The sequence below is a fragment of the Enterobacter cloacae complex sp. CDL013 genome, from assembly GCF_049238805.1.
GTDB lineage: Bacteria > Pseudomonadota > Gammaproteobacteria > Enterobacterales > Enterobacteriaceae > Enterobacter > Enterobacter hormaechei_C.
In genome coordinates this window covers 400,997-516,339 of sequence record NZ_JBMKGT010000002.1, presented here as the reverse complement: position 1 = coordinate 516,339, position 115,343 = coordinate 400,997, and the positions used below count along the sequence as shown (strand labels likewise).

The 115,343-nt window shown below is 55.3% G+C and carries 92 protein-coding genes, 4 tRNA genes, 1 pseudogene and 1 other annotated feature (2 of these 98 running past the window's edge); of the genes and pseudogenes, 40 read left to right on the top strand and 57 right to left on the bottom strand.

Features of this window, described 5'->3' with window-relative positions:
- A protein-coding gene (gene fumA / locus ACOTXD_RS05380) for a class I fumarate hydratase FumA (protein ID WP_063132158.1) crosses the window boundary here: on the top strand, positions 1 to 1,351 show its 3' portion. Its footprint begins 299 nt before the window's first position; the window shows 1,351 of its 1,650 coding nt (coding positions 300-1,650); its start codon lies beyond the left edge, outside the window; the stop codon is at positions 1,349 to 1,351.
- On the opposite strand, the gene ACOTXD_RS05375 is transcribed toward fumA, so the two are convergent.
- On the bottom strand, positions 1,340 to 2,245 hold the full coding sequence (locus tag ACOTXD_RS05375; RefSeq protein ID WP_045896110.1) for a LysR family transcriptional regulator: 906 nt from the start codon (positions 2,243 to 2,245) through the stop codon (positions 1,340 to 1,342). The genes fumA and ACOTXD_RS05375 overlap by 12 nt on opposite strands.
- Positions 2,246 to 2,340: 95 nt before the next feature.
- Between ACOTXD_RS05375 and ACOTXD_RS05370 the strand changes: the two genes are divergently transcribed.
- From ACOTXD_RS05370 to ACOTXD_RS05360, 3 genes are all read left to right on the top strand, one after another.
- Positions 2,341 to 3,636, top strand: coding sequence for a serine hydrolase domain-containing protein (locus ACOTXD_RS05370; protein WP_061856573.1), 1,296 nt, complete (start codon positions 2,341 to 2,343; stop codon positions 3,634 to 3,636).
- A 260-nt stretch (positions 3,637 to 3,896) separates the two neighbouring features.
- Positions 3,897 to 5,198 carry an MFS transporter gene (locus tag ACOTXD_RS05365; RefSeq protein ID WP_003859542.1) on the top strand — a complete coding sequence of 434 codons (1,302 nt, stop codon included), beginning with the start codon at positions 3,897 to 3,899 and terminating at the stop codon, positions 5,196 to 5,198.
- 6 nt (positions 5,199 to 5,204) lie between these two features.
- Entirely contained in the window at positions 5,205 to 5,993 is a 789-nt protein-coding gene (locus tag ACOTXD_RS05360; protein ID WP_023324918.1) for a substrate-binding domain-containing protein, read from the top strand.
- Here ACOTXD_RS05360 and ACOTXD_RS05355 read toward each other — a convergent pair.
- On the bottom strand, positions 5,965 to 6,867 hold the full coding sequence (locus ACOTXD_RS05355; protein ID WP_003859540.1) for a LysR family transcriptional regulator: 903 nt from the start codon (positions 6,865 to 6,867) through the stop codon (positions 5,965 to 5,967). The genes ACOTXD_RS05360 and ACOTXD_RS05355 overlap by 29 nt on opposite strands.
- Positions 6,868 to 7,133: 266 nt before the next feature.
- On the opposite strand from ACOTXD_RS05355, the gene mtfA reads away from it, so the two are divergent.
- Entirely contained in the window at positions 7,134 to 7,931 is a 798-nt protein-coding gene (gene mtfA / locus ACOTXD_RS05350; RefSeq protein WP_003859539.1) for a DgsA anti-repressor MtfA, read from the top strand.
- A gap of 3 nt (positions 7,932 to 7,934) precedes the next feature.
- Here the strand turns inward: mtfA and ACOTXD_RS05345 are convergent, their stop codons facing one another.
- Positions 7,935 to 9,134, bottom strand: coding sequence for an MFS transporter (locus ACOTXD_RS05345; RefSeq protein ID WP_045350299.1), 1,200 nt, complete (start codon positions 9,132 to 9,134; stop codon positions 7,935 to 7,937).
- 138 nt (positions 9,135 to 9,272) lie between these two features.
- Here ACOTXD_RS05345 and ACOTXD_RS05340 point away from each other — a divergent pair, with 138 nt between their 5' ends.
- The 6 genes and pseudogenes from ACOTXD_RS05340 (at position 9,273) to ACOTXD_RS05315 (ending at position 17,481) form a co-directional block, all read left to right on the top strand.
- On the top strand, positions 9,273 to 11,015 hold the full coding sequence (locus tag ACOTXD_RS05340; protein ID WP_126501450.1) for an IucA/IucC family protein: 1,743 nt from the start codon (positions 9,273 to 9,275) through the stop codon (positions 11,013 to 11,015).
- Positions 11,015 to 11,961, top strand: a pseudogene (locus tag ACOTXD_RS05335) (GNAT family N-acetyltransferase). The gene ACOTXD_RS05340 and the pseudogene ACOTXD_RS05335 overlap by 1 nt, the downstream one beginning before the upstream one ends.
- Complete coding sequence (iucC, locus tag ACOTXD_RS05330; protein ID WP_126501452.1) at positions 11,958 to 13,700, top strand: IucA/IucC family protein; 1,743 nt, start codon at positions 11,958 to 11,960, stop codon at positions 13,698 to 13,700. The pseudogene ACOTXD_RS05335 and the gene iucC overlap by 4 nt, the downstream one beginning before the upstream one ends.
- Entirely contained in the window at positions 13,697 to 15,022 is a 1,326-nt protein-coding gene (locus ACOTXD_RS05325) for a lysine N(6)-hydroxylase/L-ornithine N(5)-oxygenase family protein (protein ID WP_061856576.1), read from the top strand. The genes iucC and ACOTXD_RS05325 overlap by 4 nt, the downstream gene beginning before the upstream one ends.
- A 26-nt stretch (positions 15,023 to 15,048) precedes the next feature.
- Positions 15,049 to 17,238 carry a TonB-dependent siderophore receptor gene (locus ACOTXD_RS05320; protein WP_061856577.1) on the top strand — a complete coding sequence of 730 codons (2,190 nt, stop codon included), beginning with the start codon at positions 15,049 to 15,051 and terminating at the stop codon, positions 17,236 to 17,238.
- A gap of 167 nt (positions 17,239 to 17,405) precedes the next feature.
- Positions 17,406 to 17,481 (top strand) — tRNA-Asn (locus ACOTXD_RS05315).
- Between the two features lie 99 nt (positions 17,482 to 17,580).
- Here ACOTXD_RS05315 and cbl read toward each other — a convergent pair.
- On the bottom strand, positions 17,581 to 18,531 hold the full coding sequence (cbl, locus tag ACOTXD_RS05310; RefSeq protein ID WP_003859532.1) for an HTH-type transcriptional regulator Cbl: 951 nt from the start codon (positions 18,529 to 18,531) through the stop codon (positions 17,581 to 17,583).
- Between the two features lie 96 nt (positions 18,532 to 18,627).
- Positions 18,628 to 19,545 carry a nitrogen assimilation transcriptional regulator NAC gene (gene nac, locus ACOTXD_RS05305; protein ID WP_003859531.1) on the bottom strand — a complete coding sequence of 306 codons (918 nt, stop codon included), beginning with the start codon at positions 19,543 to 19,545 and terminating at the stop codon, positions 18,628 to 18,630.
- Positions 19,546 to 19,865: 320 nt separating this feature from the next.
- On the opposite strand from nac, the gene ACOTXD_RS05300 reads away from it, so the two are divergent.
- Positions 19,866 to 19,941 (top strand) — tRNA-Asn (locus ACOTXD_RS05300).
- A 92-nt stretch (positions 19,942 to 20,033) separates the two neighbouring features.
- On the opposite strand, the gene ldtA is transcribed toward ACOTXD_RS05300, so the two are convergent.
- From ldtA to ACOTXD_RS05285, 3 genes are all read right to left on the bottom strand, one after another.
- Complete coding sequence (gene ldtA, locus ACOTXD_RS05295) at positions 20,034 to 20,957, bottom strand: L,D-transpeptidase (protein ID WP_032659287.1); 924 nt, start codon at positions 20,955 to 20,957, stop codon at positions 20,034 to 20,036.
- A gap of 62 nt (positions 20,958 to 21,019) precedes the next feature.
- On the bottom strand, positions 21,020 to 23,713 hold the full coding sequence (locus ACOTXD_RS05290; protein ID WP_061856579.1) for a cation-transporting P-type ATPase: 2,694 nt from the start codon (positions 23,711 to 23,713) through the stop codon (positions 21,020 to 21,022).
- Between the two features lie 77 nt (positions 23,714 to 23,790).
- Entirely contained in the window at positions 23,791 to 24,192 is a 402-nt protein-coding gene (locus tag ACOTXD_RS05285) for a universal stress protein (protein WP_421766380.1), read from the bottom strand.
- A gap of 472 nt (positions 24,193 to 24,664) precedes the next feature.
- Between ACOTXD_RS05285 and ACOTXD_RS05280 the strand changes: the two genes are divergently transcribed.
- Genes ACOTXD_RS05280 through ACOTXD_RS05270 form a run of 3 tightly spaced genes read left to right on the top strand, consistent with a single transcriptional unit; the run spans position 24,665 to position 29,774 of the window.
- Entirely contained in the window at positions 24,665 to 25,750 is a 1,086-nt protein-coding gene (locus tag ACOTXD_RS05280) for an efflux RND transporter periplasmic adaptor subunit (protein ID WP_058663006.1), read from the top strand.
- Positions 25,750 to 28,812, top strand: a complete 3,063-nt coding sequence (locus tag ACOTXD_RS05275) for an efflux RND transporter permease subunit (protein ID WP_061856580.1) — start codon at positions 25,750 to 25,752, stop codon at positions 28,810 to 28,812. The genes ACOTXD_RS05280 and ACOTXD_RS05275 overlap by 1 nt, the downstream gene beginning before the upstream one ends.
- Positions 28,809 to 29,774: an acyltransferase gene (locus ACOTXD_RS05270; RefSeq protein WP_023314439.1), complete on the top strand. Its 966-nt coding sequence runs from the start codon at positions 28,809 to 28,811 to the stop codon at positions 29,772 to 29,774. The genes ACOTXD_RS05275 and ACOTXD_RS05270 overlap by 4 nt, the downstream gene beginning before the upstream one ends.
- On the opposite strand, the gene pagP is transcribed toward ACOTXD_RS05270, so the two are convergent.
- Positions 29,771 to 30,346 (bottom strand): lipid IV(A) palmitoyltransferase PagP, encoded by a 576-nt coding sequence (gene pagP, locus ACOTXD_RS05265; RefSeq protein ID WP_003859516.1) that lies wholly within the window; start codon positions 30,344 to 30,346, stop codon positions 29,771 to 29,773. The two genes, ACOTXD_RS05270 and pagP, sit on opposite strands and share 4 nt — an antisense overlap.
- A 256-nt stretch (positions 30,347 to 30,602) precedes the next feature.
- Between pagP and shiA the strand changes: the two genes are divergently transcribed.
- Positions 30,603 to 31,919 carry a shikimate transporter gene (gene shiA, locus ACOTXD_RS05260; protein ID WP_023314440.1) on the top strand — a complete coding sequence of 439 codons (1,317 nt, stop codon included), beginning with the start codon at positions 30,603 to 30,605 and terminating at the stop codon, positions 31,917 to 31,919.
- 76 nt (positions 31,920 to 31,995) lie between these two features.
- Positions 31,996 to 33,450, top strand: coding sequence for an AMP nucleosidase (locus ACOTXD_RS05255; RefSeq protein ID WP_023324933.1), 1,455 nt, complete (start codon positions 31,996 to 31,998; stop codon positions 33,448 to 33,450).
- Between the two features lie 135 nt (positions 33,451 to 33,585).
- Here ACOTXD_RS05255 and ACOTXD_RS05250 read toward each other — a convergent pair.
- A tRNA-Asn gene (locus tag ACOTXD_RS05250) sits at positions 33,586 to 33,661 on the bottom strand.
- A 103-nt stretch (positions 33,662 to 33,764) separates the two neighbouring features.
- Positions 33,765 to 35,183, bottom strand: a complete 1,419-nt coding sequence (emmdR, locus tag ACOTXD_RS05245) for a multidrug efflux MATE transporter EmmdR (RefSeq protein WP_023314442.1) — start codon at positions 35,181 to 35,183, stop codon at positions 33,765 to 33,767.
- 226 nt (positions 35,184 to 35,409) lie between these two features.
- Between emmdR and ACOTXD_RS05240 the strand changes: the two genes are divergently transcribed.
- Positions 35,410 to 35,485, top strand: a tRNA-Asn gene (locus ACOTXD_RS05240).
- Between the two features lie 147 nt (positions 35,486 to 35,632).
- Here ACOTXD_RS05240 and ACOTXD_RS05235 read toward each other — a convergent pair.
- The 4 genes from ACOTXD_RS05235 to dacD all read right to left on the bottom strand — a co-directional run bounded on the left by ACOTXD_RS05235 (position 35,633) and on the right by dacD (position 39,030).
- A complete protein-coding gene (locus tag ACOTXD_RS05235; RefSeq protein ID WP_000450410.1) occupies positions 35,633 to 35,968 on the bottom strand; it encodes a DUF496 family protein in 336 nt (111 codons plus the stop codon).
- Between the two features lie 147 nt (positions 35,969 to 36,115).
- A complete protein-coding gene (locus tag ACOTXD_RS05230; RefSeq protein WP_421766379.1) occupies positions 36,116 to 37,174 on the bottom strand; it encodes an FUSC family protein in 1,059 nt (352 codons plus the stop codon).
- Between the two features lie 91 nt (positions 37,175 to 37,265).
- Positions 37,266 to 37,739, bottom strand: coding sequence for a DNA gyrase inhibitor SbmC (gene sbmC, locus ACOTXD_RS05225; RefSeq protein WP_023314443.1), 474 nt, complete (start codon positions 37,737 to 37,739; stop codon positions 37,266 to 37,268).
- Between the two features lie 118 nt (positions 37,740 to 37,857).
- On the bottom strand, positions 37,858 to 39,030 hold the full coding sequence (gene dacD / locus ACOTXD_RS05220) for a serine-type D-Ala-D-Ala carboxypeptidase DacD (RefSeq protein ID WP_047740833.1): 1,173 nt from the start codon (positions 39,028 to 39,030) through the stop codon (positions 37,858 to 37,860).
- A gap of 191 nt (positions 39,031 to 39,221) precedes the next feature.
- Here dacD and sbcB point away from each other — a divergent pair, with 191 nt between their 5' ends.
- Positions 39,222 to 40,658: an exodeoxyribonuclease I gene (gene sbcB, locus ACOTXD_RS05215; protein ID WP_371740624.1), complete on the top strand. Its 1,437-nt coding sequence runs from the start codon at positions 39,222 to 39,224 to the stop codon at positions 40,656 to 40,658.
- A gap of 123 nt (positions 40,659 to 40,781) precedes the next feature.
- Here the strand turns inward: sbcB and plaP are convergent, their stop codons facing one another.
- The 4 genes from plaP to ACOTXD_RS05195 form a co-directional block, all read right to left on the bottom strand.
- Positions 40,782 to 42,140 (bottom strand): putrescine/proton symporter PlaP, encoded by a 1,359-nt coding sequence (gene plaP / locus ACOTXD_RS05210; protein ID WP_003859499.1) that lies wholly within the window; start codon positions 42,138 to 42,140, stop codon positions 40,782 to 40,784.
- Entirely contained in the window at positions 42,130 to 42,192 is a 63-nt protein-coding gene (gene yoeI, locus ACOTXD_RS05205; protein ID WP_099458931.1) for a membrane protein YoeI, read from the bottom strand. Before yoeI ends, plaP begins: the two co-directional genes overlap by 11 nt.
- Before the next feature lie 219 nt (positions 42,193 to 42,411).
- A complete protein-coding gene (locus tag ACOTXD_RS05200; RefSeq protein WP_023314446.1) occupies positions 42,412 to 43,341 on the bottom strand; it encodes a LysR substrate-binding domain-containing protein in 930 nt (309 codons plus the stop codon).
- A 41-nt stretch (positions 43,342 to 43,382) separates the two neighbouring features.
- Positions 43,383 to 44,207 carry an SDR family oxidoreductase gene (locus ACOTXD_RS05195; protein ID WP_023314447.1) on the bottom strand — a complete coding sequence of 275 codons (825 nt, stop codon included), beginning with the start codon at positions 44,205 to 44,207 and terminating at the stop codon, positions 43,383 to 43,385.
- Between the two features lie 172 nt (positions 44,208 to 44,379).
- Here ACOTXD_RS05195 and hisL point away from each other — a divergent pair, with 172 nt between their 5' ends.
- From hisL to hisIE, 9 genes are all read left to right on the top strand, one after another.
- Positions 44,380 to 44,430, top strand: a complete 51-nt coding sequence (hisL, locus tag ACOTXD_RS05190) for a his operon leader peptide (RefSeq protein ID WP_099516347.1) — start codon at positions 44,380 to 44,382, stop codon at positions 44,428 to 44,430.
- Positions 44,406 to 44,529: a sequence feature (His leader region), on the top strand. (Overlaps the previous gene by 25 nt.)
- A 45-nt stretch (positions 44,530 to 44,574) precedes the next feature.
- On the top strand, positions 44,575 to 45,474 hold the full coding sequence (hisG, locus tag ACOTXD_RS05185; protein WP_003859492.1) for an ATP phosphoribosyltransferase: 900 nt from the start codon (positions 44,575 to 44,577) through the stop codon (positions 45,472 to 45,474).
- 5 nt (positions 45,475 to 45,479) lie between these two features.
- On the top strand, positions 45,480 to 46,784 hold the full coding sequence (hisD, locus tag ACOTXD_RS05180; RefSeq protein WP_126501379.1) for a histidinol dehydrogenase: 1,305 nt from the start codon (positions 45,480 to 45,482) through the stop codon (positions 46,782 to 46,784).
- On the top strand, positions 46,781 to 47,842 hold the full coding sequence (gene hisC / locus ACOTXD_RS05175; RefSeq protein WP_045337604.1) for a histidinol-phosphate transaminase: 1,062 nt from the start codon (positions 46,781 to 46,783) through the stop codon (positions 47,840 to 47,842). Before hisD ends, hisC begins: the two co-directional genes overlap by 4 nt.
- A complete protein-coding gene (gene hisB / locus ACOTXD_RS05170) occupies positions 47,839 to 48,906 on the top strand; it encodes a bifunctional histidinol-phosphatase/imidazoleglycerol-phosphate dehydratase HisB (protein WP_003859487.1) in 1,068 nt (355 codons plus the stop codon). Before hisC ends, hisB begins: the two co-directional genes overlap by 4 nt.
- Positions 48,906 to 49,496 carry an imidazole glycerol phosphate synthase subunit HisH gene (hisH, locus tag ACOTXD_RS05165; RefSeq protein WP_061856582.1) on the top strand — a complete coding sequence of 197 codons (591 nt, stop codon included), beginning with the start codon at positions 48,906 to 48,908 and terminating at the stop codon, positions 49,494 to 49,496. The genes hisB and hisH overlap by 1 nt, the downstream gene beginning before the upstream one ends.
- Positions 49,496 to 50,233, top strand: a complete 738-nt coding sequence (gene hisA, locus ACOTXD_RS05160; RefSeq protein WP_045330397.1) for a 1-(5-phosphoribosyl)-5-[(5-phosphoribosylamino)methylideneamino]imidazole-4-carboxamide isomerase — start codon at positions 49,496 to 49,498, stop codon at positions 50,231 to 50,233. The genes hisH and hisA overlap by 1 nt, the downstream gene beginning before the upstream one ends.
- Positions 50,215 to 50,991: an imidazole glycerol phosphate synthase subunit HisF gene (gene hisF, locus ACOTXD_RS05155; protein ID WP_061856583.1), complete on the top strand. Its 777-nt coding sequence runs from the start codon at positions 50,215 to 50,217 to the stop codon at positions 50,989 to 50,991. The genes hisA and hisF overlap by 19 nt, the downstream gene beginning before the upstream one ends.
- On the top strand, positions 50,985 to 51,596 hold the full coding sequence (gene hisIE / locus ACOTXD_RS05150; protein ID WP_061856584.1) for a bifunctional phosphoribosyl-AMP cyclohydrolase/phosphoribosyl-ATP diphosphatase HisIE: 612 nt from the start codon (positions 50,985 to 50,987) through the stop codon (positions 51,594 to 51,596). Before hisF ends, hisIE begins: the two co-directional genes overlap by 7 nt.
- Before the next feature lie 38 nt (positions 51,597 to 51,634).
- Here the strand turns inward: hisIE and wzzB are convergent, their stop codons facing one another.
- Entirely contained in the window at positions 51,635 to 52,615 is a 981-nt protein-coding gene (wzzB, locus tag ACOTXD_RS05145; RefSeq protein WP_045896129.1) for an LPS O-antigen chain length determinant protein WzzB, read from the bottom strand.
- A gap of 192 nt (positions 52,616 to 52,807) precedes the next feature.
- On the opposite strand from wzzB, the gene ACOTXD_RS05140 reads away from it, so the two are divergent.
- Positions 52,808 to 53,812, top strand: coding sequence for an NAD-dependent epimerase (locus ACOTXD_RS05140; protein WP_045896131.1), 1,005 nt, complete (start codon positions 52,808 to 52,810; stop codon positions 53,810 to 53,812).
- A 49-nt stretch (positions 53,813 to 53,861) separates the two neighbouring features.
- Here ACOTXD_RS05140 and ugd read toward each other — a convergent pair whose 3' ends face one another.
- The 32 genes from ugd to ACOTXD_RS04980 form a co-directional block, all read right to left on the bottom strand.
- Complete coding sequence (gene ugd, locus ACOTXD_RS05135) at positions 53,862 to 55,028, bottom strand: UDP-glucose 6-dehydrogenase (RefSeq protein ID WP_045343191.1); 1,167 nt, start codon at positions 55,026 to 55,028, stop codon at positions 53,862 to 53,864.
- Positions 55,029 to 55,252: 224 nt separating this feature from the next.
- On the bottom strand, positions 55,253 to 56,659 hold the full coding sequence (gndA, locus tag ACOTXD_RS05130) for an NADP-dependent phosphogluconate dehydrogenase (protein ID WP_045896134.1): 1,407 nt from the start codon (positions 56,657 to 56,659) through the stop codon (positions 55,253 to 55,255).
- 135 nt (positions 56,660 to 56,794) lie between these two features.
- Positions 56,795 to 57,877: a DUF1972 domain-containing protein gene (locus ACOTXD_RS05125; RefSeq protein ID WP_059356479.1), complete on the bottom strand. Its 1,083-nt coding sequence runs from the start codon at positions 57,875 to 57,877 to the stop codon at positions 56,795 to 56,797.
- A 33-nt stretch (positions 57,878 to 57,910) separates the two neighbouring features.
- Positions 57,911 to 58,729, bottom strand: coding sequence for a glycosyltransferase family 2 protein (locus ACOTXD_RS05120; RefSeq protein WP_072050905.1), 819 nt, complete (start codon positions 58,727 to 58,729; stop codon positions 57,911 to 57,913).
- Entirely contained in the window at positions 58,726 to 59,781 is a 1,056-nt protein-coding gene (locus ACOTXD_RS05115) for an EpsG family protein (RefSeq protein ID WP_061856585.1), read from the bottom strand. Before ACOTXD_RS05115 ends, ACOTXD_RS05120 begins: the two co-directional genes overlap by 4 nt.
- Before the next feature lie 28 nt (positions 59,782 to 59,809).
- Positions 59,810 to 60,646, bottom strand: coding sequence for a polysaccharide pyruvyl transferase family protein (locus tag ACOTXD_RS05110; protein WP_049126683.1), 837 nt, complete (start codon positions 60,644 to 60,646; stop codon positions 59,810 to 59,812).
- A complete protein-coding gene (locus tag ACOTXD_RS05105; RefSeq protein WP_126501384.1) occupies positions 60,639 to 61,766 on the bottom strand; it encodes a hypothetical protein in 1,128 nt (375 codons plus the stop codon). The genes ACOTXD_RS05110 and ACOTXD_RS05105 overlap by 8 nt, the downstream gene beginning before the upstream one ends.
- Before the next feature lie 47 nt (positions 61,767 to 61,813).
- Positions 61,814 to 62,350, bottom strand: coding sequence for a dTDP-4-dehydrorhamnose 3,5-epimerase (rfbC, locus tag ACOTXD_RS05100; protein WP_072139449.1), 537 nt, complete (start codon positions 62,348 to 62,350; stop codon positions 61,814 to 61,816).
- A 3-nt stretch (positions 62,351 to 62,353) separates the two neighbouring features.
- The gene (gene rfbA, locus ACOTXD_RS05095) at positions 62,354 to 63,232 is read right to left on the bottom strand and encodes a glucose-1-phosphate thymidylyltransferase RfbA (protein ID WP_045896140.1); all 879 of its coding nucleotides are present in this window, start codon (positions 63,230 to 63,232) and stop codon (positions 62,354 to 62,356) included.
- A gap of 52 nt (positions 63,233 to 63,284) precedes the next feature.
- On the bottom strand, positions 63,285 to 64,184 hold the full coding sequence (gene rfbD / locus ACOTXD_RS05090) for a dTDP-4-dehydrorhamnose reductase (protein ID WP_045896141.1): 900 nt from the start codon (positions 64,182 to 64,184) through the stop codon (positions 63,285 to 63,287).
- Complete coding sequence (gene rfbB, locus ACOTXD_RS05085) at positions 64,184 to 65,269, bottom strand: dTDP-glucose 4,6-dehydratase (RefSeq protein ID WP_045896142.1); 1,086 nt, start codon at positions 65,267 to 65,269, stop codon at positions 64,184 to 64,186. Before rfbB ends, rfbD begins: the two co-directional genes overlap by 1 nt.
- A 358-nt stretch (positions 65,270 to 65,627) precedes the next feature.
- Complete coding sequence (gene galF, locus ACOTXD_RS05080; protein WP_017383282.1) at positions 65,628 to 66,524, bottom strand: GalU regulator GalF; 897 nt, start codon at positions 66,522 to 66,524, stop codon at positions 65,628 to 65,630.
- Between the two features lie 174 nt (positions 66,525 to 66,698).
- Positions 66,699 to 68,090, bottom strand: coding sequence for a colanic acid biosynthesis protein WcaM (gene wcaM / locus ACOTXD_RS05075; RefSeq protein ID WP_061856589.1), 1,392 nt, complete (start codon positions 68,088 to 68,090; stop codon positions 66,699 to 66,701).
- 12 nt (positions 68,091 to 68,102) lie between these two features.
- On the bottom strand, positions 68,103 to 69,323 hold the full coding sequence (gene wcaL, locus ACOTXD_RS05070; RefSeq protein ID WP_023324940.1) for a colanic acid biosynthesis glycosyltransferase WcaL: 1,221 nt from the start codon (positions 69,321 to 69,323) through the stop codon (positions 68,103 to 68,105).
- Positions 69,320 to 70,600 carry a colanic acid biosynthesis pyruvyl transferase WcaK gene (gene wcaK, locus ACOTXD_RS05065; RefSeq protein WP_059294563.1) on the bottom strand — a complete coding sequence of 427 codons (1,281 nt, stop codon included), beginning with the start codon at positions 70,598 to 70,600 and terminating at the stop codon, positions 69,320 to 69,322. The genes wcaL and wcaK overlap by 4 nt, the downstream gene beginning before the upstream one ends.
- Before the next feature lie 15 nt (positions 70,601 to 70,615).
- A complete protein-coding gene (gene wzxC / locus ACOTXD_RS05060; RefSeq protein WP_003863527.1) occupies positions 70,616 to 72,094 on the bottom strand; it encodes a colanic acid undecaprenyl disphosphate flippase WzxC in 1,479 nt (492 codons plus the stop codon).
- A gap of 1 nt (position 72,095) precedes the next feature.
- Positions 72,096 to 73,490, bottom strand: coding sequence for an undecaprenyl-phosphate glucose phosphotransferase (wcaJ, locus tag ACOTXD_RS05055; protein WP_003863525.1), 1,395 nt, complete (start codon positions 73,488 to 73,490; stop codon positions 72,096 to 72,098).
- A 128-nt stretch (positions 73,491 to 73,618) separates the two neighbouring features.
- Positions 73,619 to 74,989: a colanic acid biosynthesis phosphomannomutase CpsG gene (gene cpsG, locus ACOTXD_RS05050; RefSeq protein ID WP_061856590.1), complete on the bottom strand. Its 1,371-nt coding sequence runs from the start codon at positions 74,987 to 74,989 to the stop codon at positions 73,619 to 73,621.
- Between the two features lie 109 nt (positions 74,990 to 75,098).
- On the bottom strand, positions 75,099 to 76,535 hold the full coding sequence (gene cpsB / locus ACOTXD_RS05045; RefSeq protein WP_003863522.1) for a mannose-1-phosphate guanyltransferase: 1,437 nt from the start codon (positions 76,533 to 76,535) through the stop codon (positions 75,099 to 75,101).
- A 3-nt stretch (positions 76,536 to 76,538) separates the two neighbouring features.
- On the bottom strand, positions 76,539 to 77,762 hold the full coding sequence (gene wcaI / locus ACOTXD_RS05040; RefSeq protein WP_022651482.1) for a colanic acid biosynthesis fucosyltransferase WcaI: 1,224 nt from the start codon (positions 77,760 to 77,762) through the stop codon (positions 76,539 to 76,541).
- On the bottom strand, positions 77,759 to 78,238 hold the full coding sequence (locus ACOTXD_RS05035; protein WP_003863519.1) for a GDP-mannose mannosyl hydrolase: 480 nt from the start codon (positions 78,236 to 78,238) through the stop codon (positions 77,759 to 77,761). Before ACOTXD_RS05035 ends, wcaI begins: the two co-directional genes overlap by 4 nt.
- A 2-nt stretch (positions 78,239 to 78,240) precedes the next feature.
- Positions 78,241 to 79,206 (bottom strand): GDP-L-fucose synthase, encoded by a 966-nt coding sequence (gene fcl, locus ACOTXD_RS05030; RefSeq protein WP_045324873.1) that lies wholly within the window; start codon positions 79,204 to 79,206, stop codon positions 78,241 to 78,243.
- Between the two features lie 2 nt (positions 79,207 to 79,208).
- The gene (gene gmd / locus ACOTXD_RS05025; RefSeq protein WP_003863514.1) at positions 79,209 to 80,330 is read right to left on the bottom strand and encodes a GDP-mannose 4,6-dehydratase; all 1,122 of its coding nucleotides are present in this window, start codon (positions 80,328 to 80,330) and stop codon (positions 79,209 to 79,211) included.
- Positions 80,331 to 80,354: 24 nt separating this feature from the next.
- Positions 80,355 to 80,903, bottom strand: coding sequence for a colanic acid biosynthesis acetyltransferase WcaF (gene wcaF / locus ACOTXD_RS05020; protein ID WP_003863512.1), 549 nt, complete (start codon positions 80,901 to 80,903; stop codon positions 80,355 to 80,357).
- Between the two features lie 16 nt (positions 80,904 to 80,919).
- The gene (wcaE, locus tag ACOTXD_RS05015) at positions 80,920 to 81,666 is read right to left on the bottom strand and encodes a colanic acid biosynthesis glycosyltransferase WcaE (protein ID WP_003863510.1); all 747 of its coding nucleotides are present in this window, start codon (positions 81,664 to 81,666) and stop codon (positions 80,920 to 80,922) included.
- Between the two features lie 16 nt (positions 81,667 to 81,682).
- A complete protein-coding gene (wcaD, locus tag ACOTXD_RS05010) occupies positions 81,683 to 82,903 on the bottom strand; it encodes a colanic acid polymerase WcaD (RefSeq protein WP_045350260.1) in 1,221 nt (406 codons plus the stop codon).
- On the bottom strand, positions 82,878 to 84,095 hold the full coding sequence (gene wcaC / locus ACOTXD_RS05005) for a colanic acid biosynthesis glycosyltransferase WcaC (RefSeq protein ID WP_061856591.1): 1,218 nt from the start codon (positions 84,093 to 84,095) through the stop codon (positions 82,878 to 82,880). Before wcaC ends, wcaD begins: the two co-directional genes overlap by 26 nt.
- Entirely contained in the window at positions 84,092 to 84,583 is a 492-nt protein-coding gene (gene wcaB / locus ACOTXD_RS05000) for a colanic acid biosynthesis acetyltransferase WcaB (RefSeq protein ID WP_003863505.1), read from the bottom strand. The genes wcaC and wcaB overlap by 4 nt, the downstream gene beginning before the upstream one ends.
- The gene (wcaA, locus tag ACOTXD_RS04995; protein ID WP_017383272.1) at positions 84,583 to 85,425 is read right to left on the bottom strand and encodes a colanic acid biosynthesis glycosyltransferase WcaA; all 843 of its coding nucleotides are present in this window, start codon (positions 85,423 to 85,425) and stop codon (positions 84,583 to 84,585) included. Before wcaA ends, wcaB begins: the two co-directional genes overlap by 1 nt.
- 151 nt (positions 85,426 to 85,576) lie before the next feature.
- The gene (gene wzc, locus ACOTXD_RS04990; RefSeq protein WP_015572374.1) at positions 85,577 to 87,739 is read right to left on the bottom strand and encodes a tyrosine-protein kinase Wzc; all 2,163 of its coding nucleotides are present in this window, start codon (positions 87,737 to 87,739) and stop codon (positions 85,577 to 85,579) included.
- Positions 87,740 to 87,741: 2 nt separating this feature from the next.
- Entirely contained in the window at positions 87,742 to 88,185 is a 444-nt protein-coding gene (gene wzb, locus ACOTXD_RS04985) for a low molecular weight protein-tyrosine-phosphatase Wzb (RefSeq protein ID WP_003862078.1), read from the bottom strand.
- 6 nt (positions 88,186 to 88,191) lie between these two features.
- Positions 88,192 to 89,328, bottom strand: a complete 1,137-nt coding sequence (locus ACOTXD_RS04980; protein WP_003862079.1) for a polysaccharide export protein — start codon at positions 89,326 to 89,328, stop codon at positions 88,192 to 88,194.
- A 693-nt stretch (positions 89,329 to 90,021) separates the two neighbouring features.
- Here ACOTXD_RS04980 and ACOTXD_RS04975 point away from each other — a divergent pair.
- Positions 90,022 to 91,605 (top strand): TerC family protein, encoded by a 1,584-nt coding sequence (locus tag ACOTXD_RS04975; protein ID WP_061856592.1) that lies wholly within the window; start codon positions 90,022 to 90,024, stop codon positions 91,603 to 91,605.
- A 113-nt stretch (positions 91,606 to 91,718) separates the two neighbouring features.
- On the opposite strand, the gene asmA is transcribed toward ACOTXD_RS04975, so the two are convergent.
- The 3 genes from asmA to udk all read right to left on the bottom strand — a co-directional run bounded on the left by asmA (position 91,719) and on the right by udk (position 94,907).
- Positions 91,719 to 93,569, bottom strand: coding sequence for an outer membrane assembly protein AsmA (asmA, locus tag ACOTXD_RS04970; RefSeq protein ID WP_061856593.1), 1,851 nt, complete (start codon positions 93,567 to 93,569; stop codon positions 91,719 to 91,721).
- Positions 93,570 to 93,592: 23 nt separating this feature from the next.
- Entirely contained in the window at positions 93,593 to 94,174 is a 582-nt protein-coding gene (dcd, locus tag ACOTXD_RS04965; RefSeq protein WP_013097886.1) for a dCTP deaminase, read from the bottom strand.
- A gap of 91 nt (positions 94,175 to 94,265) precedes the next feature.
- Positions 94,266 to 94,907 (bottom strand): uridine kinase, encoded by a 642-nt coding sequence (gene udk / locus ACOTXD_RS04960; protein WP_000130320.1) that lies wholly within the window; start codon positions 94,905 to 94,907, stop codon positions 94,266 to 94,268.
- Positions 94,908 to 95,249: 342 nt separating this feature from the next.
- Here udk and ACOTXD_RS04955 point away from each other — a divergent pair, with 342 nt between their 5' ends.
- Positions 95,250 to 98,579 carry a diguanylate cyclase gene (locus ACOTXD_RS04955; protein ID WP_045330428.1) on the top strand — a complete coding sequence of 1,110 codons (3,330 nt, stop codon included), beginning with the start codon at positions 95,250 to 95,252 and terminating at the stop codon, positions 98,577 to 98,579.
- Here the strand turns inward: ACOTXD_RS04955 and alkA are convergent.
- A complete protein-coding gene (alkA, locus tag ACOTXD_RS04950) occupies positions 98,544 to 99,416 on the bottom strand; it encodes a DNA-3-methyladenine glycosylase 2 (RefSeq protein WP_047055230.1) in 873 nt (290 codons plus the stop codon). The two genes, ACOTXD_RS04955 and alkA, sit on opposite strands and share 36 nt — an antisense overlap.
- Positions 99,417 to 99,546: 130 nt before the next feature.
- Here alkA and yegD point away from each other — a divergent pair, with 130 nt between their 5' ends.
- From yegD to yegS, 9 genes are all read left to right on the top strand, one after another.
- Positions 99,547 to 100,899 (top strand): molecular chaperone, encoded by a 1,353-nt coding sequence (gene yegD, locus ACOTXD_RS04945; protein ID WP_058658058.1) that lies wholly within the window; start codon positions 99,547 to 99,549, stop codon positions 100,897 to 100,899.
- Between the two features lie 216 nt (positions 100,900 to 101,115).
- Positions 101,116 to 102,318: an MdtA/MuxA family multidrug efflux RND transporter periplasmic adaptor subunit gene (locus ACOTXD_RS04940; protein WP_022651490.1), complete on the top strand. Its 1,203-nt coding sequence runs from the start codon at positions 101,116 to 101,118 to the stop codon at positions 102,316 to 102,318.
- A complete protein-coding gene (locus tag ACOTXD_RS04935; protein WP_421766378.1) occupies positions 102,318 to 105,440 on the top strand; it encodes an MdtB/MuxB family multidrug efflux RND transporter permease subunit in 3,123 nt (1,040 codons plus the stop codon). Before ACOTXD_RS04940 ends, ACOTXD_RS04935 begins: the two co-directional genes overlap by 1 nt.
- Positions 105,441 to 108,518, top strand: coding sequence for a multidrug efflux RND transporter permease subunit MdtC (mdtC, locus tag ACOTXD_RS04930; protein WP_061856595.1), 3,078 nt, complete (start codon positions 105,441 to 105,443; stop codon positions 108,516 to 108,518). It abuts the gene before it with no gap.
- Positions 108,519 to 109,934, top strand: coding sequence for an MFS transporter (locus ACOTXD_RS04925; RefSeq protein ID WP_061856596.1), 1,416 nt, complete (start codon positions 108,519 to 108,521; stop codon positions 109,932 to 109,934).
- Positions 109,931 to 111,334 (top strand): two-component system sensor histidine kinase BaeS, encoded by a 1,404-nt coding sequence (gene baeS / locus ACOTXD_RS04920; RefSeq protein ID WP_061856597.1) that lies wholly within the window; start codon positions 109,931 to 109,933, stop codon positions 111,332 to 111,334. Before ACOTXD_RS04925 ends, baeS begins: the two co-directional genes overlap by 4 nt.
- Positions 111,331 to 112,053 (top strand): two-component system response regulator BaeR, encoded by a 723-nt coding sequence (gene baeR / locus ACOTXD_RS04915; protein ID WP_015572364.1) that lies wholly within the window; start codon positions 111,331 to 111,333, stop codon positions 112,051 to 112,053. The genes baeS and baeR overlap by 4 nt, the downstream gene beginning before the upstream one ends.
- 606 nt (positions 112,054 to 112,659) lie before the next feature.
- Positions 112,660 to 114,021 (top strand): tRNA 5-hydroxyuridine modification protein YegQ, encoded by a 1,362-nt coding sequence (yegQ, locus tag ACOTXD_RS04910; RefSeq protein WP_022651495.1) that lies wholly within the window; start codon positions 112,660 to 112,662, stop codon positions 114,019 to 114,021.
- Between the two features lie 248 nt (positions 114,022 to 114,269).
- Positions 114,270 to 115,169 carry a lipid kinase YegS gene (gene yegS / locus ACOTXD_RS04905; protein WP_126501131.1) on the top strand — a complete coding sequence of 300 codons (900 nt, stop codon included), beginning with the start codon at positions 114,270 to 114,272 and terminating at the stop codon, positions 115,167 to 115,169.
- Between the two features lie 57 nt (positions 115,170 to 115,226).
- On the opposite strand, the gene fbaB is transcribed toward yegS, so the two are convergent.
- Positions 115,227 to 115,343, bottom strand: the end of a protein-coding gene (gene fbaB / locus ACOTXD_RS04900; RefSeq protein WP_000129585.1) for a class I fructose-bisphosphate aldolase. The gene runs 936 nt beyond the window's last position; only the last 117 of its 1,053 coding nucleotides appear in the window; its start codon lies off the right edge, out of view — the gene reads right to left on this strand; its stop codon occupies positions 115,227 to 115,229.

The window sequence follows — 115,343 nt, the reverse complement described above, 5'->3', positions numbered from 1 at the left end:
CGTGCTGCCCACCTGTCAGGATACCGGTACGGCAATCATTATGGGTAAGAAAGGCCAGCGCGTCTGGACCGGCGGCGGCGACGAAGCGGCGCTGAGTCAGGGCGTGTATAACACCTATATTGAAGACAACCTGCGCTACTCGCAGAATGCGGCGCTGGATATGTATAAAGAGGTGAATACCGGCACCAACCTGCCCGCGCAGATCGACCTCTACAGCGTTGATGGTGACGAGTATAAATTCCTGTGCATGGCGAAAGGCGGCGGTTCCGCCAACAAAACTTATCTGTATCAGGAAACCAAAGCGCTGATCACCCCGGCGAAGCTGAAAAATTATCTGGTTGAGAAGATGCGGACCCTGGGCACCGCGGCCTGCCCGCCTTACCATATCGCCTTCGTTATCGGCGGCACCTCTGCGGAAGCCACGCTGAAAACCGTCAAGCTCGCCTCTGCGCGCTACTACGATGGCCTGCCAACCGAAGGCAACGCGCACGGCCAGGCGTTCCGCGACGTCCAGCTCGAGCAGGAACTGCTTCAGGAAGCGCAAAACCTCGGCCTGGGCGCGCAGTTTGGCGGGAAATACTTCGCGCACGATATTCGCGTGATCCGTCTGCCGCGCCACGGCGCCTCCTGCCCGATCGGCATGGGCGTCTCCTGCTCCGCTGACCGCAACATCAAGGCGAAGATTAACCGCGAGGGGATCTGGATTGAGAAGCTGGAGCACAATCCGGGCCAGTATATTCCTGAATCCCTGCGCCAGCAGGGAGAAGGCGACGTGGTAAGCATTGATCTGAACAAGCCGATGCCCGACATTCTGGCGCAGCTTTCCGCGCACCCGGTATCCACCCGCCTGTCGCTGAGCGGCACCATCATCGTGGCGCGTGACATCGCCCATGCGAAGCTGAAAGAGCTGCTCGACAACGGGGAAGAACTGCCGCAGTACGTTAAAGATCACCCGATTTACTATGCAGGCCCGGCGAAAACGCCAGAAGGTTACGCGTCTGGCTCCTTAGGCCCAACCACCGCCGGGCGTATGGACTCCTACGTAGACTTACTGCAATCCAACGGTGCGAGCATGATCATGCTGGCCAAAGGTAACCGCGGCCAGCAGGTCACCGACGCCTGCCATAAGCACGGCGGCTTCTACCTCGGCAGCATCGGTGGCCCTGCGGCGGTACTGGCGCAAAACAGCATCAAGAGTCTGGAGTGCGTGGCGTATCCTGAACTGGGAATGGAAGCCATCTGGAAAATTGAAGTGGAGAACTTCCCGGCGTTTATCCTGGTGGATGACAAAGGCAACGACTTCTTCCAGCAGATCCAGAATAAACAGTGCAAAGGGTGCTCACAGCGCTGAGCGTTTCCATAACGCCGGAAGCTGCGACAGCGTATCGTTGATCAACCCGCGCTTGTCACTGCCCGGCTTCCAGATGGTGACCATCGTCTGGCTTATCCCCTGGCTGCCCACTTCGGTGGGCAGCCTTTTTACGTTTTTCCACTGCGTTGCGTGAAGATGGGTCGGCAAAAATCCCCAGCCGCAGCCCTGCTCCAGCAGGCCGCGCAGCATCTCCAGTTCGTTAGTGAAAAGCGTGTGCCCTGAAATTTGCAGGCGACGGGCAACCGGCTCGTCTGACGCGGCATGCATAACCACCTGTGGAACCAGAGAGAGAGCGAGCAGCGACACCGGCGACGCAACCTCCGCAAAAAGCGCCGTTGCGGCGTAAAAATCCATTTCGATCGCCCCCAGCGCCCGCCACTCCATCTCATTGCCCACGCTGCGGTTGCGCGCCTGGCAGATGCCCAGATCGGCCTGACCGCTCGCCAGCATGGCTTCCGCCTCATCGCGCGATGCGCTGGTCAGGCTCAGGCGGATCTTTTTCGTCGCCAGTGTGGCAATCAGCGCCTGTAAAAAAGCTCTTGGGGTGAACGGATCGTAAACGAGGGCAATGTCCTGCGTCGCGTTGTCCGACACCGTACGGGCAAACGCCTCAAACGCTTTGACCTGCCGCATCAGCAGGTGCGCCTGCCGCTGAAGCTGCTCCCCCTCCGGCGTCAGGCGCAGGCTACGCCCCTCCCGCAGGAACAGCGCGTAGCCCAGCCCATCCTCAAGGAAATCGATCAGATCCCGCAGGGTTGTACGATCTTTGCCGAGTTTACTGGCCGCCTTCATCAGGCTGCCGTGCTCAGCGACGGCGGTGAACGCCTCAAGCTGGGCAAAGGAATAGATCAGTGATGCCACGTCATTCTCCACGCGATTTTTCCGGGGGATTTTCCCCCATAACGCGTTTTTTATTATAGGCCTCAGGTTCTTAAACTGAAGTCCTTCCTGAGCCAAACGAGATAAATATGAAAATCAAAACAAACCGCACACTGCTCGCGGCGCTGGTTATCAGCAGCCTGCTCTCGCCCGCCGTCATGGCGGCCTGCAACGGTACCGAACTCACGACCTGTCCGGCGCCTTTCGATGCCAGACTCCCGGACGCACATACCATGCTCACCTGGAGCCAGGCCGATCGCGTGGTGGGCTTTCGCAATGACTACCGCAACTACGCGGGCGATGTGTTCCGCCACGGCAACGCTACGCCACTGCTGCCCGCAGAAAAACCGCTCACCGATGCCCGCTATCAGGTGAAGGGTAAGATTTACAATCTTCAGGATTACCTGAAACGCCAGAACGTCAGCGGCATGCTGGTGCTGAAAAATGGCAAAGTGGCCTATAAATATCTGGGAGAAGGCAATACCGACTCTACGCTCTGGACGTCGCGTTCCGTGGGCAAATCCGTGGTCTCCGCGCTGGTGGGTGTTGCGATTAAAGAAGGGAAAATCCACTCCCTGGACGACCTTGTCACCCAATACGAACCGGATTTAAAAGGCACCGCCTGGGAAGGCGTAACGCTGAAACAGCTCATCACCCACACCTCGGGCGTGGCGTGGACTGAAGATTACACCAACGCGCAATCTGACTTCGCCCGGCTTACCGAATGCGAAGCGAAACCGGGCACCTACGACTGTGTGCGCACCCTGGTGAAGGGGTTACACCGTGAACACCCGGGGGGCGAAAACTGGTCCTATTCCTCGGGTGGCGCCTGGCTGTTAGGCGATGTGCTTGAGCGCGCCACCGGCATGACGCTCGCGGCGTATCTGGAGAAAAGCATCTGGCAGCCGTACGGTATGGCGAGCGACGGCGTGTGGCATGCCTACAGCAAAGGCCAGCACGACGTGGGTGCGCATGGGTTCAACGCCACGCTGGAAGACTGGGGGCGTTTCGGGGAGTTTATCCTGCATAACGGTACCCTGCCGGACGGAAAGCAGATCCTCCCCGAGGGCTGGGTGAAACAGTCCTCAGCCTGGACACAGGCCAAAGGATCGGTGTCCGAGGCGCATCCGAAGGGGTTGTACGGCTACCAGTGGTGGAACAATGAAGTGCCAGCCACCGCCACAAATGTGGAGCCGAAAGTCGAAAATTCGCTGAAGGATTCCCTGTGGGCGCTGGGTATTTTTGGGCAGATGATCATGGTTAATCATAAAGAAAATCTGGTTATCGTCCAGTGGTCCACCTGGCCGCAGGCAGAGCCGTCATTCAGCGCCCAGCCGCTGGAAGCGTCGCTGATGTTTAGCGCGATTGCGAACGCGCTGCGCTGATAATCCCAAGCCAGGCCCCGCCTGGCTTCTCATCTGCGCGGTGTCACAAAACTGATATATCAGCGACTTAGCGAAACGTGGTAAATAAAAGATCATCGAAATGTTAAGTTATTGTTGAATATGTAAATACTGGTCAACGCATTGTCATTAATGCACCACACGCATCGGTTTATGCGCTATTTGCGCTTATTAATTTCCACTTCCTGATCCAGTTTTCAGAAACAGACGAGCATAACGTCGCTATAAAACTGGAGATAATCATGGTTTCCTCAACCTCACCTGCAACGGTTCGTGCGAAAGCGGGCGCGATTTTCCGCGTCACGTCGGGCAACTTTCTTGAGCAATTCGACTTCTTTCTGTTCGGCTTTTATGCCACCTACATCGCCCATACTTTTTTCCCGGCAAGCAGTGAATTTGCGTCACTGATGATGACCTTCGCCGTCTTTGGCGCGGGCTTCCTGATGCGTCCGATCGGGGCCATTGTGCTGGGGGCTTACATTGATAAAGTGGGCCGCCGTAAAGGGCTGATCGTCACCCTGTCGATTATGGCCGCCGGAACCTTTCTGATTGTGCTGATCCCTTCTTATCAGAGCATTGGCCTGTGGGCACCGCTGCTGGTGCTGACCGGCCGCCTGTTGCAGGGTTTTTCGGCAGGTGCCGAGCTGGGCGGGGTTTCGGTTTATCTGGCGGAGATCGCCACGCCGGGCCGCAAGGGTTTCTATACCAGCTGGCAGTCAGGTAGCCAGCAGGTCGCCATTATGATCGCGGCGGCGATGGGCTTCGCGCTGAATGTGGTGCTGGAAGAGAGTGCCATTCGCGAATGGGGGTGGCGTATTCCGTTCCTGTTTGGCTGTCTGATTGTGCCGTTCATCTTTTTCCTGCGCCGCAAGCTCGAAGAGACCGAGGAATTCAGCGCCCGTCGCCACCATCTGGCGATGCGTCAGGTCTTCACAACGCTGCTCGCCAACTGGCCGGTCGTCGTCGCGGGCATGCTGATGGTGGCGATGACCACCACCGCGTTTTACCTGATCACCGTTTACGCGCCGACCTTCGGTAAAAAAGTCCTGATGCTCAGCGCGTCGGACAGTCTTCTGGTCACGCTGCTGGTGGCGGTGTCCAACTTCATCTGGCTGCCGGTGGGCGGCGCGCTGTCGGATCGCTTCGGGCGTAAACCGGTGCTGATCGCCATGACGCTGCTGGCGCTGGCAACCAGCTATCCGGCGCTGACGATGCTGGCGGCAGCCCCGAGCTTCTCAATGATGCTGACCGTGCTGCTGTGGCTCTCTTTCCTCTACGGTCTGTATAACGGCGCGATGATCCCGGCCCTGACTGAGATCATGCCAGCAGAGGTGCGCGTGGCGGGCTTCTCGCTGGCTTACAGCCTGGCAACGGCGGTCTTTGGCGGTTTCACGCCGGTGATTTCGACTGCCTTAATTGAGTACACCGGCGACAAAGCCTCTCCGGGCTACTGGATGAGCTTTGCCGCCGTTTGCGCCCTGCTGGCAACGCTCTATCTCTATCGTCGTCGCACGTTAATCCTGCAAACTGCCGTTAAGGAGTGATCCCTCATGCTTACATTCAGAACGGTGATTGCCGCCCTGACCTTCGCCACCCTCAGCGCGGGCGCGCTTGCGCAGGATGTGACGGTGATGATTTCTGGCGGCTTCAAAGCGGCGCTGGAGAAGCTGACGCCGCAGTACGAAGCGCAAAGCGGCGACAGGCTCATTGTGATCTCCGGCCCGTCGATGGGCAAAACGCCGCAGGCCATTCCGGCCCGGCTCGCCCGGGGCGAAAAAGCGGACGTGGTGATTATGGTGGGCGATGCGCTGGCGAAACTGGAACAGGATCGCAGGACGGCGGCGGGCTCCCGCGTGGAGCTGGCGGATTCGCCCGTCGGGATGGTCGTCAAAGCGGGCGCGCCGGTGCCGGATATCAGTACGGTGCCTGCCCTGCGGCAAACGCTGCTGAAGGCGCATTCCATGGCTTATTCCGACAGCGCCAGCGGCCGGTATGTTGAGAGCCAGCTGTTCCGTAAGCTGGGCATAGACGGCCAGGTCCACGATAAAGCGCACCGGGTTGAGCGTATCCCGGTGGCGTCTGAAGTGGCAAAAGGGAAATACGACCTCGGCTTTCAGCAGGTGAGCGAGCTTCTGCCGGTCCCGGGGGTGACGTTTGTCGGTAAGTTGCCTGACGACATGCAGTACATTACCCGTTTCGCCGGAGCCGTAACGCAGAAGGCCGACCATCCTGAACAGGGAAAAGCGCTGCTGACTTTTCTCGCCTCGCCACAGGCCGCCAGCGTCATTACGGCAACGGGCTTAACGCCCGTCAGTGCACCTCGCGATACTGCTCGGTAATCAGCGTTTCGAGTTCGGCAGCAATATAGGACTGGATCCGACCGCGGCGGCGGATCAGCCCCACGGTTCGCCTGACTTCAGGCTCGGTTAAAGGTACCGACGTCAGCAGCGAATGCTCTGCGCGGGGCATTGACATGGCGGGAACGGCCGCAATGCCGATCCCGGCTTCAACCATCCCCAGCATGGTCGTCACGTGCCGCGTTTCGCAGATGCTGGGGCGCTCAGGCCGAATATGCCCGACCCGCTGGTCGAGAAGATTGCGGTTGCCGGAGGTCTTATCCAGACCGATATAATCCTGCTGATAAAAAGCCTGCCACGTCAGGCTTTTTCTTTTTGCAAGCGGGCTGTCGCGTCGGCAGGCGGCCACGTAGACATCCTCCACCAGCGGGACAAACTCGATGTCGGGCTGCAAACTCCGGGCAAAGCAGATACCAAAATCCGCCTGTCCGCGGGTGACGGCCTCGATAACATTTCCGGCGCTGCTGTCGATCAGTTTTATGCGCACGCGGGGGTAACGGGACTGAAAGCGGCGGATCACATCCGGCATAAAGTAACAGGCGGCTGACGGCACCGTCGCCACGGTGATCAGCCCCGTGCGCTCTTCGCTGGCCTTATCGATATCCGAAAGCATGGACTCCACGTCAGCAAGCAGTTGCCCGCACCGGTCGGCAAAGGTCTGTCCATACAGGGTCAGCGTGACGCGCCGGGTGGTTCTGTCGAACAGTTTTGTCCCCAGTGCCGCCTCCAGCTTTTCAATTCTGCGACTCAACGCCGACTGGGAAAGGCAGATAGATTCTGCCGCAAGACGGAAATTGCCGTATTCCAGTAAAGCGCGGAAGGCATAGAGATCGTTGAGGTCAAAATTGACGGGCATACTGACGGGATCCTTAAGCACGGTAGGGTAAGAAGAGATTTATCATAGCCGCGCACGACATACTTCACAAAATGAAGGGGATACCCCTAAAGCGCTATCAACCTGACGGCACATAGTGATAGTTTATGCGGGCTGGATTCCTCTTAAACAGGCCGCCACTCTGCATGCAGCCGATGAGGAGTGTCATACTGCTTAACAGAGTATGTTGGCATGCTAACAGCCCCTGACCTTTCCATTTTGTTCACGTGCGAGTAACGAGCAAAGCGATGATTAAGTGGCCCTGGAAAACGAACGACGCTGGTCGAAATATGGCGCTCCCCTGGGATGAGGCTCTGGCGATCCCCGTGCTGGCGAATCTCTTGCCTGAAGAGCAATCAAAGCTGATTCAGCTGGCCGAGCGTTTTTTACAGCAAAAACGGCTGGTACCGCTACAGGGCTTCGAACTGGATCCGCTTAAAAATTCGCGCATCGCCCTGCTCTTCTGCTTGCCGGTGCTGGAGCTGGGTATCGAATGGCTGGATGGCTTCCACGAAGTGCTGATCTACCCGGCGCCGTTCATCGTCGATGATGAGTGGGAGGATGACATCGGGCTGGTGCACAACCAGCGTATGGTGCAGTCCGGGCAGAGCTGGCAGCAAGGGCCAATCATCCTCAACTGGCTGGATATTCAAGACTCGTTCGATGCCTCGGGCTTCAACCTGATCATTCACGAAGTGGCGCATAAGCTGGATACCCGTAACGGCGATCGCGCCAGCGGCGTGCCGCTGATCCCGCTGCGTGAAGTCGCGGGATGGGAGCACGACCTGCACGCGGCGATGGAAAACATTCAGGATGAGATCGACCTGGTGGGTGAAAGCGCGGCCAGCATTGATGCCTACGCCGCGACCGATCCCGCCGAGTGCTTTGCGGTGCTGTCCGAGTATTTCTTTAGCGCACCTGAGCTTTTTGCCCCGCGCTTCCCGGCGCTATGGCAGCGTTTTTGCCAGTTTTATCAGCAGGATCCACTCCAGCGTCTGCGGCAAAGTGAGGACGCAGCCAGCACATCCTCTCATCCGTTCCACTAATGTTTAAGGGGTACGATCGGTCGATCGTACCCACACGCTCACCGCGAGAAACAGCAGCGCCATTCCCCATGCGGCAGTAATCAAAAACTGCTCACCGTAAAAGCGCGTCACCACGGGTACCAGCAGCGCGCTGGCCCCGTAGCCCAGCGTATGGCTGGTGGCGATCACCCCTGCGCCTTTGCCCGTCGTCAGCCGATCGTTGAGCAAAAGCTGGTATCCCGGCGTTGCCATGGCGGCCCCCAGCGAAGTGATGACAATGCCCACGTAGAACAGGGCTAAACTGGCGAGAGACATCAGCCCAAGACCCGCCACCATCAGCACTGCGGCAATTAAGAGTAAAACTCTCGGGGTAAAATGCTGCGGGCGTACCACCAGAAACTGCGCCGCCAGGGTCGCCAGGGCGGCCAGACTCAGCAATAGCGCGACATGATGGCTGATTTGCACGACATCGCCATTGAATAACGGATGAAGATGCGGCGATAAGCCAAGCTGCATCAGGCTGACCAGCGCTGCCAGCAGCAGCGCCAGCACCAGGAAAGGCAGCATGGAGGCCTGTAACCGCGTCGACTGGTGCGCCACCGGCGGCAGCGGGGGATCGGCGGCTTCGCGCAGCACCAGCAGCAGCGCGATCAACGGCGCCAGCGCCATCAGCCAGAGCGGTGCGACCGGGCTGACGCCGAGCATCAGCGCGGCAAGAGGCGGTCCCAGCAGACGCCCGCAGCTCAGGCCAGAGCTTATCGTCGCCAGCGCCGCCATCCTTTTATCCAACCCCGCGCGTTGAATGGCCCACGTCTGGGCCGCAGGCACCAGCCCTGATACCGTCAGGCCGTACAGCATGCGCGACAGAACCAGGCCCGCCATTCCCCAGAGGGCATTCAGCGCGCCGTTCGCCATCGCCCAGACTACCAGCGCCATCACGACGAAGCTCGCCAGGTAGCCGCCCAGCGAGGCCAGCATAACGATCTTACAGCCGTGCCGCTCGCTCTGGCGTCCCCACCAGGGCGATGCGGGTAAAAAGAGCATCGAGCCGAACATCAACAGCCCGGCCCAGACGGAGAGCGACAATCCGGTCAGGGAGACCAGCTGCGGCAGCATGACCAGCAAACCGTTTTGTCCAATACCTAATAAACCGGCGCCCAGTGCCAGGGACCAGTTAGCTTTGGGGGCCACAACGTCAGTGAGATTCTCGGTACGGGTGCGCATAAAATTGTGAAGATAATGTCAATAAATGTGTGGAAATTATGAAGTTTATGAAAACAAATATTGCAAAAATAGTTGCCACTGTAAACAGAATGAATATCATAACGAGAATTATTATCAGTCATGGAATGAGGTACAACTATGCGTACTCTGCTCCGCTCCGCCGGTACAGATGTTGCGGCCCAGTGTTTTTTGAACGCGCTGCTGCGCGAAACGAAGGACTGGCACTATCTTCCCGCAACCCGTGCGGATGAGTTATCACTGATTCATATCCCGCTCTCCCCAACCCAGGCCATTCGGGTTCCGGTACGCTATTTCTCCCCCACACAGCATCACCAGTATCTTTTCCCGGCAACGCTGATTCAGGCCGACAGCGACGGCGGTGACACGGTCACATTCCATCAACTGATTGATTTAATTATTGAAAAAGAGACGGTTAAAGGCGCTCTGGATGCCGATACGCTGGCTCGCTTTAAGCAGCGCGTCCTGGAAAGCCATACACACACCTGGCAGGCCATTGATTTACGCCACAACTGGGCAAACCTGCGCGATAAGCCGCTGACCTTTGCCGAAGCGGAACAGGCGCTGCTGGTCGGCCATGCTTTTCATCCTGCCCCAAAGTCGCACGAGCCGTTTAACGAGGCCGAGGCGCGTCGCTATCTGCCGGATTTCGCCTCCCGCTTCCCGCTGCGCTGGTTTGCGGTTGAGCATGAGCTGATTACCGGCGACAGCCTGAATGTCTCCCTGCGGGAACGTCTGCTGCGCTTTGCAGCGCAGAGCGCGCCGGCTCTTCTCGGTCACTTCACCGACACCTGCTGGCTGCTGCCGATGCACCCGTGGCAGGCCGACTATCTGCTGGAGCAGGAATGGTGCCAGCGTCTGGTAGAAAAAGGCGCCCTGCGCGATCTGGGCGAAGCCGGTGCGCCATGGCTACCCACCAGCTCTTCCCGCTCGCTGTACAGTGAAACCAACAGCGACATGATTAAGTTTTCCCTGAGCGTGCGCCTAACCAACTCCGTGCGCACGCTGTCGGTGAAAGAGGTTAAGCGCGGCATGCGCCTGGCGCGGCTGGCGAAAACGGCACGCTGGCAAGGGCTCCAGGCGCGCTACCCGACCATGCGCGTGATGCAGGAGGACGGCTGGGCGGGGCTGCGCGATGAGCACGGCGTCATTCAGGAAGAGAGCCTGATGGCCCTGCGCGTCAATCTGCTGTTCGATACCCCTGAAACGCAAACCAACGTGCTGGTGAGCCTGACCCAGGCCGCGCCGGACGGCGGCGACAGTCTGCTCGCCGCGGCGGTGCGTCGTCTGAGCCAGCGTCTGGACTTACCCCTCGCCCAGGCCGCGCGCTGCTGGCTGGATGCCTACTGCGACCGCGTATTGCTTCCGCTGTTCAGCGCCGAGGCGGACTACGGTCTGGTCCTGCTGGCGCACCAGCAAAATATCCTCGTTGAGATGCAGCAGGATTTCCCCGTTGGACTGATCTACCGTGACTGCCAGGGCAGCGCCTGGACCGAAGGGGCCGACGCGTGGCTGAATGAGGCAGGTGAAACCGAAGTTGAAAACCGCTTCGGTGAGAGCCAGCTGCTGCGCTACTTCCCTTATTACCTGCTGCTGAACTCTACCCTTGCCGTCACCGCCGCGCTCGCCGCTGCCGGTTTCGACAGCGAAGAGAACCTGATGTCCCGCGTGCGTGACGCGCTGGCCGAACTGCGCACGACGGCGAAGCAGACCCGCTGCCTTGATTATGTGCTCGACAGCCCGACCTGGAACTGTAAAGGCAACTTCTTCTGCTATCTGCACGATCGCAACGAAAACACCATCGTCGATCCGGCGGTGATCTATTTCGACTTCAGCAACCCGTTTTATAAGGAGAAGGCGTGATGGCAAACGCGAATATCGTCCATTCCGGCTACGGCTTTCGCTGCACGGTCACGGAACAAAACCTGCCGCTGACGCTGGGTCTCGACGGCAGCGCGGTGATGGAGCGGCTGATCGGGCTCCCGGACGGCTGGCTGGTGGACGCCCTCGACCAGCTGTTTGTTGCCGCGCCCGCCCTGACCGGCATTACCCTGCCGTGGGCAGCCTGGCAGGATGAACCTCAGGCGCAGGCGCTGTTTAGCCTCGTTCACGGAGATTATCTGGCGCGTGAAATTTTCTGGCAGCTGCCGCTGTGGCTGAAAGGCGAACGCCCGCAGGCGAGCGGCGGAATGCAGTTTGACGAAAGCCGTCAGCTGTACTTCCCGCTGCGCCCTCACCGCCCACAGGGCGAGGTGTATCGCCGTTACGATCCGCAGATTAAGCGCACCCTGAGCTTCCGCGTGGCGGACGTGGCGCTGGACGGCGAGCGTTTTACCCGCTGGATGAACACCCCACGCGTGAACGCTTTCTGGGAGATGGCCGGCCCGCAGGCCGAGCAGGAGAACTACCTGCGTCGCCAGCTCGACTCGACCTATTGCTATCCGGTGATCGGCTGCTTTGACGATCAGCCATTCGGCTATTTTGAACTCTACTGGGCGGCGGAAGACCGCATTGGCCGCCACTATCGCTGGCAGCCCTTTGACCGCGGGCTGCATATGCTGGTGGGCGAAGAGAACTGGCGCGGAGCGCAGTATATCCGCAGCTGGCTGCGCGGCCTGAGCCACTATCTGTATCTCGATGAACCGCGCACGGCGCGCATTGTGGCGGAACCGCGCTTCGACAACCAGCGTCTGTTCCGCCATCTGGCGTCCGCCGGTTTCGACACGGTGAAAGAGTTCGACTTCCGCACAAACGCTCCCGTCTCATCATGAGCGAGCGTCATCGCTTCTTCCACGAGGTGGAACTGTGAACGCGCTCTGGCAGAAAGTGAACCGCGAGATGGTGGCGAAGATCCTCGCCGAACTGGAATATGAACGCACCCTGCGCGCCGAGCCGGATTCGGCGGACTACTGGCGCATCAGTATGGGCAACGCGTGCTGGCAGTTTCGCGCCACGCGTGGGATCTGGGGCTGGCTGCATATTGACCCTGATACCCTGACCACCACCAGCGGCGCGGCGGTCGAAGCGGAAAACGCGCTGCTGCAACTGGCCACCGTACTGGAGATGAGCGACGCGCAAACAGCGGAGCACATGGAAGATCTCTACGCCACGCTGCGGGGCGACATGCAGCTGTTGCAGGCGCGTGAAACGCTGGATGCCGATGCGCTGATCCACCTTGACCCGGACGAGCTACAGTGCCTGATGCGCGGTCACCCGAAGTTTATTTTCAACAAGGGACGCCGCGGCTGGGGGCTGGATGCCCTGCGCCTGTACGCGCCGGAATATCGCGGGCGTTTTCGTCTGCACTGGGTCGCCGTGCAGCGCGATCGTCTGGTCTGGAGCAGCGACGCCGATTGCGATATTAACGCCCTGCTCTCCAGCGCCATGGACGATGCCGAGCGCGAGCGGTTCGACGCCCGCTGGCAGGAGCTGGATCTGGATGATAGCTGGCTGCCGGTGCCGCTGCACCCGTGGCAGTGGCAACAAAAAATTGCCATTCATTTCCTGGCGCAGCTCGCACGCGGTGAAATGGTGGAGCTGGGTGAGTTCGGCGATGAGTATCTGGCGCAGCAGTCCCTGCGCACGCTGACCAACGCCAGCCGTCGCGCGCCGTATGACATCAAGCTGCCGCTGACCATCTACAACACCTCCTGCTATCGCGGTATTCCGGGCAAGTATATTGCCGCCGGTCCGCTGGCCTCGCGCTGGCTACAGCAGCAGTTTGCCAGCGATGCCACGCTGATTCGCTCCGGGGCGCAGGTGCTTGGCGAACCCGCTGCCGGATATCTGTCGCATCCGGGTTATGCCGCATTGCCTGAGGCGCCGTACCGCTATCAGGAGATGCTGGGGGTGATCTGGCGCGAGAACCCATCCTGCTATTTACAGGATGGTGAACAGGCGGTGCTGATGGCGGCGCTGATGGAAACCGATAATCAGGGGCGCCCGCTGATTGACGCATGGATCAAACGCTCGGGGTTAACCGCTGACGCATGGCTGGAAAAGCTGTTTGAGGCGACGGTGATCCCCTTCTATCACCTGCTCTGTCGCTACGGGGTGGCGCTCATCGCCCACGGCCAGAACGTCACGCTGGTGATGAAAGATTACGTTCCGCAGCGCATTTTGCTGAAGGATTTCCAGGGCGATTTGCGCCTGGTGGATGAAGATTTCCCGCAGGCGCAGAGCCTGCCGGAGCAGGTAAAAGCGGTGACGGCGCGCCTCAGCGCGGATTACATCATCCACGACCTGCAAACCGGCAACTTTGTCACGGTGCTGCGCTTTATATCCCGCCTCACCCTGCAATGCGGCGTGAATGAAACCCGCTTCTATCAGATCCTGGCGCTGGTGTTACATCGCTATATGGCCGCCCATCCGGATCTTGCGGCACGCTTCGCGAAGTTCGACCTGTTTAAGCCGCAGATTATTCGCGTGATCCTCAACCCGGTCAAACTGACCTTCTCTGAACACGACGGCGGCAGCCGCATGCTGCCGAACTACGTCTGCGATCTTGATAACCCTCTTTTTCTGGTCTCCCGGGAGTCAGCGCAATGAAAACCTATGATTTCATCGGCATTGGTATCGGTCCGTTCAACCTCAGTATTGCCGCGCTGGCGGAGGGGCTGGACGGTTTTAGCTCGCTGTTTCTTGAACGCAAGCCGCACTTCTCCTGGCACCCGGGGATGATGGTGCCGGACTGCCATATGCAGACCAGCTTCCTGAAGGATCTGGTCAGCGCCGTAGAGCCAACCAACCGCCACAGCTTCCTGAACTACCTGGTACAGCGCAAAAAGTTCTACCGTTTCCTCACCACCGAGCAGCGCACCGTGTCGCGCGAGGAGTTTGCCGACTACCTGTGCTGGGCGGCGGATAACCTCACCAACCTGGCCTTCAGCCAGCAGGTACAGCAGGTCAGCTTTGATGAGCACAACGGCCTGTTTGAGATCGTGACCCAGCGGGATCGCTTCCTGGCGCGGCACGTCTGCGTGGGGATTGGGAAGCAGATCAATCTGCCAGACTGCGTCACCGCGCAGGACGATACCTGCTTCCACGCCAGCGAAATGATGCTGCGCACGCCGGATTTAGCGGGCAAGCGCGTCACCGTCGTCGGCGGCGGCCAGAGCGGTGCGGATCTGTTCCTGAATATCTTCCGTGGGGAATGGGGCCAGCCGCTGAGCCTCAACTGGGTGTCGCGCCGCAACAACTACAACGCGCTGGATGAAGCCGCGTTTGCTAACGAGTATTTCACGCCAGAGTATGTGGACAGCTTCTCGACCCTCGGTGACGACGCCCGACGTCAGATGTTGCAGGAGCAGAAAATGACCTCCGACGGGATCACCACCGAGTCACTGCTGGCGATTTACCGCGCCATGTACCACCGTTTCGAAGTGCTGCGTGAAAAACCCTGGGCGCACCTGATGCCGTCCCGCTCGGTGACGGCGCTGACGCGCCAGGAAACCGGACCTCGCCTCAGCATCCAGCATCACCTGGACGGCGGGCGCGAACAGCTTGAAAGCGACGTGGTGATTTTCGCCACCGGCTACCGCGCCGTGCAGCCTGCTTTTCTCGTCCCGCTCTCTTCCCGACTGCGTCTGGATGAGGATGAAGCCTTCTGCATCAACAACGATTTTACCCTTGAATGGGACGGCCCGCAGAGCAACCGCCTGTTTGCCGTGAATGCCGGGATGCACCGTCTCGGTATTGCCGAACCCCAGCTCAGCCTGATGGCCTGGCGCGCGGCGCGAATTTTGAATCGCGCTCACGATGACGAGCCGTTTGAGCTGGCAACCACCCCCGGCGTGATCCACTGGCGGAGCACCACCAGCCCGGAGAGCAGCCAGGTTTTTAAATCATTAATAAAGACCACCGAGTACTGACACACACATTCAGGATCAACATAACAATGAAACGTTCTCATCTTTGGGTTTTAAATCCGTGCTTGCTTGCCATGCTTTCTACCTCTGCGTGGGCGGAAGAACAAAAGGAAGAAGATATTGTGGTCTCCGCCAGCCGGGCACATCGCAGCGTGGCAGAGATGGCGCAAACCACCTGGGTTATTGAGCGGGCGGAAATTGAGCAGCAGGTTCAGGGCGGGAAAGAGATTAAAGACGTTCTGGCCCAGCTGATCCCCGGCATGGACGTCAGCAGCCAGGGACGTACCAACTACGGCATGAACCTGCGCGGTCGCTCCATGATGGTGATGGTGGACGGCGTACGTCTGAACTCGTCCCGCAGCGACAGCCGCCAGCTCGACTCTATCGATCCGTTCAACATTGACCGCATCGAAGTGATCTCCGGCGCCACCTCGCTGTACGGCGGCGGCAGTACCGGCGGGCTGGTGAACATCGTCACCAAAAAAGGCCAGCCGGAGACCGAAGTGGAGTTCCAGACCGGGGCAAAAAGCGGGTTTAACAGCCATAACGACCATGATGAGAACGTCTCCGCAGCCGTGAGCGGCGGCAATGACAACGCCTCTGGTCGTCTGTCGGTCTCCTATCAGCGCTACGGCGGCTGGTATGACGGCAACGGCGACGAGGTGATTATCGATAACACCCAGACCGGCTTGCAGTATTCCGACCGTATCGACGTGATGGGGACAGGCACCATCAACATCGACGATCATCAGCAGCTCCAGTTAACCACGCAGTACTACAAGAGCGAATCTGACGGCAAGCACGGCCTGTTCCTTGGGGAGAATTTCGCTGCGGTCACGGGCGATGCCAAAGCCTATAACAAAGACAACCTGAACTCTGACCGTATCCCGGGCACAGAGCGTCACCTGATCAACCTGCAATACTCGAACACCGATTTCTGGGGTCAGGATCTGGTTGCGCAGATTTACTACCGTGATGAGAGTCTGACCTACTACCCGTTCCCGACGCTGAGCAAAGGCGCGGTGACCAGCATTGGCGCGTCCCAGCAGAAAACCGATTTTTACGGCGGCAAGCTGACGCTGAACAGCAAGCCGATGGACGCCCTGACCCTCACCTGGGGCGTGGATGCCGACCATGAAACGTTCGATGCCAACCAGCAGTTCTTCGACTTAAGCAAAGCGGCGGCGAGCGGCGGCATGGAGCTGGACAATGCCTACAACGTGGGCCGTTATCCGGGTTACAGCATTACCAACCTCGCGCCGTTCCTGCAAGCCAGCTATGACATTGACGCCATCACCCTGAGCGGCGGCGTGCGTTATCAGTACACCGAAAACAAGGTGGACGATTTTGTCGGTTACGCCCAGCAGCAGGCAATCGCCACGGGCAAAGCCACCTCCGCTGACGCGGTGCCGGGCGGGAAAACCGACTACAACAACTTCCTGTTTAACGCCGGGATCCTTGGACGTCTGACCGAACAGCAACAGCTGTGGTTTAACTTCTCCCAGGGCTTCGAGATCCCGGACCTGGCGAAGTACTACGGCTCCGGCACCTATCAGCTGGTCGATGGTCACTATCGTCTGCAAAACAGCGTCAATGTGAACGACTCAACGCTGGACGGGATTAAGGTCAATGCTTACGAGCTCGGCTGGCGCTTCACCGGCGATAACCTGCGTACCCAGGTGGCGGCATACTACTCGCTCTCGGATAAAACCATCACCATCAACAAGAGCGACATGACCATCAACCTGGAGGACGACAAACGTCGTATCTATGGGGTTGAAGGCCAGGTGGACTATTTCTTCACCGACAGCGACTGGAGCACCGGGGCGAACTTTAACGCCATCAAGTCCGAAACGCGTGAAAACGGGAAATGGGAGAAGCTGACGGTCGACAGCGCCAGCCCGTCTAAAGCCAGCGCATGGGTCAACTGGGCGCCGGGCGACTGGACGCTACGCGTGCAGAGCACACAAACCTTTGACGTGTCTGACGCCGACGGTAAGAAGATTGATGGCTATAACACCGTTGATTTCCTGGGTAGCTACGCCCTGCCGGTGGGCAAAGTCAGCTTCAGCGTGGAGAACCTGCTGGACAAAGACTACACCACCGCCTGGGGCCAGCGCGCACCGGGGCTGTATAGCCCAACCTACGGCGCACCGGGTCTTTATACTTATAAAGGCCGTGGACGTACGTTTGGTCTGAATTACTCCGTTCTGTTCTGATCCTGCGCGCCGCCTGTCTGCGGGCGGCGCGATTTGCTGTGCAATTTGAAAGCAAATTTGCTATTAAATCATCGGTTTGCTGAAATTGTCGACAAACGAACAAAAACGGTGTTTTCCCCTTTGACAAGGCGCACGCAGGTCGATAATATGCGCCTCGTTCACACGATTCCTCTGTAGTTCAGTCGGTAGAACGGCGGACTGTTAATCCGTATGTCACTGGTTCGAGTCCAGTCAGAGGAGCCAAATTTGAAAAGCCTGCTTTTAAAGCAGGCTTTTTGCTTTTGTGGGTTCGGTAAATTTGCCGGGTGGCCGCTGCGCCTTACCCGGCCTACTGATTAGCGACTAAATCTGATAATCAATCGCCACCTCTTCCGGCTCCATCACCTGGCGTTTGATCTCATCCACCGACAGGCCCGCGTTGCATAGCTCAATAAAACGCCACACGTAGTTACGCTGAAGCTGCCCGCGCTTTAGCCCCAGCCAGACGGTATTCGCATCGAACAGGTGACGCGTATCCAGACGCACCAGATTTCCGGCCTCATATTCTCCGCCAGACTGCTCGGCCACCAGGCCAATCCCCAGCCCTAACTCGACGTAGGTTTTGATCACGTCGGAATCCTGCGCGCTCAGCACCACGTCCGGCGTGAGCCCTTTACGCTTGAACGCTTCATCAATGCGCGAGCGCCCGGTAATGCCCTGCCGGTAGGTAATCAGCGGCCATTTGACGATCTCTTCCAGCGTCAACGGCGAAACCTGATTCAGCGGGTGATCGGCGGGTAACAGCAGGCTGTGGTGCCAGCGGAACCACGGGAACGCCACCAGCAGCGGGTCGTTGCTCAGCCGTTCACTGGCGATACCGATATCGGCTCCGCCGTTATGCAGCAGCACTTCGATTTCCTGCGGCGTGCCCTGGATCAGTTCGAGACGTACGTCCGGGAAGATCTCACGAAATGCTTTGATAACCGTCGGAAGACTGTAGCGCGCCTGTGTATGGGTGGTGGCGATAGTCAGCACACCGGAAGCGTCGTTGGTAAAGAGATCCGCCAGCCGGCGAACGTTGCTGGCCTCGTTGAGAATGCGCTCAGCGATGGTCAGTAATGCCTTGCCTGGCTCGGTCATACCCAGCAGGCGCTTGCCGCGACGGATAAAAATCTCAATGCCTAACTCCTCCTCCAGCTCGCGGATATGCCGGCTGACGCCCGACTGAGAGGTGTAAAGCATATTGGCGACTTCGGTCAGGTTGTAATCCCGCCTGGCCGCCTCACGAATAATTTTAAGTTGCTGGAAATTCACAATTCACTCCGGCGCATCTGACATAAGGCTATTGTTAGAGTCAGCCGGGCTGGAGAACAAATAATAAAAACCAGCATCTTATGCTTATTTGGAATATCAGCTGACCAGTTGCAGCTCGCGATTTTCCAGCGACGGCTTACTGACCAGAGACATCAGGATCTCTTTCACCGCCTGCGCCTGCGGTGACAGGGAGCCGCGCGCGGACATATTTAACGACAGCGGTAAGCTCATGGATGGCGTGGTGATACGGGCCATCCAGCCGTTTGCCGCGCTGCACAGTGAACGTGCGGCAGACTCGGGCAGAACCGTTACACCCATGCCGCTGGCAATGGCGGCAGTCAGCGTGGAGATGGAGTCGATCTCGCCGATGATCTTCGCCGTCAGACGGCGCAGCGAAAACGCTTCGTCAACGCGCACGCGCACGGCACTGTAGTCGCGCGGCAGAAACAGGTTCATCTCTGCCACAGCGGTTAAATCAATGCTCTGGCCAGGGCAATCACGGGTACCGACCAGATAAAGATCTTCCTTCAGCAGCGGCTGGCTGGTGATCCCGGCAACCGGGGAGCGATCGTACAGCACCGCCATATCCAGCTGACCGTTGAGCAGTTTGTCATTGAGCACGGAACCACTGTTCTCATGCAGATAAACCAGCACTTCCGGTAGCTCTGCTCGCACCGCCTGAAGCAGCGGCATGGTTACCGACGATGCGGCCGTTCCCGGCGCCAGCCCGATAGAGACATGGCCACTCAGGGTCTGACCCACATTGTGCACGGCCAGCTGCGCTTGTTCACACTGACGCAGGATCGTGCGGGCATGGGTATATAAAATTTTTCCCGCTTCGGTAGGCGTTACGCCGCGCTTGGTGCGGATCAACAGTTGCTGGTCCATTTCGCCTTCCAGAGTCGCGACCTGCTGGCTCAGCGCAGGCTGCGCGATATGCAGCACTTCAGCCGCCTGGGTCAGGCTGCCGATATCGACGATTTTTACGAAGTATTTCAGTCGTCTTAAGTTCATGTTGCCCCCTGTTCGAAAATAGCGTGCCGGTAACGGCTGTGTTGTTAAACAGGTTTTGCAATATGGATGCCAGTTTTTTGCAGCGGGTGTATGTCTCTGCTAAGCGGCTGAAAATAAGGAAAGCCAATCACTGATGCCTGTTTTGAGTTGGGGACAACGGTTTCCGATCTGCCCCATTCGGGGTATATCTGCACAATAATGGTGCATTCCGTTGGCAAAAACGTCACTTTGCTGGTTTTGTCAGCAAACAGTCTGAAGTGGGCGATACATCCTTTGACAAGGCGTACGGAGGTCGATAATATGCGCCCCGTTCACACGATTCCTCTGTAGTTCAGTCGGTAGAACGGCGGACTGTTAATCCGTATGTCACTGGTTCGAGTCCAGTCAGAGGAGCCAAATTTGAAAAGCCTGCTTTTAAAGCAGGCTTTTTGCTTTTCTGCGTTCGGTAAGTTTGTCGGGTGGCGCTCCGCTTACCCGACCTACGGTACTCAAGGCCCGGCAAGCGAAGCGCTACCAGTCATAGCAAGCTTCACCGGCATCCCCGACCGCCGTTCCAGTTCAGCGCCCGCCCCTTCACTTATCAGCTGCGTCCTTTGTGCGGCTGAAATGGGCAGCGGCACCTTATTTGTCGATTCAAATTCCGCGCGATTGCGTGAAAGCGGCTCGTGAACCTCTACCCAACGGCTACCGTCCGGCTCCGTGGTCACTTTTACGGGTTGATCGATAAGCTGTACCCGCGTCCCCACCGAAACGTTATCGAACAGGTATTTGATATCGTTATTACGCAGGCGAATGCAGCCCTGGCTGACGCGCAGACCAATGCCGAAATTTGAGTTGGTACCGTGGATCGCGTACAGCCTGCCGATATAGAGGGCATACAGCCCCATCGGGTTATCCGGCCCGGCGGGAACGAACGCGGGCAACGTTTTCCCTTCCTTCGCGTAAGCGCGTCGCGTATTTGGCGTGGGTGACCAGGTTGGGCCTTCCTGTTTGCGCTCAACGGCGGTTACCCAGTTACGCGGCGTTTCGCGCCCGGCCTGACCGATGCCAATAGGCAGCACCTCAACCGTGTTGCTGCCGGGTGGATAATAGTAAAGTCGCATTTCCGCGACGTTCACCACAATTCCCTCGCGCACCGTTGGCGGCAGAATAAGCTGCTGCGGCACCGCAAGCTGTGTTCCGGCTCGCGGTAAAAACGGATCCACCCCCGGGTTGGCTTCCAGCATATTGCTCAACCCCTGTCCGTGCTGCGCTGCAAACGCTTCGAGCGGCAGAGTATTGCCCTCAGGCACGGTGATGGTGATCGGCGCCCCCACCAGGCGGCTGCCCTCGGGAGGGAGGGGGTAGGTTACAGCAGATGCAGCGGGAACCAGAATACCAAGCGTAAAAACGAACGAGGCAAATCGAATCATAGTGTTCTGTACTCAGTCAAAGAGAAAGCCTGCCGGTGGGCAGGCTTAGCCTGCTCATTCAGTCATCTTTTCGTCGTGCGCCATCTCCGGGTAAGGACTTTTTCTGCTTCAACAATCATGAACATCGCAAACCCAATCAGGAAGGTAATGATCCAGTAGCGGAACGGTAGCGCTTCGGTACCGAACAGCATTTGCATGAACGGCGCATAGATGATCAGAAGCTGAAGGGCCAGAAGTACGCCGCTCACGATCCATATCCCCTTATTAGCCAGCAGACCTTTACTCAGGGAGAAACCGTCGGTGACGCGGCAGTTGAGCATGTAAAACCACTGGGCGGTGACCAGCGTTTGCAGCAACACGGTGCGGATGAACTCCGGCGAGTAACCGCGTGGTTGCAGCCAGGCCTCCAGCACAAAGGCGCTGATGGCAATCATCAGTCCGACAAACACCACTCGCCAGATGGCATATCCGTCCATCACATGCAGGTTAGACTTACGCGGCGGCCGGTTCATGATGTCCTTCTCACCCGCTTCAAACGCCAGGCCAAACGACAGCGTTGCCGAGGTTGCCATGTTCATCCACAGGATCAGTACCGGTGTTAACGGGATCAGGTTCCCCGCCAGCAGGGCAATAATGATCAGCAGGGCCTGGGCGATGTTGCTCGGGATAACGAACAAAATGGTCTTTTTCAGGTTGTCGTAGACCCGACGCCCTTCATGGACCGCCCGGGCAATGGTGGCAAAGTTATCATCCGTTAACACCATATCGGCGGCTTCTTTGGTGACTTCAGTACCTTTGATCCCCATCGCGATGCCGACATCCGCCCGCTTCAGCGCAGGCGCATCGTTCACCCCGTCCCCGGTCATTCCGACCACTTCCTGCTTACTTTGCAGCGCCTGCACCAGGCGGAATTTATCTTCCGGGCTGGTTCGGGCAAAGATATCGTATTTTTGCGCCGCCTCGCTCAGCTGGTGGTCGTCCATCGCCTCCAGCTCGCGCCCGGTAATGGCGCTCGCCGCGTTGCCAATACCCAGCATCTGTCCAATGCTCATCGCCGTTTGTGGATGATCCCCGGTAATCATTTTCACGCGAATGCCCGCCTGCAAGCAGTCGGCAATGGCCGAAATGGCTTCCGGGCGCGGGGGATCCATCATGCCCGCAATGCCGAGCAGTATGACCCCTTCTTGCAGATCCGCATGCGTCAGCTCGCGCTGCCCGCTGGCGGCCGGTTTCCAGGCCGCAGCCACCATGCGCAATCCCTCGCGCGCATACTCTTCAATCTTCTCTTCCCAATAGTGCAGGTTGAACGGCTCCAGCCCGTTTTGGGTCTGCTGGTGCTGGCAAAGACGGAAAAGGACGTCCGGCGCACCGGTGATTAACATCACCTCTTCGTCGCCCAGGTGATAAAGGGTGGACATGTATTTATATTGCGAATCGAATGGGATTTTACTGCGCAATTCGGCGTCAATTGTCGGAAGCGGGATTTTGGCCGCCAGCACCTTCAGCGCGCCTTCGGTTGGCCCGCCGGTGATTTTCCACAGCCCCTGCTCATCTTTGATCAGCTGGCTGTCATTACATAGATCGACGGTGCGCAGATAGCGCTCAAGCACAGATCCCTGGGTCACGGTGACCGGTGTTGGATCGTCAACAGGGTGAATAGCGCCCACCGGTTCGTAACTGTCTCCCTCGACGCGGTAGGTGGTGTCCGCGGTAATCACCGCTTTTACCGTCATCTCATTCATGGTCAGGGTGCCGGTTTTATCCGAGCAGATAACCGTCATCGCCCCCAGCGTTTCCACGGTAGGCAGCTTGCGAATAATCGCCTTGCGACGCGCCATCGCCTGCACGCCCAGCGAGAGGATGATCGAGATAATGGCCGGTAATCCTTCCGGCACCGCCGCCACCGCAAGGCTAATCAGCGACAGCACCAGCTCTGAAACGGGCATATCGCGGAAGATGAGGCTGAAAACGAACAGCGCCAGCATCATCACCAGAATGGTGATAAAAATGGTCTTGCCGAGCTTGTCCATTTGCACCATCAACGGGGTACGGTGTTTTTCAATGTCTGACATCATCTGGTTGATATGGCCGAGTTCGGTCTCCCCACCGGTTGCCACCACCAGCCCTTTTCCCCCGCCGGAGCTGACGGTGGTGCCCGAATACAGCAGATTGTAACGGTCACCTAACGGGAGTTCGCCGCTGAGCACATCGCTGCTTTTCTCCACTACCGTGGATTCGCCGGTGAGAATAGCTTCTTCCACCCGCAGGTTGTGCGCCTCTATCACGCGAAGATCGGCAGGAATGCGATCCCCGGCGCGTATCACCACGATATCTCCCGGCACCAGCGCTGTCGTCGGGATAGTTTCATGGTTGCCCTGCCGGATGACCACAGCCTCGCTGGAGAGCATATTACGAATGCTTTGTAGCGACTTCTCCGCATTGCTCTCCTGAATATGGCCAATCAGGGCGTTAATGATAGCCACCCCAAGAATGACAAACATATCCACCCAGTGTCCCATTATCAACTTCAGCAGCGCCGCCGCCAGAAGGACGTAAATAAGGACATCGTTGAAATGGGCCAGAAAGCGCAGCCAGCCGGGTTTACCCGGTTTTTGCGGTAAGGCGTTTTCGCCGTATTTTTCCAGCCTGGCGGTCGCTTCTGTACTGCTGAGTCCGTCGAGGCTGGATTGGATATTTGTCAGGGTTTCATCAACGGTCTGTTGATAATACGGGCGGTGAGGCTTTTCTGTTATCATCGTTCCTTCCTCGGGTTCTTTTCAGAAATCACCTTGCTTTCATGTCATTAACGAATAACGAAAACAGGAACATGCGCTTAACGAACGATACTCGCCGCCTCTGACCCTAATAAATGGGTTTGAATATTGGGATTACGCGATCCCACAATAATCGCACCGACGTTAAGTTCATCCGCCAGTTTGATTACCTCATCACGTATATTCCCGCTGCGAACATGCAGATGGACATTTGCTTCCGGCAGGTTGATTTTTTTTACCAGCGCAGCCAGTTTTTCTTTAGCATTATTAATCATATATTCATCCATCTTTCTCGCGTCTGCAATAAAACCGCGGGTCAGTTCCGCCGAGAACTTTGGCATAACGTACAGCAGATGGACATTACCCGATGCGCTTTGCGCCAGGAATTGGGCATGCTGTAGCGCTTTATCAGACAACGCTGTTTCGTATACATCCACCGGCACCAGAATCGTTTTATACATATCAAGCATCCTTTTTATAACCAACACAACAGTGAGTGAATCAGGAGAGATCGCATCAACCCCATGGGTACAGGCGTGAATGCCTTTTACGGAAAAAAGGAATGGATGCTATTAAACGTAGCACAGGAATATCAGGATGTTATTCAAAGGGGATACGCTATCGTAACGCTTGTTTAGCCTGAGTATGTCACGCCACTAATAATGGTTATTTAACATTTATTTATTCACCGACTATGCTCATAGTCAGGCATGCAACACGATCATTCTCTTTATCCCGCGCCACCTTCAACCTCATGGAGGAATGCATGTACGGTTTAAGCCTGATTCGCCTTGGTTTGTTCATTGCGCTCGCCATTATCGCCAGCACAGCAATCGGTTTATTTACCTATGTGGTCGTCTCGGCCCTGGCAGAATAGCGCCACCCCAGCATTGATGACGAAATAAATAAAACAATTATTATCAGGGGAATACTGTGAAGCGCTACCTCTCTCTTCTGCCTGTTGTTTTATTGCTGCTGACGGCGTGCGATCCGAAATCCGACCGCGCCGCGCCCCTGCCGAAAATGGTAAAAGTCGCAGAGGTGGTGAAGGCTGGCAACGCGCAGCAGCGCGTCTTTCCCGCCCGTATCGAATCCGGCGACGCCACGGATCTTGCGTTCAAACGTGCCGGGCAGATTGAGACCCTGGACATTCGCCAGGGTGCCGTTGTCAAACAGGGGCAACGGCTCGCCAGTCTTAACGATCGCGAAGCCCGGCAACGTCTGAACGACAGGCAAACGGCGGCGACCCTGGCTCAGCGGCAATTCGACCGCTTCCAGACCCTGGCAGGACGCCAGGCCGTGTCGAAGGCCGAGATGGATGTCCAGCGCGCAAACCGCGATTCTGCAAACGCCGCGCTTCAGATTGCACGCGAAGAATTGAGTCAGATGACGCTCGTCGCCCCCTTTAGCGGGACAGCGGCCAGCGTACATGTGCGAAACCATCAGGTCGTCTCAGCCGGCCAGCCCGTCGTCACATTGACCCGTACCGATCTGCTGGACGTGGTGTTCAGCCTTCCAGAGAACCTGTTTAACACCTTCGATATTCGCAATGCGCAATACAAACCGGTAGTGAGGATCAACGCCCTGCCCGGTCGCGAGTTTACCGCTGTGTACAAAGAGCACTCAGGCAGTAGCGACAGCAACACTTTGACCTGGCAGGTAATTTTAACCATGCCCCGCCCGGATGATTTTCCCGTCGTGGGCGGCGTCAGCGGAACGGTCACCATCAATTTAACCAACCTACCGGCGGGCGTGGGCAGTGAGGCGCTGGTGGTGCCGGTTGAAGCGGTCTTTAACCCGGATAACCGCCCGCGCAATGAGCCACACGTCTGGGTGGTGACGGGCGAAGGCGATACGTTGCACCTTGAAGATCGTAAGGTCAGCGTGGGGCAAGTCAGCGCTGAGGGGGTCATCATCGTCGGTGGGCTTAAGGCGGGTGAACGCGTGGTGGCCGCAGGCGTTGGGGAGTTACATCCCAACCAGCCGGTACGTATCTGGACGCGTGAACGGGGACTATAATGGATATCTCTCGTCAGTTTATCAGCAACCCGGTTCGCGTCTGGCTGACGATTTTGCTGCTGGGCGTAGGTGGCATTATTGCCCTGTTGGACATCGGCAGACTGGAAGATCCGGCGTTTACCATCAAAACGGCGGTGGTGATCACCCATTATCCGGGCGCGTCGGCGCAGCAGGTTGAGGAAGAGGTCACCCTGCCGCTGGAAAACGCGCTTCAGCAATTACCTTACCTGGATAACGTCAGCTCCATCTCCTCCAGCGGCCTGTCGCAGATTACGGTCAATATAGCCTCGCGCTACCACTCAAATGCGCTGCCGCAAATCTGGGATGAACTGCGTCGCCGGGTGGGTGATGCCGCCCGACAGTTTCCACCCGGCGTAGTGACCCCGTTTGTGAATGACGATTTTGGCGATGTGTTCGGCTTTTTCTTTGCCATTTCCGGCGATGAATTCAGCAATCCGGAACTGGTCCGGTATGCCGAGCAGCTGCGCCGGGAGTTGGTCCTCGTGCCAGGCGTGGGCAAAGTGGCCATCGGCGGAGCCCTCACCCAGCAGATTAACGTGGATATTTCTCTGAGCAAAATGGCCGCGCGCGGGATAACGCTGAACCAGCTTTCTGCCCAGCTCAGCAGGCTGAACGTGGTCTCCAGCGCGGGAGAGATCCCCTCCGGTACCGAGTCAATTCGTCTGCATCCTACCGGTGAATTCGAGAGTATTGACGAGCTGGCCGATCTCATCGTGACCCCGCCGGGCGTTGGGGCGGCTACCCGCTTACGGGATATTGCCACCCTGTCACGCGGGCTGGATGCCTCCCCTGCCAGCATCTACCATGCCAACGGCAGAGAAGCCGTCACCATGGGCGTCTCCTTTATCCCCGGCGTTAACGTGATCGACGTGGGACATGCCCTGGAGGCGAAGCTTGAGCAGATGTCAGCCGAGAAACCGGCAGGTATCCATATCGACCTGTTTTACGATCAGGCGGCGGAGGTCGGGCATTCCGTTAACGGATTTATCATTAACTTCCTGATGGCGCTGGCGATTGTTATCGGTGTGTTGCTGATCTTTATGGGCTTACGCAGCGGGATCATTATCGCCTTTTCCCTCGCGCTTAATGTGCTGGGTACGCTGCTGATCATGTATCTCTGGGGTATTGAACTACAGCGCATTTCACTGGGCGCGCTGATCATCGCCCTCAGCATGCTGGTCGACAATGCCATTGTTATTGTCGAAGGGGTACTGATAGCCCGGCAGCAGGGCTCGTCCCTGATGAACGCCATTAGCGACATTATTCGCCGTTCTGCGCTGCCGCTGCTGGGTGCGACGGTGATCGCCATCCTGGCCTTTGCGCCCGTCGGGCTGTCGCAGGACTCTACCGGCGAATACTGTAAGTCGCTGTTTCAGGTTCTGCTGATTTCGCTCATGCTGAGCTGGTTCTCTGCCCTCACCATTACACCGGTGCTGATCAAATGGTGGCTGTTTAAACGGGACGCTGCGCCGCCAGAGGCCGACGAAACGGATCCCTATGACAAACGCATCTATCGGATCTATCAGGCGGTGCTCAACGCGCTGTTACGGCGTAAAGCGCCAACGCTGGTGGTGATGGCCGCACTGCTGGCAGCCGCCATCTGGGGCTTTGGCTCGGTGCGGCAGAACTTCTTCCCCTCCTCCAGCACGCCGATTTTCTTTGTCGACCTCTGGCTCCCTTACGGTACCGACATTAAATGGACCGAGAAGATGACCAGTGATATCGAGAAAACCATTAACGGCCAGCCTGGCGTGGAAACCACGGTCTCGACGATTGGTCAGGGAAGTATGCGATTTATTTTGACCTACAGCGGACAGCGGCAGTACAGCAACTATGCGCAAATCATGGTGAGAATGGACGACCAGCGTAACATCCCCGCCCTGACCCGCCACGTTGATGAGTACATCGCTCGGAACTATCCGCAGGTTAACGCCAGCACGAAGCGGGTGATGTTTGGCCCCTCCGGCGACAGCGCTATTGAAGTGCGTATTAAAGGCCCCGATCCCGACAGGCTGCGTCTGATCGCCAGCCAGGTAGACAACATTCTTACGCGCGATCCGGCGACGGACAGCGTCAGGAACGACTGGCAAAACCGCAGCAAAGTGATCCGCCCGCAGTACGTCACCGCGCTCGGACGTGAGCTTGGCGTGGATAAGCAGGACGTCGATAACGCACTGGAGATGAATTTCTCCGGCAGCCGGGCAGGCCTGTACAGAGAAGGAAGCGATCTGTTACCCGTGGTGGTGCGCCCGCCGGAAAGCGAGCGGCTGGACGCCAACCACCTGAACAACGTCCTGGTCTGGAGCCAGACCCGGCAGCAGTATATTCCGCTGAGCAACGTCGTCAGCGGCTTCGCGCTGGAGTGGGAAGATCCGCTGATCCTGCGTCGCGACCGCTCGCGCGTGCTGACCGTGCAGACCGACCCTGACCCGTTGAGCCAGCAAACGTCCGGCGATATTCTCGCCCGCGTGAAGCCGCAAATAGATGCCCTGCCCCTGCCTCACGGCTACAGCATTGAGTGGGGCGGGGACGCGGAGAATTCCAGCGAAGCGCAGCAGGGGCTATTTACCACGCTGCCGATCGGGTATCTGGTGATGTTTGTGATCACGGTGCTGATGTTCAGTTCGGTGAAAAACGCCGTCGCTATCTGGCTGACCGTGCCGCTGGCGCTGATCGGCGTGACGCCGGGGTTTTTAATTACCGGCATCCCCTTTGGCTTTATGGCGTTGATTGGCCTGCTGAGCCTGAGCGGGATGCTGATCCGCAACGGCATTGTGCTGGTGGAAGAGATAGAACAGCAGAAAGCGCAGCAGGATCAGCACAGTGCGATCGTTTACGCCGCCACGTCGCGCCTGCGTCCCATCCTCCTCACCGCCTTTACGACCGTACTCGGCCTCGCCCCTCTGCTGCTGGATGTGTTCTTCCAGAGCATGGCCGTTGTGATTATGTTTGGGCTTGGGTTTGCTACAATCCTGACGCTGCTGGTACTCCCCGTAATTTACGCGTGTTTCCATCGTAAGGACAAAGCTGAACAACAATGAATGCGACAGGGCTGAATATCATCAAGACGCTGGGCTGTATGACGGCGGTTACCTTTTTCACCATCTACAACACCTGGGATCATTACGATTATGACTATCACTGGATCCTCGGTTTTTTAACCTTCATTTCGACCATCGCCACACCGTTATTTTTTGTGGTTGCAGGGTATCTGGACGGGCAATCCCGACACGGCACGCGCTGGCAGCTGGATAAGATCAAACGCCTGGTGATCGTCTTTCTGTTCTGGGTAACCATTTACTACCTGTGGGAGCCCTACCAGCGCGGATATCTGATCCAGCCCTGGTTCGTGTTCGCGTTTATCGTGATTTACACGTTTCACCCGGTGGTGGAGCGGCTCAGCCAGCGACGAACGCTCTTTTGCGGGGTGATTGCCGCCCTGCTGCTTTTCTCATACGGGTACGATTTGCTGTCGGCCCTCTATCCTGATGCCCACGTCCTTTCATTGTCGCCGCAGTATCGCCTGTGGACGTGGCTGCTGTTTTATCTGACAGGCCAGCTCTTTTGCGATCCGCAGATCGCGGCGTGGATCGGCCGCAAAAACGTGGTCAGGGCCGCGGTGATTGCGATACCGTTTATCTATCTCTTCACATGGTTTTACGAACGGCACTTCTTTTTTGCGCTATTTAAAGCAGACAGAAACGCCTTTATCCTCACCGGATCGCAAATTTACATTCTGATTATTGCCCTGGTGATTGCGGCAAATGGCGTACGGTTTCGCCGCAATGCGGAGTTTAAAGAGTCCGTGCTGGCCGCCATTAGCAAAACGATGACCGGGGTCTATATCATGCACTACTCGGTGTTTCACCTGCTGACCGCGCTCATTCCGGTGACGTCCCTGAGCACCAAACTTGCTCTGATTGTGCTTACGTTTGTTACGTCGGTCCTGTTTTCGCTGCTGATCCTGTCCAACACAGTGGCCAAAAAAGTGATCACCCTCTAAAAGCCCAGGCGCAGCCAGGCAAACAGCACGTTGCCGTTGTTGTAGGTCCCGGGAATATAGGTGAACTGGACGGTGACGCGCTTATATCCGGCAGAGAAAAGCGGGAAGATAAACGGCAGCGGGACATAGTTGGCAAAGTCGTCGCGCGCGGTGATCCCCGCGGCGGCCCCGAGCCCCAGACGGAAATCTTTTGCGTTATCCAGATACCACCCCTTCTCCCAGCCGTAACCCATCGCGGGCTGCCACTCGTTGTGGGAATCTTTAAACATCATGGCAAACAGCGCGCTCCAGTTGCCCTCGTCGTTGTAGCGAGACACGCCCAGCCCCCCGCCCCACGGCATTTCGTTGTAATTATCCGTTTTCTCTTTGTCATACATGAAGCGTGCATGCCAGCTCAAAAACGGAAGGTAGAGATCGTAACGATCCGGCTGTTCCCAGGTTTGCGCAATATCGTCCGTTACTGCATCCCACCAGCGATGAATACGCTGTTCGCCATAGACTTTCGGCTCCGCATGCAGCGGAGATACGACTAAAAACAGGACTACCCACAGTGCAGGAAAGAGGCGTTGCATCGTTATTCCCTCAGCTTACGTCACACAGCGATCATTATTACTGTAAACCATTCAGCCCTAACCGGAGCCAAACAGGCTGATTTATGTTGTCGCCCGATAAGATGAAATTTATTTATTCTGCGCTTTCAGGAAAGATAAAAACGTTTTCTCAGGCCGCGTGTCGCGGTAGTCTCATACGTTCCGCCAATATGACGGCCGTGATGTGAGTGACCTTTCCTTATACCAATAATTAAAAATCAGTACAGACAGGACAACTATGGACTCCACCCTTATCTCCGCTCGCCGCAACGAGGAGACACCCTCGCTTAACCGCGCCCGCCGCGCCGCTTTAGGTAGCTTCGCAGGCGCCGTCGTCGACTGGTATGATTTTCTGCTCTACGGTATTACCGCTGCGCTGGTCTTTAACCGTGAATTCTTTCCCCAGATCAGCCCCGCCATGGGTACGCTTGCTGCGTTTGCCACCTTCGGCGTCGGTTTTCTGTTTCGTCCGCTGGGCGGGATAATTTTCGGCCACTTCGGCGATCGCCTTGGCCGGAAACGTATGCTGATGCTCACCGTGTGGATGATGGGTATTGCCACCGCGCTAATCGGTATTTTGCCCTCCTTTGCATCGATTGGCTGGTGGGCCCCGGTGTTGCTGGTGACGCTGCGCGCCATTCAGGGCTTTGCCGTTGGCGGCGAATGGGGCGGTGCGGCATTGCTGTCCGTGGAAAGCGCGCCGAAGAACAAGAAAGCGTTCTACAGCAGCGGCGTGCAGGTAGGTTATGGCGTGAGTCTGCTGCTCTCCACGGGCCTGGTGTCGCTAATAAGCCAGCTCACGACAGACGAGCAGTTCCTGAGCTGGGGCTGGCGTATTCCGTTTATCTTCAGCATTGTGCTGGTCGTGGTGGCCCTGTGGATCCGTAACGGCATGGAAGAGTCGGCTGAGTTTGAGCGGCAGCAGCGCGAAAAACCGGTCGCCAAAAAACGGCTGCCAGTGATGGAAGCGCTGGTGCAGCACCCTGGCGCTTTTCTGAAAATTATCGCCCTGCGCCTGTGCGAACTGCTGACGATGTATATCGTCACCGCCTTTGCCCTCAACTATTCCACGCAAAACCTCGGCCTTCCGCGGGAATTGTTCCTGAATATTGGCCTGGTGGTGGGCGGGATCAGCTGCCTGACCATCCCCTGCTTCGCCTGGCTGGCGGATCGCTTTGGCCGTCGACGGGTGTATATCACCGGGGCGCTCATAGGCACACTTAGCGCCTGGCCGTTCTTTATGGCCCTGGAGGCACAGTCGGTCTTCTGGATTGTCTTCTTCGCGATCATGCTTGCGAACATCGCTCACGATATGGTGGTCTGCGTGCAGCAGCCGATGTTTACCGAGCTGTTTGGCGCAAGCTACCGCTACAGCGGCGCGGGCGTGGGATATCAGGTGGCGAGCGTGGTCGGCGGCGGGTTTACGCCGTTTATCGCCGCCGCGCTGGTGACGTTCTCCGGCGGTAACTGGCATAGCGTGGCGATTTATCTGCTGGCAGGTTGCCTGCTTTCTGCTGCCACCGCCCTGTTGATGAAGGAAACCGCGCACAGCTGATCTCCTCACTTTTGTTTCACAGGCGTGTGACATACTATCGGGTATAGCCGCACACCTGTGGAACAAGGAGACAGACATGAATAATAAGGGCTCCAGCCTGACCCCGGCTCAGGCACTGGAAAAACTCGACGCGCTGTATGAACAGTCCGTCAATGCACTGCGCAGCGCCATCAGTGACTATATCGAAACAGGGAAACTTCCCGATGAAAAGGCCAGAACCCAGGGCCTTTTTGTTTATCCATCGCTCTCTGTCACCTGGGACGGTAGCGCCAGCAGCAATCCGAAAACCCGCGCCTATGCGCGTTTCACCCACTCCGGCTGTTACAGCACAACCATCACGCGACCTGCGCTGTTCCGCCCCTACCTGGAAGAGCAGCTTACCCTGTTGTATCAGGATTACGGCGCGCATATCAGCGTTGAGCCGTCCCTGCACGAGATCCCTTACCCGTACGTGATAGACGGCTCAGCGCTGACGCTGGATCGCTCCATGAGCGCAGGGCTGACCCGTCATTTCCCGACCACTGAGCTGTCGCAGATTGGCGATGAGACGGCGGACGGGATCTATCACCCGGCAGAGTTTTCACCGCTGTCGCACTTTGATGCCCGCCGTGTCGATTTCTCGCTGGCACGCCTGCGCCACTACACCGGCACGCCAGCCGAACATTTCCAGCCGTTCGTGCTGTTTACCAACTACACCCGCTATGTAGACGAATTTGTCCGCTGGGGCTGTAGCCAGATCCTCGACCCGGACAGCCCTTACGTCGCCCTCTCCTGCGCGGGCGGGATCTGGATCACCGCCGAAACCGAAGCACCGGAAGAGGCCATCTCCGACCTGGCGTGGAAAAAGCACCAGATGCCAGCCTGGCACCTGATCACCGCCGACGGTCAGGGCATTACGCTGATTAACATCGGCGTTGGCCCGTCGAATGCGAAAACCATCTGCGACCATCTGGCGGTACTGCGCCCGGACGTCTGGCTGATGATCGGCCACTGCGGCGGCCTGCGTGAAAGCCAGCTGATTGGCGATTACGTCCTCGCCCACGCTTATCTGCGTGACGACCATGTTCTTGACGCGGTTCTGCCGCCGGATATTCCTATCCCGAGTATCGCGGAAGTGCAGCGCGCTCTGTACGACGCCACCAAAGAGGTGAGCGGCATGCCGGGTGAAGAGGTGAAACAGCGCCTGCGTACCGGTACGGTCGTTACCACCGACGATCGTAACTGGGAGCTGCGCTATTCCGCCTCCGCCCTGCGTTTCAATCTTAGCCGTGCGGTCGCAATCGATATGGAAAGCGCCACCATTGCCGCGCAGGGCTACCGCTTCCGCGTCCCTTACGGCACGCTGCTGTGCGTGTCCGATAAACCGCTGCACGGCGAGATCAAACTGCCGGGCCAGGCGAACCGTTTTTACGAAGGGGCGATCTCAGAGCACCTTCAGATTGGTATTCGCGCCATCGATTTACTGCGTGCAGAGGGCGACAAACTGCATTCCCGCAAGCTGCGCACCTTCAATGAGCCACCGTTCCGCTGATAACAAGGACACATCACGCACACCACTCACCCGGCCTGGGATTTCGTAGGTCGGGTAAGGCGAAGCCGCCACCCGACAATTTTACCGAACGCAGAAAAGCAAAAAGCCTGCTTTAAAAGCAGGCTTTTTTAAATTTGGCTCCTCTGACTGGACTCGAACCAGTGACATACGGATTAACAGTCCGCCGTTCTACCGACTGAACTACAGAGGAATCGTGTGAACGGGGCGCATATTATCGATGCGCCCTGAGGATGTCAAAGGGTGAATGCAGATTTTCAATCGTTTGCCGATTTATTCTCCACTTCGCACATTTGTCAGGCACTTGTCGTTTCCGAAACCTCCTGCTCCGGTTTTTTTCGCGGATATTTCCACAGCCAGCGCCCGCTCACCATGCGCCAGTAGAACAGCGCGCCGCGCACGGCCCAGTCAAGGAACATCCCCAGCCAGACGCCGACAACGCCCATACCTAACATCACCCCCAGCGTGTAGCCCGCCACGACGCGACAGCCCCACATGCCGAGCATGGAGACCCACATCGCAAACCGGGCATCGCGCGCCCCTTTCAGCCCGGCAGGAAGTACCCAGGACGCGGCCCAGATTGGCATAAACGCCGCGTTGAGCCAAATGAGCACCTTCACGACCTCTTTCACGTCATTTTCATGCGTATAGAACGAGGCCATCAGCCCGGCAAAAGGCGCAGTTCCCCACGCAATCGCCGTCAGCCCAATGGTTGAAAGCCAGAAGACATGCCGAAGCTGCCGTTCCGCCTGCCCTATCTGCCCCTTTCCGAGACGTCTGCCGGTGATGATCGTCGACGCCGACCCCAGCGCGTTTCCCGGCAGGTTAATGAGTGAGGCAATGGAGAAGGCAATAAAGTTGCCGGCGATGACGTCTGTTCCCATCCCGGCAACAAACATCTGCGTCAGCAGTTTCCCGCCGTTAAACAACACGGATTCGATGCTGGCCGGAATCCCGATCCCCATCACTTCCCAGATAATGGCGAAGTTAAGCGGACGGAAATAACTTTTCAGCGTCAGGCGCAGCGATGGCGTAATTCCCGCCATCAGTACGCCAATTATCGCTGCCGCACCAATATAACGGGAAATGGTCAGCCCTAAACCCGCGCCGACAAAGCCCAGCCCCTCCCAGGAAAAGACGCCATAAATCAAAACGCTGCTGATAATGATGTTCAGGATGTTCATGCCGCCATTGATCAGCAGCGGAATTTTGGTATTCCCTGCTCCACGAAGCGCACCGCTACCAATCAGCGCGATGGCAGCCGCCGGATAACTCAGCACCGTCATTTCCAGGTAGGTGAGAGCCAGATCCTTCACCTCACTGGTCGCTTCTCCCGCGACAAAGTCGATAATTTCTTTGCCGTAATAATGGATAACCGCCGCAAGGATGATCGAAAAGAGGGTCATGATCATCAGCGACTGTCTGGCCGCTTCGCGGGCACGCTTCGGATCGAGCTTACCCAGGCTAAACGCCACCACCACCGTCGTACCGAGATCGATAGCGGCAAAGAAGGACATCACCACCATATTGAAACTGTCCGCCAGCCCTACCCCGGCCATAGCTTCTTTACCGAGCCAGCTCACCAGGAATGTGCTCAGCACGCCCATCAACAGGACGCAGGTATTCTCCAGGAAAATAGGCACAGCAAGGGGGGTGATTTCACGCCAGAAGAGAACTCGATAACTCTTACGTTTTGCATACCAGGGCGTGCGCATAATCGCCTGGCGTAGGGGTGCGGTGACGTTCAAAATGGACCTTAGCGAGAAAGTTGAAACTCCATTTCAAATGATGGGGCAGAAATGCGTATCCTGCAAAGTATTTTCCATAAAATTATGTTTGGATTTACAACAAAATGACGACAGAATCATCAAACAAACGCTTTTGCCTGAGATCAGGTTTGACAAAAGTTTTTTCGCCGCTAAGATAAGCCTCCACAACGATTCCTCTGTAGTTCAGTCGGTAGAACGGCGGACTGTTAATCCGTATGTCACTGGTTCGAGTCCAGTCAGAGGAGCCAAATTTAAAAAGCCTGCTTTTAGAGCAGGCTTTTTGCTTTTTTGCGTTCGGTAAAATTGTCGGGTGGCGGCTTCGCCTTACCCGACCTACGTGATAACAGTCCTGTAGGCCCGGTAAGCGCAGCGCCACCGGGCAACAGAGTGTGCGATTACTCGCCTTTCGCGTCGACGTTTTTGATTTCGCCCATCACTTTCAGCTTCTTGGAGATGTCGCGACGCTCTTTGGACAGCTCAGCGTTTTTGATGATGTAGTCATCAACGCGATCTTCATAATCGCTCTTCATGCTGGCGATGATGCCCTGAATAGCTTCAACGCTCATACCTGGCTTGATGTAGTCGCTCAGGTTGTCCAGCAGCAGGACACGTTTCTGGTTGTCACGGATCTTCTTCTCTACGTCCTGGATTTCGCGCTGTAGCTTGTTTTTGCGGCGGAACAGGCGGACGAACTCCAGAACATCCTGGAACGAAGGCTTGGTAGTTTCCATTTTTACACCCCTGATAATGTGAGATTCGGATTCGTTAAAGCAACCGTTTTAACAGACAGCGGCTGCGAATGACAATGAGTATATCGTTTAAAACCATCATAACCCTAATTGTTGCTGAATCGAAGCAGCAGGCATCACATACGCTTTTTATTTGCGCAGAGCCCGGCAAATCAGCTGCGATAACAACTCCAGCTGCCGCGCCAGCTCCATACTCAGCCAGACATAACCATGGATGGGCGTTTCCGCCACATTGTCGCCCTGGCGCTCATTCATCAGCTGTTTGAGCTCGGCGACGATTTCGTTCAGCCGCTCGCTGTTCGCCCGTATCGGCTGCGGGTTACCTTCATAGAGCGCATGAGCGATGGTCAGCAGGGTTTGTTGCGTCATCTGCTGCGTCTCTTTCAGCGTATGCGCGTTGAGCATCAGAAGATGGCTGGGGCGTGAGGCCCAGTGGGCATTGATTTGCAGTTCAAGCATACAGACCAGATTACGGCTGACCGTCTGAATAGCTTCAAAGATGGCTTTCTGGATATGGGTTTCTTTGCTTGCTGGCGTAATTAACCCGCGCATTTTGACCACATCATTGAGGATTTTTTGCAGATGCTTTTCCAGCCGCGGACGCTCAATCAGATTCGGCGAAAACCCGGCCTGGTAGACCCGGTTAAATGCCGTGACGTAGTTTGCCATCTGAATGCGCCAGTGCAGGAAGGCGCGCTGCGGCCAGATGCCGGTAAACAGCATGGCGAGCAACGAGCCGAGGATCACGTCCCCGCTTCGCCACAATGCCGTGGTCATATCGCCCGCCGGTGCGCCGACCACAACCGCGAGCGTAATGCCAATCAGCAGCGCCTGATACGGTTTCTTGCCAAGGGCCAGCCATCCGCAAAGAAACATCGCCACCGCGCACCACAGCAACATGAACGGAAACGAAATCAGCTCCAGCTTCAGGGCAATAAGCCCAAGCGCTGAGCCTAAAACGGTACCGCCTATGCGTTCGAAAGCGCGCGGGACCACGTTCCCCCAGAATGAGATCGGCCCCATCACCACCACCAGCGTGATCAGCGGCCACGTCCCTTCCGGGATATCCAGCAAACGAACCAGTACGAAGGTCAACACAAACGCCAGCGCAATGCGGCAACCGTGCACCACGCGATAATGTTTGTATAACTGAATTTCAAAAGGGGTTAATGACTTGTCGGGGCGCACACCCGTCTCCAGCTCTACGGCAAACCACAATTGTACTGTGTTTTCAGCCGGGTGGATCGCGCCCGGCTGAAAAACCCTGCGTTTCGCAGGATTATCCCACTTTGTGCTCTACCGGTACAAACATCTCAATATCCCAGTAGCCGTCAGCATTGCCATCGTTCAGATAGCGTTCGAAGCAGGGTTTTGCTGCAATCTGGAATTTGCTGTCTTCCAGCAGGGAGTTGAAGAACTGATACCATGGAGTAGCGAAATCATGATTTTCAACGCGCGCGGCGGCAATAGCATACTCTCCGGCAGCAATTTCGGTCATCATCACCCCTTCGCTGTTTTCAGGAATAGTGAAATCGTCTACTACCGTTACGGCGGTAACGCAGCGGAGCTTTTCTGCCGGCACGTCATCCGGATTGTCATAATAAACGGCCACCCACTCCTGCGGCTGAATATGACGACCATCTACCCACATGACCAGCTGTTCAAATCCCTGCTTGACCGTCTTTTCCCACGGCCCCACGAGATGAAAGCCTGCAATCGTACGTTTCTGTTGCTGCCTGATGCTGTAGTCCATGCTGCCTCCGTTTATTACTGTATATATATACACTGTAAAGCAGAATCGAGATTATCGGCAATCCAGGAGTGTTTATTATGTGAGCAGACTCGCAACACTGCCAGTCTGCCCGAAAAGGTCAGAGTTTATGATGCAGATAATCGCCAAGACGGGAGAAAAGCCCACCCTTTTCAACGCTTTCCAGCGTAACCAATGGCCAGTGCGCGACCACCTTGTCACGATCGTACAGCTGGATCTCCCCTACCCGCTGATGCGCGGCGATCGGCGCTTCCAGCTCTTTTTTATCCATCACGTATTTCGCCTTGATGTTCGGCACTTCCGATTTGGGTAATGCCAGCCAGAAGTCCTGATCCGTGCCCAGCGCGATCTGCTCTTTATCGCCGTACCAGATGCGCTCGGTTCCCACTTTTTTACCGTTATGCAGGATCTGCACCGTATCAAAATTTTGCTGTCCCCAGTGCAGCAGCTTGCGCGCCTGATCTTCACGTCCTTTCGGGCTGTCTGCCCCCATCACCACCGCAATCAGTCGACGCTGACCGTCCACCGCTGAGGCAATCAGGTTAAAGCCCGCGCCCGAGGTGTGTCCCGTTTTCAGACCATCCACGTTCATGGTCTTATCCCACAGCAGGCCGTTGCGGTTCTGCTGGGTGATGCCGTTCCAGGTCAGGCTCTTCTCGCTGTACATGTGGTAGAACTCAGGCTCGCCGTGAATGATGGCCCGTGAAAGCACGGCAAGATCGTAAGCGGAGCTGTGCTGACCCGGTGCATCCAGCCCGTGTACGGTTTCGAAGTGGGTATCGCGCAGGTTCAGTTTTTCAACATAGTCATTCATCATCCTGACGAACTGCGGCTGACCGCCCGCCACGTGATCCGCCAGCGCCACGCAGGCATCATTGCCGGAATCAACAATCAGGCCGCGGCTGAGATCGCGCACGGAAACCCGATCGCCCTCCTTCAGAAACATCAGCGACGAACCGTCAAAGACCGGATTGCCTTTTGCCCAGGCGTCACGTCCGACCGTCACAATGTCATCGGGGCTGATGCGGTGGCTATCAATGGCGCGATCGACAACGTACCCCGTCATCAGTTTGGTCAGGCTCGCCGGATTGCGCTGCTGATGTTCGTTGCCCGCCGTTAAGATTTGACCCGTGGTGTAATCCATCAATACCCAGGAGCCAGCCTGGATGGCAGGCGGCTGAGGTGAAAAATCCAGCGGCTCGGCAGCCAGCGCGGATGAAATACTCGAAGCGAGTAAAGAAACAGCAATAAACAGACGGCGTTTCAACGGTATATCCTCAGGTCAGTAAAAATCGATGACCTTTTTACGGGAGTTCTGATGTCGTTACCTGCCTTAATTGCAAAAAAATGTGACAGAACGCAGATTTTTTCGGAACAAATCTCGCAAATTTCTTGCCTGACGGTGCTTTTTGTTCGGACTGCTCACCCCAATCGTTTACCATAGAGACGTCAACTTTTAACAGGATGAGATTACTGGTGTCTGACTCTGCCGCGCGCCCGACTTTTTTGTTCCATGATTACGAAACCTTTGGCACCCATCCGGCGCTGGACCGACCGGCGCAGTTTGCGGCTATCCGTACCGATGACGAATTTAACGTCATCGGCGAACCCGAGGTGTTTTACTGTAAGCCCGCCGATGACTATCTGCCGCAGCCGGGCGCGGTGATGGTGACGGGCATCACGCCTCAGGAAGCGCGGGATAAAGGCGTTAGCGAAGCAGAATTTGCCCGTCGCATCCACGACCTGTTCACGGTGCCCAATACCTGCGTGGTGGGTTACAACAACATCCGTTTTGACGATGAAGTGACGCGCAATATCTTCTACCGCAACTTCTACGATCCGTACGCCTGGAGCTGGCAGAACCGTAATTCACGCTGGGATTTGCTGGATATCATGCGCGCCTGCTATGCGCTGCGCCCGGAGGGGATTAACTGGCCGGAGAATGACGACGGCTTGCCGAGCTTCAGGCTCGAGCACCTGACGCGGGCCAACGGCATTGAGCACAGCAATGCCCACGACGCGATGGCAGACGTTTACGCGACCATCGCAATGGCGAAACTTGTAAAAACCGCGCAGCCGCGCCTGTTTGAGTATCTGTTGAGCCATCGCAGCAAGCAAAAGCTGATGACGCTGATTGACGTGCCGCAGATGAAACCGCTGGTGCATATTTCAGGGATGTTCGGCGCGTGGCGCGGGAACACAAGCTGGGTGGCGCCGCTTGCCTGGCATCCGGACAACCGTAACGCCGTCATCATGGTGGATCTCGCCGGAGATATCTCCCCGCTGCTTGAGCTCGACAGCGACACCTTACGTGAACGGCTCTATACGCCGAAAGAGGCGCTGGGTGACCTGCCAGCCGTACCGGTAAAACTGGTGCACATTAATAAGTGCCCGGTGCTGGCGCAGGCCAACACGCTACGCCCGGAAGACGCCGACCGGCTGGGGATTAACCGTCAGCACTGCCTCGATAACCTGAAAGTGCTGCGCGACAACCCGCAGGTGCGCGAGAAAGTCGTCGCCATTTTTGCCGAAGCAGAGCAGTTCGTGCCGTCTGAGAATGTGGATGCGCAGCTTTATAACGGCTTCTTCAGCGATGCCGATCGCGCGGCGATGAATATCGTGCTGCAAACCGACCCGCGTAACCTGCCCGCGCTGGATATCACCTTCGCAGATAAGCGCATTGAGAAGCTGATGTTTAATTATCGCGCGCGTAACTATCCCGGCACGCTGGATGAAGCAGAGCAGGAACGCTGGTTACAGCATCGGCGCAACGTGTTTACGCCGGAGTTTCTTAATAGCTACGCCCAGGAGCTGGAGATGCTTTACGGTCAGTATGAAGGGAATGCTGAGAAGCAGGCGCTGCTGAAAGCGCTGTTCCAGTATGCGCAAGAGATTGTCTGAATAGCGGGTACAAAAAAGCCGGAGGCGATGTCTCCGGCTTTTTTTTTGCCCGATGGCGCTTCGCTTACGCGGGCCTGCGGGGTATTTAGGTCGGGTAAGACGTAGCCGCCACCCGACGCAGTCTTACGCGACGTCTTCGTACTGAGGAACCGGGTTGCGGAAGCTCTTCGTCACACAGGCCAGGTAAACCAGGCCGATACCTGCCCAAATCAGGCCAAGCACCATTGAGCTCTCTTCCAGGTTAACCCACAGCGCGCCCACGGTCATAGCACCACACATCGGCAGGAACAGATACTGGAAGTGGTCTTTCAGCGTCTTGTTACGCTTTTCACGGATCCAGAACTGAGAGATCACCGACAGGTTAACAAAGGTAAACGCCACCAGCGCACCAAAGTTAATCAGCGCCGTTGCCATCACCAGGTCAAAGTTAATCGCCAGAAGCGCGATCGCACCGACCAGAATGATGTTCATCGCCGGGGTACGCCATGTTGGATGCACGTAGCCGAAGAAGCTTTTCGGGAATACGCCATCGCGGCCCATAACGTACATCAGACGCGCAACGCCTGCATGCGCGGCCATACCGGACGCCAGTACGGTGATGGTGGAGAAGATCAGCGCGCCGACCTGGAACGCTTTACCCGCCACATAGAGCATAATTTCCGGCTGAGAAGCATCCGGATCTTTGAAGCGAGAGATATCCGGGAAGTACAGCTGGAGGAAATAGGTCGAGAAAATAAAGATCAGGCCACCAATCAGCGCCGTCAGGAAGATTGCACGCGGAATTACGCGCTCTGCATCTTTCGTTTCTTCAGACAGGTTGCTGATACCATCAAAACCGGTAAAGGAGAAGCACAGAATCGTCGCCCCGGTAATCATCGGGATCACATGCGCATCACCAGACCAGAACGGCTTGCTGCTCGCCAGAGTGCCCGCGCCTTCACCGTGGAACACACCGTAAATCACCATGCCGAGGATCACGGCAATCAGTACAACCTGAAGCACAACGATAACGGAGTTAAAGTTGGCAACGGACTTGATGCTGCGAAGGTTGAAGGCCGTCATAAAGGCCACCAGCGCCACGACGAACATCCAGGATGGAATCGATGGCACCAGCGCTTCAAAATAAATTTTTGCCAGCAGAATGTTGATCATCGGCGCGAACAGATAGTCGAGCAGCGAAGACCAGCCCACCATAAAGCCCACCGTCGGGCTGATGGATTTCTGGGCATAGGTGTAGGCGGAACCGGCAGACGGATAGCGGCGCACCAGTTTACCGTAGCTGAGCGCGGTAAAGAGGATCGCAATCAGTGCAAAGCCGTAAGCCGTCGGCACATGACCGTCCGTGAGGCCTGAAACGATACCGAATGTATCGAACAGCGTCATCGGTTGCATATAGGCAAGGCCCATCATGACAACCGGAATCAACGTAAGCGTTTTACGTAATTCCACGCGAGAGGTGTTTGGAGTTGCGTTATGCGACATAGTTATTCTCCTTTACGGTGATAACCGCCACGTAAGCGAAAAATTGCCCCATTTCTTTCTTCCTCAGCGACAACAACTGTCGGATTTTAGTAAGTATCTATCCGGTACGAAGCCCGGCCTCTTGGTTTTTAGTTTCGTTTCGTACATGCAAAAAAAAATAACCGACGCCTTTTATATCGTCGATTATTTATTTGTTTGCAGCGGCGGCATTTTGCCCTATTCAAGATACAAAAGGCAATACATTGAGAAACCTGCCCATAAAATAATTTTTCTAACTGGTTGATTTACCATCATCTGCCTGAGTGTAAACTGTCGCGATAGCACTATTTGCTAAAATTTCGTCTCGCCACCAGGCGCTGGCAAGGCCGGCGGTCTGTTCATTCCAGCCCACCCATACCGATTCGTTACTGCTCTGCGCTAAAACTTGTTTTTCCACCAGCGCTCCGCTGTCAATAAACCGCTGCGCTAAATAACGGGGAAGGTAACCGCACCCCAGGCCGCTTATTTGCAGCTCCAGCTTGGTTTTAAAATCAAAAACGGTGATGGCCTCCTGCTCATCCAGCAGCTGCGATGAAATGCCGCACTCGGGGCGAGAACTGTCTCCAACCACAATGGCACGATAGTTTTTAATGACGCGTCGGGTAACCGGCTCCGGTTCATTCGCCAGCGGGTGATGAGGCGCAACGGCAAAAACCTGCTCCAGAACACCCAGCCGCGCAAAACCAAATTCGCTCAACTGGGGAGGCTCATGCAGCGCGCCAACGATGATATCCGCCCTGCCCTGCGTCAGGGCCTCCCAGGAACCGCCCAGCACGCCATTGATAAAAACCAGCCGGGTGACGCTGTGGCGCTGATAGAACGCCTCAATAAGCGGGGTAAGCAGGGAGAAAGGGAATGTATCATCAACCCCAATCACCAGCTCATTTTCCCAGCCCTGGTGAAGCTTAACGGCCTGTTTTTCCAGCTCGCGAACCGTATGCAGCACGTCACGCCCTTTTTCCAGCAGCATCTGCCCTGTACGGGTGAAACGCGCGCGATGCCCGGTGCGGTCAAGGATTTGGATATTAAGATCGCTCTCGAGCTTTTGCACGGTGTAGCTCAGAGCCGAAGGGGTTTTATAGAGCTTCGCCGAGGCGGCGGCAAAGCTCCCCTCTTTTTCCAGCGCATCCAGAATAACAAGAACATCCAGCAGCGGTTTCATCTTCGCCCCCTTGCGGTGTGCGATTGTCTCCGCCGGCGCAATTATTCCATGGGCATTACCAGCGGATCGGGATACTGATATTCAAATCCCAGTTCATGGCAAATACGATTGCCATCAATAATTTTGCCTTTGCGCTCCCCCTGCGCATCACTGAATACCGGCGGCGCCAGGCCAAGCTGGCGCGCCATCAGCGGATAAAAGGTGCTGCGCGGCGGGTGCGAAGGCGCACATATATTATAGATGTGCCCCCCTTTCGGAGCCTGTAAAAGCAGTTCTATGGCGCCGATAACATCCTCAAGGTGCACAAGATTAACCCCGTGCTGGCCATCCGGCGCGGATTTACCGGCAAAGAAGCGCCCCGGATGACGCCCCGGCCCCACCAGCCCGGCCAGACGTAAGATATCCACCTGCGTGCCAGGCAGATTGTGCAGCCAGTCTTCCAGCTCTTTCAGCACCCGGCCGCTGGCGGTCACCGGACGGCGTTCGGTGTTTTCTTTCGCCGTACCGTCGATATCGCCATAGACGGAGGTGGAGCTGGTGAAAATGATGCGCGGGATATGGTGCGCCAGGGCGCTGTCGACAATCTCCTGCACCGCCTGCAAGTAAAACGTCTCGCCCGGGCCGCTGCGCCGCGCCGGTAAGGTAATGACCAGCGCGTCCACATTCATCAGTTCATCCAGCTCGTCGGTATCGCAGATAAGCTCGGGTTCGAGACGCAGCTCGACACCATCAATGCCGCACATGCGTGCCGCTTCAACCCCATCTCGGGTGGTCTTACTCCCTGTCACCTGCCAGCCTTTCGCGGCTAATGACATCGCCAGTGGCATTCCTAACCACCCTAACCCGACAATCGCGACCTTTTTCATTACATTCTCCGCTTAACGATGCCTGTTATAAGGCTACGCCAGCCTGGTGGAACGCACAATTCATACCATCAATATGAAATGAATTAATGATCAAAAAAAGCCCTTGCTTTATGGCGTACAACTGGTTTAGGTTAAAAGACATCAAATGCATAAGCATTCAACGAGAATTTATATGACACGCGTTCCTTTTAAAAACCACCATCATCACCATCATCCTGACTAGTCTTTCAGGCGATGTGTGCTGGAAGACGTTTGGATCTTCCAGTGGTGCATGAACGCATGAAAAAGCCCCCGGAAGATCTTCTTCCGGGGGCTTTTTTTTGGACCGCATTCAGACAGGTTAAAACAGGTTAACGAGGAACACAGAATGTTAGATAACTCACGTTTACGCATAGCTATTCAAAAATCAGGCCGTTTAAGCGACGATTCACGCGAACTGCTCGCCCGCTGCGGGATTAAAATCAACCTGCACACCCAGCGCCTGATCGCCCTGGCTGAAAATATGCCGATCGACATTCTGCGCGTACGTGATGACGATATCCCGGGCCTGGTGATGGATGGCGTCGTTGATCTCGGCATCATCGGCGAAAACGTACTGGAAGAAGAGTTATTAACCCGCCGAGCGCAGGGCGAAGATCCGCGTTACTTTACCCTGCGTCGTCTGGACTTTGGCGGCTGCCGCCTGTCGCTGGCCACGCCGGTCGATGAAGCCTGGGACGGCCCGGCCGCGCTGAACGGCAAACGTATCGCCACCTCTTACCCTCACCTGCTGAAGCGTTACCTCGATCAAAAAGGCGTGCAGTTTAAATCCTGTCTGCTGAACGGCTCCGTTGAAGTGGCGCCGCGTGCGGGCCTGGCCGATGCCATCTGTGACCTCGTCTCCACCGGCGCCACGCTCGAAGCGAACGGCCTGCGCGAAGTGGAGGTAATCTACCGCTCCAAAGCGTGCCTTATCCAGCGCGACGGCGAGATGGCCGACGCCAAACAGCAGCTCATCGACAAACTGCTGACCCGCATTCAGGGCGTGATTCAGGCGCGTGAATCCAAATACATCATGATGCATGCGCCAACCGAGCGTCTGGAGGAAGTGATTGCCCTGCTGCCGGGCGCTGAGCGTCCAACCATTCTGCCGCTGGCGGGCGACCAGCAGCGCGTGGCGATGCACATGGTGAGCAGCGAAACCCTGTTCTGGGAAACCATGGAAAAACTGAAGGCGCTGGGCGCAAGCTCCATTCTGGTGCTGCCAATTGAGAAGATGATGGAGTAACGACCATGAGCTTTAAAACAATCATCGACTGGAATACCTGTAGCGACGCGCAACAGCGCGAGCTGCTGATGCGCCCGGCAATTTCCGCTTCGGAGAGCATCACCCGCACCGTGGCGGAGATCCTCGATAACGTCAAAGCCCGCGGGGACGACGCGCTGCGCGAGTACAGCGCAAAGTTTGACAAGACGGAAGTCGGCGCTTTACAGGTTACCGAGCAGGAAATCAATGATGCCAGCAATCGTCTGGGTGATGACATCAAACAGGCGATGGCCGTCGCGGTGAAAAATATTGATACCTTCCACACCGCGCAGAAATTGCAGGCGGTGGATGTGGAAACCCTGCCCGGCGTGCGCTGCCAGCAGGTGACGCGCCCGGTGGCGTCCGTTGGCCTCTATATTCCCGGCGGCTCTGCTCCGCTGTTTTCGACCGTCCTGATGCTGGCCACCCCGGCACGTATTGCCGGTTGTCAGAAGGTGGTGCTCTGCTCTCCTCCACCAATTGCCGATGAGATCCTGTACGCGGCGAAGCTGTGCGGCGTGCAGGCGATCTATAAAGTGGGCGGTGCGCAGGCGATTTCTGCCCTGGCGTTCGGGACAGTATCCATTCCTAAGGTCGACAAAATCTTTGGTCCGGGCAATGCGTACGTAACCGAAGCAAAGCGTCAGGTCAGCCAGCGTCTGGACGGCGCGGCGATTGATATGCCTGCCGGTCCGTCTGAAGTGCTGGTGATTGCCGACAGCGGCGCTACACCGGATTTCGTGGCCTCTGACCTGCTCTCGCAGGCCGAGCACGGCCCTGACTCGCAGGTGATTTTACTGACGCCAGATGCCGACATGGCAAAACGCGTGGGCGACGCCGTTGAGCGTCAGCTGGCTGACCTGCCGCGTGCGGAAACGGCGCGTCAGGCGCTATTGGCCAGCCGCCTGATTGTGGCTCGCGATCTTGACCAGTGCATCGCCATCTCCAACCAGTACGGTCCTGAGCACCTGATTATTCAGACCCGTAACGCGCGCGATCTGGTCGACAGCATCACCAGCGCAGGCTCAGTGTTCCTCGGAGACTGGTCACCGGAATCAGCCGGGGATTACGCCTCCGGCACCAACCACGTGCTGCCCACGTATGGCTATACCTCAACCTGCTCCAGCCTGGGGCTGGCGGATTTCCAGAAGCGCATGACTGTGCAGGAACTCTCCCGCGAGGGATTTGCCTCGCTGGCGTCGACCATTGAAACCCTGGCCGCCGCCGAGCGCCTGACTGCCCACAAAAATGCCGTGACGCTGCGCGTTGCCGCCCTGAAGGAGCAAGCATGAACATCGAAGAATTAGCCCGCGAAAATGTCCGTCGCCTGACGCCCTATCAGTCTGCGCGTCGTCTTGGCGGCAACGGCGATGTCTGGCTGAATGCCAACGAATATCCCACGGCGGTGGCCTTTGAGCTCTCGCAGCAGACGCTGAACCGCTACCCGGAGTGTCAGCCGAAAGCGGTGATCGAGAACTATGCGCAGTATGCAGGCGTAAAGCCTGAGCAGGTGCTGGTCAGCCGTGGGGCGGATGAAGGGATTGAGCTGCTGATCCGCGCCTTCTGCGAGCCGGGTAAAGACGCGGTGATGTACTGCCAGCCCACCTACGGCATGTACAGCGTCAGCGCCGAAACCTTTGGCGTGGCCTGCCGCAACGTGCAGGCGCTGGACAACTGGCAGCTGGATTTGCAGGGCATTGCCGATAACCTCGACGGCGTGAAGGTGGTGTTTGTCTGTAGCCCGAACAACCCGACCGGGCAGATTATCAATCCGCAGGATATCCGTTCTCTGCTGGAAATGACGCGCGGCAAAGCGCTGGTCGTGGCCGACGAAGCCTACATTGAGTTCTGCCCACAGGCGACACTGGCAGGCTGGCTTGAAGAGTATCCGCATCTCGTTGTGCTGCGTACCCTTTCCAAAGCCTTCGCCCTCGCCGGCCTTCGCTGTGGATTTACGCTGGCAAATAAAGCAATTATCGACCTGCTGCTGAAAGTCATCGCCCCGTATCCGCTCTCGACGCCGGTTGCCGATATTGCGGCACAGGCGCTGGCCCCGCAGGGCATCAGCGCGATGCGCGAGCGTGTGGCGCAGATCCTGGAAGAGCGTCAGTATCTTGTCGATGCCCTGAAAACGATTCCGTGCGTGGAAGAGGTGTTCGACTCGGAAACCAACTACATCCTGGTGCGCTTCACCGCCTCAAGCGCGATATTTAAATCGTTGTGGGATCAGGGCATTATCTTACGAGACCAGAATAAACAACCTACCCTGAGCGGCTGCCTGCGTATTACCGTCGGCACCCGTGCAGAGAGCCAGCGCGTGATTGACGCCCTGAAAGCGGAGAAAGTATGAGTCAGAAGTATCTCTTTATCGATCGTGACGGCACCATCATCTCGGAGCCACCCAGCGATTTTCAGGTCGATCGTTTCGACAAGCTGGCGTTTGAACCCGACGTGATCCCGGTGCTGCTGAAGCTTCAGAAAGCAGGCTATAAGCTGGTGATGATCACCAACCAGGACGGTCTGGGCACCGACAGCTTCCCGCAGGCGGACTTTGACGGCCCGCACAACCTGATGATGCAGGTGCTGACCTCGCAGGGCATCGCCTTCGACGAGGTGCTGATCTGCCCGCATATGCCTGCCGACGAGTGCGACTGCCGCAAGCCAAAATTGAAGCTTGTTGAACGTTATCTGGCTGAAGAGGCGCTGGATAAAGCCAACAGCTATGTGATTGGCGATCGCGTCACGGATATCACGCTGGCGGAAAACATGGGCATTGCGGGTCTGCGCTATAACCGCGACACGCTAAACTGGGCGATGATTGGCGAGCAGCTCACCAGACGCGACCGCTATTCCCACGTTGAACGCAACACCAAAGAGACGCAGATCGACGTGAAGGTCTGGCTCGACCGCGAAGGCGGCAGCAAGATCCACACCGGCGTCGGTTTCTTTGACCACATGCTGGATCAAATCGCCACGCACGGCGGCTTCCGTATGGAGATCACGGTTAAGGGCGACCTGTATATCGACGATCACCACACCGTGGAAGATACCGGCCTGGCGCTGGGCGAAGCCCTGAAGCTGGCGCTCGGCGACAAGCGCGGCATCAACCGCTTCGGCTTTGTTCTGCCGATGGACGAGTGCCTGGCGCGCTGCGCGATGGATATCTCCGGACGTCCGCACCTGGAATATAAAGCTGACTTCACCTACCAGCGCGTGGGCGATCTCAGCACCGAGATGGTGGAACACTTCTTCCGCTCGCTTTCTTACACTATGGGCCTGACGCTGCACCTGAAAACCAAAGGCAAAAACGATCACCACCGCGTCGAGAGCCTGTTCAAAGCCTTTGGCCGTACCCTGCGCCAGGCGATCCGCGTGGAAGGTGACGCCCTGCCCTCGTCGAAAGGAGTGCTGTAATGAACGTGGTGATTCTGGACACCGGATGCGCCAATCTGAACTCCGTACAGTCGGCGATTATGCGCCACGGCTACGAGCCGGTGGTGAGCCGCGACCCGGACGTGGTTCTGCGCTCAGATAAACTCTTTCTGCCGGGGGTTGGCACCGCCCAGGCGGCGATGGATCAGATCCATGAGCGCGAGCTGGTAGATCTCATCAAAGCCTGTACTCAACCGGTGCTGGGCATTTGCCTCGGCATGCAGCTGCTTGGCCGCCGCAGCGAAGAGAGCAACGGCGTTGATCTGCTGGGCATTATTGAAGAAGACGTACCGAAAATGACCGACCACGGCCTGCCACTGCCGCACATGGGCTGGAACCGCGTTTATCCGAAGGCGGGCAACAGGCTGTTCCAGGGTATTGAAGACGGCGCGTACTTCTATTTCGTCCACAGCTACGCCATGCCCGTGAATACCTACACCATCGCCCAGTGCAATTACGGCGAGGCGTTCACCGCCGCCGTGCAGAAAGATAACTTTTACGGCGTGCAGTTTCACCCGGAACGCTCCGGTGCCGCCGGTGCGCAACTGCTGAAAAATTTCCTGGAGATGTGATGATAATTCCCGCTTTAGATTTAATTGACGGCACGGTTGTTCGTCTCCACCAGGGCGATTACGGGCAGCAGCGCGACTACGGCAACGACCCGCTGCCGCGATTACAGGCTTACGCCGCCGAGGGCGCTGAGGTGTTGCATCTGGTCGATCTGACCGGCGCGAAAGATCCGGCGAAGCGCCAGATCCCGCTGCTTAAAACACTGGTGGCTGGCGTGGACGTCCCGGTGCAGGTGGGCGGCGGCGTGCGTACGGAAGCCGATGTTGCCGCCTTACTGGACGCGGGCGTGGCGCGCGTGGTGGTCGGTTCGACCGCTGTGAAAGATCCTGAGACGGTCAAGGGCTGGTTCCGCCGCTTCGGTGCGGATGCGCTGGTGCTGGCGCTGGATGTACGCATTGACGAGCAGGGTAATAAGCAGGTCGCGGTCAGCGGCTGGCAGGAAAACTCCGGCGTAACGCTGGAAGAGCTGGTCGGGATGTATCTCCCGGTAGGGCTGAAGCATGTGCTGTGCACAGATATTTCACGCGATGGTACGCTCGCAGGATCTAACGTCTCGCTGTATGAAGAGGTATGCGCGCGTTATCCGCAGGTGGCGTTTCAGTCCTCTGGCGGTATCGGCGACCTGGCGGATATCGCCGCTCTGCGCGGAACCGGAGTACGCGGCGTGATCGTGGGTCGCGCGCTGCTGGAAGGCAAATTTACGGTGAAGGAGGCGATTCAATGCTGGCAAAACGGATAATTCCCTGCCTGGACGTGCGTGATGGTCAGGTTGTAAAAGGCGTGCAGTTCCGCAACCACGAGATCATTGGCGACATCGTTCCGCTGGCAAAACGCTATGCCGAAGAAGGCGCAGACGAACTGGTATTTTACGATATCACCGCCTCCAGCGATGGCCGCGTGGTGGACAAAAGCTGGGTGGCGCGCGTGGCAGAGGTGATTGATATTCCCTTCTGTGTGGCGGGCGGGATTAAATCTGCTGACGATGCGGCGAAAATTCTCTCTTTCGGTGCGGACAAAATTTCGATTAACTCCCCTGCGCTCGCCGACCCGGAGCTGATTACGCGTCTGGCGGACCGCTTTGGCGTGCAGTGCATTGTCGTGGGGATCGACACCTGGTTTGATACCGCGACGGGAAAATATCACGTTAACCAGTACACCGGCGATGAAAGTCGCACGCGCGTCACCCAATGGGAGACGCTGGACTGGGTGCAGGAAGTGCAAAAACGCGGTGCGGGTGAGATCGTGCTGAACATGATGAACCAGGACGGCGTACGCAACGGTTACGACCTCGAGCAGCTGAAAAAAGTGCGCGCGGTCTGCCACGTTCCGCTGATTGCCTCCGGCGGCGCGGGCACCATGGAACACTTCCTTGAAGCCTTCCGCGATGCGAACGTGGACGGCGCGCTGGCCGCCTCCGTGTTCCATAAACAGATTATCAATATTGGTGAGTTAAAAACGTACCTGGCCGACCAGGGCGTGGAGATCAGGGTATGTTAACAGAGCAACAACAGGCGCAGCTGGACTGGGAAAAAACTGACGGATTACTGCCGGTGGTTGTACAGCATGCCGTTTCAGGCGAAGTGCTGATGCTGGGATACATGAACCTGGAGGCACTGACAAAAACGCTCGACAGCGGCAAGGTAACGTTTTTCTCGCGCACCAAACAGCGCCTGTGGACGAAAGGGGAAACCTCGGGTCACTTCCTGAATGTGGTCAGCATTACGCCAGATTGCGACAACGACACCCTGCTGGTGCTGGTCAACCCGATTGGGCCTACCTGCCACAAAGGCACCAGCAGCTGCTTCGGCGAGGCGAGCCACCAGTGGCTGTTCCTCTATCAGCTGGAACAGCTGCTGGCAGAGCGTAAATCAGCGGATCCCGAGAGCTCGTACACGGCGAAACTGTACGCCAGCGGCACCAAACGTATTGCGCAGAAAGTGGGTGAGGAAGGCGTTGAAACGGCGCTGGCGGCCACCGTGCATGATCGGGAGGAGCTGACGAACGAAGCGTCGGATTTAATGTATCACCTGCTGGTACTGCTTCAGGATCAGGAGCTGGATTTAACGACGGTGATTGAGAATTTGCGGAAACGGCATAAATAAAAAAGACCGGGGACACCCGGTCTTTTTTTGTGTGTAAATCAGGCTCTTGGTTTGTAGTTTCTCAGCGCGTTACGGCCGAGGACGACAGCAGAACCGATGATCCCGCCGAGGAGAACGGCAAGGATGAGGGTAATAGCAATTTTCGGGCTGTCGCGTCGGATAGGAAGGTTCGGCTTCATGACGTAACGATAGACGTGAATAGTGTCTGGGTTAACGTTGAGATTCTGGATATCCAGTAAGTTCTGTTTGGTTTGGTAGTAAGCGCCTGAGAAGACCAGCGGACGTGACGCTTCGTTATCAATCATTGATTTCAGCGCTGCTGTCCCCAACAGGAACATAGTTTCTTGAGTCACATCCTGTGTTTGCTGAATCTGGGGTGTAGTAATCTTCGCGGCTTCCGCATTCTTAAATGACTCAGTGATCTGTTTAATACGCAGATCTTTTTGCTCCTGTGCGACTTTCTCCTGGTTCTGGAGGGAGTCGTTCAGGGTTGTGATCTGCTGCTTGAGATTGTCATTGAGGTCAAGCGTCAGTTCTTTTGCTGTCTGTTCATCGATCTGCTGGATATATTGCGCAAGCTGCTTTTGTGCCGCTTCAGCTGTCTCCCCCTGGTAGGTTACGGTCAAAGGTAAACCTTGACCTTTTACAGTAGGTTCAATAGTCAGTTCTTCGGGGTCTTCCTGATTCTCAAGTGCTTGTGCCAAAGCAGAGAAAGAAGAGTTGAAACGACTGATAGCTCGAGATTGAATGTCCAGCATTGAGGGAGCAGCACCGCCATAGAGAATATTCAACGCATTGGAATAAGTAGCTATTTGAGCAGCATCAGGTTGAGCAATGATAGCCGATGATGTCCATTTCTCTTTAGCAACAGTGATGTAAACAACGGCGAGAACGATAAAAGCAGCAATAACGGCCCCTATTACCCACTTACCACGCCACAGCTGTAGCACTAAATCCAGTAAATCAATTTGCTCCGGGTCATTGTTGCGTGTGACCAGGTTATCGTTGTTGTGCGTCATACAATCCCTAACAGATGAAAAAGGGCAAAAACAATCTTGTTTCCATAGTGTATCTGTTGCTGGCGATTTTTCTATAAGAATCCGATGAGTTATATCGGAAAGATGGGTTATGTAAGTGAAGTGCGACGCGCTATCATAGTCGGATTCTGATGTCCTGGGACATCAACAAGAACACTGTGAATGAGGGAAGCTATGAAATTTCTTGTAACGGGCGCCGCGGGCTTTATCGGTTCTCATGTCAGCAAGCGCCTGCTTGATGCAGGGCATGAAGTTGTTGGGATTGATAATCTGAATGATTACTATGACCCTAACCTCAAGCTCGCTCGCCTCGAACTGCTCAAATCCGAGAGTTTCACCTTCCACAAGCTGGACTTAGCGGACCGCGAGGGCATGGCTGCGCTCTTCGCCAATGAAAAATTTGACCGCGTGATCCATCTTGCCGCCCAGGCGGGCGTGCGTTACTCGCTGGAAAACCCGCATGCCTACGCAGATTCTAACCTGGTAGGTCACCTGAACGTGCTGGAAGGCTGTCGCCACAACAAGGTTCAGCATCTTCTGTATGCTTCATCCAGCTCTGTCTACGGCCTCAACCGTAAAATGCCGTTTTCTACTGACGACTCCGTGGATCACCCGGTATCCCTGTATGCGGCAACCAAAAAAGCTAACGAGCTGATGTCGCATACCTATTCGCATCTGTACAACCTGCCGACCACTGGCCTGCGCTTCTTTACCGTCTATGGCCCGTGGGGACGCCCGGACATGGCGCTGTTCAAATTCACCAAAGCCATGATTGAAGGCAACAGCATCGACGTATACAACTACGGCAAGATGAAGCGCGACTTCACCTATATCGATGATATTGCGGAGGCGATTATTCGCCTACAGGACGTTATTCCTCAGGCCGATGCCGACTGGACGGTCGAAGCCGGTTCGCCAGCAACCAGCTCTGCCCCGTATCGCGTGTATAACATCGGTAACAGCTCACCTGTCGAACTGATGGATTACATCACCGCGCTTGAAGAGGCGCTTGGGAAAGAAGCGGTGAAAAATATGATGCCGATCCAGCCGGGGGACGTGCTGGAGACCAGTGCGGACACCAAAGCGCTGTATGACGTTATTGGGTTTAAACCACAAACCTCAGTCAAAGAAGGCGTGAAAAACTTCGTCGACTGGTACCGCAACTTCTATAACGTTTAAAAACAAAAAACCCGGCAGAGCGCCGGGTTTTTTTATATCACGATATTAATCAGTCGCTGCCGAACAAATCGCGGGTATAGACTTTATCTTTAACGTCCGCCAGCTCTTCCGCCATACGGTTGGAGATAATTACGTCCGCTTCTTTTTTGAATGCATCCAGATCGCGGATCACACGCGAATGGAAGAACTCGTCTTCCTGCATGGCCGGTTCATAAATAATCACCTGAACGCCCTTCGCCTTAATACGCTTCATGATCCCCTGAATGGAAGAAGCGCGGAAGTTATCGGAACCGCTCTTCATGATCAGGCGATACACGCCCACCACTTTCGGCTGACGCGCGAGAATGGAATCCGAGATGAAGTCTTTACGCGTGCGGTTGGCATCCACAATGGCAGAAATCAGGTTGTTCGGCACCGCCTGATAGTTAGCCAGCAGCTGCTTGGTATCTTTTGGCAGGCAGTAGCCGCCGTAACCGAAGGACGGGTTGTTGTAATGGTTACCGATACGCGGGTCAAGACACACGCCCTCGATGATCTGACGGGTGTTCAGACCTAAGCTCTCTGCGTAGCTGTCCAGCTCGTTGAAGTAAGCCACACGCATCGCCAGATAGGTATTGGCGAAAAGCTTAATGGCCTCTGCCTCGGTGGAATCGGTGAACAGCACCGGAATATCTTTTTTGATTGCGCCTTCCTGAAGCAACGCAGCAAAACGCTCCGCACGCTCGGAACGCTCGCCAATCACGATACGGGATGGGTGCAGGTTATCGTATAACGCCCTGCCCTCGCGGAGAAATTCCGGCGAGAAGAAGACATTATCAATACCCAACTCTTCTTTAATCGATTTGGTGAAACCCACTGGAATTGTCGACTTGATGATCATCACTGCGTTCGGGTTGATTGCCGTAACGTCTTTGATCACCGCTTCAACGGTTGAGGTATTGAAGTAGTTGGTTTTAGGATCGTAGTCTGTTGGCGTGGCAATGATGACGAAATCCGCATCGCGGTATGCGTCTTCTTTGTCCGTGGTTGCGCGGAAATTAAGCGACTTATTAGAAAGGTAATCCTGAATCTCTTTATCGACAATCGGAGACTTCTTCTGATTGAGCATATCCACTTTGGCCTGCACGATGTCCAGCGCAACCACTTCATGGTTTTGTGCAATCAGAATACCGTTCGAGAGTCCGACATAGCCTGTTCCGGAGATAGTTATTTTCATTCGCTAATGACTTCTTTAAGTTAACTGAACAGATGGTCGCCTGACCATCGCGATAAACTTGGCTGTTGGGCTTTGTACCTCCTGCCCGACAGAACTGTCAAGGCAAACCAGGAGTAATCCCCGCGAGAGGACAAACATTCAGACAACTTCGAAACGAATCGTTATTTTTAGCATAAAAAAACCCGGAGAGGTCTCCGGGTTATATTCACAACGAATCAATCAACTCATTCCAGCCATTCGGTGTGGAACACGCCTTCTTTATCAGTACGCTTATAGGTATGCGCACCGAAGTAGTCACGCTGTGCCTGAATCAGGTTAGCTGGCAGAACGGCAGAACGATAGCTGTCGTAGTATGCCACCGCAGCGGAGAAGGTCGGAACCGGGATACCATTCTGCACCGCGTACGCAACCACATCACGCAGCGCCTGCTGATATTCGTCAGCAATCTGCTTGAAGTAAGGTGCCAGCAGAAGGTTTGCGATACCCGCATTTTCAGCATAGGCATCGGTGATTTTTTGCAGGAACTGAGCACGAATGATACAGCCGGCACGGAAGATCTTCGCAATCTCACCGTAGTTCAGATCCCAGTTGTTCTCGTCTGAAGCTGCACGCAGCTGAGAGAAGCCCTGCGCGTAAGAGACGATTTTACCCAGATACAGCGCGCGACGGACTTTCTCAACGAACTCTGCTTTATCACCAGCGGGTTTGGCCTGAGGACCAGACAACACCTTAGATGCCGCCACACGCTGCTCTTTCAGAGAAGAGATATAACGTGCAAATACAGACTCGGTGATCAGGGACAGTGGCTCACCCAGATCCAGAGAGCTCTGGCTGGTCCATTTCCCGGTGCCTTTGTTCGCGGCTTCATCCAGAATCACATCAACCAGGTATTTACCCTCTTCATCTTTCTTGGTGAAGATATCTTTGGTGATGTCGATCAGGTAGCTGTTCAGCTCGCCTTTGTTCCACTCGGTGAAGGTCTTTGCGAGCTCCTCGTTGGAGAGGTTCAGACCGCCCTTCAGCAGAGAGTAGGCTTCAGCAATCAGCTGCATATCACCATATTCAATGCCGTTGTGAACCATTTTCACGTAATGACCAGCGCCATCAGGACCGATATATGTCACGCATGGCTCGCCGTCTTCAGCAACGGCTGCGATTTTAGTCAGGATTGGCGCAACCAGTTCGTACGCTTCTTTCTGACCGCCAGGCATGATGGATGGACCTTTCAGAGCGCCTTCTTCACCGCCGGATACGCCAGTACCAATGAAGTTAAAGCCTTCAGCAGACAGTTCACGGTTACGACGAATGGTGTCCTGGAAGAAGGTGTTGCCGCCATCGATAATGATGTCGCCTTTATCAAGATACGGTTTAAGTGAATCGATAGCAGCGTCGGTTCCTGCGCCCGCTTTCACCATTAACAGGATACGACGAGGTGTTTCCAGAGACTCAACGAACTCTTTAACCGTATAGAAAGGAACCAGTTTTTTGCCTGAATTCTCAGCGATGACTTCTTCGGTCTTATCACGGGAGCGGTTGAAAACGGAGACGGTATAACCACGGCTTTCGATGTTGAGCGCCAGGTTGCGCCCCATCACTGCCATACCGACAACGCCGATCTGTTGCTTGGACATTACATACTCCTGTCAGGTGTGGTCGCCACGCAAAAGACGTGGCTTGAATGTATCAATTATGTTAACTCAAATTAGCCGCAACTGTGTAGTAAAGTTGTGCCTTAAAGGCTTTTCCGCACTGACATTTTTCATGTATCAGTACAGATCTTCATATTGTTTAGTAACATTAATCCAAGTATATCGTTGGTCCGCAATATGCTTTAATTTATTTGCGCAAATCTCATCTTCAGCTGTGTGGAGCACCTGTGATCGTTGTTCCAACAAGTTAACTAGTTCTTTAGAATTTTTAAAGTAAAAGGCTGAATTCTCAGTGGAATACCTATTGAAATCACAATCAAACGCAAAAATAGCCGTATTGAAATGCATTGCTTCTACTAATGAAGGATTTGTTCCCCCAGCAGAATGACCATGAATGTATCCTCGACACTTACTTCTGTACTCAAAGAGAATGTTGATGTCATATATCGGATCCAGCAATTCAATATTTTTGAAAGGACTATATCGATTTCTTAGTTCACGCCCATACGCGCTTGAATTCCAGTTACCTACCATTTTAAAGCAGCTATTTGTCTGGCTGAATGCTTCAAGGATCATTTCAATATTATTTTCTGGCTCTATGCGACAAACTGTAAAGTAATAATTATCCTTATCTTGAGCCACTACTTTATTCCCGATAGCATGATCGCCACCATAAGCTATCACACTACTTTTAACTCCATATTCTTTTAACACATAGTTTGATATCGCTTCGTTATCTGCAATTATAGTATCAGAATAATGAACCGCAATTTTTTCCGAATATTTCAAGAACCATTTTGCAAATTTCCCCCATTTATCACGTCGCCATTCAAGCCCATCAATATTTGTAATAATCTTAGCTGAAGAAAAGAATTTAAAAAGAGGCAAAAAAATACAACCTGAAACACCTAGCACGAGAACAACATCAGGCTTACAGAACATGGATCTCATCAGTGAGAATATATCATAAGGGATACTCGAACTGCCGTTAGCCTTCAATGGTACATATTTAAGTTGAGCGTCTTTATAATTTTTACTTTTTGACTTATAAGACTTTCCAGAGCAATAAATCGTATAATTAATTTTTTCACTTTGATGATCAACAAGATTTTGAACAAGTGACTCAAAACCACCATAACAAGCCGGCACCCCCACAATCCCAATGATATCGATATTTTTTTTTGCATTCTCATTACGCATATAAAACCTAAATCCTTAGCAAGGATATGCATTTCAATTTGATTTGATAAAGTCTTTGAAATTATATCTTTTTCGTATTAAATCAGATAATACACGAGCACTGACAAAAATTAAAGAAAGGGCATACTGGAAAATATGTGATACGTTGTTTTTCCGAAGTAGATTTTCCTTACCTTTAATTTCACCTTTACGCATTTTAATTAAATTACCAGACACCCCGCCAGTAGTACCAATTGCTCGTGGTACCGTAGTATGCACGCTATCACAATACTTAACCCTAGTTGTGGATTCTACATATGATAAAAGAAATGCATAATCTTCCGAATATCTTAATGTTGGATTAAAAAGGCATTTTTTAACTCTAATCACCACACTAGGCGTTACACATGGATTAAGGAGACATATAAACCAGCGAAAATGGAGTAATTTACCAAAAGTTTTAAACCATAAATTTGAGATTTTATTGTACTTTTCGCAACCATCAACGGCATGATATAAAAGATCAATGTCTTGATTCGCTAAAATTTGTAAAAGCCAGTCAATCTTATCAGGGCTAAAATAATCATCTGAGTCGAGGAACGCAACAAACTCAAATGAAGCACGCCTAATCCCTACATTTCTGGAGACCTGTGGCCCTTTATTTGTGCTATTTTTAAAAATACGAATTGGAATATTATTTTTATTATAACGCTGTAACACCGAATAAATATCAAAATCTGAGCAATCATCTACAACTATAATCTCCACCTTTTCTTTTTGACAAGAATCAATTGAATCTACAGCTCTAAGTAAAGTATCAATTCTATTATAAGATGGAATTACAACAGAGATACCAAATTCTCTTGTTTTCATATTATACTCACAAAAGGTATTGCACGCATATGAGCCGAACCACATAACCACAAAATGGTAATAAAGATGTTACCACATGTCACATATGAAAGAAATTTGTACGATTGTTGACTATACCGTTTAACGCTAATATACGTCATTAATAAAAATAAAGGATATACTCCGTAAACCACTCTAAAGCCTAAATATGGCACGATTGAAACTATTGAGCATATAGCAACTATGTTAATAATAACATTTAATGTAAGGACATCTTTTACTAAGAACTTTCTTGCAAAGGACAAATAAACAAAAAAAGTTAGCATTAAATTTATTAGACTAATTAACCTTACGATAAAATCATCACTGGCATATGGCATATATTTATAAATTGAAGCTTTGAAACTTAATACACCTGGCACAAAATCTAGATATGCCGTTCCAAATAATAAGAATATACCCATTACCATTGATGGAACGATTAACTTATAATTTAACCTTGATATTATAAATATAACAATAATTAGTGCAGATGCCTGATGAAAAAGTAGAGATAGTGCAGCCAGGACTCCAAAAGAAACATAGCGTCGTTTGAAATAAAATGAAAAAGATAAAAAAAGTATTGCAATTGAAAACCCTTGCCTCATGGCATTTGTTAATAATTCAATACCAATAAATGAAGAGAAGAGCGTTATTATTATCAGTTTATCAAGCTTAAATACCAGCGTTGTAATGAAAATAATGCTAATAACAAAATACGGCCATAGCCAAATTATCCAATTCACTTCACATCTTTCGGCCATTAAAAAATTCAAAAGGTTAAAGATTATTTTATAGGTATAGTCTAAGCCAGTGTAAGATTCTGGATTTAAACAATAGTCCGTAAATTCATTTAGATAGTTCTTGGTATCAGCACCAAAATATTCATTTTTGAATAAAAATAGCACCAGAAGTGTAAGAAATACAAAAAATGATAAAAATCTATTTAAAACCTGAGAATTTACTTTATTACCTTCAAGATATAACGAAAGGAATTGTAGCAAAAGTAATATTGCGAGTAGTGCTATTAGCATTTAAAAACTCATCTAAGAAGTAGAACAGTTATCGATATTCAGTAGGAAACGCCTTAAGCAAATCTTCTTTACTACGAGTAAATTGGTTACAACGACACTTTGCTAATAAATCTTCAAGCGAATAATTGCCAGCTCCGCTAACGATACATACCTTCGGCGCATTGTTATCAGTGGTACTATAGTAATCACAGAATTTATATTCACCTCCAAGAACTTTGTCACTAAAAGCAACCCAAAGATTAGGTATGCCATAAGTATCTGCGGCTATCAACCCATGTAGTGAGGAGGAAATAATGAATTCGCACTCATTCATTTTATCAATAAATGGTTCAATATCATTCTGAATATCAACCAAAACACAACCGTTTTTGAGTAATGACTGTACCGCAGGCAATTCTTTATCTTTGTAATGTGGAATTACTCCCACTTTGTATTTTTTGGTAATGTGTTTCGCATCATAGAACAGAGGAAGCAACACAGCAGGATCCCCCAGCACATCTGGGCAATTGATACCAAATTCATTCCTCAGACGATTACGAGTTAAAACACCACGTACAGATCTAATATCTAAATCTTTGGTTTTTAACGGGGCATCCTTGGATATAAAACCACTTCCCCATATTATACTTTTTGACGATGCACTGGACAAAACACTACCGATCGCAAGTATATGAGGTGATTGTTTGAAATTATTTTTTACTACAGTTTTCTTCGTTATTTTCTCAATCAAATATTTGTTAAGCTGATCACCCCAATTATTATGTCGAGTGTAATAATTAACAGGCACTTTATCTTTTCCAATTGCTAACAATCGATCTTTGAACTCAGTCGACAGAGCAAAAAATGCCTCAGTATACTTACCCATGTTGTTTTTCCTTTTTAGAAACGATGATCAATGAGAAAACAAATATTAGGAAATTGGCGAGTGCTATCGACTCTACAATGTATTGGAAATCACTATTGTTTTTATTTAACAAAAGATAAGCAAATGATATAAACAGAGACACTAAGTACAATATTAATATCAGTGTGAGATTATATCTTAACTTCATTATTAAAATAGGCATCCGTGAAAACAAATAAAATAATTGTCCCATAGCAAGATAAAAGGCATATTCAAAAACATCAATGTGAATATAAATGGTTATAGAAAGAAAATAGAGTATTAAGTAATTGACAATGATCAAACCTATAGCAACAAATATAAAATGAAAATATTTTTTCCAGATAAATATTTTCTCATCATTGTTGATATTACTTTTGAGAAATATTGAATCGTACAATGTTATCAACATTGTTACAATGCCGAATACATTTTGAGTAATTCTTAACTTTACTAATTCATTTGCTGGAATTTCATTTTTGAAAAGGATAAAAAAGCCTTGGTTAGTGACCCAATAAATGATCGTGATTATTGAGAATACCCCTCCCAGCTTCAAAGAATCCTGAATTATATGCTTGAAAGGATCATTACACACAGCATGGGCTTTGCTTTTTTCTTTGCTTTTGAAGAAAAACGGAACCACTATTAAAAAAGGGAGAAATTTTGCTAGGCAATAGAAATAAACATAGCTAGTCGAATCGAAAGTTATTATTTTAAACCATGCCAAAAGCATCATTACTGTAAATATCGTGGCTGTTGAGATCATTGCGCAACCAGATATCAATGACTTATCAGTATAATAGCAATAACGTTTAAAAAATTCAGAGACAATACCTATAACAAAAAGTGACAGTATCAGAGGTGACTTGAACCAAACAACAATAATAGCAGCAGTAATAACCACAAAGAATAAAAACAACTTTAACCAATAACTATGAGTTTGGTTTTTATATCTTAGCAATAGATACTGTGTTGTAAAACAAGAACAAAATAATACACATACTAAGGCAATAGACTGAGCGACAACAACCTTTGCCATCTCTGTCCCACTAAGTAAATTTCCGCCAATTGCGATAAAAAGAAATATAAGACCAGAGTCCATAATCTGGTCCACAGTAAAAATGAGGCTTTGTGCTTTTTTATTGTATGTCATAGATCGATAAAATTCGACTGATTAGCATCTTTTGCTGATAAGCTAGGTTTTTCACTTAAAGGCCAATTAATACCAATCGTTGTATCATCCCATTTTATACCACGATCACTATCCGGATGATAATAGTTGGTTGTTTTATATACGAATTCCGCAGTGTCACTTATCACGTAGAAACCATGAGCGAACCCTTCAGGGATCCATAATTGTCGTTTATTTTCAGCAGAAAGATAAAACCCTACCCAGCTCCCATAAGTAGGTGAAGATTTTCGAATATCAACCGCTACATCAAATACTTCCCCAGCGACACAACGCACCAATTTACCCTGTGCGTACGGTTCCAGTTGATAATGCAGACCACGCAAAACGCCTTTACAAGATTTAGAATGATTATCCTGCACAAACTCAACTTTTCGACCTACCGCCTCTTCAAATACTTTTTGGCTGAAACTTTCAAAGAAAAATCCACGATCGTCACCAAATACTTTTGGTTCAAAAATCAGCACATCAGGGATATCAGTTTTAATTACGTTCATGTCTTAATAACCTTTAATCATCTTCAACAGGTATTGGCCATAGGCATTTTTTTTCAATGGCTCAGCCAGTTTCTTCACCTGCTCTGCATCAATAAACCCTTTTCGATACGCGATCTCTTCCGGGCAGGACACTTTCAATCCCTGACGCTCTTCAATTGTCGCGATAAAGTTGCTCGCCTCGATCAGGCTCTGGTGGGTTCCTGTATCCAGCCACGCATAGCCGCGCCCCATCATTGCAACAGATAGACGACCCTGCTCCAGATAAATACGGTTGATGTCAGTAATTTCCAGCTCACCGCGCGCAGAAGGCTTCAGGTTCTTTGCCATTTCCACTACATCGTTATCGTAGAAATAGAGTCCCGTTACGGCATAGTTGCTCTTCGGCTCCAGCGGTTTCTCTTCCAGGCTAATTGCCGTGCCATCCTTATCGAACTCCACCACACCATAACGTTCAGGATCATTAACGTGGTAGGCGAATACGGTTGCACCATCACCTTTGTTTACTGCGGCTTCCAGCTGTTTCGGCAAGTCATGACCATAGAAAATATTATCGCCCAGCACCAGCGCACAGCTATCGTCACCAATAAACTCTTCGCCAATGATAAAGGCCTGTGCCAGTCCGTCCGGGCTTGGCTGGACTTTATATTGAAGGTTTAACCCCCACTGGCTGCCGTTACCGAGCAACTGCTCAAAGCGCGGAGTATCCTGCGGCGTACTAATGATCAGAATATCTTTAATCCCTGCCAGCATCAGCGTAGACAACGGGTAGTAAATCATGGGTTTGTCGTAAATTGGCAGTAGTTGCTTGCTAACCGCCATGGTCACTGGGTAGAGACGAGTGCCGGATCCGCCGGCAAGGATAATACCTTTTCGTGTAGCCATTATAATTTCTCTATAAACACGAAATGCCCGTAAACGGGCATTTATTTAATGATTAAATGGATTGCGCCGTGAAAAGCTCAGCCAGCATACGCTTCACACCAACATGCCATGCTGGTAATACCAGGTTGAAGTTCTGCTGGAACTTCATGGTATTTAAGCGTGAGTTATGCGGGCGACGCGCAGGCGTCGGATATGCCGTGGTTGGTACAGCATTCAGCTTTTCAATCGCCAACTCAACGCCTGCCTTTTGGGCTTCCTCAAACACCAGCGCCGCATAGTCGTACCAGGTTGTCGTCTCAGAAGCGACCAGATGATAAAGCCCGGCAACTTCTGGTTTCACCATCGCGATACGAATGGCGTGGGCGGTACAGTCGGCTAACAGCTCAGCGCCTGTTGGGGCACCCACCTGATCGTTAATGACGGAAAGTTCTTTGCGTTCTTTCGCCAGACGTAGCATGGTCTTAGCAAAATTGTTGCCTTTACCTGCATATACCCAGCTTGTACGGAAAATCAGATGATTAGGGCAATTATCCTGCAATGCTTTTTCGCCATCCAGCTTCGTCTGACCATAAACATTCAGCGGTGCCGTCGCATCCGTTTCACTCCAGGGGGTTTCGCCATCACCGGGGAAGACGTAATCCGTGGAGTAGTGAACAACCCAGGCGCCGATTTTTGCAGCTTCTTTCGCGATAGCCTCAACGCTTGTCGCATTCAGTAACTGCGCAAACTCAGGTTCCGACTCTGCTTTATCCACTGCGGTGTGTGCGGCTGCATTGACGATCACGTCAGGTTTAATATTACGAACCGTCTCAGCAATCCCTTCCGGGTTGCTGAAATCACCGCAGTAATCTTTAGAATGCACATCAAGCGCAATCAGATTGCCAAGTGGAGCCAGCGCGCGCTGAAGCTCCCAGCCCACTTGCCCTGTTTTGCCGAACAGAAGAATATTCATTATTGACGTTCCCCGTAGTTCTGTTCGATCCAGGTTTTATAAGCACCGCTTTTTACGTTATTAACCCACTCCTGGTTGCTCAGATACCATTCCACGGTCTTACGAATTCCGCTTTCGAACGTCTCTTCAGGCTTCCAGCCCAGTTCCACCCCAATTTTATGCGCATCAATCGCATAGCGGCGGTCATGTCCTGGGCGATCGGCAACATACGTAATTTGGTCGCGGTACGAGCCTTCTTTCGGGACGATCTCATCCAGCAGATCGCAAATAGTGTGCACAACGTCCAGGTTTTGCTTTTCGTTATGACCACCGATGTTGTAAGTCTCACCCGGTTTGCCCTGAGTCACAACGGTGTAAAGCGCACGCGCATGATCTTCTACATAAAGCCAGTCACGGATCTGGTCGCCTTTGCCGTAAATCGGCAACGCTTTACCGTCAAGGGCGTTCAAGATCACAAGTGGGATCAGCTTCTCAGGGAAATGATACGGTCCGTAGTTATTCGAACAGTTAGTCACGATGGTCGGGAAGCCGTAAGTGCGCAGCCAGGCACGAACAAGATGGTCGCTGGATGCTTTGGAGGCAGAGTACGGGCTGCTTGGCGCGTAGGCTGTGGTTTCAGTGAAAAGCGGCAGGTCTGCGGATGCCGGATGTTCATCCGGGTGCGGCAGATCCCCGTACACTTCATCGGTGGAGATATGATGGAAGCGAAACGCTTTTTTCGCTGCGTCATCGAGGGTTGACCAGTAAGCACGTGCAGCTTCCAGAAGCACATACGTCCCAACAATGTTGGTTTCAATGAATGCCGCCGGGCCAGTAATGGAACGGTCAACGTGGCTTTCGGCCGCCAGATGCATTACCGCATCCGGTTTATGTTCAGCAAAAATACGATCCATAGCCGCTTTATCACAAATATCTGCATGCTCAAAAACATAACGTTCACTGGCGCTGACATCGTTAAGGGACTCGAGGTTGCCGGCATACGTCAGTTTATCCACATTGACGACTTCGTCATGGGTATTAGTAATAATATGTCGTACAACCGCTGAGCCGATAAAGCCGGCTCCACCCGTCACAAGAATTTTCACGTTATCTATTCCGTTTTGTAGATATATCGAGATATTGGCGTTCTAAACCCTGGTATTAATTTAGGATTAGAAATTTTGCACGCTACCGCCCCTGGCTTGACAGCTACCAGTGCACTGAGCGAGTGTTGAATATAAGATTGGCTGTCTGATTTCAGACAAAAACTGGCGTTAATTGTCGTCTTAAATGGTCTCGGAAACAAGCACAAATCGTTACAAATCAGCCCAGATTTGAAGCAGGTAACTCTCTGTTATCATGGGAATTAATAATAAAAAGCGGCAGTCATCATTTTTGTTATGTAACAACATAACTAAAATGATGACTGCCGCGCATGAAGACTTTAAGGCTGCGGAAGAAGTATCAGTCGTTAGCCAGCAACTTCTCAATCCGGCTTCTGAACTTCGCCCCTTCCTTCAGGTTACGCAGGCCATAGTTCACAAACGCCTGCATATACCCCATTTTCTTACCGCAGTCATAGCTATCGCCGGTCATCAGCATGGCATCAACGGACTGCTTCTTCGCCAGCTCAGCAATCGCATCGGTCAGCTGGATACGATCCCAGGCACCCGGCTCGGTTTTTTCCAGCTCAGCCCAGATATCCGCATTCAGCACATAACGGCCGACTGCCATCAGGTCGGAGTCCAGGGTCTGCGGCTGATCGGGTTTTTCGATAAACTCAACGATCCGGCTCACCTGCCCTTCTGTCTCCAGAGGCTCTTTAGTCTGAATAACAGAATACTCGGAGAGATCGCCCTTCATACGTTTCGCCAGCACCTGGCTGCGGCCCGTCTCGTTGAAGCGAGCGACCATTGCCGCCAGGTTATAACGCAGCGGATCGGCGGAAGCGGTATCAATAATGATGTCCGGCAGAACCACGATGAACGGGTTATCACCCACCACCGGGCGCGCGCAGAGGATTGAGTGGCCCAGACCCAGCGGCTGTGCCTGGCGCACGTTCATGATGGTTACGCCAGGAGGACAGATAGACTGCACTTCTGCCAGAAGCTGACGCTTAACGCGCTGCTCAAGCAGCGCTTCGAGTTCATAAGAGGTGTCGAAGTGGTTCTCAACGGCATTCTTCGAAGAGTGCGTCACCAGAACGATTTCTTTGATCCCCGCAGCAACAATCTCGTCGACGATGTACTGAATCATCGGCTTGTCAACGATCGGCAGCATCTCTTTAGGAATAGCCTTTGTGGCGGGCAACATATGCATGCCCAAACCCGCTACCGGTATGACTGCTTTCAAATTAATCATTATTTCTTCCACCTTAAAATGGTTGACGAATTATAGCTTTTAAACCTGTTTTCGCCAGCATGTTTTGCCGTAAATATGAAGTAATCCTAGGTCACCCCACCACAAATTACAGTAGTTGTAATCTGAATAGATCGCGATTTCGTTCCAGGAATTGTCGCAAAATAGTCTGGATGATTACCTGTGCGGCAGCGCAAAATTCAACCGTTCCGTATTCACCACATGTTGATCGACCCGATCAATATCCACCGAGCTCTGCCCCTTTTCATTAACCGCTTTTATGTTCGCAAGCGACAGCAACGTCTCGTTTTTAGCCATAAACTTCCCGCGCACGTCTTTGCGCAAGTCGAAGTTCATCTTAAGCGCAGGCCCCGTCGTTGACTCCTGCATCACGTTGATATTGCGCAAGAAAAGGTGCTGTGGCTTGTTGTGCAGCTCAAGCGTTGCCCGCTGCATGTTGACATTGGTGATGGCAACAAACGAGGTGGCATTGCCGGAGGAAATCTGTATCCCGCGCAGCTTATAGGCAAGCTGTCGGTTATCCAGGCGAATATCGTTAAGTTTGAAGTTTTGCGGTATCGACAGATAATCGCCCTTGATCACGCCATACCCGATTAACATTCCGGCGCTGTTCACCATATCGATATTATCGATAACGAAATTATCACAACCATAAATAGCTACCGTTGCGTTATCAATTCCGGCCTTTTTACTGAAGTCGGGAGTAATATTGCTGGCCTTGATATTACGGATCACAAAGTGTTTACCGTTTTCAACATGCACCAGCTGCCGACAGTTGCTGCCGGTGATATTCGCCACCACGAAGTTTTTAACGGTCTGCTGTTCCGGATAGTCATTGTCGTACGTGCTGCCAGCCAGTCCAATGCCTATGCCCCAGTTGATCTTGCCGTTTGTGCAGTTGATGTTATCGATCACGTGGTCAGAGATCAGGATGTTACGGTCGTTAATCGCCACGTTCCACTCAATCGCGTCACCCTGCAAATGGCTGAATTTGCTGTTGGTAATGCGCGCACCATCCACCTGATTATGGAAACCCTGGCGCAGAATGGCGTAGTTGGCCTGACTCACGGCAATGCGATCGATAAGCAGGTTACGCATCACTCTCGGCTTTTTACCGCCAATATAGATCTGGGTGACGGGGCCGAAGCCGCTCATCGCCAGCCCTTTAATGACACAGTCGGAGCCACGCACGTCCAGCGTAATGTTATGCGTGCGCCCCTCTCCTTCCCCAATGACCTTACAGCCTTCCTGGAGCACGAACCGCCCGCGCCCGTTGCCCTTCAGCGCGCCGCGGATCAGCAGGGTTTTGCCATCAGGAATGAAAATGCCGGTATTGATGTTTTCACAGGTTAACCCGGCGGGAACAACAACGGTATCGCCCTCGGTAAATGCCTGCTTAAAGGCGGCGATCCAGTCGTTATTGTTGTAGCGATCGACAGAAACCGTCTTCCCGGTCGCCGCCCGCGCAGCGCGGGGCGACAGCAGCGGCATGGCAGCCAGGACGGATAAAGAAGAGACAAATCGGCGTCGGGTAATCTTTTTCAGCATACAACCTCAGCGTTACAGCGTTTGCAGCAGGCTCGCTAACTGGCGATTAATCACCTGCTGATTGAATTCTGCTTCAACTTTTTGCCGCGCATTTTGCAGCACAGGGATCAGCGTCTGCTGATCGATATCACTGAACGCGGCCAGACGATCCGCCAGCGCCAGCGCATTGTTTTCAGGGACCAGCCAGCCGGAATGCTCAGAGGTGATCAGCTCCGGGATCCCGCTGTGCAGGGTCGAGACTACCGGAATGCCGACCGCCATCGCCTCCATCAGCGCCACGGGAATGCCTTCCATATCGCCGTCGGCGCCGGTTACGGAAGGCAGCAGGAACACATCCGCGTCATCAAGCATGGCTTTCACTTCATGGCTCGGCTTGAAGCCCGGCATCTCGACCACGTCTTCCAGCTGATACTGTTCAATCAGCGTGCGCAGGCGACGCTCCCACGGCCCGATACCCAGGATGCGGTAGTGGAAGTCCACACCACGCGCCTTCAGCTGGCGACAGGCTTCGATGGCTACGTGCAGCCCTTTCTTTTCAGTCAGGCGGGCAACAGAGATAATTTGCAGCGGCTTGCCCGGCACCTTGACCGGTCGCTGGGTGAAGCGTTCCATGTCCACGCCCATGCGTGAAACGGTGATTTTCTCGCTCGGGCACCCCATGGTTTTCAGGCGCCCGGCCCACAGGTTGCTTATCGGTAGCATCATGTCGCCACGGCGAAACAGCTGCTGATATTCCGGCGTGTAGTGGTTCAGCACTTCCCGGCTGGAGATGTCGATACCGTGGAAAATGGTTGCGATTTTGCCGTCAATCACCCCCAGCTCACGCAGTTTTGCCGCCGTTACGCCCGCCGGGCCAAAGTGGGCGATAAAGACATCGGCCCGGTACGGCTGGGCCGTTTGCCCGCAAATGGCGGATAAGATCAGGTTGCGGGCCTCCGCCCCATAGCGCGACATATTCAGCGCCCGCCACGTCGAGGCGCGATGCAGGCCGCGCAGCGTCTGTCCGGCGCGATGGCGCAATTTGTTCATCCGTCCGGCGGGTTCATCCTGCAACCAGCGGGTTTTTGCCTCCAGCCCATACCGGGTATACGCCGCATGGGTGTTTTGCGTATCGCCCTTTTGCAGGGCGATAATCTCCACGTCATACCCCATATCGATAAACGCGGTGATTTGGTTCAGCACAAAAGTTTCAGACGACAGCGGAAATTTCAGTAAGAAGAAACCAACCTTCATTTCCCCTCCCGGACGCGGTCGAGTACGGATTTCACCATGCCAATACCTTTTTCGCGTTCGGCTTTTACCGCCACCGCCAGACGTTCGTTGATCGCATGCAACTGGCCGAGCGTGTCGCCCACCATCGCACCCAGCGACCCGTCCAGCAGATGACGAATATCGACGGCCATTTCCGGCATACCGAGCTGCTGCATAATGCCCGCGGACTTGTGCTCGTAGTTAATGGCGATGGCTGGCGTGCCGAAGTTCATCGAGATAATAGCCGAGTGCAGACGCGTGCCCACGGTCAGGTCGCAGGCGGAGAGCAGCTTGCCCATCTCAAGGTCGTTTAGCTCGTCCATCACCACGTGATAGCGGGACGGATCGTTCACCAGGTTGCGCAGGTTGAGCGCCACCATACGGTCATCTTTGTTGTAGCTGTCGATACCGGTACAGGTGGAGAGCGCCAGCACCTGGTAACCGCTGTCCAGCACGCGGTTCACCACCTCGGCAAAGGCTTTCTCGTACGCCGCCTGGGTCGTGCCGAGGCGTTTATCGAACGGCGCAAGTTCACGCAGGGTAATGGCGACGGTTTTCTGCTTTGCCGCCACGTCCAGCCAGTGCTGTACCGCGTAGCTGGCCTGGAAGCTGTCATCCTGATGATCCACCAGCCAGGCGGTGTCTACACCGTGCTCCACTTTGGTGGTGTCGATTTCGCTGCGCTTCATCATGTCGAGGCTGACCGATTCACGCAGGATCAGCGCGTCGCAGTGGCCGAAGACATAGTTCGCCAGCTGGTTAAACTGCGGATCCTGGAATGGCCCGACGCTGTGGCCGATCATAAACAGCGGCTTTTTCGCCATGAATGTACAAAGCGCATGCTCAAACTGCGGCACGCCGTAGAGATCGACGAAGAACGAACCGCCCACCTGAATAATGGCGTCATAGCCGGACAGCAGACGCACAAAATCGGTAAAGCCCTGCGCAATGGCGATGTTGCGCAGCTTGCCGGTGTCGGTCACGCGAGAAAGCAGCACCTGATGCTGGTAGCGGCGACGCAGCACTTTCTTCACGCGCCCCATCACGCCCGCAGCGTTGTTGTGCTGTTTCATCTGGCTGTAGAGCGGGTCGCCCATCACCGGGCGGTTCAGTAACCAGGATGAGCTGACCGGATAACGGCTCATCACATCCACTTCTGTCTCAGGCTTAAGGGTGTTAATTGCATCCAGTAAACCGCGCAGGATGGCGCTGTCGCCACGGTTGCCGCAGGTATGGTTGCCAAGAATAAGTAATTTCATAATGGCCTCGTAAAATTAGCCTGCGCGAAGCAGCGTTTTCATTTTTTCGTTACGGCAAAACTGGCGCTTCATCTCGACCACCAGCGCATTGCGTGACAGCACAATCATCACGCCAAACGCCAGCGCGCCTGCCGCGACCTGCACCGCAAGCAGCGCCGCCAGCGGCAGATGTCCGTTGAGCACCACGCCCAGGCCGTAGCTCACCGCAAGCGTCGGCAAGGAGAGATAAAACGGCAGCCACAGGCTGAGGATGTACTGACGGTAGCTGGAGCCCAGCACCGGTTTGATCATCACGAAGTAGCTCAGCACGGTATTGACGATTTGCACCAGCAGGAAGCCGAGCGTCACGCCAATGGCGCCCGCCATGTGCCCGCCCACAATAATTGCCGGAATAAACAGGAAGGTTTTAAACACGTTGAACTTGAAGCTGATATCCACGCGCGCCTTTGCCATAAGCAGAGAACCAATCGGGTTCCCCACCGAGCGCAGCAGCCCCACGACGCACAGCAGTTGCAGGATTGGGATGATGCTGTTCCACTTCTCGCCAAACACCAGCGGTACGAAATTGCTGGCGACCACCATCAGCCCCAGCAGGACCGGGAAGTTGATGATCCCCACCACGGAGAGCAGCTTGTAAAAATTCACGCGCAGCTTCTCGGTATCGTCCTGAATTTTGGCGAACGCCGGGAACAGGACGCGGGTAATAATCGGGTTGAGCTTCATCGGCGGGACAACCGCGACGTTATACGCCAGGTTGTAGCCACCCGCGACGCTCGCGCCCAGAATGCGCGCCAGTACCAGCGTGGAGAGGTTAGTATTCACGTAGTTGATAATGCTGTCTGCCGTCAGCCACGCGCCGAAGCGCAGGTTGGATGAAACAGATGCCAGCGAAAAATGCAGCCCCGGGCGATAAATCTTACGGCCAAAAAAGCCGAACAGCAGCGTGCGCACGGCAGAGTTAACGAGGTAGCCGAGGATGGCGGTCATCGCCAGCGGCCAGAAATGGGCGCTGACCACGGTGAAGGTAAAGCCCGCCAGCACGGCGCTGGTCTCAATCATGCCGATTTTGTTGAACTCCAGCTCTTTCTGCATTAGCGCGCGGAACTGCTGCCCGTGCGGAATCACCACGAAAGCGAACGACAGGGTGCGCATCAGCGGCGCCAGGTCCGGGTTATGCAGCACGCCGGCAATCACATCGCTCAGCAGGAACACCAGCACAAAAACGAAGATACCCAGCCCGACGTTCAGCCAGTAGAGGGTGGTCAGCTCCAGATGGCTGATCTCTTTGCGCTGGATAATGGAGTTGGCGATACCAAAGTCCGACAGCGTATCGGCCAGGGCGATAATCACGAGCGAGACGGTCAGCAGACCAAACTGGTGATTATCGATAATGCGCGCCAGCACCGTCATCTGCACCAGGCCGAGGCCAATGATGACGATGGTGGCCATGGCTGACCATTTCGCACCGCTGATGGTTTTTTCTCGTAAGCTCATCTTAGTACGCCGCTTTGTTCACGAAACCTTTGAAAATGGTCAGAAAAACAATCTTGATATCGAACCAGAGGCTCCACTCGCGGATGTACTCCAGATCGAACTCGATACGTTTTTCCATTTTTTCCAGCGTGTCGGTCTCGCCGCGCCAGCCGTTGATCTGCGCCCAGCCGGTGATGCCCGGCTTCACCTTATGGCGCAGCATGTAGCCTTCAATCAGGGTACGGTACTGCTCGTTATGGGCCACGGCGTGAGGACGAGGCCCGACGATGGACATCCCGCCGGTGAACACGTTGATGAACTGCGGCAGCTCATCGAGCGAGGTACGGCGCAGGAAGTTGCCCACGCGGGTGACGCGCGGATCGTTCTGCGTCGCCTGGGTCACCACCTTGTCGTTCTCCATCACCTTCATGGAGCGGAATTTCCACACCATGATCGGCTTACCGTCCATGCCGTAGCGGGTCTGACGGAAGATGATCGGCCCCGGCGAGCTGAGCTTCACCGCCAGCGCAATACAGCACAGCACCGGGGAGATGAGCAGCAGGATCAGGGACGAAAGCACGATATCTTCCACGCGCTTCAGCACGCGGTTAATCCCCGACAGCGGCGTGTCGTACAGCGGAACAACCGGTACCCCGTTCACCTCTTCAATACGGGAGTGGAGAATATTGAAGGTGAAGACATCCGGGATGAGGATCACCGAGCAGGTGGTATCCGCCAGCTCGCGCATCAGTTTCTTGATGCGGGATTCATCTTTCATCTGCATGGCGATGTAGACGTTATGAATTTTGCCGGCTTTCGCATCGTCAATAAGCTGTTCGTAGTTACCTGCCCAGTCGGACGGTACGCCGCCGGGCTTCGCGTCGTGATAAATCCCGACCACTTCAAAACCTAACCACGGCTCTTTGCGGAAGCTGTCGAGCAACACCTGTCCCACCGGCAGATCGCCCGCCACGGCAACGAAGCGACGGTTATACCCGCGGTTGCGCAGCCAGCCCGCGCCAAAGCGGATCAGCGAGCGGCAGACCACCATGCCAATGCTGGTTAACAGATACCAGCAGAGATAGGTCACAAGACGGTTATCAAAATCATGGCTGAACGCCACCAGGCCTGCGCTGAAAATCAGGCTTAAGGTCCAGTTCTGGAGCAGCAGCATCAGTTCGGTGGTCATTTTGACGCCGCGCCATGAACGATAGAAATCGGTCATGCCGCCGATCATCTGAAACACCACCAGCGCAATTAACGCCATCAGCAAGTGCATGTATAAGAACGACTGCCCGCTGACCCAACACACCGCCCACAGTCCGCCGACCATGATGGTGATATCAGAAAAACGCTGCACCATAGAGATTAACGATGCATTCGTTCTCGCTCGTTCGCGCTTTTTTAGATTTGTCATCGTTGTTCCTTTAGTTCTAAACCTTACCCCTCGCCCCTCACCCCGGCCCTCTCCCCAAAGGGGAGAGGGTGTTCAAGTTCCCTCTCCCCTTTGGGGAGAGGGTTAGGGTGAGGGGTAAGGTTTTCTTTTTACTGATTCAACAGCGCCAGAATGTCCTTCGTTCGGGCTTCCATCAGCGCGGTGTCAGCGCGGGACTCCACGTTCAGGCGCACCACCGGCTCGGTATTGGACGAGCGCAGGTTAAAGCGCCACTGCGGGAACGCCATGCTGATACCGTCGGTACGGTCAATCTCCAGCGCATGAATGGCAAAGTGCTGTTCCACGCGGGCAATGGCCTCAGCGGGCTGCGCCAGTTTGCTGTTGATCTCGCCGCTCGCCGGGAACGCCGCCATACGGTCGCGCACCAGTTCGCCCAGGCTCTGCCCTTTCAGGCACAGCAGCTCGGTCACCAGCAGCCACGGGATCATCCCGCTGTCGCAGTAGGCAAAATCACGGAAATAGTGGTGGGCGCTCATCTCGCCGCCGTAGATGGCGTCTTCCTCACGCATACGCTCTTTGATAAACGCGTGGCCGGTTTTGGACATCACCGGCTCGCCGCCCGCGGCCTTCACCACGTCGACGGTGTTCCAGGAAAGACGCGGATCGTGAATGATTTTCGCCCCCGGGTTTTTCTCGAGGAACGCTTCCGCCAGCAGGCCAACGATGTAGTAGCCTTCGATAAACTGCCCTTTCTCATCGAACAGGAAGCAGCGGTCGAAGTCGCCGTCAAAGGCGATACCCATATCGGCGCCGTGCTCAATCACCGCGTTGCGGGTGTCGTCGCGGCACTCCGGCAGCAGCGGGTTAGGAATACCGTTCGGAAAGTTGCCGTCTGGCGTGTTGTGCACTTTGACGAAGGTCACCGGCACGTTCAGCGCCTTAAAGCGGGCTTCAAGTGCATCGACAACCGGGCCTGCCGCGCCGTTGCCGGAGTTAATCACCAGCTTCAGCGGTTTGAGGTTTGCCACATTGATGTAGCCCAGCAGGTGGTCGATGTACTCTTTTTGCAGGTTAATCTGCTTATAGCTGCCGCGTTTTGCGTCGTTAACCGGCGGGAAGTCGTTGGCCTCGGCCAGACGCTGCACGTCGCGCAGGCCGGTGTCGCCGCTGATAGGACGGGCGCCCTTGCGCACCAGCTTCATGCCGTTGTAGTCCATTGGGTTATGGCTGGCGGTAACTTCGATACCGCCGTCCACGCCCAGGTGGAAGGTGGCAAAATAGATCTCTTCGGTACCGGAAAGGCCAATGTCCAGCACGTCGACGCCCGCGTCCTGTAGCCCTTTCGCCAGCGCCAGCTTCAGGGATTCGCTTGTCAGACGCACGTCGCCGCCAAGCACGATAGTTTGTGGTTTCAGGTATTCGCCGTACGCGCGGCCGATGCGCCACGCAATGTCTTCGTTCAGCTCTTCGCCCAGCTTGCCGCGAATATCGTAGGCTTTAAAACAGGTTAATTTTTCCATGATGACCCCTTTTTCAGGCAACAGTTGGCCCTGACCATGTAATGGCCAAATTTATTTTTTTCATTCGTAGGCCCGGAAAGCGCAGCGCCACCGGGCATGATGCGGAGTGCTACACGCGCCCGTAGCGATCCTGGAAGCGGATGATGTCGTCCTCTTCCAGATAGGAGCCGGAACGCACCTCAATTAAGTCGAGCGGAATTTTCCCCGGGTTTTCCAGACAGTGCGTGGCGCCCAGCGGAATATAAATGGACTCGTTTTCACCGAGCAGCTTCACTTCACCGTCGATGGTCACTTTGGCGGTCCCTGCCACCACCACCCAGTGTTCGGCGCGGTGATGGTGCATCTGCACCGACAGCCCTTCTCCCGGCTTCACGGTGATGCGTTTCACCTGATAACGCTCGCCGGCGTCGATGGAGTCATATTTGCCCCACGGGCGGTAGACTTCACGGTGAATATGGTGTTCGTGACGGCCATCGGCCTTGATCTTCTCCACCACTTTTTTAACGTCCTGCACGGCATTACGGTCGGCAATCAGCACCGCGTCTTTGGTCTGCACGACCACCAGATCCTTCACCCCTACCGTGGTGACGAGGCCAGATTCGGCGTAGACGTAGCTGTTTTCCGTTTTGTGGCTGATCACATCCCCGTGATGGACGTTACCCTCCGGGGTATGCGCGCTGATCTCCCACAGTGACGACCAGGAGCCGACGTCGCTCCAGCCCGCATCCATCGGTACCACTACCGCATCTGCCGTACGTTCCATCACCGCATAGTCAATGGACTCTTCCGGACAGGCGAGGAAGGCTTCTTCGTCCACGCGGATAAAATCGAGATCCGGATCCACCACCGCCATCGCTTTTTCGCAGGCGCTTAAGATATCCGGGCGATATTTTTCCAGCTCTTCCAGGTAGCGACCGGCGCGGAACAGGAACATACCGCTGTTCCAGTAGTATTCACCGCTGGCGACATACGCCTGCGCGGTTTCCAGATTCGGTTTTTCGACAAACTGCGCCACGTCAAAGGCCACGCTGTCGCCTTCACCAGGCGTAACGCTGCCGCGGCGAATGTAGCCATAGCCGGTTTCCGGGAGATCCGGCACGATGCCGAAGGTCACCAGCTTGCCGTTCTCAGCGTAAGGAATCGCGGCGCGTACCGCGTCGCGGAAGGCCTCTTCCTGCTGGATGACGTGGTCAGCCGCCAGCACCAGCATCAGCGGGTCGCAGTCCGGGCTGCTGCGTTTTGCCGCCAGCGCCGCAAGGGCAATGGCAGGCGCCGTGTTGCGTCCGGCAGGCTCCAGAATGATATTTTCGGTCAGTTTATTCAGCTGGCGCAGTTGCTCGGCAACGATAAAGCGGTGCTGCTCGTTACAGATCACCACCGGGCTTTCACACTCCACGCCGTGCAGACGGTTAACCGTCGTTTGCAGCATGGTGAGGTCGCCTTTCAGGCACAGAAATTGTTTTGGATAAAGCACGCGGGACAGTGGCCACAACCGGCTCCCGGATCCACCCGCCATTACGACCGGATACAAAGTGGTTTGACTCATGATTTATCCCCGTATATCTGCAATAAATTGGCTCAGCACGTTCTCTTTCTCGAGCGTGCGTTCGGCATATTCACGTGCCACCGTGTTCTCTTTTGGCATGGCGAGTGCCTGCTCAATTCCGGTCACCAGCGCAGGAACCGATTCAGGCTCTACGCAAACGGCAATGCCCGGGTAGCTGTTGCACAGCTGGCCTAATTCTGTTGCGGCTTCTGCCGTAATCACCGCATTTCCGCCCACTGCCAGAATGTTGGTCAGCTTGGACGGCAGCACCGCATCCGCCGCGCCGCGTTTTTGCACCACCAGATGGCAGTCCGCCATTTTCAGCAGCGCGGGCAGCGCGTCATAAGACTGAAGCGGGAAGAAGCGGATGTTGGTCAGTCCGCGCTCGCTGGCCATTTTTTCCAGCCGCGCTTTACCACCGCCCTGCCCGACTATTACGAACATCCACGGGTGTTCGCTCAGCTGAAGCGCGGCGTCAATCACGCTCTCCAGCCCCTGTTTTTCGCCGATGTTGCCTGAGTAAAGAATGATTTTTTGCTCAGCAGGCAACCCGAGTTGCGCGCGCAACGCCTGCGCGTCCTGGTCTGTCACATCGCGGAAGCGCGCCACTTCGGACCAGTTCGGAAAGAAGATCACTTTTTCCGCCGGGACGCCCTTCTCCTGCGCCTTGTTCATCATCGAGCGCGAGATGGTCGAGACGTAATCCACGTTGTGCAGGCCGCTGCGCTCAAAGGCGCTGGCGAGCTTCGCCACCTTGCCGCCCTTGCCTTTCCCGGCCATACCCAGCCCGAGCATGGCGTCCACTTCATAATCCTGAATGTGCAGCAGGGTGCGCGCGCCGGAGAGTTTTCCCAGCAGGCGCATGCCTGGCGTGCAGAACAGGGTCGGCACCACGCCGATGATGCGATCCGGCTTCCAGCGACGCTGCGCCATCAGCGGGAAGAAACTGCTCAGGGCAAAGCTGCCCAGATGAATTAAACGTTTCAGCGTCGAGGGCTGTTTCGGCACGTAGAGCGGGCAGCGCCAGACGGTCGCGGCGCCCTCTTCGCGGCGGTAGCGCCAGCTGGAATAGCGTTCGCCTACCTTCCACTCCGGGTAATACGGCGGGGCAGTAATCACCCGCACGTCATGTCCCTGGCTCGCCATCCACTCGACCATCTCGCCGGTGTATTTCCCGATACCGGTAAGCTCCGGCGAGTAGTTAATTCCGTAGACGAGGATTTTCATAGACCTGGCACCTCGGCCTGACGTTCCGCAAGGAAGTACGCCCGACTGTTGTCATGGACGTTGTCGCTTGCCAGCAGCGCCTCTGGCGTTAACCAGCGGTAATCGTCATGCTGAGAATCAGGCAGACGCAGGTCTGCCTCACTCACCTTCAGGCGGAACCCCAGCACGACGTAGTGCGTGGTGAATCCGGTGCCTGAAAAGTTATCGTCATAGAAGTGCTGCCAGACCCCGTAAAACTGGCCCGCTGCCATCGGCAGTTGCAGGCCCAGTTCCGCCAGAGTGAGACGCTCAAACGCATCGGTAAGCGTCTCATCCTTCTGCACGCGCCCGCCGGGCACGAACCAGAAGCCCTGTGCAGGACGATTGGTTCGTTTCCCCAGCAAGAACTCGCCGCGTTCGTTCTCCACGATCAAATCAATTGAGATCAGCGGAGTGGAACGCACTACCGTGGCAAAATCTTCCTGACTTAAAAACATCATTACCCCCGGAAGCGGTGCTGGTTTTCCAGGAACCACTGGTAGGTGCTGGCCAGCCCCTGCTCCAGTGAGACCTCGTGATACCAGCCCAGCTGATGCAGACGGGTCACGTCCAGCAGCTTGCGCGGCGTGCCGTCCGGTTTGGTGGCGTCAAACACCACGCGTCCTTTGTAACCCACCACCTGCGCGATGGTCTGCGCCAGCTCGCGAATGGTGCAGTCTACGCCGGTCCCGACGTTAATGTGCGACAGCATCGGCTCGGTGTTTTCCTGCCACACTTCGCGATCCAGCTCCATCACGTGAATGCTGGCCGCCGCCATATCGTCCACGTGAAGGAACTCGCGCATTGGCGTACCGCTGCCCCACACCACCACGTCCGGGGCGTTTTCGGCAGTCGCCTCGTGGAAACGACGCAGCAGCGCCGGGATCACGTGGGAATTGCTCGGGTGGAAGTTGTCGTGCGGTCCGTACAGGTTGGTCGGCATCACCGAGCGATAGTCGCGGTTATACTGACGGTTGTAGGATTCACACAGCTTGATCCCGGCAATTTTGGCAATCGCATACGGCTCGTTGGTGGCTTCAAGCGTGCCCTGTAACAGTTCGCTCTCGGCGATCGGCTGCTTCGCCATTTTCGGGTAGATACAGGATGAGCCGAGGAACAGCAGCTTATTCACGTTGTGCATATGCGCCGCGTGAATGATGTTGCTCTCAATCATCATGTTCTCGTAGATGAAATCCGCCGGGTAGGTGTTGTTAGCGACGATGCCGCCCACCTTCGCCGCCGCCAGATACACCTGGTCGATACGTTCACTGGCGAAGAAGTCCTGCACCGCTTTGCTGTCAAGCAGGTTCAGCTCGTCGCGGGTGCGAACAATCACCTCCACGTCACCGCGCTGTTCCAGCTGGCGAACAATCGCGGAACCCACCATTCCGCGATGACCGGCGACAAAAATACGTTGTTTTGTCATTCTCAGGACTCCAGCGCGATGGCAACCTCGTAGCCATGGGATTTGAGCAGGGAGTGTTTTTTCGCTGCTTCAAGATCTTTGGCCACCATCTCGGATACCATTTCTTGCAGGGTGGTTTCTGGTTTCCAGCCCAGTTTCTCGTGCGCTTTGGTTGGGTCGCCCAGCAGGGTTTCCACTTCAGCAGGACGGAAGTAACGCGGATCAACCTGGACAATCACGTCGCCTGGCTTCACGCCCGGTGCGTCATGGCCGGTCACGGAAACAACGATACCCTTCTCTTCCACGCCGGTGCCTTCGAAGCGCAGCTTGATGCCCAGCTGTGCCGCAGCCATCTCAACGAACTGACGTACGGAGTACTGGACGCCGGTCGCAATCACGAAGTCTTCTGGCTGCTCCTGCTGCAACATCATCCACTGCATTTTCACGTAGTCTTTCGCATGGCCCCAGTCACGCAGGGAATCCATGTTGCCGAGGTGCAGGCAAGACTCCAGGCCCTGAGCGATGTTAGCGATCGCGCGGGTGATTTTGCGGGTCACGAAGGTTTCGCCGCGACGCGGAGATTCGTGGTTGAACAGAATGCCGTTACAGGCGTACATGCCGTAGGATTCACGGTAGTTCACGGTGATCCAGTAGGCGTACAGTTTCGCCACAGCGTACGGAGAACGCGGGTAGAACGGCGTGGTCTCTTTCTGTGGAATTTCCTGCACCAGACCGTACAGCTCAGAGGTAGATGCCTGGTAGAAGCGGGTTTTCTTCTCAAGACCCAGGAAGCGAATCGCTTCCAGCAGACGCAGCGTACCCATGGCGTCCACGTCAGCGGTGTACTCCGGGGACTCGAAGGAAACCGCAACGTGGCTCATCGCCCCCAGGTTGTACACTTCATCCGGCTGTACTTCTTGCAGGATACGGGTCAGGTTGGAGGTATCGGTCAGGTCGCCGTAATGCAGGTGGAATTTCGGGTTCGCCGCGTGAGGATCCTGGTAAATATGATCGACACGCTCGGTATTAAATGAAGAGGCACGACGCTTAATGCCGTGAACTTCATACCCTTTTTCCAGCAGTAACTCTGCCAGGTAAGAACCATCCTGCCCGGTAACGCCGGTGATGAGAGCGACTTTAGACATGTTTATATTCCTCTACTTATGAATTTAATCAGTTTCAACGCGTTCGCGTATCACCACTGCGGGGTTGCCACGGCAAATTTTATTTGCCGGAAGCGATTTAAAAACGCTGCTGCGGGCACCGACTACCGTGCCATCGCCAACAGAAACACCGGGTGCAACAAAGACGTCTGTTGCCAGCCAGCATTTTTCACCGATCACAACAGGCGAAGCGGTAATATCAAAATGCGGGCTCATAAAATCGTGGCTGCCGGTGCACAAATAACACTTCTGTGAAACCACCGAATTTGCGCCAATCGTAATCTCGCCAAGGGTATATAACACTGCGTCATCCCCAACCCAGGCGTAATCCCCAAGCGTTAATTTCCAGGGATAAGTAATTTTCACCGAAGGTCGAATGACTACGTTTTTTCCTATTTTTGCGCCAAACAGACGCAGTAAAAATGCGCGCCAGCGGTACAGTATTTGCGGCGACCAGGCAAATAACGTTGCCTGTACAGCCCACCACAGTTGAACTTTAATACCGCTCCCGCCCCGAAAACCTTTCGGTACGGAGAATCCATTTAATTCCTGCATTACGTTTCCTTATATCTCAGGCTTTGTTATATAAGGCTTTCGCTTTACCCGTCGTTTTCAGACGTAAGAAATAAGATAATTCCGCCCAGAACCCCGGCACGCGTAATATTTTACGCTGCACGTTTTTGGCATCCTGGCACAGTTCCAGATTATTCGAGGTTGACACGCCGCCCATTGAAAATTCAGATACCAGTCCTTTAATTCGACGGAACGGGTAGCCAGATTTGTAAAGGCTGGCGGCCAGGGCATAATCTGATGACACTTTATAGCGCAAATCGTAAGGCTGTTTTTTCAGACCGCTCATTGGGAAGAAAATAGCCTGATGGCTGGCCGGGAGGCTGTGGTAGATATACCAGCCTGGTTTCGCACCGCGCAGCACTTTTTTCCCCTCGCCGAAATCAAGCAGCGCATCACCGATAAACATGGCATCTTCTTTCTGGCGCGCCAGCTGACGGGCAAACAGCGCCACATCTTCATGGAACACATCGCCGGAATTGAGGAAGATGGCGTAACGCCCCTGCGCCATGTTGATGCCTTTATTCATGGCATCGTAAATGCCTTTATCTTTCTCGCTGATGTAACGTAAGTTGAACTCACCGTTGAGTTTTTCCAGGAACTCCGCCGTGCCGTCGTTCGAGCCGCCATCGACCACGATCCACTCAAACGTGAGGCTCGGATCGCGCGCCAGGTTGCGCAGCGAGCGCCAGGTTTTTACCACCCCTTCGTAGTTACGAAAGGCGACAGTAATGACGCTAAGAAACATAAATCACCTCATTTCGTCATATGCTCGTAATATTCAGCGCCTTGCGCAAAATAAACGGACATACAATTAAGAATGCATATTCCGGGCTAAATATTGACCCGGTAAAAAACAACGACACCGGTGTGAACAGATAAAGTTGCACGCGAAAGTTCTGGTTATCACCAAACGCGTTAATCATCATTTTGAAAACTTTAAACAGATACCACAGTGTCAACAGTACGGCGAACCAGGAAAAATAGATAATTAACAGATACAGACCATTGTCTATGGTTTTACCGACATCCGCACCGTTAAAGATTCCGAATGATGCAACATATTCATAAAGTGAGCCGAATCTTACTACGCCATCTATATGGGTTAAGGAATAACCCACCATCACCAGTGGACCAATGATGCGATAATAGGACGATGACCCTTCCGTTCCCAAATCACCCAGACGCTCAGAAATGTACGGAAACGCAAATATCACGCCCACTAAAAATACCGTCAGAGAGATTATCGCCAGCGGCAGTTTTTTCTTAATCGCCTCTTTGTTCAGGTACTGGAACGCCCACTCCAGCAGGTAAAACAGAATAAACGTCATTACCCCGGAGAACGACCCTGACAGAACGATTCCTGCAAGAATCATAGCATCGGTCTTGGGGGTTTTGATACCGAACTGTTTGATGCTGAGCCAAATTGAGATTAATGCCAGAGCAAAAAACGCCGGTTCAAAATAGAGCGCGGTTGTACGCTTGCCACCAAACTTAATGAAGTTCAGTACATAGCTGTTACTGTATATAAGATATTTCGAAATTATTTCCATCAGGCTGCTTCCGCCTGTGAGAATAATTTGCGCCATCTCCATTGCCGCAAGCACAACAATCAGCCCGACGACAATATAAAAGAACCTGAGGATTTTCCTATAATTGTGCGGAGAAATAGTTTTAAAGCGAATACTCCACACCATGCCAATAATGATAACGATATAAACAAACAGCATGGTGGAGGTGACATATTTGCTGGCGTCCAGCGACTGACCAAAGATGTAGTTAAACGCCGTCAGACCAAACCCGATGCCCAGCGCAATCATCAGCTTTTTGAGGTTAAGCTTGTCAACGTAAAGCAACAGCAGAACCGGCAGGAAGGTGACGATAGTGATCGGGAAGCTTTCGCCGAGCTGGGCAATCTTGACGTTGACCAGCAGGTAGATCAGCGGCAGCAGCAGATAACTACAGATTCTGATAGAACGAGACATACTCCTCCAGCATCTGTTGTCCACTGTACGCTTTACGGCTGCGGTTGCGGAACGATTCCAGGTCAGTGCCAAAAACAGCCTGCACGATATCGGCCTTCGACAACTGCACCAGCGGCAGCACCTCGTTTTCACTGAAGGTTTTACCGCCGGATTTCTCCAGCACTTCCCGCGCGGCGTCGCTGTGGGTGGCAATCACCGGCACGCCGATGGAAAGCGCTTCGCACAGGATCAGCGGGTAGTTGTCCACGCGGGAGCTGAACACCAGCGCGTCCATACCGTTCAGCGCGCTCATCAGTTTGCGTTTGTCGGTTTCAAACCCGTGGTTCACCACGTTAGCGCCTTCAAACGGGGAGAATTTGCCAAAGGTATGCAGCTCAATCTTGTCGCCGAGCGCCATCATGTCGCGCACCAGCTGCTGGTTGGTTTTGCCGTCGTAACGCAGGTCATGGGCGACGACCGCAATTTTCGGCTTACCGACGGTAATGGCTACGGGCGTCAGTTCGGCCAGGATCGCTTCCGTCGCCACATCAATACCGTTGTTGATGATCTGGCAACGCCCTGCTCCGTACAGGCTATTAAAAGCATCCGCCACGTGCTGGCTTGGGGAGATAAAGGTGCAGCCGAGCGAGAGCATATCGCGGAACAGCTGACGCTTACCCTCAACCAGCTGATGCGCGCGATCGACCTTCACCGGCGGGTAGTTGCTGAGCGTAGGGCATTTCTGGCAGTTATTTTTCCAGCCTTCGCAGCCGTCGGTAAAGGCGCAGCGTCCGGTCACGCTCCAGTGGTCGTGCAGCGTCCAGACGAATCGGGTATCCGGCTTATGCGCCTTCACCTTGCCACAAAACGCCACCACCTCTTCCAGATTCAGCCAGTAGCTGTGCAGCACGTGAAAGTGCAGCACAACCGGGCCGCGAGTGCGGGTGACGGTGCGGTAGAGATTATTCAGGTTGCCGAACAGGTCGCGGTTAAACAGGCGGAACAGCGCGATATTGGCGATGGAGGTCAGACGTGGCGTCTGCTTCAGCACCTGCGGATAGTTATCATGGCTGACGCTTTTCTTGCCACCTTTGCCGTAACCGTAAACGAAGCGCGACTGTAATCCTTTTTGCAGCGCGCGCTGGTGCAGATCCAGCGCTACGCCTGCCGCCCCGCCCTCTGCGAGGCGTACGTTAAATTGCAGAATGTTCATTTTATCACCTTCACGCGGGCTTTCTCGCCCACCACCAGCGCGTTGTCCGGAATGCTGTCCAGCACCACGCTGCCTGCGCCAATCGTCACGTTATTGCCCACGGTAATGTCCCCAATCATCACTACGTTGGCACCCAGCTCGACGTTATTGCCGATGACCGGGCAGGCCAGGCTGTCCGGCCCGCGGTTGCCGATCGTCACCCCGTGGCGAATGGTGAAATCATCACCCGCGACGACGAACTTGTTGATGACCACCGCATAACCGTGATGAATGGTAAAGCGGCGGCCAATGGTGGCTGCGGCCTGAATTTCATAGCCAAAAAAGCATTCGGTGATGATGCGGTACAGCACCAGCACCGGCGCGGCCCAGATATTGTTCAGCACATTTTTTTTGCGCCACACCGAGCAAAAGTGCGCAATACGGTAGGCCAGAACCATGCAGCACGGGCGCAGGCTCCAGCTGTTAGCGCGGCAATCTTCCAGAAACATTATTTCCCCCGAAGCCCGTCAGCCAGACGCTTGCCGTTACGTACCGACAGCAACGTCAGCAACGTGCGCCAGTTCATGCGCTTGTTACGGATCTGATACAGGGTGAAGAGCTGATACTTCCGGCTGGCACGGTCAAACTTGTCCTTGTGCTTGCGGTAAAAATGGAAGTAGCCCGAGAATTTCTTCGGCGACGAGGTGATTTGCATCTCCCCGTGATTGATGTGCAGGATCTGCGTGGCCTCTTCCACCTTCCACGGCTCGCCGTACTCCACCACCATCCGCAGGAAAATGTCGTAATCCTGCGCCGCCTTCAGCTCGGTATCGAACAGGCACTCCTTAAAGCGCCATGCCCAGGTAAACACCTGGTTGCCGATAATGTTGCGCTTGTAGAACAGGCGGCGGGAATACGGTGATTTCGGATACAGCGGCAGGCTGGCCGGCTGCGAATAGACCTCGCCCTGGCAGACATAGTCGTTGGCATACAGAAACGCGTGGGTCACCAGCTGCGCTTTGTGCGACAGGAAGATTGACAGGCGGTTTGGCGTCCATTCGTCATCGTCGTCGATACCGGTCAGATACTGCCCTTTCGCCTGCATAATCGCCTGGTTGCGCACCGCACACGCCCCGGAGTTGATGGCGTTGTGGGTGTACACCACGCGCGGGTCGTTCAGGTCTTCAACAAACTTTTGCAGTTGTTCGTAAGAGGAGGAACAGTCATCCACGATAATCAGTTCCCAGTTATCGTAATCCTGACGCAGGACCGATTTAATCGCGCGGATCGCCAGCTGCTGACGATTCCATGTCGGCATATAGATAGAAATCAAAGGGCGTTGTGTGGTCATATTTTCCCCTCACCCCGGCCCTCTCCCCATAGGGGAGAGGGTGAAAGGCATCCAGTGGTTATCATTACGTTCGTCCCCCAAATCCAGCACCGAACAGTCCCCTCTCCCCTTTGGGGAGAGGGTTAGGGTGAGGGGTGTGGGGTGCATTTTGTTATTTACTGTCAGACTTGTATTCGTACTCGTAGTAGCCGTAATCCTGATACCCGGTCGCGCGGCGGAAGATGGAGTTCAGAATGACCCCCTTCACCTCAATACCGTTCTGCTCAAAGCGGCTCAGGCTGGTTTCCACTTCCTTCAGGGTGTTCACCGCATAGCGTGCGACCATCAGCGTGGTGCCCGCATGACGCCCTACCACGGCAGCGTCGGTGACCGCCAGAATTGGTGGGGTATCGATCAGCACCAGGTCATAGTTTTTGCTCGCCCACTCAATCAGCTGCGTAAAGCGCTCGCTCATCAGCAGTTCAGACGGGTTCGGCGGCACCTGGCCACGCGGGATCAGGTCAAATTTCGGAATCGACGTCGGCTTGGCGCTCTCGCTGATTTCCCCTTTACCGAGCAGGATTTCCGACAGTCCGTTAACGTTGTTGGTCCCCAGCAGCTCGTGGGTGTAGCCCTTACGCATGTCGCAGTCGATCAGCAGCACGCGTTTGTTGGTCTGGCTCACCACCGCCGCCAGGTTGGCGCAGACGAAGGTTTTACCGATTGATGGGCTAACGCCGGTCATCATCAGGACGTTGTTTTTGGCCTGCATCATGGCGAAGTGGAGGCTGGTACGCAGGCTGCGCACCGCTTCAATCGCCAGGTCAGTCGGGTTACCCACGGCCAGCAGCTGGCTCTGTTTGTAACGCTTGACGCCCTTAACGGTTTTGACGCTGTCACGGGACTTCTGCCACTCGGAGAGCGGGATGCTGGCGTACACGCTGATCCCGTTCTCTTCCAGCACCTGCGGGCTTTCAATACCGCGGTTGAACAGCGAGCGCAGCAGCACGCCGACAATGGAAAGCATCAGGCCGAGAATAATGCTGCCGAGGATAATCAGCGCCTTCTTCGGCTTCAGCACGCCCGGCTGGGTAATCGCCGGGTCAACGATACGCACGTCGCCGACGGTGCTGGCTTCGGTGATTTTCAGCTCCTGCTGTTTGTTCAGCAGCTGCATGTAAACCTGCTGGCCGGATTCCACATCACGCGTCAGGCGTACAATTTCCTGCTGCGTCTTCGGCATCGCGGTCACGCGGTCATTCAGCTTCGCCTTCTCTTCTTCCAGGGTACGACGTTTCTCCAGCAGCGTGCGGTACGCCGGGTGACGTTTGGTATAGAGCTTGGAAATCTCCGCCTCTTTGAAGGTCAGCTCGTTCAGCTGCGCATCAATATTCACCATGGAGTCGAGAACCGATTTCGCCTCCAGCGGCAGATCGACGGAATCTTTGTCCTGACGGTACGCGTTCAGCTTGTTCTCAGCGTCATCCAGACGGGCGCGCACCTCCGGCAGCTGTTTACTGAGAAACGCCAGGCTTTTTGCGGCTTCCGCTGACTTGCGCTCAACGTTCTGCTCCAGATAGTTGCGGGTGATGCTATTGAGGATGTCGCGAATTTGATCCTTGTCTTCACCGGTGAAGGTCATGCTCAGGACGCCGGTATCCTTGCCGTTTTCGGTGACGGTCAGGTTGTTTTGCAGGTTGTTGATCATCCCGAGCGTCGAGAATTTGGTGACCGTAAACTCCCCGCCCTCATGCGCCTGAATTGCGCTGACCTTGATGCTGACGCCCTCTTTAGTCAGCATCTGCCCCACCTCGCCGCGCGCGCTGAAGCCCGCGTCGCTGGTCAGCTGATACTGTTTTGGTCCCAGCACGGTCAGGGTAAAGGTTTGGTCCCCTGCCCCTTTTGGGATCACGAAGTCGGTCACTTTTACCGTATCGTTACTGCGCCCCATCAGGCGATCCCAGCCTGCGCCAAACACCGGGAAGGTGTTTTTGGTGACCGCGATATCCAGCCCCAGGTCGTGAACCGTTTTGCCCAGTACCAGGCGCGACTGGATCAGCTGAATTTCGGCTTCCGATGCCGGCGGCTTGTTGGCCAGCGCCGAGCCGATATCCTGAACCAGCGAATTACCGGTATTTTGTTCGATCTGCACCAGCGCGTCGGCGCTGTAAATAGGCGTCGCGAACAGCGTATAAACGATCGCCGCCACGGCAAAGATGGCGGTAATACCCAGCACCCACCATTTCGCTTCAATAACGGTCCCGACCAGGCGACCGATATCGATTTCATCACTGCCCGACGTCGGGGCGGCAGAAGGTCTTGTTTTTTCTGTCATTGTTATCCCTGCTGAGCTTTCAGTGCCTGCGCCCACTGACGGGCAGACTGGTCTAGTAAGGTGTATACCGCCTCAAAGGCCTCGCGGCTCTTGCGATACGGATCGGGAATTTCGCGCTCACCATCCCAGTGACCAAACAGCATCACCTTGCCGCGCATCTCCGGTGCGATATCGCACAGCGCGTGAATGTGGCGTTTTTCCATCGCGAGGATCAGGTCATATTCCCGGCACATCCGGCCAGAGACCTGACGGGCAACGTGCCCGTCGAGTGAGAGGTTATGCTCAAGGGCAACGCTTGCGGCACGTTCGTCGGCACCTTTTCCGACCAGCGCGCCCAGCCCTGCGGAGTCGACCGTTAACGCAGGCTGGTAATTTTTCAACAGCCTTTCAGCCGTGGGGGAACGGCAAATGTTCCCCACGCACACCACCAGAATTTTGTTAAACATCGCGGCTTACCAGTTATGAACGTCGCTCGCCGTATCCGTCATGTAGCGAACGCCACTGATGGTAGGCAGCAACTGGTTGATCAGACGGTTCCAGCGGGCGACCGGCGCGGTGGTGACATAGACCACATCGTACGGCTGGAGACGGAACGACGTTGCCATGACCAGCGACGTCGCGTCGGACATATCCAGCTGGTAGATGTTGGCAATCTTGCCCTTCGCGTTCTCGCCTTTGATAGGACGGATCACGAAGATACCGCTGGCGTTGGAGGCGGTCAGGTCGATGCCTTCCGCATTGCCCAGCGCTTCGGTCAGGGTCATACCGCTGAAGTCCATCTTGAGGGTGCTCTGTTTCTTCACTTCACCCATCACGAACACTTTCAGATCGTCATTGCGCGGCACGTACAGAATGTCGCCCGGATAGAGGAGGCGGTTCTGGGTCAGGTCACCGTTTTGCATCAGCGCCTGAAGCGAAATGCGCTGCTCTTTGCCGTTGTGGGTTAGCACCACGTTGCGCCAGTCAGCGCCGTCGGTTAAGCCGCCTGCGGCATTGATCGCATCAAGAACGGTGAGCGGGACGTTAGTAATAGCCTGCTGGCCGGATTTATTGACCTGGCCAGAGATATAGGCTTTCTGGGATCGGAACGCGGCGATATTAACGTCCACCTGCGGGTCAGCAATGTACTGCGCCAGGCGGCCGGTAATATCACTACGGATCTCAGCAAGCGTTTTGCCCGCGACGTGCACTTTGCCAATGTAGGGATAGAACATGGTGCCATCGGACTGTACCCAGTTACCGGTGTCGCTTGAGCTACGGTACTGGCCCGCAGGCGTGGTCAGCTCCGGGTGATCCCAGACGGTCACGTTAATGACGTCACCCGGACCCACGCGATACTGGTAAGAGGCAATTTCCTGGTCCAGAGACATATTTGGCTGAGCAACATTTGGACGTGGCCGTAATTGTTCCACCAGACGTGGGGTTAATGGATACACATTCACCATTTTGTCGAGATCAAAATCAGCATCCTGCTGTTTAATCACATCCTTGCCCATTGTCGACATATTGCTGCCGGGAAAGACCGTGCAACCACTCATCAAGGTCACAGACACCAATAATGGCATCAATTTCATTTTGGATTTCATCATTGATTATTTATCACTTTGGCAGAGTAATTATCCTGTGCAATTAAAATAAGCGCGGGTCGTGGTGACAATCAGAATGCAGTTAATCATTTAGCAATATAACTGGCATCAGTCCTAAAAAAAGCTTATTCATCCATTGGCTATTGACAGAATAATTGAGGCTGATTCACACGCTTTCAGGCACGCTACCGCCCTTGGCTTTCAGTTACCAATCCACTGACTAAACAATGCGTTATGGTTGGACACCCTCTTGGATAAGGCCTTTTGCGAAATATATCAAACGCCTCACAGGGGCGATTGATAATGTATAACCTTCACCAAAGACCGAAACAAAAATAGCAACAAGGAGTTTTAACATTTGATGCTGGAAGAATTGTTGCAGCTAACCTAATAGCAGGCAAGGAGACAACCGTCCTAATATTCGTTTTTAAGATTAATATTAAGAGCAAAGTTTTAAGGTTTTCGGATTTTCTTTATATTGACAAAATAGATCGCCGGACCATTTATTGCGATATTTCCTAAATAACGACTTCTGTAATTAAATCTTCGCAATTAACTTATTTACACCGCCCGGCAAATGGGGTTTACCTGAGTGTAGCATTAAGAGAAATCTCACCCCGGCATTGCAATTTCCGTCGGCTTTATCCATGATCGAAGTGTGACATTAGTCATATAACAGAAGGTATTGCATTTACTATGGAATGGATTGCCGATCCATCAATCTGGGCCGGGCTGGTGACGCTGGTCGTCATCGAATTAGTGCTCGGCATTGATAACCTGGTGTTTATCGCCATCCTTGCCGATAAATTACCCCCTTCACAACGCGACCGCGCCCGCGTGACGGGTCTTCTGCTCGCCATGGTGATGCGTCTGCTGTTACTGGCCTCAATCTCGTGGCTGGTGACGCTGACCAAACCCTTATTCAGCGTGCAGGGTCTGAGCTTTAGCGCCCGCGACCTGATCATGCTTTTCGGCGGATTGTTCCTGCTGTTCAAAGCCACGGTTGAGCTTAATGAGCGGCTGGAAGGAAAAGACAGTGAAAACCCCACCCAGCGACGCGGCGCTAAATTCTGGCCGGTGGTCGCACAGATAGTGGTGCTGGATGCCGTCTTTTCTCTCGACTCCGTGATCACGGCCGTCGGGATGGTTGACCATCTGGCGGTGATGATGGCCGCCGTGATCATCGCCATCACCCTGATGGTGCTCGCCAGTAAAGCCCTGACGCGCTTCGTGAACAGTCACCCGACTATCGTCATCCTCTGTCTGAGCTTCCTGCTGATGATTGGCTTTAGCCTGGTAGCGGATGGTTTTGGCTTCCATATCCCGAAAGGGTATCTGTACGCCGCCATTGGTTTCTCGGTGCTGATTGAGTTTCTCAACCAACTGGCCATTTTCAACCGTCGCCGTTTTCTTTCCGCGAACCAGACATTACGTCAGCGCACCGCAGATACGGTGATGCGCCTGCTGAGCGGCAAAAAAGAGGATGCCGAGCTGGATGCTGAATCCGCGGCGATGCTTGCCGACCACAACGACGGGCAGATCTTCAACCCGCAGGAACGCCGGATGATAGAGCGCGTGCTTAACCTCAACCAGCGCACAGTGAGCAGTATCATGACCTCCCGCCATGACATTGAGCATATTGACCTGACGGCGCCGGAAGAGCAGATCCGTGCCCTGCTGGATAAAAACCAGCACACCCGCGTGGTCGTGACCGGCGGTGAAGAGGAAGAAGAGCTGCTGGGCGTGGTACACGTGATTGACCTGCTGCAACAGCAGCTTCACGGCGAGCCGCTCAACCTGCGCGCGCTGGTGCGCCAGCCGCTGGTCTTCCCGGAAGCGCTGCCGCTGCTCTCCGCGCTGGAGCAGTTCCGCAACGCGCGCACCCACTTCGCGTTTGTCGTTGATGAGTTTGGTTCTGTGGAAGGGCTGGTGACGCTCAGCGACGTGATGGAAACCATCGCCGGTAATCTGCCTAATGAGGTGGATGAAATCGATGCGCGCCACGATATTCAGAAAAACGCCGACGGCAGCTGGACCGCCAACGGCCACATGCCGCTCGAAGATCTGGTGCAGTTCGTTCCGCTTCCGCTGGACGAGAAGCGCGAATATCACACCATCGCCGGTTTGCTGATGGAAAATCTGCAACGTATTCCGCAGCCGGGGGAAGAGGTTCAGGTGGGGGATTACATGCTCAAAACCTTGCAGGTTGAGAGCCATCGCGTGCAGAAGGTGCAGCTGATACCGCTGCGCGGTGAAGATGAGATGGATTTTGAGGTGTAGGTAAAAAGCAAAACGGCAACCTCGTTGCCGTTTTTAGTGTTTGCTCCCTCTCCCCGTCGGAGAGGGCCGGGGTGAGGGCATCAGGCCGTACATGCCACCCGGCACAACAGGCATCACAGCTTATCGAGCAGTTTTTTCACGTCCTTACCTGACTGAGACTCTTTATTGCGGTCCGCCCAGTCATTCAGCCGACGTTTCGCTTCATCCTGAAGGTGCTTACGCAGGATCTGATCGACCTGCAAACTGTAATTCAGCGCCTGCCATTTTCCGTAAACGCGCAGCGGTATCGGCGTCTCTTTCAGGAACTCTACAAGCTGGCCTTCGCCTTCCCAGCCAGCCTTCACGCGGACGTTGAAGCGGGTGTCTGCCGTCTCTTTCACCAGATCCAGCGCGCCGGTTCCGGTCAGCGCCAGCAGTGACGAAGTGCCCTGCATGTCGTCCAGCGAGAGCTGACCGTCGTCGAGGGCAAGCTCACTGGTAAAGCTGTCGAGACGGGTTGCGCTGTCGTAGTTTTCATTCGCTTTCACGCTGCTGCTGCGCTCTACCGCCTGCTGCACCAGCTGCTGGAAGTTCAGCCCTTCCATGCGCGTATCTTTCAGCTCAACGTGCGCCTGCCCCTGCCAGCTACGACGGAAGGCATCCGCATCAATCTTCGTGCCAGAGAAATCCCCTGCCAGCGACAGCTGCCCCGTGAGGGCAATTGGGTAATTAAAGGCTTTCAGGATGGTGCCAATTTCAACGTTTTCCAGACGCGGCTGGAACGCGGCGCTGGCAACGTCTTTGCGTACATCCAGCGTGCCCGGCAGCGAGAGGTTCCCTGCTCCCATTTTTCCGCTGAGCTCGGAGATGACCAGCAGGCCGTTGTGGTTGAACATCTGGCTGCTGACGTCGGTAAAATCAATTCCACGCCAGCGCACGCTGTTCGCTTTCAGCAGAATGTCGGCGGTAAATCCGCGCAGGCCGTTGTAGTCAGGCAGATCGAGATTTGAGGAGATCACCGGACGCGACTGCGTGGCCTGGCTTTGCCCTACCTGCGTGGCTCCCTCATCGGTCGCGTTCACCGGTTGGAGCGGAAGCAAGTTCTCGAGATTCAGCTTGTCGAATTGCAGATCCAGCACCCACTTAGGTTTCTCATCAAGCGTGACGCTCGCCTGCCCCTTCAGGGAACTGTCGTTGGCCTGGAGGTTGAGCGCGTTCAGTTCGAGCTGTTTGCGCTCTTCATGCCACACCGCCTGCATCGAGCCCTGGCCGGCAATCCCCTTCGCGGGTAAATCCGCGCCGGTCAGCTGCCAGTTGAGCTGCTGAACGTCCGCCGTCAGCTGGTGCGGATAGTCAGGAGCGTTCACGTTTGCGTTCATCGACAGGTTGAGATCGCGCTGATTGCGGTTGATCCGCCCGGAGAACTCCATGGTGGCGTGATGATTGGCGTCCTGCTCCATCCTGAGATTGATATTGCGTACGGTGATCTGTTCGTCATCCTCATGCTGGAAAACCAGCACGCTGTCAGCAACTTTCAGATTACCAATATCGAACGACCAGCCGGTATCAGAGGGGACGTCAGGCAAGGTGTTTTCACGCGGTGCGACCGGCGCATCCGCCTGACGAACGGCTTCGGTTTGCGGCGTAAGCTGAATCACCGCCCCTTTCAGCATCACCTGTTCAACCTGGAGCTGATGGGATAAGAGCGGGATGAGCGCAACATCAAGACGCATGTTATCCGCCGTCACCAGCGGCTGCGCGGCGCCCGGCGCGGTGAGCGACATACGTCCGGAGAGAATGCTGAGCTGCGGCCAGACGTGCCAGCGCAGGGGCCCGTCCAGCTTGAGTTCATACCCGCTGCGCGCTTCCACCTGCCGCACCATGTAGGCCCGGAAGTCATTCGGGTTAACCAGCAGCACCAACGCTGAAAGGCCAGCCACCAGCACCACCAGCAAAATCATCAGCGTTGTCAGAACTCTTCTCATGGCTTCCTCAGTGAACTCACAGATCAGTCTTTATCGATACGACTGGCAACCGCACCCTGCTGGTCGCGATATTTTGCGTCCTGACGGCGGTTATAAGGACGGTCTGCCGGGCCGGTCAGCGGTTCGAAGCTCAACGCACCAATCATCATTCCCGGACGAAGCGCCAGCGGCAGTTTACCGGCGTTAAAGAACTCCAGCACGATACGGCCCGACCAGCCCGGATCGATACGGTGCGCGGTGACGTGCACCATCAGGCCCAGACGCGCCAGGGAAGAGCGTCCGTCAAGCCAGCCAACCAGATCCGCAGGCAGCGTGACCGATTCAAAGGTCACCGCCAGCGCCAGTTCGCCAGGATGGAGATAAAACGCCTCTCCTTCGTCGATGACGATTTCGTCGCTCATGACGCGATCCAGCGCCGCGCTGACTTCGTCTTTCGGCCCGCTGAGGTCGATAAACGGTGCCGTGTGGCCGCTGAAGGTGCGGAATTTATTCCCCAGACGCACATCGACGGTCACGCCGTTAATACGCTCAACCGGCGGACGCGGGGTGATAGACAGGCGGCCTTCATCCAGCCAGGCTTCTATATCGCGGTCACAAAGACGCATGGCACTTTCTCCTTTCGTGCATCGCGCCCTGAAGCCTTACGGCGTCAGGGCAAAACCAGGTTATCTCTGAACGGTACACAATTCACACGGCTTATTCAAAAAACTGACTGATTTTCGCTTTTAAGATATCAATGGCAATACGGTTTTTACCGCCACGAGGCACGATAATATCGGCGTATTGTTTCGAAGGCTCAATAAATTGCAGGAACATCGGGCGAACGGTTTTCTGATATTGCGCCATCACCGAGTCCATGGAGCGGCCGCGTTCATTAACGTCGCGTTTGATACGCCGCATCAGGCAGATATCCAGAGGAGTGTCGACGAAAATCGAGAAGTTCATTGATTCGCGCAGACGGGCGTCGGTGAGCAGCAAAATCCCTTCAAGGATAATCACCTTCTTGGGCTCGATACGGATCGTTTCCTGGGTGCGGGTATGTTCCACGTAGCTGTAGACGGGCAGCTCAATTGCCTCGCCGCGCTTTAGCGCTTCCAGATGCTGGAACAGCAGGCTGTGATCCATCGCACTGGGGTGGTCGTAGTTGGTTTTTACGCGCTCTTCCATCGAAAGATGGGATTGATCTTTGTAATAGCTATCTTCGGGAATAACACCGATATGCTCATCACCCACTTGTTCACGCAGTTCGCGATAAAGGGTACTGGCAATAAGACTTTTACCTGAAGCCGATGCGCCGGCGATGCCTATGATGACGCACTGATGAGACTTATCAGTCATAAATTTAGCGACCTGATTAACCTGGATGTAAGGAAGGACGACGCCGGAGCGTCAAACGCGGCAATTATAGGGATTTCGGGGGCGTGATACCAGTCGAATGCGCAGGTTATGCGAGGCGGGCTGAAAAGCGACGTTTCACGCCTTTAGCGAAATTTTTACGCGCGGATTTTCACCATTTCATCACCATTCTTCGCAGAGTAACTATTTTATAAGTCTATGAAGTCAAAATCTGAGCACTCGGCATATGAATTGTAAAATGTTTGTACTAGCATAAACCAAATTATTAATTTCACGCGTCCGGACCTGGCTCCTGACAACATGGCGTCCCTGGATAGAGCGGTAATGAATAAACAATACCAGCGGGTTTTGGTTACTACCCCACATCCTTTACTGCGGCTTGTCTGTCTGGGTCTGGTCACGTTCATCTTCACCTTATTTTCCCTCGAACTGACTCGCTTCGGTACGCTGCTGGCGCCATTGTGGTTCCCGACTTCAATAATGATGGTAGCGTTTTACCGCCACGCGGGAAAAATGTGGCCCGGCATTGCCCTCGCCTGCTCTTTTGGCAATATCTTTGCCTCGTGGATGCTCTTCTCATGGGAATCGCTCAACATCACCTACACGGCGATTAATATCATTGAGGCCACGGTTGGCGCGCTGTTACTGCGTAAACTGCTCCCCTGGTATAATCCGCTGCAAAACCTCAACGACTGGGTCCGGCTTGCCCTCGGCAGTGCCCTTGTGCCGCCGCTGGTGGGGGGCGTTCTGGTTCATTTTCTGGTGCCGAGCGCGGAGCCGCTGCGTAATTTCCTTGTCTGGGTACTTTCAGAGGCCATTGGCGCGCTGGCGCTGGTGCCTTTAGGTCTGCTGTTTAAACCGCATTACCTGCTGCGCCACCGCAATCCGAAACTGCTGCTGGAAACGCTGGTGACCCTGGTCGTTACGCTGGTTCTTTGCTGGACGGCAATCACCTGGCTGCCGTGGCCATTCACCTGCATCATCGTTCTGCTGATGTGGAGCGCGGTTCGTCTGCCGCGTATGGAAGCGTTCCTGATATTTTTATTCACCATCATGATGGTGTCCCTGATGATGGCGCGAAATCCGCTCTCCATGACGCCCTCCTCCATGATCGTCACCTTCAACGCGCCGTGGCTCCCCTTCCTGATGATGCTGCTCCCCGCCAATATTATGACGATGGTGATGTATGCCTTCCGGGCCGAGCGTAAACATATTACGGAAAGCGAAGAACGTTTTCGTAATGCGATGGAATATTCCGCGATTGGTATGGCGCTGGTGGGCATTGAGGGCCAGTGGCTCCAGGCCAACAAGGCGCTGTGCAATTTCCTCGGTTACAGCCAGTCTGAACTCCAGTCGCTCACGTTTCAGCAGTTAACCTGGCCAGAAGATTTAAATACCGACCTGGAGCAGTTGGGACAGCTGATTAACGGGGAGATCAATAGCTACAGCCTCGAAAAACGCTACTACACTCGCAGCGGAGAGGTGGTGTGGGCGCTGCTGGCCGTCTCCGTTGTGCGCCATGCCGACGGCACCCCGCTCTACTTTATTGCCCAGATTGAAGATATCAACGACCTGAAACAGACCGAGTGGGTCAATAAGCGTCTGATGGAGCGTATCACCCTCGCGAACGAAGCCGGTGGCATCGGGATATGGGAGTGGGATCTCGAGCCGGACGTGATCAGCTGGGATAAGCGGATGTTTGAGCTGTACGAGATCCCCCCGCACATTAAACCCACCTGGCAGCTCTGGCATGCGGCCATGGTGCCTGAAGATCGCACCCACGCCGAACAGGTGCTGCGAGAATCCCTTCAGGCCAGGGTGCCTTTCAAGCTGGAATTTCGCATTCGCGTCAAGGATGGCATCCGCCACATTCGTTCGCTGGCGAACCGGGTACTGAATAAACAGGGCGAAGTGGAGCGGCTGTTAGGGATCAACATGGATATGACCGAGGTGAAGCAGCTGAACGAGGCGCTGTTCCAGGAAAAAGAGCGCCTGCATATCACCCTCGACTCCATCGGCGAAGCGGTGCTGTGCACCGATATCGACATGAACATCACCTTTATGAACCCGGTCGCCGAGAAGATGAGCGGCTGGTCGCAAAGCGAAGCGCTGGGTCAGCCCGTTCTGAAGGTGCTGCACATTACCTTCGGCGAGAACGGTCCGTTAATGGAAAACATCCACAGCGGCGATATGTCCCGTACCGATATCGAACAGGACGTGGTGCTTAACTGCCGCAATGGCGGCAGTTTCGACATTCATTACAGCATTACCCCCCTCAGCACTCTGGAAGGTAACACCATCGGCTCGGTGCTGGTGATTCAGGACGTGACCGAGTCGCGCAAAATGCTGCGCCAGCTGAGTTACAGCGCCTCACATGACGCCCTGACCCACCTGGCGAACCGCGTCAGCTTTGAAAACCATCTGAAGCGTCTGTTGCAGACAGTACAGGAGACCCATCAGCATCACGCGCTGGTCTTTATCGATCTTGACCGTTTTAAGGCGGTGAACGATACGGCAGGCCACGCGGCGGGCGACGCTCTCCTGCGCGAACTCTCTTCGCTGATGCTGACCATGCTGCGCTCCAGCGACGTGCTGGCGCGTCTGGGCGGCGACGAGTTTGGCCTGCTGCTGCCGGACTGCAACGTCGAAAGCGCACGCTACATTGCGGGCCGGTTGATCGACGCCATCAACAACTATCATTTTTCCTGGGAAGGACGCCTGCACCGCATTGGTGCCAGTGCGGGGATTACGCTGATTGACGACACCAATTATCAGGCTGCGGAAGTGATGTCTCAGGCCGATATCGCCTGCTACGCCTCGAAAAACAGCGGGCGCGGCGTGGTCACCGTCTACGAACCCCAGCAGGAGAGGATCCACAGCACGCGCAGCATGATGTCGCTGGATGAGCAGTGGCACATGATTAAAGATAACCATCTGCTGATGATCGCCCGCAGCGTCGCCTCGCCGCGCATTCCCGAGAGCAGTAGCTTCTGGCTGATTTCCTTGCGGCTGTGGACCAGCCAGGGGGAAGTGCTGGAAGAGCATGCCTTCCGCGCCGGGCTGGCGGAGCCGGAGCTGCTGCACGCCCTGGACCGACGTATCTTCAGCGAATTCTTCCGTACCTATGCCGCACAGGTGGCGGCCAAAGGAATGGGCGTCGCGCTGCCGCTCTCAGAAGCGGGTTTAGCCAGCGTCACGCTGGTGGATGAGCTGCTCGACCTCATTACCAAAGGTCCGCTGCCGGCGCGGCTGCTGCATCTGGCGATCGCCGCTGATGTGCTGAGCAATACGGATGAAAACGTGCAGCAGGGTCTGCAAAAGCTTCGTCAGGCTGGCTGTCGCGTGGTGCTGACGCGGGTTGGACGCGATATGAACGTCTTCAGCCAGCTCAGCGCCAACACCGCTGATTATCTGCTGCTGGATGCAGACGTGGTGACCAACGTCCACGGCAATCTGATGGACGAGATGATGGTGACCATCATTCAGGGCCATGCCCAGCGTCTGGGCATAAAAACCATTGCCGGGCCATGCCATCAGTCGATCATGATGAATACGCTGTCGGGCATCGGCGTTGACTTTATCTACGGCGACACCATAGGGGAAGCGCAGCCGCTCGATCTACTGCTGAATACCAGCTATTTCGCCATCAACTGACGGCGACCAGCCGTCGGTGTACCAAATATGTAACAGCGCATACGAGCGCCACGGCTGCCAGCGCTCGGCGTAGCGACGGATCTGCGCGGGCGTCATACCGGCAAAGCGCTGTTTAATCAGATAATCATCCGGCAGGAAAACATCCTTCGCCTGCCAGCCGCGCAGGGCCAGATAATTCGCGGTCCAGCGCCCGATGCCGGGGCGCTGCTGTAGCGCCTTCATCCCGTCCTCAACGTTCGCGGGCGGGAACAGCGGGAATTCACCGTCCACCACCGACTGCGCCAGATGAATCAACGACTCCGCACGCTTGAGCGGCATCCCGAGTGCTTTCAACGCCAGCGGATCCACCGCGGCCAGTACCTCTGGCGGAGGAAAGCAGAGGTAGCCCGGCGCGTCCTGGATGGGTTCACCGCACAGCGCCACCACCCGTGACGCCAGTTTAGCCGCCATCGCCACGCTTACCAGTTGTCCAAGAATGGCGCGCACGCCCTGCTCGTAAGCATCCATTGCTCCGGGCAAACGTAACCCCGGCCGCGCCGCGCCGAGATCGCCGAGGGTCTGTGCAATGTGCTGCGGGTCGCAATCGAGGTCAAAAAGGCGGGCGATGCGGTCCAGGCAGATATCCGCCACCGGGATCAGGCCAGGGCTAAGCGACACCGCAAGCGTATGGGTTGCGCTATCTGGCGTAACCCGGAAAACGCCCTGGTGCCCGGCATAGCCAAAACTGCGCTCGTAGTAATCCTTCGTAACGGTCTCAACCCCCGTGACCGCACGCGCGGCAAGAAAGCCAAACATCCACGACCAGTCGTAAGGCGGTTGCCAGTTCAGGGTGTACATTGTCTCTCCTTTTGTATTTACCTCAGCATAAACCGAAAGATCGCGTTGCGCCTTGCTTTCATATTCCTGTTGTCGCCTGGCAGACATTTCGCTAAAGTCTCGCCCCTTCTCACCGGCATGGGGATTTATTGTGTTTATTGGATTCGACTACGGCACCGCAAACTGCTCGGTTGCGATAATGCAAAACGGACAACCGCAGCTCCTGAAAATGGAAAACGGCAGTACGCTGTTGCCGTCAATGCTCTGTGCGCCGACGCGTGAAGCGGTGAGCGAGTGGCTGTTCCGCCATCATCAGGTTCCTGCTACCGCAGCGGAAACCCAGGCGCTGCTGCGCCGTGCGGTCAGCTTTAACCGCGAGGAAGATATCGACGTTACCCCTTCCAGCGTGCAGTTCGGCCTCTCTTCCCTCGGGCAGTACATTGAAGATCCGGAAGAGGTCTACTTCGTTAAATCGCCGAAATCCTTCCTCGGCGCCAGCGGCCTGAAGCCACAGCAAGTGGCGATGTTTGAAGATCTGGTCTGCGCGATGATGCTGCACATCCGCAATCAGGCGCAGTCCCAGGTGCCGGATGCCATCACCCAGGCGGTGATTGGCCGTCCGATCAACTTCCAGGGGCTGGGCGGCGACGAAGCCAACCAGCAGGCGCAGGGGATCCTTGAGCGTGCAGCGCACCGGGCTGGCTTCCGTGACGTGGTATTCCAGTATGAGCCGGTTGCAGCGGGGCTGGATTTTGAAGCCACGCTGACGGAAGAGAAACGGGTGCTGGTAGTGGACATCGGCGGCGGAACGACGGACTGCTCATTACTGCTGATGGGTCCGAAGTGGCATCACCGTCGCGATCGTGAAAACAGTCTGCTGGGGCACAGCGGCTGCCGAGTGGGCGGTAACGATCTGGATATTGCCCTGGCATTCAAGAGCCTGATGCCGCTGCTCGGCATGGGCGGTCAAACCGAGAAAGGCATCGCCCTGCCGATCCTGCCGTGGTGGAACGCGATTGCCATCAACGACGTCCCTGCCCAGAGTGATTTTTACAGCACCGCGAATGGCCGTTTCCTCAACGATCTGGTGCGTGATGCACAGGATGCAGAGAAGGTCGCGCTGCTGTATAAGGTGTGGCGTCAGCGCCTGAGCTACCGCGTGGTGCGCACCGCCGAAGAGAGCAAAATCGCCCTTTCCGATCGTCCTGAGCATGCGGTTTCGCTGCCGTTTATCAGTGACGATCTGGCTACGGCTATCACCCAGGAAGGGCTGGAAATGGCGCTGACTCAGCCGCTTCAGCGTATTCTGGAGCAGGTGCAGCTGGCGCTTGAGAATGGCAAAGTGAAGCCGGACGTGATTTACCTGACCGGCGGTAGCGCCCGTTCGCCGCTGATCAAGAAAGCGCTGGCGGAACAGCTGCCGGGGATCCCGATTGCCGGCGGCGATGACTTTGGCTCCGTTACGGCAGGGCTGGCGCGCTGGGCGCAGGTGGTGTTTAGCTAATGGAGTTGTGCCGGGTGGCGGCTTCGCCTTACCCGGCCAACAAGATCCTCCAACCGTTGGCCGGGTAAGCGCAGCGCCACCCGGCGAAGGCGAAACCGCGGCACCACACTCAGACCATTCCTGACAGTCTTCCATATTTCCTCCATTTTTCCACTGTGTTACCTGACTAAACTAGTATCATTCCCCGAAAGAGTTTCAGGATGAGAACGTATAACGATGAAAGGCAGTAACAAATCCCGCTGGGCAATCGCCGCTGGTCTGATTGTGGTGGTCCTGGCCGCCGCCTGGTACTGGCACAGCCAGTCCGCGAACTCCACGGCACCTGCTGGCGCCAGTAGCCCCTCACAACGCCCAACGGGCGGCGGGCGCCACGGTATGCGCGGCGGTGCGCTGGCACCGGTGCAGGCGGCAACGGCGGTGAATAAAGCGGTGCCTCGTTATCTCTCCGGGCTGGGAACCATCACTGCCGCCAACACCGTGACGGTACGTAGCCGCGTAGACGGTCAGCTGATGGCCATCCACTTCCAGGAAGGTCAACAGGTGAAAGCGGGCGATCTGCTGGCGGAAATCGATCCAAGCCAGTTTAAGGTGGCCCTGGCGCAGGCGCAGGGGCAACTCGCGAAAGACAAAGCCACCCTCGCCAATGCCCGCCGCGATTTAGCCCGCTATCAGCAGTTGGTAAAAACCAACCTCGTGTCGCGCCAGGAGCTGGATACCCAGCAATCTCTGGTCAGTGAATCTCAGGGCACCATCAAGGCCGACGAAGCCGCGGTCGCCAGCGCCCAGCTCCAGCTCGACTGGAGCCGGATCACTGCGCCGATTGACGGCCGCGTGGGCCTGAAACAGGTTGATATCGGGAACCAAATCTCCAGCGGCGATACCACGGGCATCGTGGTGATCACCCAGACGCACCCTATCGATCTCGTCTTTACCCTGCCGGAAAGCGACATTGCGACGGTGATACAGGCGCAGAAGGCCGGAAAATCGCTGGTAGTTGAAGCCTGGGATCGCACCAACAAGCAGAAGCTGAGCGAAGGTTCGCTGTTGAGCCTGGATAACCAGATCGACACCACCACCGGCACCATCAAGTTAAAAGCACGCTTCAACAATCAGGACGATGCCCTGTTCCCGAATCAGTTCGTCAATGCGCGAATGCTGGTCGCGACCGAAGAAAACGCCGTGGTGATCCCGACGGCGGCCCTGCAAATGGGCAGTGAAGGCAACTTTGTCTGGGTGCTGAACAGCGAAAACAAGGTCAGCAAACACCTGGTGAAAACCGGGATCCAGGACAGTCAGACGGTGGTGATCAGCGCCGGGCTGTCCGCAGGCGACCGCGTCGTAACCGACGGTATTGACCGGCTGACCGAAGGGGCGCAGGTCGAGGTGGTGGAAGCGCAGAATACAGGAGCAAAAGCCTGATGCAGGTGATGCCGCCGAGCTCTACAGGTGGGCCATCACGCCTGTTTATTTTACGACCGGTTGCGACGACCCTGTTGATGGTGGCGATCCTGCTGGCCGGGATCATTGGCTACCGTTTTCTGCCCGTGTCGGCGCTGCCGGAAGTGGACTACCCGACTATTCAGGTTGTCACCCTCTATCCGGGCGCCAGTCCAGATGTGGTGACGTCCGCCATCACCGCCCCGCTGGAGCGTCAGTTTGGCCAGATGTCTGGCCTGAAGCAGATGTCCTCCCAGAGCTCGGGCGGTGCCTCGGTCGTCACGCTTCAGTTCCAGCTCGCGCTGTCGCTTGACGTCGCGGAACAGGAGGTGCAGGCCGCCATTAACGCCGCCACCAACCTGCTGCCGTCTGACCTGCCGAACCCGCCGGTTTACAGCAAGGTGAACCCGGCAGACCCGCCGATCATGACGCTTGCCGTCACCTCCTCCGCCATGCCGATGACGCAGGTGGAAGACATGGTCGAAACCCGCGTGGCGCAGAAGATTTCGCAGGTGACAGGCGTCGGGCTGGTGACGCTCGCAGGGGGACAACGCCCCGCGGTGCGCGTTAAGCTCAATGCCCAGGCCATTGCCGCGCTGGGGTTAACCAGCGAAACCATTCGCACCGCCATCAGCAGCGCCAACGTTAACTCAGCGAAGGGCTCGCTGGACGGCCCGACCCGCGCGGTCACGCTCTCCGCCAACGACCAGATGCATTCCGCCGATGAATACCGTCAGCTGATCATTGCCTACCAGAACGGCGCACCGATCCGCCTGGGCGACGTGGCAACCGTCGAACAAGGCGCGGAAAACAGCTGGCTCGGGGCGTGGGCTAATAAGCAGCAGGCGATTGTCATGAACGTTCAGCGCCAGCCGGGCGCGAACATTATTGATACCGCCGACAGCATTCGCACCATGCTGCCGCAGCTGGTGGAAAGCCTGCCAAAATCGGTCAGCGTGAAAGTGCTCTCTGACCGCACCACGAATATTCGCGCGTCAGTGACTGACACCCAGTTCGAGCTGATGCTGGCGATTGCGCTGGTGGTGATGATCATCTACCTGTTCCTGCGCAACGTTCCGGCAACCATCATTCCCGCCGTTGCCGTGCCGCTCTCGCTGGTCGGGACGTTCGCGGTAATGGTATTTCTCGACTTCTCGATTAACAACCTGACGCTGATGGCGCTCACCATCGCCACCGGGTTTGTGGTGGACGACGCCATCGTGGTAATCGAAAACATCTCGCGCTATATCGAGAAAGGTGAAAAGCCGTTAGCCGCCGCGCTGAAGGGCGCGGGGGAGATCGGCTTTACCATTATTTCGCTCACCTTCTCGCTGATTGCGGTGCTGATCCCGCTGCTGTTTATGGGCGATATCGTCGGGCGGCTGTTCCGCGAGTTTGCCGTGACGCTGGCGGTCGCCATTCTGATCTCTGCCGTGGTGTCGCTGACGCTGACGCCGATGATGTGCGCCCGCATGCTGAGCCACGAATCTTTGCGCAAGCAAAACCGCTTCTCCCTCGCCTCCGAGCGGATGTTCGAGCGCATTATTGCCGCCTACGGCCGCGTGCTGGCGAAAGTCCTGAACCATCCCTGGGCGACGCTCGACGTGGCCCTCGGCACGCTGGCGCTCAGCGTCATGCTGTGGATTTTCATTCCGAAAGGCTTCTTCCCGATTCAGGACAACGGCATTATTCAGGGCACGCTTCAGGCGCCACAGACGGTCTCCTTCGCCAACATGGCGCAGCGCCAGCAGCAGGTGTCTGAGATCATCATGAAAGATCCGGCGGTGGAAAGCCTGACTGCCTACGTGGGCGTAGACGGCACCAACCCGTCGCTTAACAGCGCGCGCCTGCAAATTAACCTTAAACCGCTCGATGACCGTGACGATCGCGTCAACGCGGTTATTGAGCGTCTGCAAAGCGCTGTGGCGCGCGTACCGGGCATTGAGCTGTATCTGCAACCGATCCAGGATTTAACCATTGATACGCAGGTGAGCCGCACGCAGTACCAGTTTACGCTCCAGGCCACCTCGCTTGATGCACTCAGCACCTGGGTGCCGCAACTGGTGGACAAGCTGAAAGCACTGCCGCAGATTTCTGACGTCAGCAGCGACTGGCAGGATAAAGGGCTGGCGGCGTACGTGAACGTCAACCGCGACACCGCCAGCCGTCTGGGCATTACCATGTCCGACGTGGATAACGCGCTGTATAACGCCTTTGGCCAGCGCCTTATCTCCACCATTTACACCCAGGCGAACCAGTATCGCGTGGTGCTGGAACATAACACCGAGAACACGCCCGGGCTTGCCGCGCTGGACTCGATACGCCTGACCAGCAAAGACGGCGGGATTGTGCCGCTCAGCGCCATTGCCAGCGTGGAAGAGCGTCACACCCCGCTGTCGATTAACCATCTCGATCAGTTCCCATCCACCACCATTTCGTTCAACGTGCCGGACGGTTATTCCCTGGGCGAAGCGGTGGAGGCCATTCTGGGTGCGGAGAAAGAACTCAGCTTCCCGTCCGATATTCAGACCCAGTTCCAGGGCAGTACTCTGGCGTTCCAGGCCGCGCTGGGCAGCACCGTCTGGCTGATTGTCGCGGCGGTGGTGGCGATGTATATCGTGCTTGGCGTGCTGTATGAAAGCTTTATCCACCCGATCACCATTCTCTCCACCCTGCCGACGGCGGGCGTGGGGGCACTGCTGGCGCTAATGCTGGCGGGGAGCGAACTGGACGTGATTGCGATCATCGGCATCATTCTGCTTATCGGCATCGTGAAGAAAAACGCCATCATGATGATCGACTTTGCGCTGGCCGCCGAGCGCGAGCAGGGTATGGCGCCGCGCGAGGCCATTTACCAGGCCTGTCTGCTGCGTTTTCGCCCGATCCTGATGACCACCCTCGCCGCCCTGCTGGGCGCGCTGCCGCTGATGCTGAGCACCGGCGTGGGGGCCGAACTGCGCCGTCCGCTGGGCATCGGGATGGTCGGCGGCCTGCTGGTGAGCCAGGTGCTGACGCTGTTTACCACGCCGGTTATCTACCTGCTGTTTGACCGTCTGGCCCTGTGGACGAAAAGCCGCTTCCCGAAACGTGAAGAGGAGGCGTAAGTGAAGTTTTTCGCCCTCTTCATTTACCGTCCGGTGGCGACGATTTTACTCTCCGTCGCTATTACCCTGTGCGGCGTGCTGGGCTTCCGGCTGCTGCCGGTGGCCCCGCTGCCGCAGGTCGATTTCCCGGTGATCATGGTCAGCGCCTCGCTGCCGGGTGCCTCGCCGGAAACCATGGCCTCATCGGTGGCGACGCCGCTTGAGCGCTCGCTTGGGCGAATTGCCGGGGTTAACGAGATGACCTCCAGTAGTTCGCTGGGCAGCACGCGCATCATTCTGGAATTCAATTTCGACCGGGACATCAACGGCGCGGCACGTGACGTGCAGGCCGCGATTAACGCCGCCCAAAGCCTGCTGCCGAGCGGCATGCCGAGCCGTCCAACCTATCGCAAGGCCAACCCCTCCGACGCGCCGATCATGATCCTGACGCTCACGTCAGAGACCTACTCCCAGGGCGAGCTGTACGATTTTGCCTCCACCCAGCTGGCGCAAACCATCGCCCAGATTGAAGGCGTGGGCGACGTGGACGTCGGCGGCAGCTCCCTGCCCGCCGTGCGCGTGGGGCTGAATCCGCAGGCGCTGTTTAACCAGGGCGTGTCGCTGGACGACGTGCGTTCCGCCATCAGCAACGCCAACGTGCGTAAGCCGCAGGGCGCGATTGAGGACAACAGCCACCGCTGGCAGATCCAGACTAACGACGAGCTGAAAACCGCCGCCGAGTATCAGCCGTTGATTATTCACTACAACAACGGCGCGGCGGTGCGCCTGAGCGACGTCGCCAGCGTCACCGATTCGGTGCAGGACGTGCGTAACGCCGGGATGACCAACGCCAAACCGGCGATTTTGCTGATGATCCGCAAGCTGCCGGAAGCCAACATCATTCAGACGGTGAACAGCATCCGCGCGCGCCTGCCGGAGCTTCAGGAAACGATTCCGGCGGCCATCGATCTCCAGATTGCGCAGGACCGCTCCCCCACCATCCGCGCCTCGCTTGAGGAGGTAGAGCAAACGCTGATCATCTCCGTCGCGCTGGTGATCCTGGTGGTGTTCCTGTTCCTGCGCTCGGGGCGCGCGACGCTGATCCCGGCGGTGGCGGTGCCGGTATCGCTGATAGGCACCTTTGCCGCCATGTACCTGTGCGGCTTTAGCCTTAACAACCTGTCGCTGATGGCGCTGACGATTGCCACCGGGTTTGTGGTGGATGACGCCATCGTGGTGCTGGAGAATATCTCGCGCCATCTGGAAGCGGGCATGAAGCCGCTCCAGGCGGCGCTTCAGGGGACGCGCGAAGTGGGCTTCACGGTCCTGTCCATGAGCCTGTCGCTGGTAGCGGTATTCCTGCCACTGCTGCTGATGGGCGGCCTGCCGGGGCGACTGCTGCGCGAATTTGCCGTCACGCTTTCCGTCGCCATTGGTATCTCACTGATGATTTCGCTGACGCTGACGCCGATGATGTGCGGCTGGATGCTAAAGCGCAGCCAACCGCACTCGCAGCCGCGCAGGAAAGGCTTTGGCCGCGTCCTGATGGCGATGCAGTCCGGCTACGGCAAATCGCTGAAATGGGTGCTGAACCACACGCGTATTGTCGGGCTGGTGCTGATCGGCACCATCGTCCTCAACGTCTGGATGTATATCACCATCCCGAAAACCTTCTTCCCGGAGCAGGATACCGGCGTGCTGATGGGCGGTATTCAGGCGGACCAGAGCATTTCGTTCCAGGCGATGCGCGGCAAACTGCAAGACTTTATGAAAATCATCCGGGAAGATCCGGCCGTGGATAACGTCACCGGCTTTACCGGCGGCTCGCGCGTTAACAGCGGGATGATGTTTATTACCCTTAAGCCGCGCGGTGAACGTCACGAAACGGCGCAGCAGATCATTGACCGCCTGCGGCTGAAGCTTGCCAAAGAGCCGGGGGCAAATCTGTTTTTGATGGCCGTTCAGGATATCCGCGTCGGCGGACGACAGGCTAACGCCAGCTATCAGTACACCCTGCTCTCGGATGACTTAGCCGCCCTGCGCGAGTGGGAGCCGAAGATCCGTAAAGCGCTGGCCGCGCTGCCGCAGCTGGCGGACGTGAACTCTGACAGCCAGAACAACGGCGCGGAGATGGCGCTCACCTACGATCGTGAAACCATGGCCCGCCTGGGCATTAACGTGGAGGCGGCCAACAGCCTGCTGAACAACGCCTTCGGGCAGCGTGAAGTCTCTACCATCTATCAGCCGATGAACCAGTACAAGGTGGTGATGGAGGTGGAGCCGCGCTACACCCAGGACATCAGCGCGCTGGACAAGATGTTTGTGATCAATGATGACGGTAAGGCGATTCCGCTGTCGTACTTCGCCAGCTGGCAGCCGTCGAACGCCCCGCTGTCGGTGAACCACCAGGGGCTTTCCGCCGCCTCGACCGTCTCGTTTAACCTGCCAACCGGCTCGTCGCTGTCTGAGGCCAGCGATGCCATTAATCGCGCCATGACCCAGCTCGGGGTGCCCTCCTCGGTGCGCGGCAGCTTTGCCGGTACGGCGCAGGTGTTCCAGGACACCATGAACTCGCAGGTTATTTTGATTCTGGCGGCCATTGCCACGGTTTATATCGTGCTGGGCGTGCTGTACGAAAGCTACGTGCACCCGTTGACCATTCTCTCCACGCTTCCCTCTGCGGGCGTGGGGGCGCTGCTGGCGCTGGAGCTGTTCGGTGCCCCATTCAGTCTTATCGCGCTTATCGGGATCATGCTATTGATTGGCATCGTGAAGAAAAACGCGATAATGATGGTCGACTTTGCCCTGGACGCCCAGCGCAACGGCAACCTGACGCCGGACGAGGCGATATTCCAGGCCTGTCTGCTGCGTTTTCGCCCGATCATGATGACCACGCTGGCCGCGCTGTTCGGCGCGCTGCCGCTGGTCATATCCGGCGGTGACGGCTCTGAACTACGCCAGCCGCTGGGGATCACGATCGTTGGCGGCCTGGTGATGAGCCAGCTGCTGACGCTCTACACGACGCCGGTAGTCTATCTGTTCTTTGACCGCCTGCGGCTGCGTTTTTCGCGTAAAAAGAGAACCACGGTGACCGAGTAAATGACCGACCTACCCAGTAACGTTCGCTGGCAATTGTGGATCGTCGCGTTCGGCTTCTTTATGCAGTCGCTGGACACGACTATCGTGAACACCGCCCTCCCCTCGATGGCGAAAAGCCTGGGGGAGAGCCCGCTGCACATGCATATGGTGATTGTCGCCTACGTGCTGACGGTCGCCGTGATGCTGCCTGCCAGCGGCTGGCTGGCGGATAAAGTCGGCGTGCGAAACATCTTCTTCACCGCCATTGTGCTGTTTACCACCGGGTCGCTGTTTTGCGCCCAGGCCAATACCCTCGACCAGCTGGTGATGGCGCGCGTGCTACAGGGCGTCGGCGGCGCGATGATGGTACCCGTCGGGCGGTTAACGGTGATGAAAATTGTTCCGCGCGCGCAGTATATGGCGGCGATGACCTTCGTCACCCTGCCCGGTCAGGTCGGCCCGTTGCTTGGCCCGGCGCTGGGCGGGATTCTGGTGGAGTATGCCTCCTGGCACTGGATCTTCCTGATCAACCTGCCGGTCGGTATTATCGGCGCGATTGCCACCCTGACGCTGATGCCGAACTATAAAATGCAGACCCGGCGCTTTGATTTCTTTGGCTTCATCCTGCTGGCAGCTGGCATGGCGACGCTTACCCTCGCGCTCGACGGGCAAAAAGGGCTGGGGATCACCTCCCTGTCGCTCGCCCTGCTGGTAGCGCTGGGTGTCACCGCCATTCTCTGGTATCTGTGGCATGCCAGAGGTAACGCTAACGCGCTGTTCAGCCTGAATCTGTTCAAGAATCCCACCTACCATCTTGGTCTGTTCGGCAGCTTTGCCGGACGCATCGGCAGCGGCATGTTGCCGTTTATGACGCCGGTATTTTTACAGATTGGGATGGGCTTCTCGCCGTTCCATGCCGGGCTGATGATGATCCCGATGGTACTTGGCAGCATGGGGATGAAGCGTATTGTGGTGCAGGTGGTGAACCGCTTTGGCTATCACCGCGTGCTGGTGGCCGCCACGATCGGGCTGGCGTTGGTCTGCCTGCTGTTTATGGCCGTGGCGCTGCTGGGCTGGTACTACATCCTGCCGCTGGTGCTGTTCTGCCAGGGGATCATCAACTCCATGCGATTCTCGTCGATGAACACCCTGACGCTGAAAGATCTGCCGGACGAGCTGGCAAGCAGTGGTAACAGTCTGCTGTCGATGATCATGCAGCTCTCCATGAGCGTGGGGGTCACGGTTGCCGGATTGCTGCTCGGCATGTACGGTCAGCACCATCTCAGCGCCGACACCCCCGTCGCGCATCAGGTCTTTTTATACACTTACCTCAGCATGGCGGTAATTATCGCTCTGCCCGCTTTTATCTTTGCCAGAGTGCCGAATGACACGACCAAAAACGTCGTGATCCGACGCGGCAAAAGGAGTGCACCATGAAATTCTGGCGTCCGGGGATCACCGGTAAGCTTTTTGTGGCGATTTTCGCCACCTGTATCGTCCTGCTGATTACTATGCACTGGGCGGTGCGGGTCAGCTTTGAGCGCGGCTTTATTGACTACATCAAGCACGGTAACGAACAGCGTTTACAGGGCTTAAGCGACGCGCTGGGGGAACAGTATAGCCTGCACGGTAACTGGCGTTTTCTGCGCAACAACGATCGCTTTATATTTCAAATTCTGCGCTCGCTGGAGCACGATAATGACGACGACCGTCCGGGACCGGGCATGCCACCGCACGGCTGGCGCACCCAGTTCTGGGTAATTGATCAGGAGATGCGCGTGCTCGTTGGCCCACGCTCTCCGGTACCGCCGGACGGCTCAAAGCGCGCCATTACCTCGAACGGCGCCACGGTGGGCTGGGTTATCGCCTCCCCGGTCGAGCGGCTGACGCGCAACACCGACATCAACTTTGACCGCCAGCAGCGTCAGACCAGCTGGTTGATTGTCGCGCTTTCTACCCTGCTTGCGGCGCTCGCCACCTTCCCGCTGGCGCGCGGCCTGCTGGCGCCGGTTAAGCGCCTGGTGGAAGGCACGCACAAGCTGGCGGCGGGTGATTTCTCGACCCGCGTGGACACCCGCAGCCAGGATGAACTGGGCAAGCTGGCGCAGGACTTCAACCAGCTCGCCAGCACGCTGGAAAAAAACCAGCAGATGCGCCGCGATTTTATGGCCGACATTTCGCACGAGCTGCGCACCCCGCTGGCGGTGCTGCGCGGCGAGCTGGAGGCGATTCAGGACGGCGTGCGGCAGTTCACCCCCGAGTCGGTGGCCTCGCTTCAGGCGGAAGTCGGTACGCTGACCAAACTGGTGGACGATCTGCATCAGCTTTCCATGTCCGACGAAGGCGCCCTGGCTTACCAGAAAGCACCGATCGATGTGATCAATATCCTTGAAGTCGTGACCGGCGCATTCCGCGAGCGCTTCGCCAGCCGTGACCTGAAAATCAACCTTTCGCTGCCGGACAGTGCGGTGGTGTTCGGCGACAGAGATCGCCTGATGCAGCTGTTCAATAATCTGCTGGAGAACAGCCTCCGCTACACCGACGGCGGCGGCGCGCTGCATATCTCCGGCAGGCAGGAAAACGGGCGCTTTGCCCTGACCTTTGCGGACTCCGCCCCTGGCGTGAAGGATGCGCAGCTGGAAAAACTGTTCGAGCGCTTCTATCGCACCGAAGGTTCACGCAACCGCGCCAGCGGCGGTTCCGGCCTTGGGCTGGCCATTTGCGTTAACATTGTGGAGGCCCATGGCGGCACCATCCGCGCCGCCCATTCGCCTTTTGGCGGGGTTAGCATTACAGTAGAGTTACCTCTGGAACGGGATTTATCGAGGGAAGCATGACCGAGTTACCGATTGACGACAACACACCGCGTATTTTGATCGTGGAAGACGAGCCTAAACTTGGGCAACTGCTGATCGACTATTTGCGCGCTGCGAGTTACGCGCCAACGCTTATCAGCCACGGCGACCAGGTGCTGCCCTACGTGCGCCAGACGCCGCCGGATCTGATCCTGCTGGATCTGATGCTGCCGGGTACCGACGGCCTAACCCTGTGCCGCGAAATTCGTCGTTTCTCCGATGTTCCCATCGTGATGGTGACGGCCAAAATCGAAGAGATCGATCGTCTGCTGGGGCTCGAAATCGGCGCTGACGATTACATCTGCAAGCCTTACAGCCCGCGGGAGGTGGTCGCTCGGGTGAAAACCATCCTCCGCCGCTGTAAGCCGCAGCGTGAATTGCAGGTGCTCGATGCGCAAAGCCCGCTGATCGTCGACGAAAGCCGTTTCCAGGCGAGCTGGCGCAGCAAACTTTTGGATCTCACCCCCGCAGAGTTTCGCCTGTTGAAAACGCTCTCCCACGAGCCGGGCAAAGTGTTTTCCCGCGAGCAGCTGCTCAACCATCTGTATGACGATTACCGCGTGGTGACCGACCGCACCATCGACAGCCACATCAAAAACCTGCGCCGCAAGCTGGAGGCGCTGGACGCCGACCAGTCGTTTATTCGCGCGGTGTACGGCGTGGGGTATCGCTGGGAAGCGGATGCGTGCAGGATTGCCTGAATAACCCCCCTCACCCTGCCGTCTCCCCAAAGGGAGAGGGTTCCCCAGCAATTTGAAAGCAAAAGCTATAACGTTGCCTCAGAATAACTGAGGGCTTTCAGCGATGCCTCGGTCCGGCTGTAAATCGCTGAGGCGTTTCCTGTAGGCCGGGGCGAGGCGCAGGGATGCGCCGAGAGGGCGGGCTTTACAGGGATGTTACCTCCGCCCGTCCCCGATAAGCCGGAAGGAATAAGCCGAAGACACCGCGAAGCGGCGATTTTCCGCCGGAAGCCCGGGTCGCCAGGGTGGTGGCGACTGAGCCACCCTGGCACGTTCACCGGCCATGTCGTGACAGAGTAGCAAGGAACATAACGTGAACGGAATGACCACCAGAGCCGTATGTTCCCCCTCACCCCAGCCCTCTCCCTCAAGGGAGAGGGGGCCGTCTGTGCAGGCATTATTTTGTGGGGAACCCTCAGCCCCAAAGGGGAGAGGGTTAGGGTGAGGGGCAAAGCTTTACCTCTCTTCCCCGCAGCGCTACAATGCCCGCCCTTAAAGTGGGGGATCTCCCCTTACCGCTGCATCAGGTGCATGCGGATCTGACCTGTCATCAGAACGAGAACAAACATGTTTAAACCGGAACTCCTTTCCCCGGCGGGAACGCTGCAAAATATGCGTTACGCTTTCGCCTATGGCGCCGACGCCGTCTACGCGGGCCAGCCGCGCTACTCGCTGCGCGTGCGTAACAACGAATTCAACCACGAGAATCTTCAGCTCGGCATCAATGAAGCGCATGCCCTGGGCAAAAAATTCTACGTGGTGGTGAACATCGCGCCGCACAACGCCAAGCTGAAAACATTCATTCGTGACCTGAAGCCGGTCGTGGAGATGGGGCCGGACGCGCTGATCATGTCGGACCCGGGTTTAATCATGCTGGTTCGGGAGAATTTCCCGGAGATGGACATTCACCTCTCAGTGCAGGCTAACGCCGTCAACTGGGCAACGGTGAAATTCTGGAAACAGATGGGGCTGACCCGCGTCATTCTGTCCCGCGAGCTGTCCCTCGAAGAGATCGAAGAGATCCGCACCCAGGTGCCGGATATGGAGATCGAAATCTTCGTTCATGGCGCGCTGTGCATGGCCTACTCCGGCCGCTGCCTGCTCTCTGGCTATATCAACAAGCGTGACCCGAACCAGGGCACCTGCACCAACGCCTGCCGCTGGGAATATAACGTTCAGGAAGGCAAAGAGGATGACATCGGTAACATCGTGCATAAACACGAGCCGATCCCGGTCACCAACGTTGAGCCAACGCTGGGTATCGGCGCGCCTACCGACAGCGTGTTTATGATCGAAGAAGCCAAACGTCCGGGTGAGTACATGACCGCCTTCGAAGACGAGCACGGCACCTACATCATGAACTCTAAAGATCTGCGCGCCATCGCGCACGTCGAGCGTTTAACCAAGATGGGCGTACACTCCCTGAAAATTGAAGGCCGCACCAAGTCTTACTACTACTGCGCCCGTACCGCACAGGTATATCGCAAAGCCATCGACGATGCCGCTGCCGGTAAACCGTTCGACACCAGCCTGCTGGAAACGCTGGAAGGTCTGGCGCATCGCGGCTATACCGAAGGTTTCCTGCGTCGTCACACTCACGACGACTACCAGAACTACGAGCATGGCTATTCGATTTCCGAACGCCAGCAGTTTGTAGGCGACTTCACCGGCGAGCGTAAAGGCCCGCTGGCCGCCGTCGCCGTAAAAAACAAATTCACTAAAGGCGACAGCCTGGAGCTGATGACGCCGCAGGGCAACATGAACTTCCGACTGGAGCACCTGGAAAACAAAAAAGGTGAGGCGATTGAGGTCGCACCTGGCGACGGCCATGTGGTCTGGCTGCCGGTTCCTGAAGAGGTGGAGCTGGAGTTTGCGCTGCTGATGCGTAATTTTGAAGGTGAAAATACCCGAAATCCACACGGCAAATAGTCAATCAACGGGATTTTTTCACGCTGGGATAATTCTTAGAATCGGATCACATACCGCTTCGTTCAATACGGGTATTATCCGCCCGCTGAAAAACATAACCCATAAATGCTAGCTGTACCAGGAACCACCTCCTTAGCCTGCGTAATCTCCCTTACGCGGGCTTATTTTTTGCCTTTCATCCTGTTCTTACCCGCTTTTTCCTTCTCTGGGATACACTCTTTCTATAGTTAAAAAAGGGAGCAACCCGGATGGCAACCTATCCAGACAGTTTATTAATTCTCAATGGCAAAAGTGCAGGCAACGATCTGTTGCGTCAGGCGATCACCGAATTGCGTGAAGATGGCGCGCGCATTCACGTGCGGGTGACCTTTGAAAAAGGTGATGCGGCACGCTATATCGACGAAGGCATCAGGTTAGGCGCTGAAACCATCATTTCCGGCGGCGGCGACGGAACAATCAACGAGATCGCTGGCGCGCTTATTGACCTCGACACAGCACATCGCCCGGTGATGGGCATTTTACCGCTCGGTACCGCCAATGATTTTGCCACCAGCGCCGGTATTCCGGAGGATGTAGGAAAAGCGTTACAGCTGGCCATTCTCGGTAAAGCTACCGCCGTCGATATTGCTCAGGTGAATGAAAAAACCTGCTTTATCAATATGGCGACGGGCGGTTTCGGCACGCGGATCACCAGCGAAACACCGGAAAAACTGAAAGCCGCGCTGGGCGGCGTCTCGTATCTCATTCACGGCCTAATGCGCATGGACACCCTCAAGCCCGACAGCTGTGAAATTCACGGTGAGAACTTCCACTGGCAGGGCGACGCGCTGGTGATTGGTATCGGCAACGGGCGGCAGGCGGGGGGCGGTCAACAGCTTTGCCCGGAAGCATTGATCAACGACGGTCAATTACAGCTGCGTATTTTTACCGGCGACGGGCTGCTGCCTGCGCTGTTTACGACGCTGACGCAGCCAGAGGAGAGCCCCAATATCATCGACGGGAAATCCGCGTGGTTTGAAGTGATCGCCCCACACGGCATGACCTTTAACCTCGACGGAGAGCCGCTCAGCGGCGAGCGATTCCGCATTGAGGTCTTGCCCGGTGCGTTGCAGTGCCGGTTGCCGCCGGACTGCGTGCTGTTGCGCTGATGTTTGACAGGGTGCGCGATAATGCCCTCTCCTTTGAGGGAGAGGGATACGGTGGCGTCAGGCAATCGTGACTTTACTGTCCAGATAGACATCCTGAACCGCATTAATCAGCTTCACGCCGTCGGCCATGGATTTTTTAAACGCCTTACGGCCCAGGATCAGCCCCATACCGCC

What these genes read in the sequence shown, in the direction of transcription:
- ACOTXD_RS05370 (WP_061856573.1), top strand. Translation starts at nt 2,341, where the DNA reads ATGAAAATCAAAACAAACCGCACACTGCTCGCGGCGCTGGTTATCAGC.
- ACOTXD_RS05365 (WP_003859542.1), top strand. Translation starts at nt 3,897, where the DNA reads ATGGTTTCCTCAACCTCACCTGCAACGGTTCGTGCGAAAGCGGGCGCG.
- ACOTXD_RS05360 (WP_023324918.1), top strand. Translation starts at nt 5,205, where the DNA reads ATGCTTACATTCAGAACGGTGATTGCCGCCCTGACCTTCGCCACCCTC.
- ACOTXD_RS05355 (WP_003859540.1), bottom strand. Translation starts at nt 6,867, where the DNA reads ATGCCCGTCAATTTTGACCTCAACGATCTCTATGCCTTCCGCGCTTTA.
- mtfA (WP_003859539.1), top strand. Translation starts at nt 7,134, where the DNA reads ATGATTAAGTGGCCCTGGAAAACGAACGACGCTGGTCGAAATATGGCG.
- ACOTXD_RS05345 (WP_045350299.1), bottom strand. Translation starts at nt 9,134, where the DNA reads ATGCGCACCCGTACCGAGAATCTCACTGACGTTGTGGCCCCCAAAGCT.
- ACOTXD_RS05340 (WP_126501450.1), top strand. Translation starts at nt 9,273, where the DNA reads ATGCGTACTCTGCTCCGCTCCGCCGGTACAGATGTTGCGGCCCAGTGT.
- ACOTXD_RS05325 (WP_061856576.1), top strand. Translation starts at nt 13,697, where the DNA reads ATGAAAACCTATGATTTCATCGGCATTGGTATCGGTCCGTTCAACCTC.
- ACOTXD_RS05320 (WP_061856577.1), top strand. Translation starts at nt 15,049, where the DNA reads ATGAAACGTTCTCATCTTTGGGTTTTAAATCCGTGCTTGCTTGCCATG.
- nac (WP_003859531.1), bottom strand. Translation starts at nt 19,545, where the DNA reads ATGAACTTAAGACGACTGAAATACTTCGTAAAAATCGTCGATATCGGC.
- ldtA (WP_032659287.1), bottom strand. Translation starts at nt 20,957, where the DNA reads ATGATTCGATTTGCCTCGTTCGTTTTTACGCTTGGTATTCTGGTTCCC.
- ACOTXD_RS05290 (WP_061856579.1), bottom strand. Translation starts at nt 23,713, where the DNA reads ATGATAACAGAAAAGCCTCACCGCCCGTATTATCAACAGACCGTTGAT.
- ACOTXD_RS05285 (WP_421766380.1), bottom strand. Translation starts at nt 24,192, where the DNA reads ATGTATAAAACGATTCTGGTGCCGGTGGATGTATACGAAACAGCGTTG.
- ACOTXD_RS05275 (WP_061856580.1), top strand. Translation starts at nt 25,750, where the DNA reads ATGGATATCTCTCGTCAGTTTATCAGCAACCCGGTTCGCGTCTGGCTG.
- ACOTXD_RS05270 (WP_023314439.1), top strand. Translation starts at nt 28,809, where the DNA reads ATGAATGCGACAGGGCTGAATATCATCAAGACGCTGGGCTGTATGACG.
- pagP (WP_003859516.1), bottom strand. Translation starts at nt 30,346, where the DNA reads ATGCAACGCCTCTTTCCTGCACTGTGGGTAGTCCTGTTTTTAGTCGTA.
- shiA (WP_023314440.1), top strand. Translation starts at nt 30,603, where the DNA reads ATGGACTCCACCCTTATCTCCGCTCGCCGCAACGAGGAGACACCCTCG.
- ACOTXD_RS05255 (WP_023324933.1), top strand. Translation starts at nt 31,996, where the DNA reads ATGAATAATAAGGGCTCCAGCCTGACCCCGGCTCAGGCACTGGAAAAA.
- emmdR (WP_023314442.1), bottom strand. Translation starts at nt 35,183, where the DNA reads ATGCGCACGCCCTGGTATGCAAAACGTAAGAGTTATCGAGTTCTCTTC.
- ACOTXD_RS05235 (WP_000450410.1), bottom strand. Translation starts at nt 35,968, where the DNA reads ATGGAAACTACCAAGCCTTCGTTCCAGGATGTTCTGGAGTTCGTCCGC.
- sbmC (WP_023314443.1), bottom strand. Translation starts at nt 37,739, where the DNA reads ATGGACTACAGCATCAGGCAGCAACAGAAACGTACGATTGCAGGCTTT.
- sbcB (WP_371740624.1), top strand. Translation starts at nt 39,222, where the DNA reads ATGAGATTACTGGTGTCTGACTCTGCCGCGCGCCCGACTTTTTTGTTC.
- plaP (WP_003859499.1), bottom strand. Translation starts at nt 42,140, where the DNA reads ATGTCGCATAACGCAACTCCAAACACCTCTCGCGTGGAATTACGTAAA.
- ACOTXD_RS05200 (WP_023314446.1), bottom strand. Translation starts at nt 43,341, where the DNA reads ATGAAACCGCTGCTGGATGTTCTTGTTATTCTGGATGCGCTGGAAAAA.
- ACOTXD_RS05195 (WP_023314447.1), bottom strand. Translation starts at nt 44,207, where the DNA reads ATGAAAAAGGTCGCGATTGTCGGGTTAGGGTGGTTAGGAATGCCACTG.
- hisG (WP_003859492.1), top strand. Translation starts at nt 44,575, where the DNA reads ATGTTAGATAACTCACGTTTACGCATAGCTATTCAAAAATCAGGCCGT.
- hisD (WP_126501379.1), top strand. Translation starts at nt 45,480, where the DNA reads ATGAGCTTTAAAACAATCATCGACTGGAATACCTGTAGCGACGCGCAA.
- hisC (WP_045337604.1), top strand. Translation starts at nt 46,781, where the DNA reads ATGAACATCGAAGAATTAGCCCGCGAAAATGTCCGTCGCCTGACGCCC.
- hisB (WP_003859487.1), top strand. Translation starts at nt 47,839, where the DNA reads ATGAGTCAGAAGTATCTCTTTATCGATCGTGACGGCACCATCATCTCG.
- hisH (WP_061856582.1), top strand. Translation starts at nt 48,906, where the DNA reads ATGAACGTGGTGATTCTGGACACCGGATGCGCCAATCTGAACTCCGTA.
- hisA (WP_045330397.1), top strand. Translation starts at nt 49,496, where the DNA reads ATGATAATTCCCGCTTTAGATTTAATTGACGGCACGGTTGTTCGTCTC.
- hisF (WP_061856583.1), top strand. Translation starts at nt 50,215, where the DNA reads ATGCTGGCAAAACGGATAATTCCCTGCCTGGACGTGCGTGATGGTCAG.
- hisIE (WP_061856584.1), top strand. Translation starts at nt 50,985, where the DNA reads ATGTTAACAGAGCAACAACAGGCGCAGCTGGACTGGGAAAAAACTGAC.
- wzzB (WP_045896129.1), bottom strand. Translation starts at nt 52,615, where the DNA reads ATGACGCACAACAACGATAACCTGGTCACACGCAACAATGACCCGGAG.
- ACOTXD_RS05140 (WP_045896131.1), top strand. Translation starts at nt 52,808, where the DNA reads ATGAAATTTCTTGTAACGGGCGCCGCGGGCTTTATCGGTTCTCATGTC.
- ugd (WP_045343191.1), bottom strand. Translation starts at nt 55,028, where the DNA reads ATGAAAATAACTATCTCCGGAACAGGCTATGTCGGACTCTCGAACGGT.
- gndA (WP_045896134.1), bottom strand. Translation starts at nt 56,659, where the DNA reads ATGTCCAAGCAACAGATCGGCGTTGTCGGTATGGCAGTGATGGGGCGC.
- ACOTXD_RS05125 (WP_059356479.1), bottom strand. Translation starts at nt 57,877, where the DNA reads ATGCGTAATGAGAATGCAAAAAAAAATATCGATATCATTGGGATTGTG.
- ACOTXD_RS05120 (WP_072050905.1), bottom strand. Translation starts at nt 58,729, where the DNA reads ATGAAAACAAGAGAATTTGGTATCTCTGTTGTAATTCCATCTTATAAT.
- ACOTXD_RS05115 (WP_061856585.1), bottom strand. Translation starts at nt 59,781, where the DNA reads ATGCTAATAGCACTACTCGCAATATTACTTTTGCTACAATTCCTTTCG.
- ACOTXD_RS05110 (WP_049126683.1), bottom strand. Translation starts at nt 60,646, where the DNA reads ATGGGTAAGTATACTGAGGCATTTTTTGCTCTGTCGACTGAGTTCAAA.
- ACOTXD_RS05105 (WP_126501384.1), bottom strand. Translation starts at nt 61,766, where the DNA reads ATGGACTCTGGTCTTATATTTCTTTTTATCGCAATTGGCGGAAATTTA.
- rfbC (WP_072139449.1), bottom strand. Translation starts at nt 62,350, where the DNA reads ATGAACGTAATTAAAACTGATATCCCTGATGTGCTGATTTTTGAACCA.
- rfbA (WP_045896140.1), bottom strand. Translation starts at nt 63,232, where the DNA reads ATGGCTACACGAAAAGGTATTATCCTTGCCGGCGGATCCGGCACTCGT.
- rfbD (WP_045896141.1), bottom strand. Translation starts at nt 64,184, where the DNA reads ATGAATATTCTTCTGTTCGGCAAAACAGGGCAAGTGGGCTGGGAGCTT.
- galF (WP_017383282.1), bottom strand. Translation starts at nt 66,524, where the DNA reads ATGATTAATTTGAAAGCAGTCATACCGGTAGCGGGTTTGGGCATGCAT.
- wcaM (WP_061856589.1), bottom strand. Translation starts at nt 68,090, where the DNA reads ATGCTGAAAAAGATTACCCGACGCCGATTTGTCTCTTCTTTATCCGTC.
- wcaL (WP_023324940.1), bottom strand. Translation starts at nt 69,323, where the DNA reads ATGAAGGTTGGTTTCTTCTTACTGAAATTTCCGCTGTCGTCTGAAACT.
- wcaK (WP_059294563.1), bottom strand. Translation starts at nt 70,600, where the DNA reads ATGAAATTACTTATTCTTGGCAACCATACCTGCGGCAACCGTGGCGAC.
- wzxC (WP_003863527.1), bottom strand. Translation starts at nt 72,094, where the DNA reads ATGAGCTTACGAGAAAAAACCATCAGCGGTGCGAAATGGTCAGCCATG.
- wcaJ (WP_003863525.1), bottom strand. Translation starts at nt 73,490, where the DNA reads ATGACAAATCTAAAAAAGCGCGAACGAGCGAGAACGAATGCATCGTTA.
- cpsG (WP_061856590.1), bottom strand. Translation starts at nt 74,989, where the DNA reads ATGGAAAAATTAACCTGTTTTAAAGCCTACGATATTCGCGGCAAGCTG.
- cpsB (WP_003863522.1), bottom strand. Translation starts at nt 76,535, where the DNA reads ATGAGTCAAACCACTTTGTATCCGGTCGTAATGGCGGGTGGATCCGGG.
- wcaI (WP_022651482.1), bottom strand. Translation starts at nt 77,762, where the DNA reads ATGAAAATCCTCGTCTACGGAATTAACTACTCGCCGGAGCTTACCGGT.
- ACOTXD_RS05035 (WP_003863519.1), bottom strand. Translation starts at nt 78,238, where the DNA reads ATGTTTTTAAGTCAGGAAGATTTTGCCACGGTAGTGCGTTCCACTCCG.
- fcl (WP_045324873.1), bottom strand. Translation starts at nt 79,206, where the DNA reads ATGACAAAACAACGTATTTTTGTCGCCGGTCATCGCGGAATGGTGGGT.
- gmd (WP_003863514.1), bottom strand. Translation starts at nt 80,330, where the DNA reads ATGTCTAAAGTCGCTCTCATCACCGGCGTTACCGGGCAGGATGGTTCT.
- wcaF (WP_003863512.1), bottom strand. Translation starts at nt 80,903, where the DNA reads ATGCAGGAATTAAATGGATTCTCCGTACCGAAAGGTTTTCGGGGCGGG.
- wcaE (WP_003863510.1), bottom strand. Translation starts at nt 81,666, where the DNA reads ATGTTTCTTAGCGTCATTACTGTCGCCTTTCGTAACTACGAAGGGGTG.
- wcaD (WP_045350260.1), bottom strand. Translation starts at nt 82,903, where the DNA reads ATGTCTCGTTCTATCAGAATCTGTAGTTATCTGCTGCTGCCGCTGATC.
- wcaC (WP_061856591.1), bottom strand. Translation starts at nt 84,095, where the DNA reads ATGAACATTCTGCAATTTAACGTACGCCTCGCAGAGGGCGGGGCGGCA.
- wcaB (WP_003863505.1), bottom strand. Translation starts at nt 84,583, where the DNA reads ATGTTTCTGGAAGATTGCCGCGCTAACAGCTGGAGCCTGCGCCCGTGC.
- wcaA (WP_017383272.1), bottom strand. Translation starts at nt 85,425, where the DNA reads ATGACCACACAACGCCCTTTGATTTCTATCTATATGCCGACATGGAAT.
- wzc (WP_015572374.1), bottom strand. Translation starts at nt 87,739, where the DNA reads ATGACAGAAAAAACAAGACCTTCTGCCGCCCCGACGTCGGGCAGTGAT.
- wzb (WP_003862078.1), bottom strand. Translation starts at nt 88,185, where the DNA reads ATGTTTAACAAAATTCTGGTGGTGTGCGTGGGGAACATTTGCCGTTCC.
- ACOTXD_RS04980 (WP_003862079.1), bottom strand. Translation starts at nt 89,328, where the DNA reads ATGATGAAATCCAAAATGAAATTGATGCCATTATTGGTGTCTGTGACC.
- ACOTXD_RS04975 (WP_061856592.1), top strand. Translation starts at nt 90,022, where the DNA reads ATGGAATGGATTGCCGATCCATCAATCTGGGCCGGGCTGGTGACGCTG.
- asmA (WP_061856593.1), bottom strand. Translation starts at nt 93,569, where the DNA reads ATGAGAAGAGTTCTGACAACGCTGATGATTTTGCTGGTGGTGCTGGTG.
- dcd (WP_013097886.1), bottom strand. Translation starts at nt 94,174, where the DNA reads ATGCGTCTTTGTGACCGCGATATAGAAGCCTGGCTGGATGAAGGCCGC.
- udk (WP_000130320.1), bottom strand. Translation starts at nt 94,907, where the DNA reads ATGACTGATAAGTCTCATCAGTGCGTCATCATAGGCATCGCCGGCGCA.
- ACOTXD_RS04955 (WP_045330428.1), top strand. Translation starts at nt 95,250, where the DNA reads ATGAATAAACAATACCAGCGGGTTTTGGTTACTACCCCACATCCTTTA.
- alkA (WP_047055230.1), bottom strand. Translation starts at nt 99,416, where the DNA reads ATGTACACCCTGAACTGGCAACCGCCTTACGACTGGTCGTGGATGTTT.
- ACOTXD_RS04940 (WP_022651490.1), top strand. Translation starts at nt 101,116, where the DNA reads ATGAAAGGCAGTAACAAATCCCGCTGGGCAATCGCCGCTGGTCTGATT.
- ACOTXD_RS04935 (WP_421766378.1), top strand. Translation starts at nt 102,318, where the DNA reads ATGCAGGTGATGCCGCCGAGCTCTACAGGTGGGCCATCACGCCTGTTT.
- ACOTXD_RS04925 (WP_061856596.1), top strand. Translation starts at nt 108,519, where the DNA reads ATGACCGACCTACCCAGTAACGTTCGCTGGCAATTGTGGATCGTCGCG.
- baeS (WP_061856597.1), top strand. Translation starts at nt 109,931, where the DNA reads ATGAAATTCTGGCGTCCGGGGATCACCGGTAAGCTTTTTGTGGCGATT.
- baeR (WP_015572364.1), top strand. Translation starts at nt 111,331, where the DNA reads ATGACCGAGTTACCGATTGACGACAACACACCGCGTATTTTGATCGTG.
- yegQ (WP_022651495.1), top strand. Translation starts at nt 112,660, where the DNA reads ATGTTTAAACCGGAACTCCTTTCCCCGGCGGGAACGCTGCAAAATATG.
- yegS (WP_126501131.1), top strand. Translation starts at nt 114,270, where the DNA reads ATGGCAACCTATCCAGACAGTTTATTAATTCTCAATGGCAAAAGTGCA.